We start from the raw sequence: 109,809 nt of genomic DNA on the forward strand, positions 1-109,809 counted from the left end.
GCATCCACGGCTACCGCTCGCTGGAGGGCACCTTCCTCGGCGGCTGCCTGTTCTCCGGCCGGGCCGCCGGCCGCGCGGCGGCCGCCGCCACCGCCTGAGCCGCCGCCACCGCCTGAGCCGTCGCTAACGCCCGGTCACGCCGTCGATCTGCTCGCGCAGGATGTCGGCGTGCCCGGCGTGCCGGGCCGTCTCGCTGGTCATGTGGGCGACCACCCAGCGCACCGACAGGTACTCGTCCCGGATCGGGAGGGCCACCGGGCGGGTCAGGTCCTCGGAGGAGCGGAGCACGGCGTCGCTCGCCGCGATCGCCGCCCGGTAGCGGGCCAGTACCTGGTCGGCCGTCAGCTCCGCCGGCACGTCCATCCCGAAGTCGTGCTGCTCGTCCTCGGCCCGGCCCGCCACGTGGTGGCCGAACCAGTGCAGTTCGGCGGTGGCCAGGTGGTGCACCAGGCCCAGCAGCGACGTCCCCGTCGGCACCAGGGCCCGGCGCAGCTGCTCCTCGGTCAGCCCGTCGGTCTTCTTCACCACGCACTCCCGGGCGAAGGCCAGGAAGGCGAGCGCGGTGTCCGACTCCCCGTTGTCGTCGAAGGGCACGGGGCGGCGCTGCGTCTCGGTCTCGGTCATCCCGCGAACCTATCCGCCGACCCGGTGGCGCGGCACCGGGATTTCCGCCGACCGGGGACGCCCGGTGTCCGCCGCACAGGCGCGTTGCCGATGCGACGGACACCGGCCCGTCACTGGCCCAGGAGCGTGGTGAGCTGGCCCAGGCTGCCGGAGAACTTGGCGGTCTCATTGTTGAAGGGGGAGACCGTTGCTTCGGTGCTTGCGGCCGCCTGCCCCGTGACACCCTTGGGATCGGTGAGGTTGAAACGCCCGTTGGGCCCGCTGATCACGGCGTACTGTCCGGGTGCGAATTCCCGCAGAAACAGGACGGCTTTCTCGTCCTCCTGGAACAGGGTGTCGTCCTCGGACTGGATGTTCTTTCCACCTGTCTGGCGGATGAGAATGGTCTTCGCGCCAACCGCATCCCCCTTGTGATTGGAGAGCTGCTTGGTGATGGTGAACTCGAAGTCGGTCCGGGTGACGCCGTTGTTGTCGGTCTTCTCGCCGAGGTTCTTGCTGAACCGGCCGGCGACGGCCAGGTCGCTGTGGGCGTCGAGTTCCTTCACGTCACCGTAGCCGGGCGCCCACTTGGCCTGGACGTGCTGGACCGGCTGATCGCTGTGCTGCGAGCACCCGGTGGCGAGGAGGCCGACTGCGGTGGCCAAGACGGCCAAGGAGATGGTTCTGCCTCTGGACAGCATGGTTCTCCGATCCTCAGTAGAGACTGTTGATGCCGTTGACGTCATCGCTCTGCGGGGTGGTGTACCCGCAGATGGTGCTGCTGCCTTCCATGACACCGATGCAGCCCGACGTGTGCCCCAGTCCCATCGCGTGGCCCAGCTCGTGCATGGCCACTTCCTTGCGTCCGGAAGAACTCAGGCCGCTCATGCCGGACCAGTTGAGCGTCAGGGTCACGTTCCCGAAGTAGTGGCTGCCCCAGCTCGACGAGGTGCTCCACGAGGTGAGTCCGTACCAGCCGTCGGCCGAGTTGTTCTCGTCCCCGGCCGTCAGGTTGCCCGCGCAGTTGGCGCACAGCAGCACGTTGGCCGGGCTGCCGTTCCAGGCCGAGATGGCGTCGTCGATCGCGGTCTGGTTGCCGCCGTAGCTGAAGCCCCGGTACTTGACGTTGATGTGGGCGCAGCAGCCGCTGTCCTGGGTTCCGTGCCACTTCAGCCCTTCGAGGGTGTACGCGCCGGCCGGCTGGGTGCCGACGGCGAGACCGCTCAGGGCCAGCAGGAGCGAGCCGACGGTCGCCGCCAGACCCTTGCCGAGGCGCGCGGAGTTCGTGGCAGAAGACGATCTCCTGCGGATCGGATCAGAAAAACTCATTTCCCCTCCCCTGGGATCGAGAGCCGCTCGAAGGGCGCAGGGAAATTCTATCCGGCACCCCGAGGGCTCTGTCGATGTATTGACGGATCGCTGGCGTTCGCGTCGGACGCAATCGAACCACCCTTGTTCGGAGGGCGCAAGGGCCACAGAAAAGTGGATGATCGAATTCCCGATGCTTCGCAGTGGGAATTCGAGGGTTGATCAATTCCTTCTCTTTGCCATGGAATTTTGATCCGAAGCGACTGGATGTCCTGATTGCCGCAGTTCGCTCCGGTCCGGTTCATTTCGTGCCCATGGAGGGGGCTTGTTCGTGGCATGCGGTGCCGCGAACGGCGATCATGCGCCGCGCCCGGTCGGGCGGGCCGGAGAATGGGGGCGTGAGCGGAGACGGCGTGGTGGCGGAGTTGGACGGGCGGCCGGTGACGGCGGACCAGTTGCAGGCGTTGGCGCTGACCAACTACGGGCACTTCACCACGATGGTGGTGGAGGACGGCCGGGTGCGCGGGCTGGGGCTGCACCTGGAGCGGCTGGAGCGGGACTGCGCGGCGCTGTTCGGGGTGCGGCCGGACCGGGACCGGATCTGGGAGTTCGCCCGGCGGCGGGCCCCGGCGGCGGGGGCGGCCGCGGTGCGGGTGACGCTCTTCGACCCGGCGATCGACCTGGGCAGCATCGGCGGCCGGGCCGAGCCCCGGGTGCTGGTGACGTCCCGTCCGGTGGCGGCCGGGGCACCCGGCCCGCTGCGGGTCCGGACGGCCCGGTTCGAGCGGGAGCTGCCCGAGGTGAAGAGCGTCGCCCTGTTCGGGGCGCTGCGCCAGCGCCGGCTGGCCCAGCAGGCCGGGTACGACGACGCGCTGTTCGTGGACGGGACCGGCGCCGTCACCGAGGGCGGTACCTGGAACGTCGGCTTCCTGCGCGGCGGCGAGGTGCTCTGGCCGCGCGGCGCCTACCTGGCGGGCACCGCGATGGCGCTGCTGCGCGCGGCGGTCGGCGGCGCCGAGGAGCGGGTCGGGCCGGAACTCGCGGGCGTGGACGGAGTGTTCGCCACCAACGCGGCGGTCGGGGTGCGCCCGGTGGTGGCGGTGGACGGCCGGGAGTTCGCGGTGGACGGGGCGGCCCGGCTGCGGGCGGCGTACCTGGCCGTGCCGGGCGAGCCACTCTGAGTGGTGCGGAGGCCGGTCCACGAGCGGTTTTACCAACACATGGTCGGATCATGTGCTCGGCCAGACCGGCAGGATGACGCCCGTTCACCGACCGGGCGGGTGGCGGCCACCGGCCGCTGACAGTCTCCCGCGCATGGATATCCCCAACATGGGCGTGCCCGCCCAGCTCGCCGCCCGGATGAGCATGGCCGAGCAGCACGAGTACCTCCGCAGCAAGCTGTCCCGCCGCAGGCTGCTGCGCTCCGGCGCGGTGACGGTCGGCGCGCTCGCGGTCGGCGGGGCGATGGGCTCCGGCACCGCCTTCGCCGCCCCGGCCGGCGGCACGGCGGACACGGTGACCGGCTCGCTGGTCGCGCCGGTCGGCCGCCACCTGCAGTTCGGCGCCGAGGCCGACACCCAGATGCGGGTGTCCTGGCAGGTCCCGGCCCCGGTCAAGAAGCCGTTCCTGCGCTTCGGCCGCCACCCGTGGGACCTCAGCCACAAGATCGAGGCCGAGGTGCGCGCCCTGCACACCCCCGCGCTGACCCCGACCGGCACCCCGGTCGACCAGTACTACCTGCACGTCGAGCTGAACTGCCTGCAGCCCGGCACCACGTACTACTACGGCGTGGGCCACGAGGGCTTCGACCCGGCCTCGCAGCAGGCGATCTCCACCCTGCAGACCTTCACCACCGCGCCGTCCCGGCACGGCCGCCACAACCGGCCGTTCGCGCCCTTCACCTTCACCGCCTTCGGCGACCAGGGCGTCAGCGCGCACGCGGCCGGCAACGACAACGTCATCCTGGCGCAGAAGCCGGCCTTCCACCTGCACGCCGGCGACATCTGCTACGCCGACCCGATGGGCCAGGGCCAGGACAGCGACAAGGTCGCGTACAACGCGCGGACCTGGGACGCCTTCCTGGCGCAGACCGAGACGGTGGCCGCGAAGGTGCCGTGGATGGTCTCCTACGGCAACCACGACATGGAGGCCTGGTACTCGCACAACGGGTACGGTGGCGACGACGCCCGCTTCACCCTGCCGGGCAACGGCCCGGACCCGCGCAAGGCCCCCGGCGTCTACTCCTTCACCTACGGCAACGTCGGCGTGATCTCGCTGGACGCCAACGACGTCTCGTACGAGATCCCGGCCAACCTGGGCATCACCGCGGGCCGGCAGACCGAGTGGCTGGAGCGCAAGCTGCGCGAGCTGCGGGCCGACGAGTCGGTGGACTTCGTGGTGGTCTTCTTCCACCACTGCGCCTTCTCCACCACCCACCAGCACGCCTCGGACGGCGGCGTCCGGGACGCCTGGGTGCCGCTGTTCGAGAAGTACCGGGTCGACCTGGTCATCAACGGCCACAACCACGTGTACGAGCGCACCGACGCGATCCTGGGCAACAAGGTCAGCAAGGCGGTGCCGTCCGGCGCGAGCATCGACCCGTCCAAGGACGGCGTGGTGTACGTGACGGCGGGCGCGGCCGGCCGCAGCCTGTACTCCTTCGACGCCCCCGACACCTACGAGGGCCACGAGAACCACCAGGACGAGGTGGTCACCTACCACTTCGACAAGGGCAGCGTGAAGGTCGCCGAGACCGTGCACTGGTCCCGGGTCCGCTACACCGGCTACTCCTTCATCAAGGTCGACGTCACCCCGGCCCACCGGGGCGCCGAGGCCAGCATGAAGGTCACCGCACTGGCCGAGAACGGCAGCCAGATCGACCACTACTCGATCGTCCGCCGCGCGGGCCGCAGCGAGCACGGCCACTGACGCCGCGTCAGTGAACGGGGGGCGGGGCCCCCGGACCCGGTGCTGCCGGGTCCGGGGGCCCCGTCGTCGAGCGGCGCCCGAAATCCCGGCCCCTTCGTGCCGCACGTGCCGAAGCCGCCGTCTGCGCACGTATACGGATCGTATTGAGTACTCTTTCTCGCGGTCGGGGACGGTGACCGGGATCGGGGGGGAGTACGTGGACAACGCCGGGCTGGTGCACCAGCTGCGGATGACGCATGCCGGGGTGGGGGATCCGGAGCTGCTGCTCGCCGCGTTCCGGTCGGCGCTGCTGTACCTGCCGCAGGACGGCCGGGGCACGGTGTGGGCCGGTGACCAGGGCGGGATCCGCTGGGTCCACGCGTTCACCGGCGAGGACGAGATGGCCGCGTTCGCCGCGCGCCGGGGCCACCGGGAGCCGGAGCTGGCATACCTGACGGTCCGTGGCCGGCGGCTGCTCGAACAGGTCGGCCGAGCGGCCGGGGTACCGACGGGGGTGGCGCTGGACGCGGCCGGTGCCACCCCGATGCTGTTCCCGCCGGTGCGCGGGATCGTGCCGGACGAGGTGGCGGTGGACGGGGGGAGTGGCGCGTGAGCGAGTACCGGGTGGATCCGCAGGCGCTGAAACTGGCGGCGGACGGCATCAACCACTCGATCGAGGAGCTCAAGTCGATCGGGATCGTGGAGACCGCCGAGGTGGGCCGCGGTTTCGACAACCTGAAGATGACCGGGATGGAGATCGGCCACCCCGAACTCCAGGGCGTCTTCGACGAGTTCTGCGAGCGCTGGGCCTGGGGCGTGCGGGCGCTGGTCCAGGACGGCAACCAGTTGGCCGAGCGCCTGAACCTGTCCGCGGGCATCTACCACGACCAGGAGCAGTACGTCTCCAACATGGCCAAGGACGTCTACAGCGCCGCGATGGGCAACCCGAACCTGACCCAGGAGCAGGTCGAGGCCAGGTCCTGGGGGGACACGCTGAAGGACAACGCGGTCACCCAGTTCGCCAACGCCGACTACTCCGTCCAGTCCTTCCAGGCCGCCGCCCTCCACTCCGACGCCGCGTGGAAGAACACCGGGGCGGACCTGCTGGAGAGCAAGGTCGCCCTGGGGCAGCCCAACTTCGCCTACGACCCGGAGCACGCCGCCCGGCTGAAGGAAGAGGCCGAGCGGGAGAACGCCCAGTACCAGCAGATGACCCGGGGAGCCCAGTGATGGGGGTCCTCGACAGCATCAGCGACGGCATCGGCCACCTGGTCGACTCCGGCAAGCACGCCGTCGGCGAGTTCGTCGACACGAACGCCCACGTCGTCGGCGGCCTGCTGGACGCGGCCGGGCTGGACGGCGCCGCGCACGCCGTCGACAAGTGGGGCGACAGCGTCGCCGACTCGATGGGCGTGAACGTCGGCGAGCTCGGGCTCGGCACGACCGACGACCCCACGGAGTTGGTGCACGGCGACGTCAAGAAGATCCACGAGACCGCCGACCACCTCAACAAGTTCCACACCGCTTTCGAGGAGACCGGTTCGGGACTGACCAGGCTCGACCACGAGCACTGGCAGGGTGCCGCCGCCGACGCGTTCCGCGCCAAGTTCGCCCCGCACCCGCCGATGTGGCTCGCCGCCGCCGAGGCCTGCGGGACCGCCGCGGCCGCGCTGTCCACCTACGCCGCGACCGTGGAATGGGCACAGGCCGAGGCGAAGCAGGCGATCGAGACCTACAAGAGCGCCAAACAGGCCTCCGAGGACGCCCGCAGCAGCTACCGGCACACGGTCGACGAGTACAACAGGGCCGCCGATCACTACAACCGGACCGCCGCGGCGGGCGGTGACCCCGGCCCGCCGCCGACCCGGCCGGGAGAGTTCCACGATCCCGGCCAGGCCGGGCTGGAGCAGGCCGTCGAGCAACTCAGGAACGCCCGCAAGCAGCGGGACGCCGCCGCCCAGACCGCCGCCCAGGCAGTGCACGGCATGATCGGCAGGGCGCCCGCCAAGCCGAGTTTCCTGGACCGGCTGGGCGCGGGCCTCGCCGACTCGTACGACGTCGCCGCCGTCGGCTACGTCCATCTCGCGGGCGGCATCGTCAAGGGCGGCGCCGACCTGCTCAAGTTCGCCCGCGGGCTCAACTTCATGGACCCGTACAACCTGAGCCACCCCGCGCAGTACATGGACCACCTCAGCACGACCGTCGCGGGCCTGGTCACCACCGCCAACCACCCGGTCGAGCTCGGCAAGGCGCTGGTCGGGTCCGGCTGGGGCGACGACCCGTTCGAGGCCGGCGGAAAGCTGATCTTCAACATCGGCTCCGGTATGGTCACCGGCGGCAGCAGCGAGGCCGGCGTCGTGGTCGAGAACCTCGCCATGAACGGCGCCAAGCAGGGGGCGGTCAACCTCGCCGAACGCGGCGCGATCAACGCGGGCGAACGAGCCGGGATCAACGCGGGCGAGCGGGCCGGGATCAACGCGGGCGAGCACGCGGGCATCGGCGCCGTACCGCACCCGGCGTGGCCGGAGGGCGTCCCGCACACCCCGACCCCCGAGCCGCAGTGGCACGGCAGCCAGCCCGCCGACCCGTTCGGCACCGTCACGCAGCCCGCCGACCCCTTCGGCACCGTCACGCAGCCCGCCGACCCCTTCGGCACCGTCACGCAGCCCACCTCCGTCCCGCACACCCCGGCGCCGGAACCGGTGTACGCGCAGCCGCACCCGGCACCGGAACAGGTGCACGCCCAGCAGCCTCCCGAGCCGGTGCAGGTCCATGCCCCGGAGCCGGAGCCGGTCCAGGCGCACATGCCCGAGCCGGAACCGCAGCAGGTGCACACGCCGGAGCCGGAGCCGGAGCCGATCGCCCACGAGCCCGCGCCCGAGCCCGCCGCGCCCGAGCACTCCCCGCCCGAGCCGGCGCCCGACCACACCCCCGAGACCGGGGACGCGACCGCGCCGGACAGCGCTCACATACCCGAGCCCGACCTGCCCGGCCACCAGGCGCACACCCCCGAGCCGTACCCCGCCACGGAACACCCGGGCCCGGTCGCGCAGCCGACCGACCCCTTCGGCACGGTCGTCCACTCCGAGGCCCCGCACAGCTACCAGCCGGGAGCCACCTCGCCCGAGGAACTCACCGGCGGCCTGCACCCCGAGAAGCCCTCCAACGCCGACATCAACTCGTGGCTGGACGGCCCCGGCGAGGGCGCAGCGCCCAAGCACGTCGACGGAACCGCGCCGGAGCACAAGCTCCCGTACGACGAGGCGTCGGATCCCTTCGGGACCAAGCTCCACGACGGCACGTCCGACCCTGCGGCCGGCCACCACGGCCACGACCCGGCGGACACCGACACCGGCACGGACCACCACGGGGAGTCCGGCCACAAGTTGTCGGCCGAGGAGTTCCAGGCCCTGTCGGTCGACCAGCGGATGGCGGTCGCCGAGGCCGAGATCTCGCCCGGCGCGCGGACCTTCGAGAGCAACGAGGCGGCGGCCCAGTACGGTGCCCAGTACTGGAACGACTACGCGACGGATCTTCCCAAGTCGCAGGCGGACGCGGTCCGTGCCTACACGGAGGAGAGCAACCCCGGCGGCCTGACCTACCACGAGATCAACGGCTACCTCCGCAGCGGGAACGGTTGGACGCCGGAACTCAACGAGTGCATCAAGCAGATGGACGAGGCGCTGGCCGGGCACGTGGTTCCGGAGGACGTGGTGGTCACCCGCGGCACCGATCTGGGGCACATCACCCAGGACCCGAGGGAAATGGTCGGCAAGATCATTGACGAGCATTCGTACACCTCCACCTCGCTCGGCGGGCCGGCCGGAGCATTCAGCGGCAAGGAGGCCGTCCTGCACCTGAGGGTGCCGGAGGGCACGCCGGGTCTGTGGGTCGAGAAGGTGTCGGCCTTCGGCGGTGGTGAGCGCGAGTTGATCCTGGGCCGCGGGCGGCAATGGAGGGCTGATCGCGTGGTCTTCCACAATGGCCAGTGGCACGTCTTCGGTGAATTCCTGTGAACGATCGAGAGGGACTGCGGTGAGCGAGTACGACTGGACCAGTCCGCGGCTGAGCCAGGACATGGAGATGTCCTTCGCCGAGGGCGGCCCGCCGCACTACGCGTACTCCACCGACAAGCCGGTGGAGTACGTGGCGGTGGCGAATGCGCGCAGCGGTCTGATCGGCTACCTCTGGGTGTGCGACGAGGACGACGCGGCCGGCTGGGAGAGGCGGCCCGTCGCGGGTGACGACGCCTACAACGGTTCGGGTTTCTGGGTCCTGAGGTTCCGTGAGACGAAGGCGCGCGGGCTGACACCGAGCCAGGCGCTGGCCGAACTGGCCACCCTGGACGGCGGTGTGGAGAGCGGCCGGATCGTTCCGGGGTCCCATGCCAGGGCGGAGTCCGTGGCGCAGCTGCGGGAGATCGCCACCCGCGGCTGGCAGCCGCCGCCCCGGCCCGCCGCCGCACGTGGCCGCGGCACCCAGGCACCCGAACGCGGCCGCGACACCCAGACTCCCGCACCGGCCCCGGCCCCGGCGCAGCCCGCCGCGCACGGCTGGACCAGTCCGCGGCTGAGCCAGGACATGCAGATGTCCGTCGCCGAGGGCGGCCCGCCGCACTACGCCTACCGCACCGACAAGCCGGTGGAGTACGTGGCGGTGGCGAACGCGCGCAGCGGTCTGATCGGCTACCTCTGGGTGTGCGACGAGGACGACGCGGCCGGCTGGGAGAGGCGGCCCGTCGCGGGTGACGACGCCTACAACGGTTCGGGTTTCTGGGTCCTGAGGTTCCGTGAGACGAAGGCGCGCGGACTGGCGCCGAGCCAGGCGCTGGCCGAACTGGCCACCCTGGACGGCGGCGTGCAGAACGGCCGGATCGTTCCGGGGTCCCATGCCAGGGCGGAGTCCGTGGCGCAGCTGCGGGAGATCGCCACCCGCGGCTGGCAGCCACCGGAGCGGCCCGCCGCCCCCGAACGCGGCCGCGACACCCAGACCCCCGCCCCGGCCCCGGTGCGGCCCGCTGCGCCCGCCCCCTCCCCGGTGCAGCCCCCGGCTCCGGCACCGGCCCCGGCGCAGTCCCCGGCCCCCGCTCCGGTGCAGGAGCAGGCCGACCCGCCGATCACCGACGAACTGCGGGCCAGGGCCCGCCAGTCGCCCGGCATGTGGCTGTACGAGGTCGACCCGGCCTTCGACCCGGCGGGCGAGGTTCCCCGGTACGGGATCATCGGGGCCTGGCAGGTCGACGAGCGCGGCAACCCGGCCCGCTACTGGCGCAACCCCGACTACCGCAAGTCCCCGCGCGCGCTGGGCATGCCGACGCCCGCCGGCCCCGCCGAAGCGGCGTTGCAGAACGCCGCGACCGGGTACGGGACGGAGGACGAGCTGCTGCGGGTCCTGCGGGACGCGCCGCTCACCGTGCGGGCCAGCCCCGACGCACCCGGCCTCCACGTGCAGCAGGGGAGGACCGACCCCGTCGTCATCGCCTTCACCTCCCCCGCCCACGCCCCCGCCGACTGGCCGGGCCACCGCGAGCTGACCGGGCGTCAACTCGCCGCAGAGGCACCGGACGCCGCCATCTGGCTCAACCCGGGCATCCGACCCACCGTCACCATCCCACCGGGAGCACTCCACGACGCCGGCTGACCCTTCACCCCGACGAGCCCGGTCCCGGCGCGGCTGCCCAGTGCCGCGTCGGGCAACCTTCGCCCGTCGCGACTCTCCCAGCCCCGAGGGGGCGGGGAGGCGCCCCCTTGGCACCCGCCCTCCTTGCCCGCCCTCGGGCAGCAGGAGGGGCCCGCTCGCCGCACCGGCCGAAAACCCGAGGACACCCAGGACGAGGGCTTCCGGCCGGCACGCCGAGAGCACGCGCCGGTCGCCGCTCCTCGACGGCAAAGGTCGGCCGATGCGGAACTAGTAGATTGTCGCGGCTTAGTTTTGCTGTGTGGTGGGGTAGAGGTGGCGTAGTTTCACGCGTGCGTCGTCGGTGGTGAAGTGCCAGTCGACTTGGCGCTGGTTGTCGCCGGATGCCGACGATGGCCGCCACGCGGCCGGGCGGCATCGCCACCTCCCGCGTACGCCACCTTCCCCGGGCACGGCGGTGCCGCTCCCCTTACTTACACCCCCTCACGCAGCCACAGCGTCTGCTTGTCGGAGCTGTCCGCGACCAGGCGGTCGGCCTCCAGTAGGTCCGCGACGTGTTCGAGCATGGCGAGCCAGCTCTCGGCGTGCACGTCCGGCCAGCTGTCGTGGCTGATCCGCACGACCTGCCCGTAGTGGCCGGCGGGGGCGGGATCGAGGTCCAGGACGTCGAAGTCGCTGTCGCGGCAGTCCAGCGGGACCCAGCCGGGACGCCAGCCGTAGTCGCCCCGGATCCGCGGATCGCGCTGGACCCCTTCCTCCCAGTCCAGCCCGTCTGCCCGGGCCTCGGCCAGCCGGCTGATGTCGAGGTGCGGGCACAGGCCGTGGAGCAGTCCGTCGAATCGGACCTCGCGGTGCAGCGCCAGTGAGGCGGCGAAGTCGGCCGGCAGGGCGAAACCGAGCTCCGCCTCCAGCGCGGCGATCTCCCCGGCCGTCGCGCCCGGGCCGAAGTGGATCGCGAAGTCCGGGTGCCGGGTGCGCAGTTGCGTACGGATCCGGTCCCAAGCCCGGGCCACCCGGGAGGCGATCGCCGCCCGCTGCTGCTCGTCGAGGTCGGGCGGCAGCGGGCCTTCGGTGGGGTCGGCGACGCCGAGGGCCCGGAGCATCTCCGCGATCCGGCCGAAGGAGTCGGCGTCCAGGTCTGCGGCCCGGTGGGCGGCGTGCCAGCGCTGGTCGGCGGGCAGTGATGCGGTGGCGGCGACCGCCGTCAGGGCCGCCAGGGTGAGCGGCAGGAAGTGCTCGCCGCAGGCCAGGACCTGACTGACCGTGTCGGTCTCGCGGTGGTGGCGGCGCCGGATCGCGTAGTCGGGGCCGAGGGGTAGCGAGCGCAGCGCCAGGCCGGCGGCGAGTTCCTGGAATCCGGCGGCGCGCACGTCGGGGGAGTCGACCAGGCCGTGCAGTGGAGTCCCGGCGTCGACGATCTCGGTCAGGATCTCGTGCAGCAGCGGATGGTACTGCGGCCCCAGCAGCAGCATCGGTTGGTAGATCCTGGCGGCGTGGTGCCCGCCGGCGCGCGCGATCGCCGTGAGGCGGTCGGCCGCCGTCCGGCCCTGCCGCGGTCCGAGCATCCCGTAGGCGGCGGCGACATCGAGGAAGGTGGAGTCGTCGGCGGCCGCCACGAGCGCGTCAAGGTCCCCGGCCGGCGTACCGAGCACTGCCAGCAGCACCTGGTAGGCCAGCGCTTCGGCCTCGCTCGGCCGCCCGGTCGCGGCCCGGCCCAGCGGGTCGCCGCGCCGGCCGCCGAGGAAGTCTCGGATCTGCTCGGCGGCCGCGGCCGCCGCGGCCGGTGCCACCTCGGCGAGGACCTGCGCAACCCGGAAGCGGACCTCACGCGCATGGGTGAGCAGTACATGCTCAAGGATCCGGCCGGCCCCGGCCCGGTCGACCGCGCGCCGGGCGGCCGACAGGATGTCCTCGGTCTTCCACACGTCCTGCTGTGGCACCAGGGCGGTGGCTGGGCAGGCTGCGCCGTGGCAGCGGTTCAATATGGTCACGGCTCCCGAACTTACCTTCGCCGACCGACATCTGAGTGGGGACCCGTGGCGGTGGGTCGCCCCCGAATCAGTCCCTTCCGCGTAGTGGCGGGCAGGGTCAACAGAGTCTGTAACAGGCGGTTGAAGCAAGGGCGGGTCGGCATGGTCCATACCGCCCAGGACAAGGAGGCCAACGTGATCGCGCTCGTCCCGGGCGCCGATCCAGGCCCGCCCAGCACGCGGGAGTGGGCAGCCAAACAGCCGAACCTGCTCAACATCGCCGTCGGCCGCGCCCGACGTCGCCCGTTGCGTCATCGGCAGCCACGGCCTCTGGGCAGAGCAGCGCCTTGTCGTACCGATCGGGGCACGCCCGTGGTCCACTCCCCCACCACTCCTGAGTACCCGTCAGGCTGTTCGTCCGCCCCGGCGCTGTTTCCTGCCCGATGATGTTGACCCTCGGGCGGCGTCGGCGGCCCGGACAGGGGAAGAGTATTGGCATGGAGATGATCAGTGGTACCGGGCTGGAGGGCAGGCCCTGGCCCGAGCTGCTATCTGATGGCCGCCCCGCGCTGATCGTCCCCGCTACCCCCGACCGCCAGGCGCTCGCCGAGGAGGGCTGGGCCGGACGCGGCACCGCAGACCTGGACACCGGCCCGCATCCCGGCTGGTCAGCGACCCTCACGGACGCCCACCTGACCGTCCACCGGCCCGGCGGCGCTGTCTGGTTCGACGGCGAGGTGGGCGCGGACCGGCACTGGCGCCGACGCGTCCGCGACTGCCACGTCCTCCTGCTGGTCACCGGCGACTTCACCAGCGTCTTCGACCTCCGGCCCGCGGCCGAGACCGGGCAGCTGTTCCTCCTCACCGTCCCGGCCCGGCTCCTCTGCGATCTCTGAGCAGCCCCCGCCGATGGGACCGCCCCGCCCCCGAAGCCGAGCGCTGTTCACCCGTCAGCTGATCAGGCCATGGCGTCGGTTCCATGCCACCGCGTTGTTATATCCCTGCACCATGCCCCAGATCCAAAATCCCAGGGCAGCGAGGAGCCCGAGGAAGAGGAGCCACCAGAAGAACGAGGACACCAGCCAGAGCACCAGGATCAGAGCCCCTTTCCCCCCGTTTCCGCTGAACATGGACCCGAGACCGGGCAGGAAGAACGAGGCCGGCACCGCGACCCCCGGAGACTTCGGGACGATCATCGTCGGCGGGACGGCCATCGGTCTCCGCCCCGGAAGGGAGCCGAACTCCTCGGGTGGCAACGCTCCGGGGCCCCAGCGGGCGAACTTTTCACGAGGAGCGGCCCCAGATTCGTCCGGCTGCTTCTCCGACATCTCGACCACGACCTTCCACGCCGCAGACAGCGGCACGACCTCGGCTGCACGCACCTCGCGCCAGCCTGGCCGATTTCAATGCTGGGCCCGTCCCACCCGGGCCGCCTGGCGCACCGATCCAACCCGATGCCCAGGGCATGTTCGATTCCTGACCTGGGCAAATACGCGCCCGAGGAGCAGACGCGGGTACTTACTGTTCGATCCGCATGTTCCAGCGTGCGCCGGGCGGTGCCTCGACCCGGACGGTCAGGTCCTTGGGGGAGCCGAGGTGGAAGACGTCCTTCACGGGCGTCACGACGCCCGGTGGGCAGGGGATGGTGGTCGTCGAGACGGGGTCGAGGTGGACGACGAGGTCGCCGTCGGTGCAGAACATCGTGACGTCCAACTCCCCGGCCGCTGCCGAGAACGACCCGGCGGTCGATCCGGCTTCCCGCAGGGGAGCGGTGAGGAGCGTTTTCATGCCGGCGGACGCGGGCGGGAGCTCGGGCATGTCGAGGGATGGGGGCGTGGTCGGGTGGGAGGGCTGCTGGGCAGGAGCAGCTGATGAGGGGGTGGGCGACGGCGGTGCAGGTTCTGCCGAGCTGGAGCAGCCGGAGATTAAAAGAATCATTCCGGCGGCGGTGGCCGGGAGAGCAGGTCCGCGGTGCATATCGTTGATTCCCCTCTTTGTGTTCTCTTGGGCTTCAGCTGATCGGCTCCCACCGACCCCGTCAAGGGGCCGACGGGAGCCGGGGGATCAGCTGACCCAGGTGTTCCAGCCGACGTACCAGGGCGACCAGGCAGTGGTGCCCGTGTAGTTCTGGGTTGTGCAGTTCGTCAGGATCTTCCAGTAGGTCCCGCTCGTCTTCTTCCGCCACACCCCGTACTCGGCGTAGCCGGTGCGCCCCGCCGGGACGGTGATCGTGGTCGAGTTGCCCAGGGGCGCGGTCAGCGACACCGACAGGCTGATGCCGAGCGAGGTGCTTGCGCCGGCCACGAGGAGGCTGCTGTCCACGGTCGTGGTCGAGTTGACCGTCATGCCGACGGTCCCGCTGGCATTCCTGGTAGGGCTTCTCGTCCATGCACACCACCGGGCGCGCCGGGTCGAAGGGGCGGCGGTGGACCGCCAGGACGTCCTCCATCGCGGTGGCGAAGGCGGCGTTCGCAGCCGGGGGGATGGTCCAGCACCTCTTCACATGAGGGCGCGGTTCCGTTTTTTCAGCACCCGGCCGATCGTGGAGTGGTCCAGGTCCGGGATGTCCTCGACCAGCGCGACGTGCTTCTCCAGCAGGCGCAGCGACCACCGGGCATGCCCTTGGGGCGGCGCCGAGCAGGCCGGCGCGATCAGCCTCGCCTCGACCTCGCCGGTCACCGCCGAGGGCACCGGCGGCAGTGCGCGCTCCTTGCGGCCGACCGTGGCCCACACATCGCCGCCGGTCTCCGCGTACCGCTTCGAGATCAGGCGGACCGACTCGCACGACACCCCGACCCGGTCCGCGATCACCGCCCTCGGAGCGACCTCGCCGGCCGAGGTGTCCAACGCGAGCAGCACCCGCGCCCGCCTGATCATCGACGCGCTGCGGACCCCCGTCGTCGTCACGCGCACCAACGCCTGACGATCTTTGGCACTCAACGCCACCGGATACTTCTTCTGCGAGGACACCGCACCCCTGCCCGCCCGAAAGGAAACGACAAAGGGAGCCTGCCCAACTCCACCAAGCTGAACAATACTTAGAAGACATCTCATTTGGTGAGTCTGCGGGTGCAGATGATGGCTGCTGCGATGCTGGCGAAGGCGGCGAAGTGGTCGGCTTTGCGTTCGTAGCGGCGGTGGAGGCGGCGGAAACCACCGAGCCAGGCGACGGTGCGCTCGATCACCCAGCGGTGCCGGCCGAGGCGGGTGGAGGTCTCGATCCCGCGGCGGGCGATGCGGGCCGGAATCTGTCGGCGGCGGAGGTAGACACGGATGAAGCGGTGGTCGTATGCCTTGTCGCCGTGCAGTTTGCCGGGTCTGCGTCGTCTGGGGCCTCGCCGTGAGCGGATCGGCGGGATCGCGTCGACAAGCGGTATCAGGGCCTGGCTGTCGTGGACGTTGGCCCCGGAGACCGCGAGCGACAGGGGCAGACCGGTGCGTTCGGTGAGCAGGTGGACCTTCGACCCGAACTTGCCCCGATCCACAGGATTCGGACCCGTCAACTCCCCTTTTTCAGGGCCCTCATGTTCACCGAGTCCACCGCGCACCGTGACCAGTCCAGCTCACCGCGCGAGCCGAGTTCGTCCAGGACGACCCGGTGAAGCTTGGCCCACACTCTGGCCGTGCTCCACTCGGTGAAGCGCCGGTGAGCGGTGGGCCCGGACGGGCCGAAACAGGGCGGCAACTGGGCCCAGGTACACCCCGAGGTCGCGACGAACACGATCGCCGCCAACACCTCGCGATCCCCGTACCGGCGCCGACCACCACCTTGCGGCCGACTCGGCGCCGCCGGCACGACCAACTGGAACAACTCCCACAACTCGTCCGGCACCAGACGCTCCACGATCAGCATGCAAACAGGCTACGAGCCCCCTGGCATGCTCTACAGCGCGAGCCGGGGACGGAAGCGACCGACAGTCATGCCGACAGGCCCCTGCTCGTCGCTGGCGGACCGTGATCACAAGGAGAATCGATGAGTCTGGACCGCCTCAGGGCGATGATGCCCGTCCCCGCGGACCGCGGGGAGCTGATCGACTGGGCTGCCGCTGAACGGGCGCAGGGCCCCTTCCCTGCCGACTACCGCGAGTTCGTCGACACTTACGGTGTCGGCTCGATCGACGGCCACCTCGGCATCGGACATCCGCTGGTGATCAGCGGGCCGGGCGAGGCTCCGATCGACGTCGAAGAGCAGACCGTTGAGGCCCGGTTCCATTTCACACGAGTACGCACCGGTCTGCCCTATGAAGTGACGGACGCTTCGGCTCTGCGCGGCTGGGGTGACTCCGACGCTGCCGACACGCTCGCCTGGATCACGGTCGATCCGGACCCGGACCGCTGGCCGGTCGTGGTATGGAAACGGTCCAAGGGCCAATGGCTGGTCCAGGAGAGCGGAATGGTCGACTTCCTGGTCGGCCTGCTTGCAGGCGAGCTTGCCGAGTGTCCACTGAGCGACCGGTCGCTCTGGGGCTGCCCCGACCAGGAGTACATCCCATGGTGGGAGGAGTGACCGGCGGTCAGTGGCGACGGCCGGCGTGCCGGTGAGGATCTCGTGCTCGACTTGGGGCGCCTCGCAGGTCCCGTCCACGCTGACGGTTGCGTGAGGGGATAGCACTCCGTGTTGTCCCAGCACCAGGTGCTCCACAAGCCAGCACCCCCAAATCCTACGCATCCAAATGAGATGACTTCTTAGCCGCGGCACTAGACTCTGCCGATGATCACGTGATCACGTCGGCTCCGAGCGGGGGGAACAGGATGGCGACGCGAGCGAGCTGGATCCCGCCGCTGCCCGCGGGGCGGCAGCCGGCGGGCAAGGCGCTGCTGGGCTGGCTGGAGGACTCCCGGGCACCCCGGCTCTGCCGGGTCTCCGGGTCGTCCGGCAGCGGCCGTACCCACCTGCTGTGCTGGCTCGCCACGGCCTGCCCGCCCAGCAATCCGCGCGTCGGCCGGCGGGTGCACGCCCTGCTCCCCCTCGCCGGTTTGACGCTGCACGGTGCCACCTGGCTGCTCGCCCACCGGCTGGGCGTGGCCGCCCGGACCCCGGGGGAGCTGGCCGCGGCACTGCGGGACGGGCGCCCGAGGGTGCTGGCCGTCACCGACCTCGACCGGGCCGGCGAGGGACTGCTGCCCGACGAGCCCCGGCGGATCGCCGCCGAACTGCTGGCGCCCCTGCTCGGCGTACCGGAGCTGCGCCTGCTGGTGGAGGCCGCCGACGGCCCGGCCGCCGAGGTCCTGACGGCGGCACTGCCCGGTGCCGCCGTCCTCGACCTCGACGACCCGCGCTGGACGGTCCCGGACCGCTTCGCCGCCTGGTACGCCGCCCTGCCCGGTGCGGTGACGCCCCCGGAGCAGCTGTACCCCAGTCCCGGACTGGCCCGGCTCGCGGCCGGCGTCGACGGCGGGGTGGCGCTGGACGCCGCCGCGCCGCTCGCCGTGCGGGCCGAGGCGGTGGCCGCCGCCTGGTGGTCCGCCCTGCCCGAGGACCTCAGGCCGACCGTCGGCGCGCTGGCCGTCGCGGACCGGCCGGTGAGCGAGCAGGAGTGGGCGGCCCTGCCCGGATCGGGCGGCCCCGAACCGGTCGGCCGGGCCGGTGCCCTGCTGCCGCCGGACTCCGACAGCCGCACTTGGCGGCTGACCCCCGTCCAGGTCCAGGCCCGCACCCGGGCGAGCGCGCCGCCCGCCGACCCGGCCCTGGTCCGGGCGCTGGCGGACCCGATCCCGCGTGCCGAGGACGGCTCCTACGACCTGCGCGACGCCGCGCCCCGGCGGCTGGGCCTGGTGCTGCGGCACGCGGTGCGGGCCGGCACCGCCGACGCCCTGCTCGACGATCCGCTGTTCCTCGCCCAGGCCGATCCGGTGGCGGTCACCACCGCGTTCGACGCCGGGCCCGGCACCGGCCGGTTCGCGGCCCTGTGGCAGCTGGCCGGCCCGGCGCTGGTGGCCCTGCCGTCGGCCGCGGACCGGCGCTCCACCCTGCGGGCCTGGGTGGTCGGCCGGGACCGGGCCGCCGAGCAGCGGATCGGCTCCGCCGGGCAGGACACCGCGTGGCACGCCGAGTGGTCCTGCGCACCGGCCCCCGGAGAGGGCGTGCACGGCCTGGCCGTCGGCCGGGGGCCGTACCAGGACCGGGTCCTGGTCGCCACCGACAGCGGCGTGCGGCAGCTCGACGCCGCGCTGGGCCACGACCCGGGCGCGGCGCCGCTGCCCCTCCCGGCGGCGTCCGCGCTCGTCTGCGCCGAGGACGGCGTGCTGCTCGCCCTCGACGCGGCGAGCGGCATGCCGGTCATGCTGCCCGCCCCCGGGACGGCCGGCCTCGCGCCCGCCGCGGCGCTGGCCGGCCGGGCCGCGCAGACCGCGGCCGGCCCGCTCGGCGCGCTCGCCCTCTGCGCGGCCGCCGACGGTCCGGCGATCGCCGTCGCCGGATCCGACGGGCGGGTGACCTGCCTGCGCTCGGACGGCAGTCCGGCGACCGAGCAGCACCTGTACGACGGGCCGGTCACCGCGGTGGACGCGACCGCCCGCGGCGCGGGCGGCCAGGACCTGCTGGTGGTGTCCGGCGGCTCCGACGGGCGGGTGCGGCTCTTCCTGAGCAGCCGCGGCCCGATGCCCGAACCGATCGACGCCCGGGACTGCCCCGTCACCGCCGTGGCCACCGCGCAGACCCCGAACGGTCTGCTGATCGCCGCCGCCTGGTCGGACGGCCTGCTCCGGGTCCGCCGCCTCGCCCCGGCCGACACCGTCGCCGACCTGCGCCTGGGCGCCCCGGTCCGGGCCCTGGCCGCCACCCCCACGGGTACCCTCTACGCAGCCCTCCCCGAAACGGTCTTCAGCCTCACCGTCACCTGACCCCACCCCGCCCGGGGCCGACCGCCGGGCTCGGACCCGGTTCCGGCCTCCCCGTCGTACCCGTCCCGATCGGGCGAGGTCGGCGTGGGCGGGCCGGCCCGGAACCGGTCGGTGTCGAACGCTGCTTGCGGCCGACCGGGACCCGGCACGGTCCGGCGACCCGCTACCACCGGGCCCCGTAGGGTGGGGCGGTGAGCACCGCCCGTTCGATCCTGTTGTTCGCGCTGGCCGCCGTCCTGGAGATCGGCGGCTGCTGGCTGGTCTGGCAGTCCGTCCGGGAGTCCCGGCCGTGGTGGCTGGCCGGGCTCGGGGTGCTGGCGCTCGGGCTGTACGGGTTCACCGCGGCGCTCCAGCCGGACGCGAACTTCGGCCGGGTGCTGGCCGCGTACGGCGGGGTGTTCGTGGCCGGTTCGCTGCTGTGGGGCGTCGTCCTGGACGGCTTCCGCCCCACCCGCTGGGACGTGTTCGGCGCGCTGGTCTGCCTGGCTGGCGTCGGCCTGATCATGTACGGGCCGCGCCGCTGAGCACCCTCCTGACGCTGCCTCAGGAGGCGATCCAGCGCCAGCCGTTCTTGTCCACGCAGACGATGGTCCGGCCGGTGGCGTCGGTGCCGGACACGCCGTGGTCGGAGGCCCGGCAGAACTGGCCCGCCTTGTAGCAGTTGCCCGCGTTCGACAGCGGGTGGCAGCCGGCGGCCTCGGTGGCGTGCGTCGGCTCGGTGGCCGGCTTGCTGGTGGTCCGGGCCGGCGCGGGCGTGGCGGCGGGCGCGGGCGGCGGCGGGGTGCTCGGCGTCTCGACCACCGTCGGCGTCGGCGTCGGGGTGGGCGTCGGTGTGGGGGTCGGGGTGGGGGTCGGCGTCGGGCTGGGACTGGGCGCGACGGAGGCGGGCGCGCTCGCACTCGGCCGGACCGAGGCGGCGGGCGTCGGATCGGCGGGCTCGCACGCGGTGGCGAACAGGGCGGCGGCCAGCAGCGCACCGGCCGCGGAGGCCCGGCGCAGGCGGAGGGAGAGGGACAAGACGGCTCATCTCGGAAGGACGGCTCGGGACGGACGCCATCCTTCCGAGTGTGTGCAAGGAGTGGAGTTCGAGCGACGAGTTCGTTACCGATTGGAGACCGGGTCGCCACCTCTTCCGAATTGCCGGACCGGGCAACGGACTTGACTACCCGTGTGTGCCGGATGGGGCTGTCCGCTCCGGTGGTCGGCGGCTGCCGGCCACGTCGAAGGCGCCGGGGAAAATCGTTCGGATTCGAATGAATGTGCTAGGTTCGCCTGGTTTCGATCGAGGATGATCACGAGGGCGGGGCATGGCGGAGCAGTCGGGGCGGCCGAGCACGAGTTGGCGGGTGCCGGCGGTGGTGTTGGGGGCGCTGGTCGTCCTGGGTGGGGTGGTGTGGGGTTCCGGGGGGACGTCGGAGGGCGGGCGGGAGAGGCTGGCTGCGGCCGCCTGCAGGCCGGGCACCGAGAGGGACGGTCCGCGCTATCCGGAGACCTGCGCCGCGCTGAACCGCCCCGACCTTCCGGAGTTGTTGGGGCTCCCGGGTGAGCAGGTGTCGATCGCGCAGCCCGCGAGCTTCCTGCTGTCCCCGGACTCGGCGGCGGAGGTGCAGATCGGCACGGTCAAGGTCTCCCTGGCGGTGTTCCCCACCCGGCCGTACGACGCGGACAGCAAGCTCCTCGACGTGGTGGCCGGCCTGGACCACGTCGCGGGCCGGCCCACGATGCACTACTCGGACCCGATGATCGCAATCGGGCTCGGCCCCGGCACGGCCGCTCCCGGCGGGCGCTCGAGCGGCCGGGCCGACCATCTGACGGTCGCGCAGAACGCGGACGGCAGCGGCGGCTCCCTGGAGCTGATCATCTGGGACGTCCGGGGCGGCGAGGTGAACGGCCTGCTGTTGAACGGGCTGGCCGAGAAGCTGATGCCGAGCCTGGACGGCTGGCCGACGCCCCCGCTGGCCGCCGAGCCGGGCAAGTCGCCCCGGCCGTCCCCGTCCCAGAGCCCGCTGAGGCCGTTCGGCGGGCGCTGAGCCGGGGCGGCCCCCGCTGCTACTGGCGGTAGGTGGCGAGGAAGCGGCCGATCCGGTTGATCGCGGTCTCCAACTCGTCGGCGCGCGGCAGGGTGACGAAGCGGAAGTGGTCCGGGCGGGGCCAGTTGAAGCCGGTGCCCTGGACGATGTGGATCTTCTCGCGGAGCAGCAGGTCGAGGACGAAGCGCTCGTCGTCGACGATCCGGTGCACGGCCGGGTCGAGCCTGGCGAAGGCGTACAGGGCGCCCTTGGGCTTGACGCAGGAGACGCCCGGGATCTCGTTGAGGGCCCGCCAGGTGACGTCGCGCTGCTCGGTGAGGCGGCCGTTCGGCAGCACCAGGTCGTTGATGGACTGCCGGCCGCCGAGCGCGGCCTGCACCGCGTACTGGGCGGGCACGTTGGGGCACAGCCGCATGCCGGCCAGCATGGTCAGGCCCTCCAGGTAGTCCTTGGCGTGCTCCTTGGGGCCGGAGACCACCAGCCAGCCGCTGCGGAACCCGGCCACCCGGTACGCCTTGGAGAGGCCGTTGAAGGTGAGGGTGAGCACGTCGTCGGCGAGGGCGCCCAGGCAGTGGTGCTCGGCGCCGTCGTAGAGGATCTTGTCGTAGATCTCGTCGGCGAACACCAGCAGGTGGTGCCGGCGGGCCAGGTCGAGGATGCCCTCCAGGAGTTCCTTCGGGTAGACCGCGCCGGTCGGGTTGTTCGGGTTGATCACCACGATCGCCTTGGTGCGGTGGGTGATCTTGGCGGCGATGTCGTCCAGGTCCGGGTACCAGTCGGACCCCTCGTCGCACAGGTAGTGCACCGCCTTGCCGCCGGCGAACCGCACCACCGCCGTCCACAGCGGGTAGTCCGGCATCGGGACCAGCACCTCGTCGCCGTCGTCGACCAGCGCCTGCACGCTCATCTGGATCAGCTCGGAGACGCCGTTGCCCAGGTACACGTCGTCGACCGTGACGCCCGGGACGCCGCGCTGCTGGTAGTACTGCACGACGGCGCGGCGGGCCGGGAGGATGCCGCGCGAGTCGCTGTAGCCGTGCGCGTTGGTGAGGTTGCGGACGATGTCCTGGACGATCTCCTCGGGGGCCTCGAAGCCGAACGGGGCCGGGTTGCCGGTGTTCAGCCGGAGCACGCTGTGCCCGGCCTCCTCCAGCGCGTTCGCGGTGTCGACGACCGGGCCACGGATCTCGTAGCACACGTCCTTCAGCTTGCTGGACTGGCGAAACTCCATCAGCGGCCTCCCGACCCTCACCGAGCCCCTGCGGCCGGCTTGCTTCGTTCTACCAAGTAAGGACTTGGAAAGTCCAACCTCTTGGCTATGCTGACGGCATGCCACGCCGAAGCTACGACCAGTACTGCGCTGTCGCCCGCGCCCTGGACGCGGTGGGGGAGCGCTGGAGCCTCCTGATCGTCCGGGAACTGCTCGGCGGACCGCGCCGCTACACCGACCTGCACGCGGACCTGCCCGGCGTCTCCACCGACATCCTCGCCACCCGCCTCAAGCAGCTGGAGGCCGAGGGCCTGGTCGAACGCCGCCGCCTGGAGCGCCCCGCCAACGCCACCGTCTACGAACTCACCGCCCGCGGCACCGAGTTGCGCCCCGTGGTGGAGGCCCTCGCGCACTGGGGCGCCCCCGAGCTCGACCCCCGCCGCCCCACCGACGCCGTCCGCACCCACTGGTACACCGGCGCGGAGGCCGGCCACGACACCCGGGTCGTTGAGCCCGGCTAAACGGTCCTTCGCGGATCCTGCGTTGATCCACTCCGCTGTGCCGGGAGATCGTTCCGGTGCGGGCCACGACAGCCCGGGCCCGCACCGCAGACCACGCCAGGAGATCTCCCGCATGCCCTTCGTCACCTCCGCCGACGGCACCCCGATCGCCCGCACCACGACCGGCAGCGGACCGGCGGTCGTCCTCGTCGACGGTGCGCTCTGCCACCGGGCCTTCGGCCCGGGCGCCGCCGTCGCCGAACGGCTCGCCGGCCACCACACCGTGCACACCTACGACCGGCGCGGCCGGGGCGGGAGCGGCGGTGCCACCGCCCCGGCCGCCGTCGACCGGGAGATCGAGGACCTGGCCGCGGTGATCCGGGCCGCCGGAGGAACCGCCCACGTCGTCGCGTTCTCCTCCGGCGCGGCGCTCGCCCTGCGGGCCGCCGCCCGCGGCATCGGCATCACCCGGCTCGCCGTCCACGAGCCCCCGTTCAGCACTGACGACGCGCAGGGCGAGCGCTTCGTCCGGTACGCGGCGGACTTGGCGGCGGACCTTGCCGAGGACCGCCGCGGCGACGCCGTCGCCCGCTTCATGGCGTTCGCCGGCATGCCGGAGGAGATGGTCGGCGGCCTGCGCGCCGCCCCGGTGTGGCCGGCGTTCGAGGTGGTGGCGCCGACGCTGGCCCACGACGCGGAGGCGCTGGGCGCCCGGACCGGGGCGGCGGTCCCCGTCGACCTCCTCGCCGGGATCACGGTCCCCGTGCTCGTCCTCGACGGCGACGCCTCCCCCGACGCGCTGCGCGCGCCCGCCCGCGCGGTGGCGGCGGCCGTCCCCGGCGCCCGGAGTGCGACACTGCCGGGCCAGACGCACGAGGTCGACGCCGACGTCCTGGCGCCCGTGCTGCTCGAGTTCTTCGCCCGACCCCTCGCCTGACCCCTCGCCGACCCGCCGCCCCGTCCCGGGCGGCCCGACCCCACCTCCCCGGGAGCCCCACCGTGTTCGAAGGAGACCGCGTCCGGTTGCGCGCGCTGCGCGCCGAGGACGCCGCACACCACCTGCGCTGGCGCAACGACCCCGAGGTGGTCCACTGGGCCACCGCCGGGGACCCCTGCTTCGGGCCGGTCACCGCCGAGGCGGTGGCCCTCGCCTTCGAGTCGATGCTCCGTCTGGTGCCGCTGCGGGAGGCCGTGTTCACGGTCGAGGACCGGGCGGACGGCCGGCCGATCGGCATGGCCGACTACCGCGACCTCGACCCGTACGCGGGGACGGCCACGCTCGGCGTCACGATCGGCGAGCGCGCCTACTGGGGGCGGGGCCACGGCTCCGAGGCGCTGCGGCTCCTGGTGGACCACCTCTTCGGCGCGTTCCCGCTGCGGCGGCTGGAGTTGGACACCTGGAGCGGCAACGAGCGGGCCGTCCGCGCGTTCACCCGGCTCGGCTTCCGGGAGGAGGGCCGCCGCCGGCAGGCCGTCCGCCTGGACGGCGAGTGCTACGACCGGGTGCTCTTCGGCCTGCTCCGACAGGAGTGGCCCGCGCACCCGGCCACCGGCGGCCCGGGCGCGGAGGGCTGACGCCCCGTCGGACTGTCGGCGCGGTGTGCTTGGCTGGGCCGCATGGACGACTCCTCGCGCATGTGGATCACCGCCGTTCCGCCCTTCAGGGCGGGGTGAAGGTCATTCTTGGGGCGGAGGTGCGAAGCGCCGGAGTTCGCTGCGCCTCCGTCGTGACGGTCAGACGGGCCGCTTCTGGTCCTCGATGTACTGCTTGACCACGGTCAGTGGTGCGCCGCCGCAGGACCCGGCGAAGTAGGAGCCGGACCAGAAGTGTCCGCCCCACAGGTACCGGCGCACGTGTGCGTCGTACTCCTTGCGCAGCATCCGGGCCGACACTCCCTTGAGGGAGTTGACCAGCTTCGAGAGCTGGACCTTCGGCGGGTAGTGCACCAGGAGGTGCACGTGGTTGTCCTCGCCGTTGAACTGTTTCAGCTCGGCCTCGAAGTCCGCGCAGACGTCCCGCATGATCTCTTCGCACCGCGTCAGCATGGCGTCGGTCATGGCCCCGCGCCGGTACTTGGTGACGAAAACCAAATGGATATGCAGGTGGTGGATGACGTGACGACCGGTGCATACATCGGGATTGGGATTCCAGCGTGGTGACATAAACCAAAGGGTATGGTGATCGGCATGCAGCTTCGGTACAGCTTCCGCGTGTACCCGAGCGCCGGTCAGCGCATGGCGTTGGCGCGGGCGTTCGGGTGTGCTCGGACTGTCTTCAACGATGCTCTCCGGGCCCGTGAGACTGCCCGTGCCGCCGGGCTGCCGTTCATCCCGTTCGGCGAGCTGTCCAAGCAGCTCACCGCCTCGAAGAAGACCCCCGGGCGGGCATGGCTCGCCGAGGTTTCCTCGGTCGTGTTGCAGCAATCTCTCCGGGACCTGGACACCGCCTACAAGAACTTCTTCGACGGCCTCAAGGGCAAGCGGCCGAAGACGGGACCGCCCCGGTTCAAGTCCCGCAAGGACACCCGGCAGTCGGTCCGGTTCACCGTCAACGCCGGATGGAAGGTCACGACCGGCGGGAAGCTCCGGCTGCCGAAAGTCGGCGACGTTCCGGTCAGGTGGTCACGCTCCCTGCCGTCCACCCCGTCCACGGTGACCGTGGTCAAGGACAGCGCGGGACGGTACTTCGCCTCGTTCGTAGTCGAGACCGAGCCCGAGACGCTGCCCGCCATGGACAGTGCGGTCGGGGTCGACCTGGGCCTGACGCACTTCGCGATCCTCTCGGACGGCACGAAGATCGACAGCCCCCGCTTCCTACGGCGGGCCGAGAAGAACCTGAAGAAGACGCAGCGGGATCTCAGTCGCAAGGCCAAGGGGTCGAAGAACCGGGCGAAGGCCCGGGTCAAGGTTGCGCGCGCCCACGCACGGACGGCCGATGCGCGGCGTGAGTTCCACCACCAGCTCTCCACCAAGCTGATCCGCGAAAACCAAGCGGTCGCGGTCGAAGACCTGGCGGTCAAAGGGCTCGCCCGCACCCGCCTCGCCAAGTCCGTGCACGACGCCGGATGGTCGGCGTTCACCACGATGCTGGAGTACAAGGCGGCGAAGTACGGCCGCACTCTCATCCGGATCGGCCGCTTCGAGCCGACGTCCCAGGTGTGCTCGCAGTGCGGCACCAAGGACGGCCCCAAGCCCCTGCACGTCCGCACCTGGACCTGCGGGGCATGCGGAGCCGTCCTGGACCGGGACACCAACGCGGCGGTCAACGTCGCCAAGGCGGCCGGACTGGCCGTGTCAGCCTGTGGAGCGCAGATAAGACCGGGACTCCTCCCGGCACCGCGCAGCGAAGCAGGAACCCACCCGAAGCCCCAGCCGGTGACCACCGGCAGGCAGGCGGGAATCGCTGTCCTTTAGGACAAAGAGGATGTCAACTGCTGCCCTTCGACCTCGCCGCCCGCTACGCCCGCGAGGGCGACCGGCTGGTGGTGACGCTGGTCGCCCCGCCGGCCGTGCTGGACGGCCAACCCGCCGAGGACGCCGGGGCGTTGGCCGCCGAGGCGGACACCTTCACCGAGGACGGCATCGAGTGGGCCGTCCTGCTGCGCCGCGAACTCGTCACCGACTTCGTCCCCGCGGAGCAGGACGGCGAGAAGCAGGCCGTCCTGCTGATCGAGCGCACCGGGGCCGGGGCGGCGGGCCTGGACGAGCTGTTCGCCCTGTTCGAGGAGGGGGAGACGGGCATCGCGGTGCTCAACGCCCGGTGACCCCCCGACGGCCCGTCAGCGCAGGGTGCGGGCGGGCCACCAGACGCGCGCGCCGAGGTCGTGCACCAGCGCCGGGACGAGCAGCGAGCGGACCAGCAGGGCGTCCAGCAGCACGCCGAAGGCGACGATGAAGGCGATCTGCGCCAGGAAGGCCAGCGGGATCACGCCCAGCGCGGCGAAGGTCGCGGCCAGTACCACGCCCGCCGAGGTGATCACGCCGCCGGTCGCGGTCAGGCCGCGCAGCACGCCCGCCCGGGTGCCGTGCGTCGCGGCCTCCTCGCGGACCCGGGTCATCAGGAAGATGTTGTAGTCCACGCCGAGCGCCACCAGGAACACGAACCCGTACAGCGGCACCGACGGATCGGTCGCCGAGAAGCCGAACACGTGCGGGAACACCAGCGCCGAGACGCCCAGCGTGGCCAGGTAGGAGAGCGCCACCGTCGCCGCCAGCAGCACCGGCGCCAGCACCGAGCGCAGCAGCAGCATCAGCACCACCAGGATGCAGGCCAGCACCACCGGCATGATCAGCGTCCGGTCGTGCCGGGCGGTGGCCCGGGTGTCGGCCTGCTCCGCCGAGTACCCGCCGACCAGGGCGTCCGCCCCGTCCACCGCGTGCACGGCGGCCCGCAGCCGCCCGACGGTGGCCAGCGCCGCGTCCGAGTCGGCCGGGTCGGCGAGCGTCGCGTCCAGCCGGACCTTCCCGCCGGCCACCACCGGCGGGGCGGTCGGCGCGCCGCCGGTGTACGGGCGGACGGCGGCCACGCCGGGCACCTGCGCGGCGGCGGCCGTCACGGCGTCCGCGTGCCCGGCGTCGGCGACGATCACCGCCGGGTTGCCGGAGCCGCCCGGGAAGTGCGCCGACAGCAGGCGCTGCGCGGCCACCGAGGGCTGCGCGGTGGTGAACAGCTCGGACTGCGGCACACCCCGGGCGTCCAGCAGCGGGGAGCAGGCGGCGAGCGCGGCCAGCACCGCGACCGAGCCGATCCACAGCGCCCGCGGCCGGCGGCCGACCAGGTCGGCGACCCGCTGCCAGAGCCGGTGCGAGCCGCCCGTGCCGTCGGTCTTCGGCCGGGCGGGCCAGAACGCGGCCCGGCCGCAGAGCGCCAGCGCGGCGGGCAGGAAGGTCAGCGCGGACAGCACCGCGCAGGCGATGCCGATCGCGCCGACCGGGCCGAGCGCCCGGTTGTTCGTCAGGTCGGAGAGCAGCAGCACCAGCAGGCCCAGACCCACCGTCAGGCCCGAGGCGGCGACCGGCTCGACCGAGCGGCGCAGCGCGGTGCGGGCGGCGGCGAAGCGGTCCTGACCGGCGGCGATCTCCTCGCGGAACCGGGCCGAGACCAGCAGGCCGTAGTCGGTGGCCGCGCCGATCACCAGGATCGACAGCAGTCCCTGCACCTGGCCGTCCACCCGCACCACGCCGTGCTGCGCCAGCGCGTAGACGATCGCGCAGGCCGCGGCGAGCGCGAACACCGCGCCCGCGATCACCAGCAGCGGCAGCAGCACCGCCCGGTACACCAGCAGCAGGATCAGCAGCACCACGCCGAGGGCGACCCCGAGCAGCAGCCCGTCGATGCCCGCGAACGCGCCCGACAGGTCGGCCAGCACCGCGGCCGGACCGGCCACCCCCGTCACCGCGCCCGGGACGTCGGCGAGTTCGCGGATCCGCTCGATCGCGTCCTTGGTGGCCGGGCCGAGGTCGGCGCGCAGCTGCACCACCGCCTCCAGCGCCCGGCCGTCCTCGGCCGGCAGCAGCGGCGAGACCTGCCCGGTGGCGCCGTCCACCCGCGCGGCGGCGGCCAGCGCGTTCCCGGCCGCCGTCCGCAGGGCGTCGTCCACCTGCCCGGACCCGGCCTCCCAGACCAGCACCACCGGCAGCGTGGCGTCGGTCCGGAAGTCCTGCTCCAGTTGCGCGACCCGGGTCGACTCGGCGCTGCGCGGCAGGAACGCGGCCCCGTCGTTGGCCGACACCTCGCCCAGCCGCCCGGCGAACGGCCCGAGCGCCCCGCCGACGGCGAGCCAGACCAGCAACAGGACGAGCGGAACCAGGAACCGGGCGCGCCGGGCCGCGGTGGCGGGTGCGGGGGGTGGGGTGGTGGCCATGCCCGGAAGATATCTCAATCATTGAGAGACTTACCAGTCGAAACACCGCCCCGCCACCACCCATTCGGAGCAGCCCGCGCAGCGGATGGGACGGGTCCCGGAGATTGCTGCTGCGGATTCGAGAGCCGGCCCGAGCCCGGAAACCAGGTGACCGGAGCCGCCGCGCTCTTCGACAATGGCGCATGCTGATCGATCACTGGCCCTTGCTGGGCCTGCGTCTGACCACCCCTCGCCTGGAACTCCGACTGCCCGACGACAGCGAACTGGCCACCCTGGCGGACTTGGCGGCAGCGGGCGTCCACCAGCCCGATCGCATGCCCTTCCTGGTGCCGTGGACCGACCTCCCCCCGGCGGAACGGGCCCGCTCGGTCGTGCAGCACCACTGGCTGCGCCGCGGAAACTGGTCCCCGGGCGACTGGGCCCTGAACCTGGCCGTCTTCGAGGACGGCCGCGTCGTCGGCCTCCAGACCGTCGCGGCCCGCGAGTTCGCCGTATGCCGGGAAGTCACCACCGCCTCCTGGCTCGGGGTGCGGTACCAGGGGCAGGGCATCGGCACCGAGATGCGCGCCGCCGTCCTGAAGCTGGCGTTCGCGGGCCTGGGCGCGCGGGAGGCGACATCGGGTGCCTTCGAGGACAACGACTCCTCGTTCGCCGTTTCCCGGAAGCACGGTTACGAACCCGACGGCGTCGCCCGCCACGCGGTCCGCGGCCGGCTGGTGACGAACAGGCGGCTGAGGCTGACCCGGGCCCGCTGGGCGGAGCACGAGCACCTCCCCGTCTCCCTCGACGGGCTGGCACCCTGCCTGCCGATGTTCGGACTCCCGCCGGACGACGACGGCGGACACCCCCGCCGGCCGACCGGCCACTGACGGGGACCGCTGCTCCGCGACGCGGCTTTTGCGCGCCCGGCTCCGGACCACCGCACCGGACCGGTCGAAGCGTCCCGTCCGCGTCGGCGGGGCGGTGCGCCCCCGGCCTCTAGGCTGGCGGGATGTCAGCAGCACTGTTCGGGGCCGACGGGGCCGGGGTGAGCACCGGGGCGGTGGCCCGGCGGCTCGGGGTGTCGCCCGGCACCGTGCGGTCCTGGGAGCGGCGTTACGGGATCGGCCCGGCCGGGCGGGAGGTCGGGCGGCACCGGCGCTGGCGGCCCGGCGACGTGGCGGCGCTGGAGGCGATGTGCGCGCTCACCGCGCGCGGGGTCGCCCCCGCCGAGGCCGCCCGGCTGGCCCGCGCCGGGGCGGCGGGCGAGGTCGGACGACCGGGCGAGGTCGAACGGCCGGGCGGGGCGGGGGGCTTCGAGGTGCGCGGGCTGGCCCGGGCCGCCCGTCGGCTGGACGGGCCCGAGGTCGCCCGCCTCCTGGACGGCGCCGTCGAACGGCTCGGTCCCGTCGCCGCCTGGACGGAGGTCATGACGCCCGCGCTGCGGGCCGCCGGACGCCGCTGGGCCCGGGGCGGTGAGCAGTACGTCGAGGTCGAGCACCTGCTGTCCTGGCAGGTCTCCGGCGCGCTGCGCCGGGCCGCGGGGCCGCCCGTCGCGGGACCGCTCGCCGGGCCCGGGAGCGCCCCCGCCGGGCCGCCCGTGCTGCTGGCCGCGATGCCCGGGGAGCAGCACGTCCTGCCGCTGGAGGCCGTTGCCGCCGGGCTCGCCGAACGCGGCCTGCCGTTCCGGATGTTCGGCGCCGCGCTGCCCGCCGACGCGCTCGTCGAGGCGGTCCGCCGCACCGGCCCCGCCGCCGTCCTGCTCTGGTCGCAGACCCGCGCCACCGCCGACCCCGGCCCCGCCCGGGCCGTCGCCGCCACCGCCCGCGGCGGCCGGGGCGCCCGGACCGCCCCCGCGCTGCTCACCGCGGGCCCCGGCTGGAGCGCCGCGCTCCGCCCGCCCGGCGCGCTGACCCCCCGTGACCTGCCGGGCGCGCTCGCGCTGCTGGCCGGGGCGCTAGGGTCGCGGACGTGGTGACGCATGGTGAGCGGGACGAGAAGCAGGAACCGGGGCGCGCGGAGCGCGGTCGGCCCGGGCGGGGGCCGGGGGCCAGGGAGTTCGGGCGGCTGCTGCAGGGGCTGGCGTCCGAGATGAACCTGCTCGGGCACGACTTCGCGGGCGCCTCCGGCCTGCACGCCACCGACGTGCAGGCGCTGCTCGCGGTGCTGCGGGCCGACGACCCGCCCGGCATCACGCCCGGCGGGCTGCGGGCCGAGCTCGGCCTCACCTCCGGCGCCGTCACCGCTGTGCTGGACCGGCTGGAGCGGGCCGGCCACGTGCACCGCACCCGGGACGCCGCCGACCGGCGGCAGGTCCACGTGCACTACCACCCCGACGCGGCCCGGATCGCCGGCGACTGGTTCGCCCCCGTCGCCGAGTGCACCGACCGGGTGCGGGCCGAGTTCGAGCCGGAGCAGGTCGCCGCCGTGGTCCGCTTCCTCACCCGGATGACCGAGGAACTGGCCGTCCTCCGGCAGGCCCGGCGGGACGGCACGGCCTGACACCGGGGGCCAACACCGTTGACAGTCAAGCAAGTTGAGGGATGGCGGCGGCACCGCGCGGGAGACACGCCCACCGGGCGCCATGGCAGGGTCTCGGGGCTTTTGCCCGGTATGGTCGGCGGGCGTCCGAACAACCCGGCAGCCCCTTGGGAGCCCCCACCATGCCGCAGCCCCAACCGGTCCTCGCCGCACTGACCGGGGCCGCCGTGTTCCTGGTGCTCGGTGTCGAGCAGGGCGGCGAACCGGCCGTCCGCGACCTGCTGCCGGATCTCGGCGGGATCGCCCGCACCGTCTCCAGCCGGGCCCCGCACGACCGGGTCGGCCTGGCCCTCGGCATCGGCTCCGACGCCTGGGACCGCCTGTTCGCCGGCCCCCGCCCGGCCCAGCTGCACCCCTTCGTCGAACTCGCCGGCCCCCGGCACCTCGCCCCCGCCACCCCCGGCGACCTGCTGCTGCACATCCGGGCCGAACGCATGGACCTGTGCTTCGAGATCGCCGCCCTGATCAGCCGCCGGCTCGGCGACGCCGTCACCGTGCTCGACGAGACCCACGGCTTCCGGTACTTCGACTGCCGCGACCTGATCGGCTTCGTCGACGGTACCGAGAACCCGGTCGGCCCCGAGGCCACCGCGGCCGTCCTGATCGGCGACGAGGACCCGGACTTCGCCGGCGGCTCCTACGTCATCGTGCAGAAGTACCTGCACGACATGACGGGCTGGGACGCGCTCAGCACCGAGCGCCAGGAGCTGGTCATCGGCCGGACCAAGCTCGAGAACGTCGAACTCCCCGACGCCGCCAAGCCCGCCGACTCGCACGTCGCGCTCAACACCGTCACCGGCCCCGACGGCGAGCAGCGCGACATCTGGCGGCTCAACATGCCGTTCGGGTCCTTCACCGACGGCGGCGAGTGCGGCACCTACTTCATCGGCTACGCCCGCGACCCCGGGGTCACCGAGGAGATGCTCCGCAACATGTTCCTCGGCCGCGGCCCCGCCGCCCACGACCGGCTGCTCGACTTCTCCACCGCCGTCACCGGCACCTTCTTCCACGTGCCCAGCGCGGACTTCCTGAACGACCCGCCACCCGCCCCCGGCGCGGCCGCTGACGCCCCGTCGACCCCACCGACCGCGCCGACGGGCCTGCCGCACGACGACGGCAGCCTCCGGATCGGCAGCCTGAAGAGGAGCACCGCACCGTGAACAACCTGCACCGCGACCTGGCGCCCGTCTCCGCCGCCGCCTGGGCCGAGATCGAGGAGGAGGCCCGGCGCACCTTCACCCTGCACCTGGCCGGCCGCCGCGTCGTCGACCTGCACGGCCCCGAAGGACCCGGCCTCTCCGCCGTCGGGACCGGGCACGTCGCCGACATCGCCGCGCCCGGCGGCGGCGTCCAGGCCCGGGCCCGCGAGGTCCAGCCGCTGGTCGAACTGCGCGTTCCGTTCACCGTCACCCGGGCCGCCGTGGACGACGTCGAACGCGGCTCCCAGGACTCCGACTGGGACCCGGTCAAGGACGCCGCCCGCACCATCGCCCTCGCCGAGGACCGCGCCGTCTTCGACGGGTACCCGGCGGCCGGGATCACCGGCATCCGCGACGGCTCCAGCAACCACCCGGTGGTGCTGCCCGCGGACGTCCGCGACTACCCCAACGCGGTCAGCCGCGCCCTCACCGCGCTGCGCCTGGCCGGCGTCGGCGGGCCCTACTCGCTGCTGCTCGGCGCCGACGCCTTCACCGCCGTCAACGAGACCTCCGACCACGGCTACCCCGTCCACAACCACCTCGCCCGCCTCCTCGACGGCGAGATCCTCTGGGCCCCCGCCGTCGAGGGCGCCGTCCTCCTCTCCACCCGCGGCGGCGACTTCGAACTCCACCTCGGCCAGGACCTCTCGATCGGCTACCTCTCGCACGACGACACCACCGTCCAGCTCTACCTCCAGGAGTCCCTGACCTTCCAACTCCACACCCCGGAAGCCGCGGTGGCCCTCACCTCCGCCTGACCGCGCTTCCCGGAAGGGGACGGGAGGCCGAACGGCGGCCCCCGCCCCGCCCGGGGGATGATGGTTCGTATGGTGATCGGAATTCCGGAGCTTTCCGGCTCGGAGCGTTTTCGGTTGGGGCAGGCGGCACTGGCACGGGAGGGGCTGGTCGCGGCGGTGCGGGCGGCCCCCGGGGTGGTGGTGCGGCAGGTGGCGGGGAGTGCGCTGGCCGAGATCGCCGGGGTGCGGGGCGGCCTGGCGGCGGCGGATGCCCGGGACCTGCTGGACGGCGTCGCGGTGGCGGGACGGAGCGTCCAGGACGTCGCGTTCGGGCGGGAGTTGGCCGCGTTGGGGGAGCGGGAGCTGCCCGCGGAGTGGGCGGTGGACGACCCGGAGGCCGATCCGCTGGTCCGGGCACTGGCCGTGGAGCGGGCGCTGCTGGAGCGCGGAGTGCCCGCCGAGGAGGCGGAGTTGGCGCGCACGCTGGTGCTGGCGCGCGGGACCGGGCTGGACGTCGCGTTCTGCTGGTTCGACGGCGCGCGGGGCGAGGCGATGGTGGACGGCGGCATCCGGGCGGCGGAGCTGCGCTTCCGGATCGGCCGGGCGTCCCGGTGCCGAGCGGAACTGCTGGGGGCGGCGGAGGCGCTGGAGGTGGCGGAGCGTCAGGCGGCGGTGCTGCTGGAGGTGGCGCTGGCCGGGCGGGTGCGCCCGGAGCGGGTGGCGCGGCTGCTGGGGGTCGAGCCGTCGGTGGCGGTCGAGGAGGGGCGGTACCTGCAGCGGACGGCGCTGCTGAAGCGGGAGGTGCCGGACCGTGGGCACTGGGTGGCCGGGCCGCGGTTCCCGGCCGAGGCGGCACGGCGGGGGCGGGCCACCAGTCCGTGGTGGTAAGGAATTGATGGGGTGTCAGGAGGCTTGTGGGGCAAGGGAGTTGGTGGATTTCGGCCAAAGCGGGTGGGGGTCTTCCGGGGGGTCGGGCGGGCCAGCATGATGTGACTGCGCCGCGGGTTCGGCGGGTCACGGGGGGAGGCCGGGGCCGTCGGGGCGGTGCGGTCCGTCGGTGGAGGTGAGGGGAGCATCGCCATGTCGTCGTCCACGTCGTCGTCCGGTACCGGGTGCCCGGTCCTCGATCCGAGCGGCAGTGCGTTGCACGAGGAGGCCGCCGCGCTGCGGGCGGCCGGGCCGGCCGTGCTGGTCGAACTGCCGGGGAAGGTGCTGGCCTGGTCGGTGACCCGGCACAGCGTGATCCAGGCGCTGACCACCGACCCGCGGGTGTCGCGGGACTTCCGGCGGCACTGGCCCGGCGCGGCCGACGCGCCGGAGGGCTGGGCGCTGGCGGCGGTCGCCTTCCAGGACAGCTTCTTCAACATGTACGGGGAGGAGCACCGCAAGGCCCGGGGCCGGATCGCCCCGGCGTTCTCGCCGCGCCGGGTCGAGCTGATGCGCCCTCAGGTGCAGGCCACCGCGGACCGGCTGGTCGCGGCGCTCGGCGAGGTCCCGCCCGGTGCGGAGGTCGACCTGCGGCAGGCGCTGTCGCTGCCGCTGACCATGACGGTGATCTGCGACCTGTTCGGGGTGCCCGAGGAGATGCGGGAGGCGCTCGGCCACGCCATCGACGCGGTGCTGGACTCCACCCTCGGCCCGGCCGAGGCGCTCGCCGCGCAGGGTGAACTGCACGCCCGGATCAGCGCGTTCATCGCGTACAAGCGCTCCCGCCCGGGCCCCGACCTGACCACCGACCTGCTGCTCGGCGACGGGAACGACGGGAACGACAGGAACGACGGCAGCGGCGGCAGCGGCGGCAGCGGCGCCCCGGGGCCGGAGCCGATCCCGGAACCGGTGCTGATCGGCACCATGTTCGCCATGATCGGCGCGGGCTACGAGACCGCCGTCAACCTGATCACCAGCGCCGTGCAGGAACTCCTCGACCACCCGGAGCAGTTGGCCGCGGTGCGGGCGGGGACGGTCGACTGGGCGGACGTGGTGGAGGAGACGCTGCGCCTGGACGGCCCGGTGATGCACCTGCCGCTGCGCTACGCCCTGGCCGACCTCGACCTCGGCGAGGGCGTGGTGATCCCGCAGGGCGACCCGATCGTGATCGGCTTCGCCGCGGCCGGCCGCGACCCGCAGGTGCACCCGTCCTGCCCGGCGGAGTTCGACCCGGCCCGGGCCGACAAGTCGCACCTGGCGTTCGGCTTCGGCCCGCACTTCTGCCCGGGCGCGCACCTGGCCCGGCTGGAGGCGCGGATCGCGCTGGCCACCCTGTTCGACCGGCTGCCGGAGCTGGCCCCGGCCCGTCCCGGGGAGCGGCCCGAGCGGATCGCCTCGATCATGGTCAACGGCCCGGCCCGGCTGGACGTCGTCCCCCGCCCCGCCGGGGCCGTCCCGCCGCCTCGGTAGGGTTGGGGGCCAGGGACGGACCCAGGAGGCGGAGTGCGGCAGTACCGGGCGATGGTGGCGGTGGGGGACTCGTTCACCGAGGGGATGTGCGACGACCTCCGGCCGGACGGGCACTACCGCGGCTGGGCGGACCGGGTGGCGGACGCGCTGGCCGCCGAGCAGCCCGGGTTCCGGTACGCCAACCTGGCGGTGCGCGGCAAGCTGATCGGCCAGATCCGGGCCGAGCAGGTCGGCCCGGCGGCGGCCACCGACGCCGACCTGGTGACGCTGGCGGGCGGCCTGAACGACGTGCTCCGGCCCGGCTGCGACGTGGCCGAGGTGGAGCGCCGGCTCGGCGAGTGCGCGGCCGAGCTGCTCGCCGAGGGCCGCACCGTGGTGCTGTTCACCTCCACCGACCCGACCCGCCGGATGGCGGGCAGCGCCCGGCTGCTGCCCGCGATCCTGCGGATGAAGGGCTTCGTGGAGGGCGTGGTGCGGGACAACCCGGGCCGCGCGGTGCTGGTCGACCTGTTCTCCGCCCCGGTCTTCGACGACCGCCGGCTCTGGGCCGAGGACCGGCTGCACCTCTCGCCGGAGGGCCACCGCCGGGTCGCGCTGGCCGTCCTGGAGGCGCTCGGCCGCCCGGTCGGGGAGGACTGGCGGGCGCCGCTGGCCGAGCCCGACACCCGCACCCGGGCCGAGAAGGTTCGCGCCGACGTCCGCTGGATCGGCACCCACGTCGGCCCGTGGATCGGCCGCCGCCTGCGCGGCCGCTCCTCCGGCGACGGCCGCCCGCCCAAGCGCGCCGAGCTGCTCCCGTACGGGAACCGATCCGGGAACTGACGGTCCGTCAATTCGCCCCGGTGAGGCGGATGGTGAGTCCGACGGTGCCGGTGGCGCCGCGCCGCAGCCGGCTGCCCAGCAGGGTGAGCCGGCCGATCAGGCCGTACTTGCGGGCCAGCAGCCGCCGGTAGCGCTCGGTGGTGGCGGCGTCGGCGATCACCGCGGTGGCGGGCACCGGGTCGCCGGTCGGGTTGCCGCGGACGTCGCACGGGCCGACCAGGACGTCGCCGCGCCGCCGGATGCGCTTGACCTTCCAGGAGTCGGCGACCGTCCACACCCCCAGGGCGTCGCCGTCGCGCACCGTCCAGACGGGCGTGGGCACGGGGCTGCCGTCCCGCTTGTAACTGGTGATCAGCAGGTACGTGCCGGCGGCGAGCCGGTCCAGCGCGGTGTCGGCCATGGGCGGGAGTGTACGGCCGGTTCAGACCACCCGGACCGGATCGCCGTTCGAGTCCGCGTCCGTTCCCGGGGCCCGGTCCGGGCGGTGCCGGGCGGGAGCGGGCGCGGCGGCCGGGAGCGGGGCGGCGGTGGCCCGCCAGAGCCGGGCGGCGGACCACAGCGCGGCGGCCAGCAGCAGGCCGTTGCGGGCCAGGATGACGGCGGTCGGCTGCCAGCCGCCGGCCTGCATCGCGTCGAAGAACAGCGGGAAGTCGAGGGTGGTGATGCCCGTCATCGGGAGCAGCAGCAGCGCCACCGGCCGCTGGGTGGTGCCCTCCACGGTCAGGCAGACCGCGGCCAGGCCGATCAGCCAGACCAGGTACTGCGGGGAGATCACCCGGCTGGTCAGGGTGAACAGCAGCACCGCGGTGAGCGCCGCGTCGTAGGGGGTGGCGGCCGTCCAGCGGCGGGCCCGGACCCGCCAGAGCAGCAGCCAGCCGAACGCGGCGACGGTCAGCAGCAGCGACAGCTGGGAGACCCGGTGCACGTGCGGGCCGAGGAACTCCATCGAGCCGTAGTGCAGTTCGACCCGGCCGGACCAGCCGAACAGCCGGGCCACCTGGAGGAGGCTGCCGCCCAGCGACTCGATCTCCACGCCCCGGCCGCGCTGCGCGTGCAGGAAGTCGAAGGTGTGGTCGAACAGGGCCGCCAGCACCAGCAGCAGGGCCAGCGCGGAGACCGCGGCGGCCGTCCAGGCCTGGCGGGTGGTGCGGCCGCGCGGGGTGCCCAGCAGCGTCAGCACCGGCCACACCTTGACCAGGGCACCGACCCCGGCGAGCACCCCGGCCGCCCGCGGCCGGGCCGGCAGCAGCAGGAGCGCCCCCACCGCGAGCCCGGTGGCCGCCAGGTCGTAGCGCCCGTACGGCAGGCCCAGCAGCAGCGGGAGCGCCAGCGCCCACAGCCAGGCCCCGTGCCGGGAGCCGCCGGGCCGCCCGTACGGCACCCGGACCAGGGCGGCCTGCACCGCGGCGTCCACCAGCAGCATCAGCAGCACGAAGCCCTGGAGGTACGTCAGGAACGGCAGCACGCCCGGCGCGAGCATCGGCAGCGCCGCGCCCGGCGGGTACTGCCAGGTGACGTCGTCGACCGGGAAGGTGCCGGTCCGCAGCACCCGGTACCAGGAGTGGTAGAGCCGGTACACCTCGACGGCCTGCTCGGCCCGGCCCGAGCGGACCATGCCGAGCATCAGCAGCCGGCTCGCGCACCAGTACGCGGCCAGCGCGAGCAGGTCGCGAGGCCAGGTGGCGGGGCGGGTCCAGCGGATCGGCCGGGCGGCGGCCGGGGTGCCGGCCGGGGCGGGGGCCTGCGCGGGGGCCTGCGCCACCGTGTCCTCCAGTGCGGTTCGAACGACCGTGAGATCTCTCTCATATCAGACAAATCGGATGGGTCGGAGTCGGTGTCCCGCGTGTCCCCGCGCGTCCCCGGAACGCGCCACGGTGCGGGCCGCCACCCGGCCCAGCCGATTCCGTCGGCCGGACCTGCCAGAATGCACGGGCGACAGAAGCAAGCGCGGAGCGCGACCGCGGCAAGCGCGGAGAGCGACCGCGGAGGGCAACCGCAGAGAAGGTGACCGGCACCGTGACGATGTCCGTCGAACGCAAGATCGCCGAGGAGCTCGGCGTCCGCGAGAACCAGGTGCGGGCCGCCGTCGACCTGCTCGACGGCGGTGCGACCGTCCCCTTCGTCGCCCGCTACCGCAAGGAGGCCACCGGCGCCCTCGACGACACCCAGCTGCGCACCCTGGAGGAGCGGCTGCGCTACCTGCGCGAGCTGGAGGAGCGCCGGGCCGCCGTGCTGGAGTCCGTCGCGGCCCAGGGCAAGCTGGACGACGCGCTGCGCGCGCAGATCCTGGCCGCCGACTCCAAGGCCCGGCTGGAGGACATCTACCTCCCGTACAAGCCCAAGCGGCGCACCAAGGCGCAGATCGCCCGCGAGGCCGGCCTCGAACCGCTCGCCGACACCCTGCTGAACGACCCCTCCCGGGACCCGGCCGCGCTCGCGGCGACCTTCCTGAACGAGCAGGTCGCCGACGCCGCCGCCGCGCTGGAGGGCGCCCGCGCCATCCTGGTCGAGCGCTTCGGCGAGGACGCCGACCTGGTCGGCTCGCTGCGCGAGCGGATGTGGACCCGCGGCCGGCTGGTCGCCAGGGTCCGGGACGGCAAGGAGCAGGACGGCGCCAAGTTCGCCGACTACTTCGACTTCGCCGAGCCGTACACCAAGCTGCCCTCGCACCGCATCCTGGCCATGCTGCGCGGCGAGAAGGAGGAGGTCCTCGACCTCGAACTCTCCCCGTACGACGGCGAGCAGGAGGCCGACCTGCCCGGCGCGAGCGACTACGAGCAGCGGATCGCCGCCCGCTTCGGCATCGCCGACCGCGGCCGCCCCGCCGACAAGTGGCTCACCGACACCGTCCGCTGGGCCTGGCGCACCCGCGTCCTGGTCCGGCTCGGCATCGACCTGCGGACCAGGCTGCGCGCCGAGGCCGAGGACGAGGCCGTCCGGGTCTTCGCCGCCAACCTGCGCGACCTGCTGCTGGCCGCCCCCGCCGGGACGCGCGCCACCATGGGCCTCGACCCGGGCTTCCGCACCGGCGTCAAGGTCGCCGTGGTGGACGCCACCGGCAAGGTCGTCGCGCACGAGACGATCTACCCGCACCAGCCCGCCAACAAGTGGGACGCCGCGCTCGCCACCCTGGCCCGGCTGGCTGCCCAGTACCGGGTCGACCTGGTGGCGATCGGCAACGGCACCGCCTCCCGGGAGACCGACCGGCTGGCCGCCGACCTGATCACCCGTCACCCCGAGCTGGGCCTGACGAAGGTGATGGTCAGCGAGGCCGGAGCCTCCGTCTACTCCGCCTCCGCGTTCGCCGCCCAGGAGCTCCCCGAACTGGACGTGTCGATCCGCGGCGCGGTCTCCATCGCCCGCCGGCTCCAGGACCCGCTGGCCGAACTCGTCAAGATCGACCCCAAGTCGATCGGCGTCGGCCAGTACCAGCACGACCTGAGCGAGCTCAAGCTCTCCCGCTCGCTGGACGCCGTGGTCGAGGACTGCGTCAACGCCGTCGGCGTGGACGTCAACACCGCCTCCGCGCCGCTGCTCACCCGGGTCTCCGGCATCACCGGCACGCTCGCCGACAACATCGTCGCGCACCGCGACGCGAACGGGCCGTTCCGGACCCGCAAGGCGCTCAAGGACGTCGCCCGGCTCGGCCCCAAGGCGTTCGAGCAGTGCGCGGGCTTCCTGCGCATCCCCGGCGGCGACGACCCGCTGGACGCCTCCGCCGTCCACCCCGAGGCGTACCCGGTGGTGCGCCGCATCCTCGCCGCGACCGGCGGGCCGCTCGGCGAACTGATCGGCAACGGTGCGGTGCTGCGCGCGCTGCGCCCCGGCGACTTCGCCGACGACACCTTCGGCGTCCCGACCGTCACCGACATCCTCGGCGAGCTCGACAAGCCCGGCCGCGACCCGCGGCCCGCCTTCCGGACGGCCACCTTCAAGGACGGCGTCGAGAAGATCTCCGACCTGGAGGTCGGCATGGTGCTGGAGGGCGTGGTCACCAACGTCGCCGCGTTCGGCGCCTTCGTCGACATCGGCGTCCACCAGGACGGCCTGGTGCACGTCTCCGCGCTGTCCAAGAACTTCGTCAAGGACCCGCGCGAGGTGGTCAAGCCCGGCGACATCGTCCGCGCCAAGGTCACCGCCGTCGACGTTCCCCGCAAGCGGATCGGCCTCACCCTCCGCCTCGACGACGACACCACCCCCGGCTCCGGCTCGGGCGGCGGCAACCGCCGCGAGCAGTCGCCCCGCAGGGACTCCCGCCCGCCGCGCCAGGACCGCCGCCCGAACAGTGCCGCGCCCGCCCCGGCCAACTCCGCGATGGCCGACGCCCTCCGCCGCGCGGGCCTGGGCAAGTAGCGCCGGACGCCGAACGCCCGGCCGGGGTCTCCCGGCCGGGCGTTGCGGTGTCCGCGGTTACCGTGCCTGCGGTGACGAGGCCCAGCCGCCGTACGGCACGGTGATCAGCTCCATGGCGTGGCCCGCCGGGTCCATGAAGTACACGCCGCGACCGCCGTCGTTGCGGTTGATCGCGCCGGGCTGCTTCCGCTGGGGATCGGCGTAGTGCTCCACGCCGCGCTGTTCGATCCGCGCGTACGCCGCGTCGAACTCCTGCTCGGAGACCAGGAAGGCGTAGTGCTGGGGGGTGATGCTCTCCGCAGGGATGGTGGCGAAGTCCAGTGTGACGCCGTTGCCCAGGGCGACCGCGATGAACGGGCCCCACTCGGCGGTGATGTCGAGGTCGAGCAGCTCCGCGAAGAACTCAGCGGACTCCCGGTTGTTCCGGGCGTGGACGATCGTGTGGTTCAGGTCGACTGACAAGGAATGCCTCCGAAGGCATGTCCCGGCACCTCCATGTCTCACCCAGTCGGTGACCGACACGCGATGCTGCCGTGGACCCTAACCTTGATCCACCGAACGGGTCAACAGCAGTCGGTCGACCAGTCCGTCGACGTACTCCGGGGCGAGCGGGACCATGCCGAACAGGACCCGGACGTACATCGGGGCCAGCACGTGGTCCAGCAGATCGAGCGCGTCGGGCGCGTCCTCGCCGCGCTCGCGGGCGCGGTCGAGCACGGACTGCAGCTGCCGGGTGCGCTCGGCGCGGAGCTCCTGGCCCGCCCGCACGCCCTGCTCGCCGCTGCCGGACAGGGCGACGGCCAGGTGCAGCACCGCCGGGCCGTCGGGCCCGGTGATCTCGCGGGCCACCTGGGCCGCGTAGGTGCGCAGGTCGCCGGCCAGGGTCCCGGTGTCGGGCATCGGCGACCGCGCGTTGAGGCGGGTGAGCGCCACGTCGGTGAGCAGGGTCTCCAGGCTGCCCCACCGGCGGTAGATGCTGCTGTCCGCCACGCCCGCGCGGGCCGCGACCTCGCCGACGGTGAAGTTGCCGTAGCCGCGCTCGCCGATCAGCTCGGTGACGGCCTGGTGCACCTGGGCGCCGACCCGGGCGCTGCGCCCGCCGGGGCGCCGGGACTGCTGTCGCTCGTTCATGCCGCCACCTTAACGCAGTCATCACTTGCGTTTGTGGGAGCGGGCTCGCTAGGGTCCTTCTAACGCAGTCGCCGACTGCGTTAAGTGCTCCGGGCGTCCTGGCGCCCGCATCGCACCCGGACGGGTGCGACCGACGATCGAAGGGGGAGTCCGAATGACGGCACCGCGTACGGCCGCGGGCAGTCGACCGAACCGGGCCGTGCTGCTCGCGGTGACCTGCCTGGGCCAGTTCATGGTCCTGCTCGACAACACGGTCGTCGGGGCGGCGCTGCCCGACATGCAGCAGCGGCTGCACGTCCGGCTGACCGGCCTGCAGTGGATCGTCGACTCGTACGTCCTGCTGGTGGCGATGCTGCTGCTGTCCGGTGGCGTCTTCGCGGACCGGTTCGGCCGCAAGCGGGTGTACCTGACCGGCGTGGCGGTGTTCACCGCCGCCTCGGTGCTGTGCAGCCTCGCGCCCTCGCTCGGCTGGCTGGTCGCCGGCCGGGTGCTGCAGGGCATCGGGGCCGCGGCGCTGAGCCCCGCCTCGCTGGCCCTGCTCGCCGCCGCCCACCCGGTGCCGCAGGAGCGGATCAGGGCGATCGGGCTGTGGGCCGGGCTCAGCGGGATCGGCCTGGCCGCGGGCCCCGTGGCCGGCGGCGTGCTGACGGACGCCTTCGGCTGGCCCGCGATCTTCCTGGTCAACCTGCCCGTCGGCGCGGTCCTGCTGCTGGTCGGCCGGCGCCACCTCGGCGAGTCCCGCAATCCGGACGCCCCCGCGATCGACGTCCCGGGGACGGTGCTCTCCGCCCTGGGGGTGGGGGCGCTGACCTACGGGCTGATCGAGGGCGGCGCGCGCGGCTGGACGTCGCCGGTGGTGCTGGGCGGCTTCGCCGCCGCGGCGGTCCTGCTCGCCGCCTTCGTCGCCGTCGAGGCGCGCGGCTCCGCCCCGATGCTGCCGCTCCGGCTGTTCCGGCAACGGCTGTTCACCGTCTCCAACACCGCGATGGGCGTGGTGGGCTTCGCGCTGATGGGCTCGTCGTTCTTCTTCTCCCAGTTCTTCGTGTCGGTCCAGGGCAGTTCGGTGCTGCGGGCCGGCCTGCAGACCCTCCCGGCCACCCTCGCCATGGTGGTCGTCGGCCCGTACGCGGGCCGGCTCGCCGCCCGGTACGGCTTCCGCGTCGTGGTCACCGCCGGTCTGGCCCTGGCGGGCCCGGGGCTGCTGGCGCTCGGCACGGTGCACGCCGACACCGGCTACGGGAACGTGTGGTGGCGGCTGGGGGCCGTCGGCATCGGCTTCGGCCTGACCCTGTCCCCGCTGACCGGAGCCGCCGTCCAATCGGTCGGCCCGCAGGAGGGCGGCCTGGCGTCGGGCATCAGCGGCACCACCCGGCAGATCGGCGCGGTGCTCGGCGTCGCGCTGCTGGGAGCCGTCGTCCGCACCCGGCAGGCCGGCGGGGCCTCCTTCGAGACCGGCCTCGACGACGCCTTCCTGGTGGCCGGCGCCCTCACCTCGGCCGCCGCCGTGTTCACCGGCCTGTGGCTGACCAGGACCCGGCCCGCCGAGCGCCCCGTCGCCCCGATCACGGCCACCGCCCCGATCGCGGCCGCCGCCCCGCACCGGGCGCCCGCGAACAGCCAGGGCTAGGGCGTCCCCGCCCTCCCTTCCCCGCAGATCCGCACACCCCTACCCACCCGAGGAGCGACACCTTTGACACCCGACCCTTTGACACCCGACCCGACCGTCCTGCACCCGCTGCCCGCCCACGAGCGCGTGGTGTTCCTCAAGCCGCTGGTCACCTCGCCGACCGTCGAGGTGGGCGAGTACACGTACTACGACGACCCGGACGGCGCCACGGACTTCGAACGCCGCAACGTCCTGTACGCCTACGGTCCCGAGCGGCTGGTCATCGGCAAGTACTGCGCCATCGCCTCCGGCACCCGGTTCCTGATGGCCGGTGCCGAACACCCGACGATGGGCGTCTCGACCTTCCCGTTCACCATGTTCGGCGGCGCCTGGACGGAGCGGACCCTGGACATCGTCACCGCCATGCCCAGCCGCGGCGACACGGTCGTCGGCAACGACGTCTGGTTCGGCCACGGGGTGACCGTCATGCCCGGCGTGCGGATCGGGGACGGCGCGATCGTCGCGGCCGGAGCGGTGGTCACCGCCGACGTCCCGCCGTACACGATCGTCGGCGGCAACCCGGCCAGGACGATCCGCCGGCGCTTCGACGACGCCGACGTCGAACGGCTGCAGCGCGCCGCCTGGTGGGACTGGCCCACCGACCTCGTCACCGAACACGCCCGCACCATCATGGCCGGAACCCCGGCCGACATCGCCCGCATCGCCGCCGAACACACCCTGGAGAAGCCCCGGTGACCCCGACGACCGTCGAAGAACACCCCGTGGCCGACCGCACGGCCGGCCCCTACGCCCTCACCGAGGGCCCGGACGGCGCCCTGTGGTTCACCCTCGTCCACAGCGGCCGGATCGGCCGGATCGTCCCCGGCGGGGAACCGACGAGCCACCGGCTCGACCCCGACTGCGGGCCGACCGTCATCACCCCCGGCCCGGACGGCGCCCTGTGGTTCACCGAGTACCGGGCGCACCGGATCGGCCGGATCACCACCGGCGGCGACGTCACCGAGTTCGACCTGCCCACCCCGGACTGCGGGCCCTTCGGCATCGCGGCGGGGCCCGACGGCGCGCTGTGGTTCACCGAGACCGCCGCCGACCGGATCGGCCGGATCACCGTCGACGGCGACGTCACCGAGTTCCCGCTCCCGGTCACCGGCGCGTTCCCGTCCGCGATCACCGCCGGTGGTGACGGCGGGATGTGGTTCACCCTCAACCAGGCCGACGCCATCGGCCGGATCGGGGCGGACGGCACCGTCACCCTCCACCCCCTTCCGGCCGGGGCGGCGGCACCGGTGGGGATCGCCGCGGGCCCGGACGGCGCGCTGTGGTTCACCGAGATCGCCGCCGGCCGGATCGGCCGGATCACCCCCGGCGGGGAGATCACCGAGTTCCCGCTGCCCGACCGGACCGGCCGCCCGCACGCCGTCACCGTCGACGGACGGGGCACCGCGTGGTTCACCGAATGGGGAGGCAACCGCGTCGGTGCCGTCACCCCCGACGGCTCCGTCACGACGTACGACCTGCCCACCCCCGGCTCCGAGCCGCACGGCATCGCGGTCGGCCCCGACGGTGCCCTGTGGGCCGCGCTGGAGATCGGCGCGCTCGCCCGGATCGTCCCCGCCGGCTGAACCGGCTCCCCCGTTTCCCCGCACCTTTCCCCGCACCGCCAACCGTGGTCGTCCGCAGGGCGACCGGAGAGGAAGTCCCCGTGAAATACGCACTCGTGATCTTCGAGACGGACGAGTCCCGCCGCCGGATCCGGGCCGACCGGGCGGCCTACCGCAAGGAGTACGAAGGCTGGATCGGCGCTCTCGCCGCAGCCGGGAAGCTGGTCGGCGGTGACGCGCTGGAGACCGAGCACGCCGGGCCCGCGACGGTGCGCAGCACGGCCGACGGGGCGAGGACGGTCACCGACGGGCCCGCGCACGCCGGGGAGGAGACCCTCGGCGGCTGGTTCCTCGTCGAGGTCGCCGACCGGGCCGAAGCCCTCGAACTGGCCAGGAGCCTGCCCACCCCGGAGACGGTCGAGGTCCGGCCGGTGCTCGAATCCGCCTGAGCGGCCGCCGGGTCGCGGGCCGCCCGTCAGCCGGTGCGGGACTCGACGGCGAGGGCGACGAGTTCGGACCACCAGGGCTCGCGGTGGTGGGTGAGCAGGAGTTGGGCCTCCTCGGGGGTGACGGGGCGGACCTCGACGACCTGTTCGCCGTCGGCGGGGTTGGTGGGGGCGCTGTCGACGGTGACCTCGGCCCAGCCCCAGAGCCAGGCCTTGACGGGGTGCGGCTGCCAGGGGCGGTAGGGGGTCGGGCCGTCGCTGACCGCGAGGTGGTGGCCGATCCAGGTGGGCGGGCCGAGCAGGCGGGCGCCGGCCTCCTCGACGAGTTCGCGCTGCAGGCAGGACTCGACGCTCTCGGCCGCCTCCCGGGTGCCGCCCGGCAGGAACCAGTGGCCGCGGGTGTCGCGGCAGAGCACTACCCGGCCCTCGGTGAAGCCCACCAGGTGGACGTTGGTGACCAGTTCGTCCGGCGGCAGCTCGGTGGTGAACCGGGCGTCGATGCCGCCCCACTCCCAGCGCTGCGGGGCGTGCAGGGCCGGATACCGGGCCGCGAGGGCGGCGCTGTCGCTCGTTCTGCGTGTGGTGTCCGTCATTGATCGATCGTAGTCCGGAGCGGTCCCGACCGGACCCGGATCGTCAACAGGGCGGACAGAACGTCACCCTCCGGTGGCGGAACGGCAACCAGCCGCCCCCGCAGTTCACTTGACGGCCCCTCACTCCGGGACGACCACCACCGCACAGGCCGCCGCCCGGACCTCCGGATCGGGGTGGGCCCGCAGCGCGGCCAGCACGTCGAGCCAGCGGCCCGTCCAGGCGCTGCGGGTGCCCAGCCGGTCGGCCAGCGCCGCCACCAGCAGGCCGGTGGCCGGGCCGTCCCCGGGCAGCAGGGCGAGCAGCGCCCCACCTGCGGCCGCGTCCACCGCGGGCGGCAGCGGCGCGCTCCCCGCCACCGTGTCGGCCAGCGCGGGCGCCAAGCGCGCGGCCAGCACCGGCCGGTGGGCCAGCGCCGCGGCCAGCCGCGCCACCGCTGCCCCGAACCCGGCGTCGGCCGGATCGGCGGCCCGGGCCAGCACCGCCGCCCGGATCTCCAGCAACTCCCCGTACGGGCACAGCAGTTCGGCCTGCGCCAGCAGCAGGTCGCGGTACCGCGGCGAGCGGTCCGGCCAGGCCAGCGCCTCGATCCGCCGCCGGACCGGCAGGTCGCGGGCGACGGCCGGATGCGGGTCGTCGGGCAGCGCGCCGAGCAGCGCGGCCAGCGCCCGGTGCGCGGTACTGCCGGGGGCGGCCCCGCCCACCGGGTGCGGCAGCCCGGAGACCGCCAGCTCCTGCACCGAGCGGACGGCCTGCCGCCAGGTGTGCCGGTCGTCGAGGTCGGCGACCAGGCTGGGCAGCACCTCGGCGGCCCCCGGCGCGTACCTGGCCCACCGTGGCAGCGCGGCGATCGCGGTCCGGACGACCTCCGGATCGCCGCCCGGCCGGGCCGCGACCGAGGTCACCAGCCCGGCCAGGAACGCCCGGTGGCGCTCCGGCAGCAGGTGCGGCGGGGTGCCCAGGACGGCCTGCCGGACCTGCGGCTCGGGCGCCTCGGCGGCCTCGGCGAGCACCGCCCGGACGGCCCCGGCGTCCAGCAGCTCGGCAGCCCGGGAGGCCGCGGCGGCCCGGACGTCGGGGTGCTGGCCGGGCGCCCGGAAGGCCGCGGCCACCAGCTCGGCGGCCCGGGCCGGCGGCAGGTGCGCGGCGGCCAGGCGGACGGCCTCCTTGCGGGCGGTGACCTTGCTGCCGGCCGTGCCGGTGGCCAGGCCGGTGAGCAGCGGGTCGAGCCGGGCGGGCGGGGTCAGCCGGGCCACCCGGGACGCGGTGTACAGCGCGACCCGGGCCCGGTCGTCCCCGGCGTGCGCCAGCAGGTCGGGCAGCGCGGCGGCCGGGTCGTCGGTCCACGCGAGCGCGCCCAGCGCGGCCTCGGCGACCAGCACGTCCGGGTCGTCCAGGTACCGGCGGACCAGCGCCGCGCCGTGCCCGGGCAGCGCGGCGGCCTGCCGGATCGCCGCCGCCCGCTCCTCCCGGGTCCGGCCGGTGTCGGCGGCGACGCGCGCGAACAGCTCGGCGACCCGGGCGACCTGACGGGGCGTCCAGCCGTCGGCCTGCCCGGTGGGCGGCAGCGGGCGGCGCTCCCCGGCCCGCAGGAACCGCCCGGTGGGCGGGCGTTCGGTCAGCGCCAGGTCCAGCAGGTCGGTGCGGACGCCCGCCAGGTACCCCAGCACGGGCGCGAAGAACACCGCGGACGGGTCGAGCCGCAGCGCCGTCCGCACCTTCGCGTCCCGGCCCGCGCGCGGCCGCAGCCACAGCGCCAGCGCCTCCGCGAAGACCGGCTCCCGCTCGTCGCGCAGCGCCCGGCCGAGCCGCTCGTCCAGCTCCGGCAGCCGTTCGGCGCGCGGACCGAGCGCCCGGGCCAGGGCGAACAGCAGCCGGTGCAGGCCGTGCGCCTCCTCCTTGTCCAGCCAGGGGCACAGCGCGTTCAGCACCTGTTGTTCCTGGCCGCGGCGCAGCCGGTGGGCCAGCGGCGGGAGGGGGAACCCGCCGGTGCGGGCGGCCAGTTGCTCCAGCGCGCCGAGCGCGAAGGCCAGCAGGCCGGGGCGGGCCCCGGTGGGATGGGCGGCGAGCACGGCCAGCGCCAGCGCGGAGAGCGCCGAGCGGGTCGGGTGCGAGCAGTCCCGGGCGTCCAGCGCCCCGGCGACCAGCAGGCCGAGCGCCTCGGCGTGCCCGTCGGTGAAGCGGTGGGCGGGGAAGGCGGCCAGCGCGGCGAGCGCGGCCTGCCGGACCGGGTCCTGCTCGTTGCGGACCCGGTCCAGCTCGGCGAGCAGACGCGCCGGGGCGGCCGGGTCGGGGTCGTCGGCGGCGCCGGCCACCAGCAGCCGCCACGCCTCGGCGCGCTCGGCGGCGTCCGGCCGGCGGGTGACGGGCAGCAGCGCGGCCAGCGCCTCGGCGGGCGGCAGCAGCGCGGTCAGCGGACGCAGCGCCCGCTCCTCGGCGCCCCGGGCGCGGCCCTCGGCGAGCAGCCGCCCGGCCTCGGCCCGGCGCCGCTCGCGGGGCAGCAGCCGCAGCACCGGCACCGTCAGTCGGCCCGCGTCCAGCGGCTGCCCGTCGGCGGCGGCGTCCAGGAACGCGGCCCGCCGGGACGGCGGGACGGCCCGCAGCAGGACGGCGAACCGGTCCGGCGCGGCCAGCCAGCGGCGGCCCAGCGCGGCCAGCGCGGGCGGGTCGGCCTGCGCGAGGCGGTTCAGCGCGCTCCGGGACGGGCGGGGCTCCCAGGACTCCCAGGGGCGCTCCGGGTCGGCCAGCCAGGCGGTGGCGCGCTCGGCGTCGACGGCCAGCAGGTGCGGGAAGCCGGACACCAGGACGGCGGGCAGCCGGTCGAGCGGGCGCCGCTCCAGCAGGTCGAGGACCCGGGCCGGACGCAGCGGCAGCACCGCCGCCACCCGGTCGCCGAGCCGGTGCCACCACAGCGAGCGGTCGTCCGCCGGCAGCTCGGCCAGCTCCCGTTCGACCTGGTCCAGCACCAGGTCGGGGTGGCGGGCGGCCAGCAGCGACCAGGAACCCACCGCGACGGCCAGGCCCGGCAGTTCGGCCTTCACCGTCTCCGGCGGACAGTGCGCCAGCAGCGCCGCGGCCTCGCGCGCCCCCCAGTGCTCCCGGGCCACCGGCAGCAGCAGCGCCGCCAGGTCGGTGCGCCGCCCGCGGGCCACCGTGCGCCGCAGCGCCCGGCGGACCTCGGCCGAGCCGTCCCGGTACGCGGCCAGCACCTCCGCCACCGGGAGCGGCAGCGTGCGGACGGCGGCCAGCGCGCGGCCGCGCACCTCGCGGTCCGGGTCGGTCAGCTGCCCGGCGAGGGCCGCCGCGTCCCGGCGGAGCTCGGCCGCGAAGGCGTCCAGCCGCCGCCCGTACTGCCCGTGCTTCGCCAACTCGGCCCGCAGTGCGTCGAGTTCACCCGGCGAGGCGGCGCGGACGGTGCGCGCGAACAGGGCGGTCCGCTCCGCCCGGGGGAGGGCGTCCAGGGCGGCCAGCAGGGCGGCGGCGTCGAAGGCTTCGAGGAGCGGCATGTCGGCCATTCTCCCCGGCCTGGGCAAACGGTTTACCGGTTTACCGGTTTACCGGTTCATCGGGATGTTTTCGGGCGGGGCGGTGGGGCCCGGTCGGTCGCGCGTACTGACTGTGGGGGAGCGCGACCGCCGGGCCGACCGGTGACCGGCCCCAACCCCCGCCCCCGGGTGGGAGGTTGGACCGGCCTGCGCGACGGAGCCGCCGTCGCGTGCCACTCAACATGGCCCGCCCGACCAGGGGGCGTCAAGGCGATCCCGCCCGCTTGAGCCACCCTTAAGGCTCCCCTGGCCGACAGCACCGGTAGCGCGCCCTCCGGTTCCCTCGGCGCGCCCTCGGGTCCCCTTTCCCCGGGCTCAGGGTTCGGGCCGGGCGTCGGTGCTCGCCGGGCTCACCTCGCTCCACAGCCGGTCCTGCGCGACACCGCCGTTGCGTACGGCGGGTATGTGCCGGTGCCCCCAGCGGTCGCCCAGGGCGAGAGCCGCCAGCACGCCCGGGACGTCCGGCGCCGGGCGGGTCAGCCGGAGCTCGACCCGGTACCCCTCGGCGGTGACGGTCAGCCGGGCCTCCCCGCCCCCGGCCGCCGCCAGTCGCTCGGCGATCGTCCAGGCGCGCCGCCGCGAGCTTTCGGACAGGTTCTCCCGATCCGCCACCGGGTCAGTGCGGACGGCCGGACGCGAGCAGCGTCACGACGAGGACCACCAGGGCTGCCAGGGAGACCGCGTAGGCGGCACTCGGGGAAGACGGCTCGCGCGCGGGGAACGGCTCGCGCGCGGGGAACGGCTCGCGGGCGGGGAATGGCTCGCGGGCGGGCGGCGGCACTTCGGTGGGGCCGGGCCGGGAGTCGTCGCGGTCGCCGTTCACCGGGCGGCCTCCGGTCCGGGCCGACCGCCGCGGCCTGCCGCCCGACCTTCCTGCCGACCTTCCTGGGGGGCCGAAGTCGCCTCGGCATAAGGTGAGTTCGAGCAACGACTCGGCCAGGCTCCGGGGGCGGGGCAGGCCGGCGCACCCCAGCGCGACACCGCCGGACTCCGGCGGCACCTCGGCCCGGTGGACGGGCGACAGCCCCGGTGCAGGGTCCGACCGGGCCGCTCGGGACGCCTGTTCCGGCAGGTCCGCGATCCGCTCGGAGTCCGCGAACCCGCCGCGTCGGCGCCTCCAGGCGACTGCGACCTCCTCCAAGGACTGTCCGGTGTACAGCACTTGCTTCCCTTCTCGCTGTGGTGTGGGTGTTCTGGGTACTGACGCCCCATCAGGCGGCGTCCCGCTCCCCGCCGGCATCGGCGTCGGTGCGCTCGGTGCGGTCGGCCGCGACGGCACAGCGCGGGCACCGGCAGGCCGGCCAGGTCAACGTGGAGACCGGCGGGGGCATGATCGGTTCGTCGGACGTGCAGGACGAGACCGCCACCCGGGTGCCGTCGTCCCGCACCGTGTAGATGCGGATCGTCAACTTCGCTGCCGGGCCGGAGTACTGGTGCTCGAACATGACGGTGGACCTCGTGATTGCTCGTGCCATGCAGGGGGCCGGACGGGGAGCGCCCACGCCTACGGGGCGGAAACGACCGACCGGGCGCCCCGAGGGAGCCTCGCGCGCCGGTGACCGTCCGCATCCTTCTTCTGCCTCTTGGTCACCAAGCATCGGCAGAAATGACTACGCTCACCAGTACTTGCCCGTTGACAGTTCGGGCGGGTTAAGGAGCTGCCACAGTGAGCGAAGATCAGGAAATTGACGGCACGTCATCTCCGGCCCTGCGCTTCGGGGAGGAATTCCGCAGGTCACGGCGGGCTCGCGGCTGGTCCCAGACCGACGTGGGTAACCGCATGGGGTACTCGGGCGGGCTGCTCTCGTACGTGGAAAGAGGGAAGAAGCCCGTAACCCTTAACCTCGCGGTCAAAGCCGATCAAGTGTTCGGCACCGGGGAGCGGTTCCAGCAACTCTGGCGGCAGTACTCGAACGCCAGTCTGCTGGAGGGGTTCGCGGAGTTCGTCGCGGAGGAAGCGAGGTGCCGACGGCTGCGGATCTTCGGGCTGGGGCTGGTTCCTGGCCTGTTCCAGACATCGGCCTATGCGTCCGCGATCGCTTCGGCGGCCGTCCAGCGAGGCAGCATCAACCAGGAACAGGCCGATGCACGGGTGGCTCTGCTGGCGAACCGTCAGGCCTTGTTGGGTCGACCGAATCCGCCCTTCGTCCACGTTGTCCTGGACGAGAGCTGCCTTCGGCGCCCTGTGGGCGGAAACGGAGTCATGGTCGAACAGTTGGAGCATCTGGAGGGATTGGCCGCACGCCCTGGGATCACCGTGCAGGTCGCCCCGTTCGACCTCGGTGAGCGGGCCCCGTTCAGGATGCCGCTGATGCTGCTCGACCTGCCCGATCGGGTAGCTGTGGGCTATGCGGAATCCCAGGCCCGGAGCTACTTGGAGCGTGGGCGGGACGCGGTTGCCACCTGGTCCCGCGAGTATGATCTGCTCCAAGTGGAGGCCCTGTCTACGGTCGCTTCACTCGCCATGATTCGGGCTGTCAGGAAGGAACTCTCATGACCGACATCGACCTGGCCGGGGTGCGATGGGTGAAGTCCTCGTACAGCGACAACGGCGGTGACTGCGTGGAGGTGGCGCCGACCGCTTCGGCGAGCCACATGCCGGTGCGCGACTCGAAGGACCCGCAGGGCCCGGTGTTGATGTTCACCCGGGCCGAGTACGCCACGTTCGTAAACGCTGTGGTGGCAGGGGAGTTCGGCGAGATCTGACCCCGCTGGTGGGTAGTGGTGGAGCCCCGTGGGCCCGAGGTTCGGGCGCGCGGGGCTTTTCGCTGCGGCGGTGCCGATCCGAGGGCCGTTCCGGTGGATACGCGGCGCGCCTGACGTCCGGTCAGTAGGATCCGGGCAGACGGAGCCGACGCTCTGGGCGAGGGCGGCTCCGCTTCCCGTGACCGACCGTCAGGAAGGAACTCCCGTGGCCGACATCGACCTGTCCGGGGTCCGTTGGGTGAAGTCCTCGTACAGCAATAACGGCGGCAACTGCGTGGAGGTGGCGCCGACTGCTTCGGTGAGCCACCTGCCGGTGCGCGACTCGAAGGACCCGCAGGGCCCGGTGCTGGTGTTCACCCGGCGCGAGTACGCCGCGTTCCTGGACGCCGTGGTGGCCGGGGAGTTCGGCGAAGTCTGACCTGTGCCGGTCAGCAGCATCCGGCGCAGACGGAGTTGACCCCCTTCCCGGGGGTTGCCCACTTTCTGTAACTGATCGTCAGGAAGGAAGTGCCATGGCTGGCATCGACCTGTCCGGGGCCCGTTGGGTGAAGTCCTCGTACAGCGACAACGGCGGCGCCTGCGTTGAGGTGGCTCCGACCGCTTCGGCGGGCCACATGCCGGTGCGTGACTCGAAGGACCCGCAGGGCCCGGTGCTGGTGTTCACCCGGGCCGAGTATGCCGCGTTCCTGGACGCGGTGGTGGCCGGGGAGTTCGGCGGAGTCTGACCCCTCGGTGGCGTGAAGAGGCCCCGTGGGCCTGCGGTTCGGGTTCGCGGGGCTTTGTGCTGTGGCGGTGTCGTGTCTGACGCGCCGTCCCGGCCGATCGGCGGATCCGTCCGGGCACCATTCACCCCGTCGAGTCCGCCCGAAGCCGCCGGTGCTCGGTCACCAGCTCCCACCTCGTCCCGCTCGTTCGTGCGCGGCACGCTTCGCACGGGGTCGGCTCATCGAACGCTCTGAGATCATGGCAGCGTGACAATGAATTCCGGGCGCCCGCGGATCGACGCGGAACTCTGCGTAGAAGGCGTCCAGGAGGCCGAGGAGGACGGGGCGACCGTTGTCGTGCGTTGCGTTCGCGGACCGGTTCGTCTTGGTGCGCGCTTCCGGCGCATCCGTGACACTGCTGTCCCGATCGACCTGGAGTTGACGGAGATCCTCCGCTACGGGCGTCCGGTCGACCGACTCGATTCCTCCCACACCGCCCTCGTGACCCTCAGCGGAGCGGGAGCCCCTTTTCTTGTTCCGGGCAACGCGGCTCATGGCGGGAAGGTCCTCCTGGGCGAAAACCCCTGGTCGTGACGCCGGTCACCACCGGCCCTGACCATGGCCCCTCTGGCCGCGAGCGGTTCCGTCTCCCGTGATCGGTCGTCAGGACGGCGGCTTGGCCCGGTGGGGTGCCGTCAATGGTCTCGGAGGGTTGTCCCGGTGGCCCCGACGCGCTTTCGCAGCAGGTAGTCGATGTCACCGAGGCGGCCCCAGCCGGGGCTGTTCATGTTCTTGATGCCGGAGCGGATCTCGTCGAGGGCTGCCCGGCCGCGTTCATCGCCGCGCAGGGCGAGGCCGGCGGCGGCTTCCAGGCGGGCGTCGAAGGACGGGTCCGTCAGGTGCGCGGTGAAGAGTGCCCGCAGTTCCGGGGTGTCGACGTCGGACATGAGGAGTCTGCTGAGCGCGTTCGCCCGGGTCACGGGCACGGAGTCCCCGGCCAGGTGCACGAGGGCGGCGAAGGCTTCCTGATGTCGGTCGGTGTTGGTGTGGAGGAACATGGAGACGCGCGCCCGGACCCGGGGATCGGCGTGGTAGGCGTGGGGCAGGACCGCCGCGACCGTGTCGCCCGCGTTGTTGTAGGTGGCGAAGGCGCCGATGGCGAGGGCGAGCGTGCGGGGGTCCTGCTCGCTGCGGAGCAGCGGGCGCAAGAAGTCCTCGGCCTCACGTGCGAAGGGGGGCACGGCGTCGTCCGGGAGCGGGAGGAGGCCGTATGAGAACGCCAGTTGATCCATCGTGTCGATGCCGAACCGCCTGCGGTCGGCGTCGGCGGTGTCGCGGGCAGCTTCGAGAGCCCAGTCGAAGGTCTCCTGGTCGGCGCGGGTTCCCAGGTGGAGGACCGAGACGGACCAGTCGTCGTGGTGGGGGTCCGCATGCACCAGCGCACGGGCCATCAGCTCGTCCGGCGAGTGGCGGACGCCGAGCGCGGCCTCCATGTCGGTGACGATCGCCCAGTGCGCGGGCGGCGGATCGGCTTCGCGGCCGGCCCCGGACGCGAGCGTGTCCCGCGCGATGCGCAGCGCGCGCCGGTGCGGGCTGTCACTGCTCAGCGGGTCGTCATTGCGGGACAGGAGGGCTTGCAGGACGAGGGACCGGCCGTTCTGGGCCGCCCACGCCACGGGGTCCGTGCCCCCGTCCCAGGGACGTGTCACGTCGACGCCCCAGAGGACCAAGTGGTCGACCACTTGCTGGCGTCCGACCCGCGCGGCGGCGGCCAGCAGGGCCACGGCGTCGTCGCCCGCCAGTTCGTCCGAGGTGGCGTCGAACAGGGCTTCGAGCACCGCGTCGTCGTCTCCGCGTTCGACGGCGGCAAGCAGCAGGGGCAGATCCACCGGCCGATTGTGCCCGGTCGTGCGACAGCGGTGCGAACGAGTTTTCAGCAGGCCCGACGCCACCGCCCGGCCGACCGCAGCGCGCCTCCCGGGTTGCGAGCGATCATCGTGTTGCGGTCAGCGCGCTCGAACCGCTCGGCGGCATCGAGCCGCACCCGCTCCCGGTGCCGCTGTTCCCGGGCAGCACGCCCGCCCTTCTGCGCGTATCGCTCGGTGCGGTGGCGGCATCGTGCCTGACGCTCCGTCAGCAGGGAGTCGGCGCCGGTGGCGGTGCTCCTGCTGGACGTCGAGGCGGACCTGGTGATCGGCGACGGCGGCCGGGTGGTGCGGGCGGAACGCCTTTTTCCGGTGGCCGAGTTGGCCCGCGAACTCGCGTACTGGCTCCGCGTTCCGGACGGCGGGCGGCAGACTTCGCGTTCGACTCGATGACGTACGCCGAGCCCGGGGCGGTGCGCATCGTGAGGTCCGGCGACGGGTGGCGGGTCGGGTCCGTGTTCGCGGCGGGGGCCTGGACCGCGTCGGTGGACGGGGGCGTCTCGCGGCGGACCTCGTCCGGTTCGTGGACGAGGTCCGCCACGGGGTGGCGGTGCTCGGGACCGGGCCCTCCTTCGTCCCCGAACTGCCGGGATCGCCTGCGCCCGGGTCGGCCTGACGCTTTGTCGCGTCGTGGCGGTGCGCGGAGCTGCCGACTCGGGGCCGGTGGTGGGTCAGGCGCCGGCCAGGGTCTTGCCAGCCGTGCGGGCGGCGTCCAGGGCCCGGGTGTGGTGCTCGGCGGCGAGGTCGCGCAGGTGGGCCATGGCCGGGTTGACGGCGGCCAGGGTCAGTTCGCGGCGGACGGTGGTCAGGTCGGCGCCCCAGACGTCGCGCAGGATGCGTTCCACGTAGGGGGTGGAGTGGTCCCAGCCCTCGCGCGGGGTGCCGGGGGCGAAGCCGCCGCCGAAGGAGGTGACCAGCAGGACCGGCTTGTCCTTGAGGAGTTCGGCGGTCGGCCCGGCGCCCGCGACGACCAGGTCCACCCAGGTCTTGAAGTGCTGCGGGACGCCCCAGTTGTAGAGCGGGACGGCGACGATCGCGGCGTCGGCGGCGCGCAGTTCGTCGGCCAGCTCCACACCGACGCCGACGGCGGCCCGCTGCTCGGGGGTGCGCTGCTCCTCGGGCGTGAAGGCGGCGAGCGCGGCGGGCGCCCACAGGTCGCCGGGCAGCGGCGCGCTGCCCAGGTCGCGCCGGGTCACGGTGCCGGCCGGGTGGGCGGCGGCCCACTCGGTCTCGGCGGCGGTGGCCAGCTCGGCGCTGGTGGAGCTGCCGGGCGTGATGCTGGTGTCCAGACGGAACAGGTGCATGACGGATCTCCTCGGATCGCGCCCGGAGGCGGGCATGGCGGGGCGTGGAAGGGCAGGGCAAGGCAGGGCAGGACGGGCCGCAGGACGGCCGGTCGCGATGTAAGCGGACTTTACCCCGCTCTCGCTACAACCGGACTTTACCCCGTTTCTCCCGCCCGGTAAATTGTGGGCATGGACAGCCCCCTGGTCCCCTTCGGCAGACCCCCGGCGGAGCGCGCGGACGCGGCCCGCAACCGCGAGGCGCTGCTCTGCGCCGCCCGCGCGATGATCGCCGAGCACGGCACCGAGAAGGTCACCATGGACGGGCTCGCCGAACGCGCGGGCCTGGGCAAGGGCACCGTCTTCCGTCGCTTCGGCACCCGGGCGGGCATCTTCCGCGCCCTGCTGGACGCCGAGGAGCAGTGCTTCCAGCAGCAGGTGCTGACCGGCCCGCCCCCGCTCGGCCCCGGCGCCGACCCGGTCGACCGGCTGATCGCCTACGGGCGGGCCCGCACCGGTTTCCTGCTGGCCCGCCACGAGATCGCCCGGGCCGCCCTGGAGCGCAAGGGCCCCGTCCCGGCCGCCGGCGGGCCCGCCTTCACCCGCCCGCACGTCCGGATGCTGCTCGGGCAGGCCGACCTCGGCATCGCGGACCTCGACAGCCTCGCCCTCCAGCTCACCAGCGCCCTCGAAGGCCCCCCGCTGCTCTTCCTGGCCGCCGACCCGCCCGCCGACCCGCCCGCCGATCCGCCCGTCGACCGGCCCGCCCCGGACGCCGCTGCCGCCGCCCCCGGGCCCTGTCAGGGCGACCTCGCTGGCCTGCTCGCCGACAGCTGGCAGGCCCTGGTCGAGCGGGTCGCCCGCCGCTGACACGCCGTCAGGTCCGGGGAACGCGGAAGGGGACGGCCGTCCGGCCGTCCCCTTCTCGTGCGCGCGGGCCGCGTCGGCGCCCGGTCAGCGCTTGGTGATCCAGAACATCTTCCGGCCGGTCTCGGCGGGGGCGGTCACGGCCGCCGACTCGATCCGGTCCAGGGTGTAGCCGAGCTTGCGCGGGACGGCGGCGCTGGCCGCGTTGGTCTCGTCGCAGTGGATCTCGACCCGGTCGATGCCCGGCAGCGCGAACCCGGCCTCGGTCAGCGCCCCGGCGGCGGCGGTGGCCAGGCCGCGGCCGGTGTACGCCTGGTGCACCCAGTAGCCGATCTCCACCGCGCCGGGGCCGACCCGGCCGTGCAGGCCGAAGCCGCCGATCACCTTGGCGGGCTCGTCGTCCAGGCCCAGCAGGTACAGGAAGTCCAGGCCCTCGTCCCAGGCGGCTTCGCCGCGCACCGACATCTGCTCGCTCTCCGCCATGGTCGGCGCCTGGGCGGCCCAGAACATCCACGGACGCAGGTGGTCGAGGTTGGCGATCACCGCGGCGTTCAGCTCGGCGGCGTCCGCGAGCCGGCGTCTGCGCAGGTGGGCGCCGTTGCCGAGGGGGAGCAGCTCCGGGGGTCGGCCCGTGCTGATCGGTCGCGGCGCGTTGTCAGGTGCGTCGGTGGAGTGACTCATGGACGGAGTATGGGCCATCCCTCGGTGCGGTCACCAACCGGTTTCCCGCCGCCACTGCGGGTGAGGACGCGCAGGATGCGCCGGGGCGGCGCGCGGGACGGGCCCGCACGCCGCCCCGGCGCTCCGCCGGAAGCCGCCCGACGCTCCGTCAGAGCCGGACCAGCACCTCGTCCAGCGGCTTGCGCACCAGGTCCGGGACCAGCGCGCCGTCCGCCGGGTAGCCGACCGGGATGACGTACGCGGCGCGCTCCTCGGCCGGGCGTTCGCAGACCTCGTTCAGGAAGCGCATCGGGCTCGGGGTGTGCGTCAGCGTGGCCAGGCCCGCCTGGTGCAGCGCGGCCAGCAGGAAGCCGACCGCGATGCCGACGCTCTCCTTGGTGTAGTACGGGCGCGGCGAGTTCGGGCCCTTGTGCACCTCGAAGACCACGATCACGGCGGGCGCGTCCTCCAGGAACGGCTTGCGCCAGTCGGTGCCGATCGGCGCCAGTGCCGCCAGCCACTCCTCGGACGCCCGGTGGCCGTAGAACTCGCGCTCCTCGGCCTCGGCGGCCTCCCGCAGCCGCCGCTTGCGCTCCGGGTCGGTGATCACCACGAACCGCCACGGCTGCACGTGCGCCCCGCTCGGCGCGGTGGCCGCGGTGCGGATCGCCGCCTCCAGCACGCCCTCCGGCAGCGGACGGGTCGAGTAGTCGCGGACGGTGCGGCGCTGCGCCATCACCTCGTGGAAGGCCCGGCAGCGGTCGGCCGCCTCGTGGGCGGGGACGCTCCGGGGGCGGAGCGGCGTCGTCGGGTAGGACGGCGCTTCGGTGGATGCACTGTCAACCATGGCCGACAGCACAGCACATGAGGGGTGGCCGACGGAAGGGACCGAGCAATCGAAGGCGGGAAATGGTCCAGTCCGCGGTCCAGTCCACTCCTGACCGGCCGCCGGTCACTGCTCCAGGGTGTGGCTCGCCAGTACCTTCCCCCCGGCGTCGTACGCGGTGACCCGCACGCCCCCCGGCACCGGCTCCGTGCCCGCCCGCCGGCGGTCGGGCGCCCAGGCCCAGCCGCTGGTCCAGCCCGGGTCGCCGGGCAGCGCGACGGGGGTGGCCCAGTACGCCTTGCCGTCCACCTCCAGCGACATCCGGGCCACCTGCTCGTGGCCGTGGTAGACCAGGCCGTAGAGGCCCTGCCCGGGGTTCGCCGCGTCCCCGGCGTACGTCGCGGTGATGCCGGTGGCACCCGCCGCCCAGGAGTACCCGGCGCAGCCCGGCCGGTTCGAGTAGGCGACCGGGTCGTGCGTGCAGATCCCCTGGCCGTCCAACTGCACCCACCAGCCCGGCCGGCCCAGCGGGTACTGTTGCCCGGCCGGCAGCTCCACGGCCGCCGGGGCCGGTCCGGCCGGGGTCGCCGGCCCGCCCGCGGCCGCCCCGACCTCGGCCGTCCCCGCCGTGCCCGGAGCCCCGGACAGCACCGCGCCGGTGCCCGCCACCAGCGCCAGCGCCGCCGCGACCGCCGCCCCCAGCGCGGCCCGGCGGCCGCGCCGCTGCCGCCGCAGGTGCTCGCGCACCGGCTCGGCCGACCAGGCCCCGACCGCGACCCGCGCGGCCTCCTCGCGCAGCGCCCCGCGCACCAGGTCCTCGGTCCCGTTCATCGCCGTTCCCCCTCCGTGTCGTCGACCGCCGTGCCGGTGGCCGCGGCGTGCGCGGCCAGCGCGGGGTGCACCCGCAGCTTCGCCAGGCCCCGGCTGGCCTGGCTCTTCACGTTCCCCACCGAGCAGCCGAGCACCTCGGCCACCCGGGCCTCGCCCAGGTCCTCCCAGTAGCGCAGCACCACCACCGCCCGCTGCCGGGGCGGCAGTTCGGCCAGCGCCGCGAGCAGCGCCGGGCGCTCCTCCAGGCCCCGGTGCCCGCCGCCGGCGTCCGCCCGGTCGGGGAGCACCGGCACCAGCAGTTGCCGCACCCGGCGCCGCCGGTGCCGGCTCAGGTTGTTGTTCACCAGGGCCCGGCGCACGTAGGCGTCCGGTTCGTCCAGCCGGCTGATCCGGGACCAGTTCCGGAACACCTTGGCGAAGGTCGCCTGCACCACGTCCTCGGCCTCGTGGTGGTCGCCGGTGAGCAGGTAGGCGGTGCGCACCAGCCGCTGCCAGCGGGTGGCCGCGAACTCCTCGAAGTCCGCCGCCCGCAGGTCGGCGTCCCCCGCGGGGGCCCGGGCCGTGACCGGCCCGGTGACGTCCTCCACCGGGACGTCGAACACGCTCGTCGTCATCCGCTCCCTCTCCGCTTCCGCGCGGCGGCCCCGTCCGGACCGCCGCTCCGCCCTGCTCACCCCGGCCCGGCCGGAAAGGTTGCACGGGCCCGGAACGCGTCCCCCGGAAATGCCGGAGCCGGACCGCGCGGGGCTTCCACGTGGTCCGGCTCCGGGACGGCAGCGCTGCCTACAGGGCCTCGGAGACCCGCCCGTCCGCGACCACCAGGCGGCGGTTGACCTGCACGGTGTCCAGCATCCGGCGGTCGTGGGTGACCAGCAGCAGGGTGCCGGTGTAGGAGGCGAGCGCCTGCTCCAACTGCTCGATCGCGGGCAGGTCGAGGTGGTTGGTCGGCTCGTCCAGCACCAGCAGGTTCACCCCGCGGGCCTGCAGCAGAGCCAGCGCCGCCCTGGTCCGCTCGCCCGGGGAGAGCGTCGCGGCGGGCCGCAGCACGTGCACCGACTTGAGGCCGAACTTGGCCAGCAGGGTGCGGACGTCCTCCGGGTTCAGGTCCGGCACGGCCGCCGAGAACGCCGCCAGCAGCGGCTGCTCCGCGTCCCCGCCGAACAGGTGCCCGCGGGCCTGCTCGACCTCGCCGATCTGCACGCCCGAGCCTAGCGCGGCGGAGCCCGAGTCCAGTTCGAGGCGGCCCAGCAGCGCCGCCAGCAGCGTCGACTTGCCCGCGCCGTTCGCGCCGGTGATCGCCACCCGGTCCGCCCAGTCGATCTGCAGGTCGACCGGGCCGAACGCGAAGTCGCCGCGCCGGACGGCGGCCTGACGGAGCGTCGCCACCACCGAGCCGGAGCGCGGCGCGGCGGCGATCTCCATCCGCAGCTCCCACTCCTTGCGGGGCTCCTCCACCACGTCGAGGCGCTCGATCATCCGCTGGGTCTGCCGGGCCTTCGCGGCCTGCTTCTCGGTGGACTCGGCGCGCTGCGCCCGGGCCTTCTTGTCGTTGTCGCCGCCCTTGCGCCGGGCGTTGCGGACGCCGTGCTCCATCCAGTTCCGCTGCATCTGGGCGCGGGCCTCCAGGCCCGCCTTGGTGTCCGCGAACTCCTCGTACTGCTCGCGGGCGTGCCGGCGGGAGATCGCCCGCTCCTCCAGGTACGCCTCGTAGCCGCCGCCGTACAGGTTCACCTGCTGCTGGTGCAGGTCCAGCTCCAGCACCTTGGTCACGGTGCGGGCCAGGAACTCGCGGTCGTGGCTGATCAGCACGGTGCCCGCGCGCAGGCCCTTCACGAACGCCTCCAGGCGCTCCAGGCCGTCCAGGTCGAGGTCGTTGGTGGGCTCGTCCAGCAGGAACACGTCGTAGCGGGACAGCAGCAGCGAGGCCAGGCCCGCGCGGGCCGCCTGGCCGCCGGACAGCGCCGTCATCGGCAGGTCCAGCGACACCTTCAGGCCGAGCTGGTCGGCGACCTCCTCGGCCCGCTCCTCCAAGTCCGCGCCGCCCAGCTCCAGCCAGCGGTCCAGGCTCTCGGCGTAGGCGTCGTCCGCGCCGGGGCGGCCCTCCACCAGGCCCTCGGTGGCCTCGTCCAGTGCGGCCTGCGCCGCCGCCACGCCCGTGCGCCGGGCCAGGAAGTCGCGCACCGACTCGCCCTCCCGGCGCTCCGGCTCCTGCGGCAGGTGGCCGACGTTCGCGGTCGGCGGGCTCAGCTTCAGGCTGCCGCCCTCGGGGGCGTCCAGCCCGGCCAGCAGGCGCAGCAGCGTGGACTTCCCCGCGCCGTTCACCCCGACCAGACCGATCACGTCCCCGGGGGCGACGACCAGGTCCAGCCCGGCGAACAGCGTGCGCTCACCGTGACCGGCGGCGAGGTCCTTGACGACGAGAGTGGCAGTCATGATGCGTCGATTCTAGGCGGCACCGCAGGCCGCCCCGGACGGGCGGTGCGGGGCCGCCGGGGGGACGCGACCGGAGTCGGGACTTAATTCCGTTGCGGGGGGCGCGGCGGGTTCCGTAGTGTTCAGGGCGTCACAACCCCGCACGTCTGGAGAAGGCCGTTGCTCGTCTGAGGTCATGAGACACCGCGCCACGCCGCACCTGTGTTGTTCCCGGGTGTTCGAGCGTGTACTGGGCGCGAGTGCGACCTCGGCAGGGCAGCGATCCACGGCTCCCGTGCGGGTTTTGTGTTCTCCCGCGACGGCCCGCCCCGCTCCCGCGTCCCCGGTGTCTCCCCGTGTTGCTCCCCCTTCCCCGCGCGGCAACCTCCAGGAGGCCCCCATGGCGCAACCGACCACGTCCATCCTCTGTACCGACCTCGGCTTCGAGTGGCCCGACGGCCGCCCCGTGCTGAGCGGCTTCCACCTCGCGGTCGGCCCCGGCCGCACGGGCCTGGTCGGCCTCAACGGCGCGGGCAAGTCCACGCTGCTGCGGCTGATCGCGGGCGAGCTCACCCCGGCCTCCGGCACCGTCCGGATCGCGGGCGAACTCGGCTACCTGCCACAGGACCTGACGTCCGCGGCGGACCGCCGGGTCGACGAGACGCTCGGCATCCGCGCGCAGCGCGAGGCCCTGCACGCCATCGAGTCGGGAGACGTCGACGAGCGGCACTTCACGGTCGTCGGCGACGACTGGGACGTCGAGGAGCGCGCCCGCGCCACCCTCGACCGCCTCGGCCTCGGCGAGCTGGAGTTCGAGCGCACCACCGGCGAACTCTCCGGTGGCCAGGCCGTCCTGCTGCACCTGGCGGCCCTGCTGCTCCGCCGGCCGGACGTGCTGCTGCTCGACGAGCCGACCAACAACCTGGACGCCCGGGCCAGGGCGCGGCTGTACGACGCCGTGTCCGCCTTCCCCGGCGTGCTGCTGCTGGTCAGCCACGACCGCGAACTGCTCGACCGGGTCGACCAGATCGCCGACCTGCGGGACGGCGGAGTCACCTGGTACGGCGGCAACTTCACCGCCTACCAGGAGACGCTGGCGAACGAGCAGGAGACCGCCGAACGCCTGGTCCGCACCGCCGAGGCCGACGTCAAGCGCCAGAAGCGGGACTTGATCGAGGCCAGCCAGAAGCTGGACAAGTCCGCCTCGTACGGCAAGGCCCGCTCGATCCGGCGCAACGACCCCAAGGCCCTGGCGGACAAGCTCCAGGCCAAGGGCGAGGAGACGGCCGGCCGGCTCAGGGGCATGCACACCGAACGGCTCAACGACGCCAAGGAGCGGCTGGCCGCCGCCGAGGAGGCGGTCCGGGACGACGCGGAGATCCGGATCGACCTGCCCCGCACCGCCGTCCCCGCCGGGCGCACCGTCCTGGTGCTGGACAAGGTCCGCCCCGCCTTCGGCGGCCTGGTCGACCTGGAGCTGCGCGGCCCCGAGCGGATCGCGCTGATCGGCCGCAACGGCTCCGGCAAGACCACGCTGCTGCGCACGATCGCGGGCGAACTCCCGCCGGCGGCGGGCGAGGTGGCCACACCGGTGCCGCTGCGGTACCTGCCGCAGCGCCTCGACGTGCTGGACGACGGCCTCAGCGTGTTCCGCAACGTCAAGGAGCACGCCCCGGCCGCCGGCGACAACGAGGTCCGGGCCCGGCTGGCCCGGTTCCTGTTCCGGGGCGCCCGGGCCGACCAGCGGGCCGGCACGCTCTCCGGCGGCGAGCGCTTCCGGGCCACCCTGGCGGCCCTGCTGCTGGCCGACCCGCCGCCGCAGCTGCTGCTGCTCGACGAGCCGACCAACAACCTGGACCTGGCCAGCGTCCGCCAGCTCACCCAGGCCCTCGCGGGCTACCGGGGCGCGCTGGTGGTGGCCAGCCACGACTACCCGTTCCTGCGGGAGATCGGCATCACCCGCTGGATGGAGTGGGACGGGGGTGAGCTCCACGCGGTGGACCCGCAGTGAGCCAGCCCCCGCCCCGGCCGGGCGAGGTGACGGCGGCTCAGACCTTCGTCACCGTCACGTCGTCGCACCAGCCGTAGCCGCTGCCGCTGCGCGCGTAGCAGTAGACGCGCGCACTGGTGGCGGTCGGCCCGGTGGTGAACACCGTCGAGCCCTGGCTGTACCCGGTGGCGGTGAAGGCGGCCCGGGTGCTGGAGCCCGCGCTGTCGTACTGCTTGACGCCCAGCGACAGTTCGGTGCCCGCGGCGGAGACCTTGCCCCAGCCGCTCAGCCGGTAGGTGGTGCCCGGCTGCAGGGTGATCACCTGCTCGGCGGCGGCCTGCGCCGGGCCGACCCGCACCGCGTACGTCCCGCCGTGGGCGTTCGCGGCGTCCAGTTGCACGCCGCCGTAGTACGTCCACGGGGCGAGCGCGCCGCTCTCGAAGCCGCCGTTGGCGAGCAGGGCGGGGGCGGCGCAGGCACTGTCGTCGAAGGCGGACGCCTGCTGGAAGCCGAGGTCGGGGCGGCAGGTCTGCGGCACGGGCGCGCCGAAGAAGTCCCGCCCGCCGTTGGCGGGCACGGTCGCGCCCGCGCCCCGGGCCGGGGAGCCGGCGCCGAGCCCGTAGTCGGCGGGGGCGGTGCCGCCGGGGTTGACCAGCTGCGGGTCGGCCGTCACCTTGCGGGCGTCGGCCGGCTCGTTCGCCGGGTGGTTGCCCCAGAAGGCGTTGGCGTCCCAGCTGAAGTCGCCGGGCTTGTAGACGCTGGAGCCGAAGCCGGTGTAGCCGCCGCTGCCCAGGTTGTAGAACAGGTTGCCGCTCAGCGCGGTGGTCGAGGTGCCCGAGCCCTGCTGGACGATCGGGGTGGTCGAACCGGCGGGCAGGTACACGGTGTTGTTGTACATCCGGGCGTTCTTCTCGCCGACGGCGAACAGCCAGCGGCTCTGGTCGGCCCGGCTCAGGTTGTAGCGCACCACGGTGCCGGTCGACGAGGAGCCGGCCCCGCAGGCGCCGCAGAACAGCATGAAGCCGCCCTGGTTGTCGTGGCTGTGGTTGTACTGGAACAGCGCCCCGGTGTTGCCGTAGTCCGAGTCGAAGGCCATCCCGTCGTTGTTGTCGGGCAGCCGGCGGACGTGGTGCACCTCGTTGTACTGGACCGTGGTGAAGTCCGAGTTGATGGTCCAGATCCCGGCGTTGGAGCCCATCGGGCGCATCGCCAGGTCGAAGGCGGTGTTGTGCTCGACCAGCGCGTGGTCGGCGGCCCGCACCACGATGCCGTCGCCGCCGGTGTCCTGGATGGTGTTGCCGCGGAACACCAGCCGGGTGCTGGCCCGCCAGTTGCTGGTGGTGCCGCAGCCGTCGCCGGTGCCGTAGGTCGGCCGGCACATCCAGGTCGAACGGTTCGTCAGGCCCTCCCGGTCGACGTGCGCGATCTGCGAGTTCTGCACCACCGCGTCGTCGAAGTTGGTCGGCGTGGTGCTGCCCGAGACCCGGAACTGGATGCCGTTGGACCACTTGGTGGCGTCGCCGTTGACGTCGTGCACGTACACGTCGTCGACCAGGTAGTGGGTGCCGACGCCGTCCGGCAGGTCGGCGATCTCCACCAGCAGGCCGTTGCGCTCCCGCTTGGTGGCGGCGGTGTCGGTGTAGGTGATCTCCAGGTCGCGGATCTCCCACTGCTCGACGTTGTAGAGGTGGACGGCGGCGTTGCTGCTGCTCGCCGGGTCGCCGGCCACCACGGGGCGGGCGGTGCCGGTACCGTAGCCCGCCAGGGTGATCGGCGCGCCGGCCGTGCCGGAGCCCTGCGGCTGCAGGGTGCCGGTGCAGGTCGCGCCGCGCTTGAGCAGCAGCTGGTCGCCGGGCTGGAAGACGTGCGCGTTGGCGGAGCCGAGGCTGTTCCAGGGCGCGGCCTGGCTGCCGGAGCCGTCGGCCGCGGCCGAGCAGTCCAGGTACCAGGAGGTGCCGCCGGCCGCCGCCGCCGTGGCGGCGGGCAGCGCGGGGGAGAGGAGGGCGGCGGCCAGTGCGACAGCGGGCACGGCACGCCGGAGGGCGTGGGACAGGAGCATGGTGGGGACTCCCGAGAATGAGGGGTGGGATGGGCGCCCGCCCCGCACCGTAGGTTGACCATGTGATCGAGTCAATACATTCAGACCTTTCGATCGAATGGCGATCGAATGATACAAATTGATCGAGCAGTGCCAGTGCGGCCCGACCGGGGCCGCAGCCCGAACCAGGAGGGGACGCCATGACCGTCTCGGCAGCGGAACGCCGGACGCGGATTCTGCAGGTCGTGCGCGACCTCGGCACCGTCAAGGTGGTCGACCTGGCCACCCGCCTCGGCATCCCCGCGGTCACCGTCCGCCGGGACGTCGCCGCCCTCGCCGACGCCGGCGAACTCGCCCGCTCGCACGGCTCGGTGGCCCTCCCCGACACCGGCCCGCAGGCCCGCCCCGGCCGCCCCGACCAGGTCGTCGGCATGCTCGTCCCCACCGTCGGCTCCTACTTCGACGAGGTGATCGCCGGCGCCCGCGCCGCCGCCGCCACCGCCGGGGCCCGCCTGGTCCTCGGCATCGCCGCCTACGAGGCCCGCGACGACCGCGCCCAGGTCGACCGGCTGCTCGAATCCGGCGTCGACGGCCTGCTGCTCACCCCCAACTGGCAGCCCGGCGACCCCCCGCCCCGCCCCGGCGACCAGCACTGGCTGGCCGAACTCCCGGTCCCCGCCGTCCTGGTGGAGCGCAAGGCCGCCCCCGGCAGCCCCGCCGCCGAACTCGACGCCGTCGGCTCCGACCACCGCCACGGCGTCCTGCTCGCGCTGCGCCACCTCGCCGCCCTCGGCCACCGCACCGTCCTGCTCGCCGCCCGCGCCGACACCTGGACGGCCCACCAGGTCCGCACCGGCTACACCGAGGGCGCCCCGCTGCTCGGCCTCGGCACCCGCCCCGTCATCGACATGCACCGCCCCGGCGCCCCGATCGCCGTCCCCGACCCCGCATGGGTCGCCCAGCAGATCGCCGAAGCCGCCGCCGACGGCGTCCGCGCCGTCCTGGTCCACAACGACCAGGACGCCATCCAACTCCCGCCGCTGCTGCGCAACCGCGGCCTGCGCGTCCCCGAGGACGTCGCCCTGATCTCCTACGACGACGTGTTCGCCGCCCTCGCCGCGCCCCCGCTCACCGCCGTCTCCCCGCCCAAGAAGGCCGTCGGCGAAGCCGCCCTCGACCTGCTGCTCCGCCGCCTCGACGGCCCGCCCGGCCTGCCCGCCTCGCACCTCGAACTGCTCCCCGCCCTCAAGGTCCGGACGTCCTGCGGGGGTGACGGCGCCGCCGTTTGACCAGGTGCTACGGGTGCGCCCTGCTTGAATGCCCGCATGACCGCCGCACCCGCCCGCAGCGCCACCGCCGCCGCCTCCGAACCCGAACTCCGCACCCCCCGCCGGGTCCTGATCCGCCCGCAGGCGCTCCGCCCCGCGCCCGAAGGCGGGTGACCGCGATGACCCCCGACGGTTCCGGCGGCCCCGACCGCACCGACCGCACCGACCGCATCGACCGCACCGACTGGGCCGGGCTCTGCTCCGGCCCCGGCCACCACCCCGGCGGCGGCGCCGACGTCCCCGCCGCGCTCGCCGCCCTCGCGGCCGCCGCCGACCGGCGCGCCGCCCGGCACGCCGTCGGGCGGCTGTCCGACCTGCTGCACCACGCGGACGGCTCCCACGGCTACCTGCTGCCCGCCGCCCCCGCCGTCCCGCACCTGGTCCGGCTGGCCGGCCGGGGCCCCGTCGCGGCCCGGGAGTCGGCGCTCTCCCTGCTGGTGGCGCTGGCCGGCGGCGGCCCGGCCGCCGCCGAGGACTGCCCCGGGGCGGCCGGCCTCGACCGGCGCGTCGACGCGGCGCTGTGGCAGGGCGAGGACGCCTTCCACCGGCTGCTGGCCGACCCCGAACCGGCCGTCCGCGCCCCGGCGTTCGTGCTGCTCACCGTGCTGGAGCACAGTGCCCTGCTGCCGCTGGCGGGCGACGCCCGGATCGCCGCCCAACTCGACCCGCGGCTCACCTCGGCCCGCTACCGCCGCGCCGTCGAGCACCTGCACGCCCACGACTGGGACCGCCGCGTCCGCACCCTGCTCGGCCTCGCCAAGGTGGACCCGCTGTTCGGCGCGGGCATTGAGTACTTCGGCGTGGAGTACGGGCTGGAGTAGGGGGCGCCGAGCGCCGCTCAGCGCACCCCGAGACCCCGCAGGAACCGTGCGCCGGACGGGAGTTGCGGGGCGAGCGGGGCGGCCGACGGGTGCCACGGGGTCTCGTACTCCCAGGACACCCAGGTCCCGGGGCCGAGCGGGGCGAGGCAGTCGGCCAGCGGGAGCACGCCCGCGCCGAGCGCCAGCGGCGTCAGGTCGGCGGCCGAGGCGACGTCCTTGACCTGCACGTAGCCGAGGCGCGGCGCGAGCCACCGGTACGACTCGGCCGGGGACTCGCCCGCCAGCCAGGTGTGCAGCACGTCCCACAGCGCCCCCACCGGGGCGTCCGGCACCCCGTCGAGCAGCCCGGCCAGCGCGGCCCCCGAACGGTGCGAGTCGTGCGTCTCGACCAGCACCCGCACCCCGAGCGCGCCCGCCGCCTCCGCCACCCCGAGCAGCCGCCGGGCCGCCCGCGCGCCCCCCGCCGCCTCGGCCTCGGCGCGCGGGAAGACCCGGACGTACGGCGCCCCCAGGTCGGCGGCCAGGTGCAGTTGGGCGAGCAGCTCGGCCGTCACCGCCGCGTCCGGCCCCCGCTCGGCGATCCCGACGTACGAGGCCACGGCCAGCGGCACCACCCCGGCGCCGGCGAACTCCCTGGCGAGCTTTCGGCGTTCACTCGAGGACAGTCCGGCGTGCACGGGCTCGGACGGCGCCGCCCGCAGTTCCAGCCCCTGCCAGCCGCCCTCGGCGGCGAGCGCGAGCACGGCGGGGAGCGGGAGGCCGGGGAGGCCGAGGGTGGAGAAGGCGAGGGGCAAGGGGGATCCTGGGGCTCGGGGCGGCAGGGGATGACGGTGCGTCAGATTCCAAGGCCGGCACGGGTGGTGGTGCCGTCCGGCCAGGTGAGGGAGAGCTCCCAGCCGGTGCGGGTCGGGGCGGTGGTGAGGGCGAGGGCGGTCAGCGGGGGGAGCGGCCCGGGGGCGGCGGTGAGCCGGGCGGCCGAGACGAACAGCGTGGTGCCGAGCGGGCCGGTGCCGCCGTCCAGGACGGGGACGGCCGCGTGCGGGCCGAACGCGGTGCCCTCGGGGGCGTCGACCGTTCCGGCGGCGCGCCAGCCGTGCAGCCCGAGGAGTTCGCCGCTCAGCGGGCCGTCCCCGTCCCGGGCGGCACCCGTGACCCGGGCGTGCAGCCCGTCGACGGCGGCGACGGGCCGGGCCCCGGCCACCGCCCACCCGCTCTCCCGCACGGCGGTGCCGGGCGCCGCCCCGCCGACCAGGTGCGCCCGCACCTCGTCGCTCCCGTACGCGAGCGTCAACGAGACCACCACCACCCCGTCCACCGGCTCCCCGCCGTGCCGGGGCCGGTGCCAGGACGCCGCCCACCCGGGCCCGTCCCCGGACGACACCACCCGCACCCGGGGCCCGTCCCCGGTGTCCGTGCTCGCCCCCGGCCCGGCCGGGCCCGCGCCGAGCGGGGTGAGGGGGCCGCGGTCGGTGGGGGCGGCGTCGACCAGCAGGGCGAAGTGGTTGTCGGGCAGGGGGCCGGTGGGGGCGGTGCGGGTGGAGTGGGCGAGGCGGGCGTAGAGCGGGTTGTCGGGGACGGGAGCGTCGGCGGGCTGGTCGTCGCTGCCGTGGTTGTGCAGGCGGACCAGGCCGTCGGCGGCGGTGGACTGGATCAGCCAGCCGGGGGCGGGCAGCGGGGTGGCGGCGTCGGCGGTCTCGGCGGGGGAGGGGGTTTCGGTGGCGGTCCAGACGGGGTGCTCGGGCGGGAGGAGCAGGCCGAGGAAGCCCTTGGACGCCCAGTAGGGGGAGGCGGGGCCGGAGTAGGGCTGGACGATCGGCGGGTAGGGGCCGTGCCAGCCGAGGGTGAGCAGGCCGCGGGCGTCGAGGGCGCCGCGGTCGAGGAAGTGGCGCAGCGCCCCGGAGGCGAGCCGGCGGGTGGTGCCGGGGGCGAGGGGGGTGCGGTCGAGCAGGGCGCCGGCCCACAGCGGGGCGGCGGCGGCGAACCGGTAGCTGAGCGAGCGGCCCTGGTGGACGGGCGCCCCGTCGCGGTCGAAGAGGCGGGCGTAGCCGGTGAGGTGGGCGTGCAGGCGGTCGCCGTGGCGGGCGGCCAGGGCGGGGTCGCCGGAGAGGTGGGCGTGCAGGGCGGGGTAGAGGTGCAGGGCCCAGCCGTTGTAGTGGTCGATGGCGCGGGGGCGGCCGTCGGTGTACCAGCCGTCGCCGAGGTACCAGTCGTCGAGCCGGCGCAGGCCGCGGTCGACGGCGGCCCGCGCGGCGTCGGTCTCGATGCCGACCTCGGCGAGGAAGCCGCCGACGGTGAGCGGGAAGAGCCACCAGTTGTTGTCGACGGGCTGCCGGTGCAGGGCCTGGGCGAGCCAGGCGCCGGCGCGTTCCTGGACGCCGGGGTCGAGGCGGTCCCAGAGGTGGCGGCGGGTCAGGCGCAGGCCGAGGGCGACCGAGGCGGCCTCGACCATGGCCTGGCCCCGGTCGGTGATCGCGCCCCAGGAGACAGTGTCGCCGTCGGCGAGGTCGCGTTCGGCGGTGGGGCGGCGGGTGCCGGCGGCCAGGCCGGCGGCGTAGCGCTCCAGCAGGCCGTCCGGGTCGGCGCCGTCCGCGCCGGCCACCCGGAGGGCGGCGAGCAGGAAGGTGCGGGCGTAGCCCTCCAGGCCGTCGGAGCGGCGGCCGGACCAGCTGGGGCGCTCGCCGGGCAGGTCGATCAGGGCGTGCTCCGGCCCGGCGTACGGGCGGACGGCGGCCAGCAGGCGGTCGGCGGCGGCCTCCCAGTGCGCCCTGGTCCAGCCGGTGTACGGGCTGAGCTCGCGGTCCTCCGGCGGGAACGGGAGCGGGACGGGGTTCGGCATGGCGGCCTCGGTTCCTGGGGCGCGGGGGCTGTCCGGCCGACCCTAGGAAGTGCTGATCACCCCGTCAAGGAGCGTCGATCGAATGATCGCCTTGATCCGATTGTGACCTCCGGAAAATCCCGGAAAACTCAAGGTGAAAGCCGATTCTCCGGCAAGCCGTGATTGATCAGATCGGATCATTTGATCCGCATGCCTTGACGTCCGATCGGAGGCCGTCCCAAGATAGCGGTCAACCCCGCCCGACCTGCTCAAATCGGGTGATCGGGTACCTACCCGGCGTTTCAAGGACCCCCACAGGAGCCGTGCCATGCCCTCTCCCGCTCTCCACCGCCGCAGAGCCCTCCGTCTCGCCGCCGCCGCGACCGCCGCCGTCCTGGGCGTCACCCTGCTCTCCGCCTGCAGCAGTGACGGCGACAAGGCGGCCCAGGGCGCCGACGCGGGCAGCGACGGCAAGCCGGTCTCGATCACCTTCTGGGGCTGGGCCAAGGGCACCAAGGACGTCGTGCAGGCCTTCAACGCCTCGCACCCGAACGTGCAGGTCACCTTCGAGGAGATCCCGTCCGGCAACGCCGGCGGCTACGCCAAGATCTCCAACGCGGTGAAGGCCGGCAACGCCCCCGACGTGTTCAACGTCGAGTACCCGCAGCTGCCGGACTTCGTCAGCCAGGGCGCCGTGCAGGACATCAGCAAGCTGGTGTCCGCCGACCTCAAGGGCAAGTACCTGCCGCAGTCGATGGAGCTGACCACGCTGGGCGGCGCCACCTGGGCGCTGCCGCTGGACGCCTCCCCGCAGGCGCTGTACTACCGCAAGGACCTGTTCGAGAAGGCCGGCGTCGCCGTCCCGAAGACCTGGGACGAGTTCAAGGCCGCCGCGCAGCAGCTGAAGGCCGCCGACGCCAACACCCGGATCGCCACCTTCTTCCCGGACGACCCGAGCACCTTCGCGGCGATGGCCTGGCAGGGCGGCGCGCAGTGGTTCGGCACCAGCGGCGACAGCTGGAAGGTGAACCTGGCGGGCGCGGAGACCAAGAAGGTCGCCGACTACTGGCAGGGCCTGATCGCCGACGACCTGGTCCGGGTCCAGCCCTCGTTCAGCCAGCAGTGGACGGCCTCGCTGCAGAAGGGCGAGACCGCCGCGTACCTGGGCGCCGCGTGGGGCGGCGGCGTGCTCAAGTCCACCCTCGGCACCGACCCGGCCGCCAACGGCAAGTGGGCGGTCGCCCCGATGCCGAGCTGGGACGGGCAGCCCGCCTCCGGCATGCTCGGCGGCACCACCTTCGCCGTCTCCAAGGACAGCAAGAAGGCCAAGGCCGCGGTCGAGTTCGCCACCTGGGCGACCACCACCCCCGAGGGCATCCAGGCCCGGATCGCCTCCGGCTCCTCCTCCACCTACCCGGCCGACCCGGCGCTGGTGCCGGTCGCCAAGGCCGCCTTCAAGACCGACTTCTACGGCGGCCAGGACATCTACGCGATCTACCAGGACGCCGCGAAGTCGATCAAGCCGAACTGGACCTGGGGCCCGACCACGGGCGCCACCAACGGCGCGATGAAGGACGCCTTCGGCAAGCTCGGCCAGGGCGGCACCGTGCCGTCCGCCGTCGACGCCGCCCAGCAGGCCACCCTCGCCGAGCTGAAGAACCGCGGTCTGAAGGCGGCCGGCTGATGTCCGGCACCACCCCCGTCCCGGGCGGCAGTACCCCCGCCGCCCGGGGCACCTCCGCCGCCGCCGCCCGGGGCGCCGCCGCCCCGGGCACCCGGAAGCGCCGGGCGCCGATCGGCGCCCCGGCCGTCCTGCTCGCCCCGTTCCTGCTGCTGTTCACCGCGTGCACGCTGATCCCGATCGGCTACGCGGTGTACCTCAGCCTCTACACCGAGCACCGCTCCGGCCTCGGCTTCGGCGGCGGCACCACCCAGGTGTTCACCGGGATCGGCAACTACACCCGGGCGCTCGGCGACGCCGCGTTCCGCGACGGCTTCTGGAACACCGCCCAGTACTGCCTGCTGTACATCCCGCTGATGCTGGGCCTGTCGCTGGCCGTCGCGCTGCTACTGGACTCCGCGCTGGCCCGTGCCAAGCGCTTCTTCCAACTCGCGCTGTTCCTGCCGCACGCCGTCCCCGGCATCATCGCCGCCCTGGTGTGGACCTACCTCTACACGCCCGGCATCAGCCCCGTCGTCGACGCGCTGCACTCGGCCGGCGCCCAGGTCGACGTGCTCGGCCACCCGCTGCCCGCGATCGTCAACATCGCGCTCTGGGAGTGGACCGGCTACAACATGGTGATCTTCTACGCCGCGCTGCAGGCCATCCCGCGCGAGGTGCTGGAGGCCGCCGTGGTCGACGGCGCCGGACCGCTGCGCACCGCCTTCGCCGTCAAGATCCCACTGATCCGGGCCTCCGTGGTGATGGTCGGCCTGTTCACCGTGATCGGCTCGCTGCAGCTGTTCACCGAGCCGATGATCCTGCACGACGTCGCCCCCGGCGTGGGCTCCACCTGGACCCCCAACATGTACGCCTACTCCGCCGCGTTCGAACGCAACGACTACGGCCTGGCCGCCGCCGCCTCGGTGCTGCTCGCCCTGGCCGCCGCCCTGCTGTCCTTCGCGGTCACCCGGCTCACCCGCGGCCGGGACGAGCAGCGCGCCCGCAAGCGCAACCGGAACGCGACGGAGACCGCCCGATGAGCAGCACCCTCACCCCCGTCCGCCCCGCCCCGGCCGGCCCGGCTACGTCCCGCCCGCCGCGCCGCCCCTGGACGATGTCGCGGACCGCCGTCAACGGCGCCCTCGTCCTCGCCACCCTCTACACCCTGCTGCCGCTCGGCTGGCTGCTCAGCGCCTCCGCCAAGAACACCGCCGACCTGATCGGCGGCCGCACCCTCGGCGCCGGCAACTTCCACCTCGGCCGGAACCTCCAGGACCTGGCCGCCGCCGGCGACGGCATCTACTTCCGCTGGTACCTCAACTCCCTGCTGTACGCCGGGATCGGGGCCCTGCTGTGCGCGCTGATCTGCGTCTGCGCCGGGTACGCGTTCCACGTCTACTCCTTCGCCGGCAAGGAGAAGCTGTTCGGCCTGGTGCTGCTCGGCGTGCTGGTGCCGACCACCGCGCTCGCCCTGCCGATGTACCTGCTCGCCTCCCAGCTGCACCTCGTCAACACCTACTGGGCGGTGCTGCTGCCCTCGCTGGTCAACCCGTTCGGGGTGTACCTGGCCCGGGTGTTCTGCGCCGGCTACATCCCCGGCGAGGTGCTGGAGGCCGCCCGGATGGACGGTGCGGGCGAGCTGCGGATCTTCCGGTCGATCGGCCTGAAGATGGTCATGCCCGGCTTCGTCACCGTCTTCCTGTTCCAGTTCACCGCGATCTGGAACAACTTCTTCCTGCCGCTGGTGATGCTCTCCGACAACCGGCTCTTCCCGGTCAGCCTCGGCCTGTACTCCTGGAACGCGCAGACCCACGCCTTCCCCGAGTACTACCCACTGGTGGTCACCGGCTCGCTGCTCGCCGTGCTGCCCCTGGTGCTCGCCTTCGTCGGGCTCCAGCGCCACTGGAAGGCCGGACTCACCGCCGGCAGCGTCAAGTAACCCCTTCCGTCCTCCACCCGCGCCCGATGGGGAGCCCCGCCATGCCCAACTCCGCGCCCGCCGAGGCCGCGCCCGGCCCCGTCGCCACCCGGACCCGCCCGCGCGCCCTGCTCGCCATGCACCGCGACCTCGCCGCCCGGCTGATCTCCCCCGAGGTGATGGCCCGGCTGGTCGAACTCGCCGACATCGACCCCGAGCTGGTCGTCGACGACTTCACCACCCCGGAGGGCGCGGCCGCCCTCGCCGAGGCCGAGGTGATCGTCAGCAGCTGGGGCTGCCCGCCGCTCACCCCCGCCGTGCTGGACGCCGCGCCCCGGCTGCGGGCCGTCCTGCACGCGGCCGGCTCGGTCAAGCACCACGTCACCGACGCCTGCTGGGACCGCGGCCTCGGCATCACCTCCGCCGCCTGGGCCAACGCCCTCCCGGTCGCCGAATTCACCGTTGCCGCCGTGCTGTTCGCCAACAAGCGGGTGCTGCGGCTGGCCGCCGACTACCGCGGCCGCCGCGCCCCGCACGACTGGCAGGCCGCCTACGCCGGGGCCGGCAACTACCGGCGCACCGTCGGCCTCGTCGGCGCCTCCCGGATCGGCCGCCGGGTGCTGGAGCTGCTGGCCCCCTACGACTTCGAACTCCTGCTGCACGACCCCTACCTGACGCCGGATCAGGCTGCCGCGCTGGGCGCCGAATCGGTGACGATGGACGAACTGTGCTCCCGCTCCGAGGTGTTGAGCGTGCACGCGCCCGAACTCCCGGAGACCAGGCATCTGCTGGACGCCCGCCGGATCGCCCTGATGCCGGACGGCGCCACCCTGATCAACACCTCCCGCGGCTCGCTGATCGACCAGGACGCGCTCACCGCCGAACTGCTGACCGGCCGGATCGACGCCGTCCTCGACGTCACCGTCCCCGAGACGCTGCCGGTCGACTCCCCGCTCTACGACCTCCCCAACGTGCTGCTCACCCCGCACGTGGCCGGCTCGCTCGGCGGCGAACTGCCCCGGATGGCCGCCGCGGCCGTGGACGAACTCGCCCGCTACGCCGCCGGGTTGCCGTTCGCGCACCCGGTGACGCGCGAGGAGATCGAGCGCACCGCCTGAGCACCCGCCCCGCGCGCCGCCCGGCCACGGGACCGGAGTGTCCGGCAGGCGAGACGAGTCGTCTCGGGGGCGGGCCGGGCAGGCAGGATCGGGGGAGTCCTGTCGTCGTGCCCCGCTGGAGCGCTGCCCCGTGTCCCTGGTCGAGATCCCCGGTTCGAAGTCGGTCACCGCGCGTGCGCTCTTCCTCGCGGCGGCGGCGGACGGGGTCACCACGCTGTCACGACCGCTGGTGTCGGACGACACCGAGGGCTTCGCCGAGGGCCTGCGCACGCTCGGGTACGACGTGCTGCGGGAGCCCGCCGCGTGGCGGATCACCGGCCGACCGCAGGGCCCGGGCGCGGACGGCGCCGAGGTGTTCTGCCGGGACGGGGCCACCACGGCCCGGTTCCTGCCCGCACTGGTCGCGGCCGGGCGCGGCACCTTCCACTTCGACGCCTCCGCGCAGATGCGCCGCCGCCCGCTGGCACCGCTCACCGGCGCGCTGCGCGACCTGGGTGTCGAGGTGACGCACCACGAGCGGGAGGGCCACCACCCGCTGAGCGTCCGCACCGGCGGCGTCGAGGGCGGCGAGGTGGTGCTGGACGCCGGACTGTCCTCGCAGTACCTGACGGCGCTGCTGCTGCTCGGCCCGCTCACCCGCACCGGCCTGCGGATCCGGGTCACCGACTTGGTCTCCGCCCCGTACGTGGAGATCACGCTGGCGATGATGCGCAGCTTCGGCGTCGAGGTGCGGCGCACCGGCGACGTCTTCGAGGTGCCGGCGGGCGGCTACACGGCCACCGCGTACCCGGTCGAGCCGGACGCCTCCACGGCCTCGTACTTCTTCGCGGCCGCCGCGCTGACCGGCCGCACGGTGACGGTGCCCGGGCTGGGCCGGGGCGCGCTCCAGGGCGACCTGCGCTTCGTCGAGGTGCTGGAGCGGCTCGGCGCCGAGGTGCAGATCGGGGCGGACGCCACCACCGTCACCGGCCGGGAGCTGCGCGGCGGCACCGTCCACATGCGGGACATCTCCGACACCATGCCGACGCTGGCCGCGATCGCGCCGTTCGCCGCCGCGCCGATCCGGATCGAGGACGTCTACAACACCCGGGTCAAGGAGTGCGACCGGCTGGAGGCGTGCGCGCAGAACCTGCGCCGCCAGGGCGTGGACGTCGCCACCGGCCGGGACTGGATCGAGATCCGCCCCGGCACGCCGAAGGCCGTCGAGATCGAGACCCACGGCGACCACCGGATCGTGATGTCCTTCGCCGTGGCGGGCCTGCGCACCCCCGGCACCACCTTCGACGACCCGGGGTGCGTGCGGAAGACCTTCCCCGGCTTCCACCAGGCGTTCGCCGCCTGGGCGCGGCAGCACGAAGGCTGAACACCTGGGCAGCGCAACGTGGTTGACGGACCGTCAGTCCTTCACTGCGCCGCCCAGGCCGGACACCATGTGGCGCTGGACCAGCACGAAGAAGACCAGCACCGGGACGGTCATCAGGGTGGAGGCGGCCATGATGCCGCCCCAATCGTTCTCGTCCGGCTTGAAGAAGACCAGCAGCGCCGCCGGGAGCGTCTGGTGGTCGGTGTCCAGGATCAGCGTCTTGGCGAAGACGAAGTCGTTCCACGCCGTGATGAAGGAGAACACGCTGGTCGCCGCCAGGCCCGGGGCGACCAGCGGGAACAGGATCCGCCACAGGATGGTGAACCGGCTCGCCCCGTCGATCCGGGCGGCCTCCTCCAGCGACTCCGGGACGGCCGCGACGAAGCCGCGCAGCATCCACACCGCGAACGGCAGCGAGAACGCCAGGTTCACCAGCATCAGCGAGCCCAGCGAGGACAGGCCGAAGGCGGGCGCGACCGTGCCCACGTCGCGGACCAGGAAGAACAGCGGGATGGTCAGCGCCTCGACCGGCACCATCTGCGCCACCAGGAACATGATCAGGATCGTGGTCCGGAACCGGAACCTGAACCGGGACAGCGCCACCGCCGCCAGGAACGCCACCGCGGCGGACAGCACCACCACGACCACCGCCACCAGCAGGCTGTTCACGAAGTACCGCCCGAACCCGGACACCCCCAGGGCGCTCCGGAAGTTCTCCAGCGTCGGCGCGAACGTCCACGGCCGCGGGTGCGCCGAGGTGATCTCGCCCTTCGGCTTCAGCGCCGACAGCACCATCCAGTACAGCGGGAAGACGGTCAGCAGGGCCAGCACCACGGCGACGGCGTTCGCGCCCTGCCGCAGCACCCGGCTGTCGCGCTTGCTGATCAAAGTTCCTCCCCGGAGCGGCGCAGGGTACGGATGTACACGGCGGTGACGGCCAGCAGGATCAGCGTCATCAGGACGCCGATCGCCGCGCCGAGGCTGTAGTTCTCGGCGACGAAGGCCTTCTGGTAGGCGTAGACGTTGAGCACCAGGTTCTGGCCGGCGATGCCGCCGCCCCCGGTCATCACGTAGATCTGGGTGAAGACCTTGAAGTCCCAGATGACCGACTGGATCACGACGATCACCAGCAGCGGGCGGAGCATCGGCAGCATGATCTTCCGGAAGACCGTGGCGGTGCCGGCGCCGTCCAGGCGGGCGGCCTCCAGGACGGAGTCCGGGATGGCCTGGATGCCCGCGTAGAGGGTGATCATCACGAACGGGAAGCTGTGCCAGACCACGACCACGGCGACCATGGCGAAGGCCGACCACTTGTCGTACATCCAGTTGTGGCCCTGGGTGCCGAGCAGTTCGTTGACCAGGCCGGTGTTGGTGTCCAGCAGGAACATCCAGACCGTGGAGCCGGTCATCGCGGGCGCCGCCCAGGCGCCCAGCGCGCCGAACATCAGCATCAGCCGCGGCCCCCGGCCGATCCGGGTCAGCAGGACGGCGCAGACCGCGCCGGTCACCAGGGTGGCGACCACGCAGAACGCGGCGAAGGCCAGGGTCTGGCCGAGCACCGACCAGAACTGCGCGTCGCCCAGCACCTCGGTGTAGTTGGCCAGGCCGAGGAACTCGGTGGGCACGCCGCCGGACGCCTGCGGCTGGCCGAACCGCAGCACCGAGAGCAGGCCCAGCTGGTACAGCGGATAGCCGAACAGCGGGACCAGTACCAGCGCGGCGGGCAGCAGCAGCCACAGCGGGGCGGGGACCCGGGCCAGTGGTCCGGGGCGGCGGCGGCCCTTCGCGGGGGCGCCGCCCGCCGGGCGGACCGGGGAGTCCCCGTGGTCCGCCCGGGCGGTGACGGTCGTGGCAGGCATCGACAACTTCCGCTCTCTTCCGACGGGTTGACGGCTACTTGCCGCTGAAGGCGGCGTTCATCGCGGTGGCCGCCTCCTTGCTCGCGGCGGCGGTGTCGGCCTTGCCGGTGATCACCTTCTGCAGCATGGTCGGCACCACGGCCTGGGCGTCGATCTTGGCCCAGGCGGCGTCCTTCGGCACGAACTTCGTGCCCGCCGCGATGGTGTCGGTGAACGGCTTCAGCCACGGCTGCTTCTGCGTCACCTCGGCCCGCGCCGAGGACAGCGTCGGCAGGTTGCCCATCGCGTCGAACAGCGCCAACTGGTTCTTCTTCGAGGCGAGTTCCTTGATGAAGTCGGCCGCCAGACCGCGGTGCTGGGTGGACTTCATGACCCCCAGGTCGTTGCCGCCGGAGAACGCCGGGGCGATCTGCCCGGCGCTCGCGCCCGGCAGCGGCACGATCGCGTACTTGCCCTTCGCCGCGCCCGCCTCCACCGCGCTGCGCGAGGAGTTCGGCAGGATCGCCATGCCGGCCTTGCCCGCCGCGAACGCCTCGACGGTCTTGCCGCCGGTCAGGTCCGCGCACTGCTGGGCCGGGCAGATCCCGTCCGAGAACAGGTCGGTGTACGCCTTCACCCCGGCCTGCGACGGCGCCGAGTCGATCGCGGAGGTGTACCCGGCGCCGTTCTTCGCCGCCAGGTCGCCGCCGTTCGCCCACACGAACGGCAGCGCGCCGAAGGTGTACTTGCCGCCGACCGCGATGCCCAGCAGGTCGCCGTGCGCCGAACGGACCTTCTCCGCCGCCGACTTGAGCTCCGGGTAGCTGGTCGGCGCGGACAGGCCCAGCTCGGTGAACACGTCGGTGCGGTAGTACAGCGCCCGCACGCCCAGCCACCACGGCAGGCCGTAGGTCTTCCCGTCCACCACCGCGGTGTCCTTCAGGTCCTGCGGCAGGTCCTTGCCGTCCTCCCAGCTCGCCAGGTCGGCGGTGATGTCGGCCAGGCCGCCCGAGGCGGTGTAGCCGAACAGGTCGGTGTTGCCGAACTCCACCACGTCCGGCGCCGAGGACGGGTCGTTGAACGCGCCCTTCATCTTCTCGGCGCGCGGGCCCGCGTCGGTCGGGATGTACGAGACCTGGACGTCCACGCCCGCGTGCTTCGCCTTGAAGTCGGCGACGGCCTGCGCCACCACCTGCTCCTTCGGCGCCCGGTTCGCCTCGTCGTACAGCCACACCTTCACGGTGCCGGTCTGCTTGTCCGCCGAGGCAGTGGTCTTCGCGGTGCCCGGCGCGCAGGCCGTCGCCAGGGTGCCGGCCAGCACGGCAAGAGCGACCAGGGTGACACCACGGGCCGGCTTCTTCATGCTCAACTCATCTCCTCGCCGCAGCGGGACGCACCTGCACGGGCCGGGGCAAACCGGCACATGCAGTGGGGGATCGGTGTGTAGCGGGACGTTAGAAAGCCGCCGGGCACGCCGACAAGAGCAGAAGGTAAAAGTTGTGCAATGCAAAACGATGTGCTGCGGAACTGGCACCGGGCCCCGTCCGCGCCGTAGCGTCACACCCCATGACCAGCACCGCAGCCGACAGCAGGACGCCCGCCGAACGGCCGGAACGCAACCAGTCCGCGTCGCTGCGCCGCGCCCTCGCCGTGCTCGAGCACGTCCGCGACCACGCGGCGGCCGGCACCGACCTCAGCCTCACCGCGCTCGCCGACGGACTGCAGATGTCCAAGTCCACCGTGCTGCGGCTGGCCGCGCCGCTGGTCGACGCCCAACTCCTCGCCCGCGACCGCGACACCGGCCACTACCGGCTCGGCCCCGGCGCGCTCCGCCTCGGCCAGGCCTACCTCGCCACCCTCGACCTGCGCACCGCCGCCTCCGAGGAGGCCCACCAGCTGATGCGCGAGGTCGGCGGCACCGTCCACCTGTGCGTCCCCGACGCCCCGTACGTGGTCTACGTCGACAAGGTCGAGAACGAGACCGCCGTCCGGATGGCCTCCCGGATCGGCAGCCGCGCCCCGATGTACTGCACCGCCGTCGGCAAGGCCATGCTCGCCTGGCTCCCCGAGGACGCCTTCGCCACCGTCGTCGCCGACGGCCTCCCCGCGATCACCGCCCGCACCCTCACCTCGGCCGCCGCGCTGCGCACCGAACTCACCCGCATCCGCAGCCGCGGCTACGCCGTCGACGACCGCGAGAACGAACCCGAGGTCCGCTGCATCGCCGCCCCCGTCTTCGACCACAACAACACCGTGATCGGCGCCATCTCCACCTCCGCCCTCACCTCCCGGATCACCGCCGCCCGGGTCCGCGAACTCGGCCCCGTCGTCGCCGCCACCGCCGCCCGCGTCTCCCGCACCATGGGCTCCACCCGCTGACGGCGCCCTACACGGCGACGAGCCGGAGGCCGGGGCGCTACCGGGCTGCAGGCCCTCGGAACCGAGCATCGGAGTGCGCCCGTGGCTCGGCACGGGTGGGCCGATCGCTCTCTCCGGCGAGCACCTGGCGGGCCCGGTCCTGCTCGGCGGCGGAGACCGGTCCGTTGCGGCGTTCGTAGTCGGCCAGGTACTCGTCCAGGATCCGGCCGCGCAGCTCGCGTTCGACGGCGGCGGCGATGAAGGCGGAGAACCCGCGCTTCCCGACCCGAGCCCGGACGGCGGCCGCCGTGCCCTCTGGCAGCGAGAGGCCGACCTTGACGATCGGTCCGTCGCCGATGCCGTGGGCGTGCTCCGTCATGGAGCGAGATTACCGAAGCAGTGGGAAACGGGAGGCGCCCCGGGAGGGGTGTCAGGCGGCGTCCGGGGTGGGGGCCGGGGACGGGGTGCGGCGGAGCTTGGTGCCGAGGCGGTCGAGGCCGATGACCAGGGCGCCCAGGACGACGAACTCGACGGTGAGCTGGAGCATCTGGAGGCCCACCCAGCCGTAGCCGTGCTCGGTCGGGTCGAGGAAGAAGTAGGGGTAGCGGACCGGGAAGTCCGGGAAGAGCATCGCGCGGCCCTCGGTGAGGAAGGCGTAGCCGAGCGGGAACGACAGCCAGAGCGGCAGGTCGCGCCAGCGGGAGGCGTTGCGCGGGGAGAGCACCAGCCAGTCCGCGAGCACCATCAGCGGGGTGGTGTAGTGCAGGAAGAAGCTCGACCAGTGCTGCAGCCGGTCCGGGCCGGAGACCAGGCCGGGCAGCGGGTTCGCGCCGTGGTTGAGCAGCACGTGCGCGACGATGCCGGTGATGGTGATGTACAGCACGGCGGCGCCGCGCAGGCGCGGGGCCGGGGCGTCGACGGTGTTCCGCTTCAGCATCCAGTACGCGGCGCCCAGGAAGTAGCCGAGCACGATCACGTTGCTCTGGAGGGTGAAGTACACCAGCGAGCTGTTGCTGGTGAATATCCCCAGGAACGCGGAGAGCACGATGGCGCAGCGCCACCACAGGGCGGGACGGGTCCGGACGGTCATGCGGTCACCGGTGTTCGTTTCGGCGGTGCCCCCCGTGGGCACGACTGATCGCCGCACTCTACCCGCCGCCCCGCCGCGCCGAGAAGATCACCCGGCCCGGGCGGGCACCGGGGCGCCGCAGGTCCGGGTCGGCGCGGACGCGCCCGGGTGGCGGAACAGGTCCCAGGTGCCGCCGCAGTCCGCCCGGGCCGCCGCACGGCGGTGAGCTGCGCCGCAGCGGAGGCCGCAGCGGCCCGCCCGGGGGCGCTCAGGGCGTGCGGAAGCCCCGGAAGACCACCTCGCGGCGGACGGCGAAACCGAGCCGCCGGTACAGCTCCAGCGCCGGGTTGCCCGCCGCCACGTGCAGGAACGGGCGCTCGCCGCGGGCGGTGATCCGGGCCGCCACCTCGCCCACCAGGTGGGCGGCGTGGCCCCGGCCGCGGGCCTCGGGGGCGGTGCAGACCGCCGACACCTCGGTGAAGCCGGGCGGGCGCAGCCGCTCCCCGGCCATCGCCACCAGCGCCCCGCCCTCGCGCACCCCCAGGTAGCTGCCGAACTCCCGGGTGCGGGGCCGGAACGGGCCCGGCCTGGTCCGCTCCACCAGGTCCAGCATCTCCGGGACGTCGGCCGGGCCCAGCTCGACCAGCTCGGCGCCCGCCCGCAGCGGTGGCCGGACGGTCTCCCGCTGCACCAACTGGAAGCCCTCCAGGGTGAATTCGGGTTCCCAGTGGGCGGGCGGCAGCGCCGGGCAGCTGAACAGGTCGGCGAAGGCGCCGGCGCCGAGCAGCTCCACCAGGTCGTCCCAGGACCCGGCCGCCGGGCTCCCGGCCCCCGAACCCCCGGTCACCGCACAGAAGGTGGACACCTCGGGGTCGTAGCGCACCGCGTTCCCGTGCCGCCGGGCCAGGTGCGCGTGCGCCCCGGCGAGCGAGGCCGCCACCGGGTCGTCCAGCACGGCTTCGTCGGGCCGCCCGGGGCCGTCGGGAGCGGAAGCGTCGAGGTCGTGCACGGTCGGGTACCCCCTCGGGTCGACGGTTCTCCGTCCCATGATCGCGCACCCGGCCTGGGCCGCCGCCGAACACCCGCCGAACACCCGCGCAGGCCCCTTGTTACCGGCGGGTCACGTGCCTATCATCGCCACTGTGACAGCTTCACTGTCAAACCCTGGGAGACGGTCGATGACGACCCCCGCACCACCCGCCGCGCCCACCCCCGCCACCCGCCCCGCCGGTCCGCTCGCGGGCGTCCGGGTCCTGGAACTCGCCGGCATCGGGCCCGGCCCGTTCGCCGCCATGCTGCTCGCCGACCTGGGGGCGGACGTGGTCCGGGTCGACCGGCCCGGCGGGCAGACCCTGGGGCCGGCCCCGGAGCAGGACCTGACGAACCGGAACAAGCGGTCCGTGCTGGTCGACCTGAAGTCCGCCGAGGGCCCCGGCCTGGTGCTCGAACTCGCCGCCCGCGCCGACCTGTTGATCGAGGGCTACCGCCCGGGCGTGGCCGAGCGGCTGGGCGTCGGGCCCGCGGACTGCCTGGCCTGCAACCCGGCCCTGGTGTACGGCCGGATGACCGGCTGGGGGCAGGACGGCCCGCTCGCCGCCCGGGCCGGGCACGACGTCACCTACCTGGCGACCTCCGGCCTGCTCGGCCTGATCGGCGCGCCGGACGGCCCCCCGGCGATCCCGGCGAACCTGCTGGGCGACTACGCGGGCGGCTCGCTCTACCTGGTGGTCGGCCTGCTCGCCGCCCTGCACCACGCCCGCGCCACCGGCACCGGCCAGGTGGTGGACGCCGCGATCGTCGACGGCGCCGCCCACCTGTCCACCCTGCTCTGGGGCCTGCTCGGCGCCGGCCTCTGGCAGGACCGCCGGGGCGTCAACCTGCTGGACGGCGGCGCCCCCTGGTACGGGACCTTCGCCACCTCGGACGGGCGGTGGATGGCCGTCGGCCCGCTGGAGCCGCAGTTCTACGCCGAGTTCGCCCGCCTGCTGGACCTCGGCGCGGACGCCCCCGAACAGTACGACCTGGCCCGCTGGCCCGAGCTCCGCGAACGGATCGCCGCACGCTTCGCCACCCGCACCCAGGCCGAGTGGACCGAGCTGTTCACGGCCCACGATGCCTGCGTCGCACCGGTCCTGACGCTCCGTCAGGCCGCCGAGCACCCGCACCTGACCGCCCGCGGCAGCTACACCGTCCAGGACGGCACCCCGCAGCCCGGCACCGCACCCCGCTTCTCCGCCACTCCCGCCGCCCTGCGTACCCCGCCCCCCGCCCCGGGCGCGCACACCGCCGAGGTGGCCCGCGACTGGGCCGTCCCGGCTCTCGACCCGAAAATCGCCTGACGCACCGTCAACTCCCTTACTCCGCACGTCTCCCGAAGGGACCCACGTTGCAGCGCGAGCTCTACACCGAGGAACACGAGGACTTCCGTGAGACCGTCCGGGCCTTCCTCGCCAAGGAGGTCACCCCGCACCACGCCCGCTGGGAGCAGCAGGGCGTGGTCGACCGCTCCGCCTGGCTGGCCGCCGGGAAGGCCGGACTGCTCGGCATCGCCGTGGACGAGCGGTACGGCGGCGGTGGCGCGCCGGACTTCCGGTTCGCCGCGGTGCTGGCCGAGGAGTTCGTCCGGGCCGGGGCGAGCGGCCTGGCGATCGGCCTGCACAACGACATCATCGGCCCCTACCTGACCGGCCTGGCCGACGAGGAGCAGAAGGAGCGCTGGCTGCCCGGCTTCTGCTCCGGCGAGCTGATCAGCGCCATCGCGATGACCGAGCCCGACACCGGCTCCGACCTGCAGGCGATCCGCACCACCGCGGTCGACGCCGGCGACCACTACCTGCTGAACGGCGCCAAGACCTTCATCTCCAACGGCATCCTCGCCGACCTGGTCGTGGTGGTGGCGAAGACCACCGCCGAGGGCGGCGCGCACGGCCTGAGCCTGCTGGTGGTGGAGCGCGGCATGCCGGGCTTCGAGCGCGGCCGCAACCTCGACAAGATCGGCCAGAAGGCCCAGGACACCGCCGAGCTGTTCTTCCACGACGTCCGGGTGCCGAAGGCCAACCTGCTCGGCGAGGAGCACCAGGGCTTCCTGTACCTGATGCGCAACCTGGCCCAGGAGCGGCTGGCGATCGCGGTCGCCGCCATCGCGGCCGCCGAGTTCCTGGTCGAGGAGACCACCGGGTACGTCAAGCAGCGCACCGCGTTCGGCCGCCCGCTGGCCAAGCTCCAGCACGTCCGCTTCGAGATCGCCGAACTCGCCACCGAGTGCGCCGTCACCCGGGCCTTCGTGGACCGCTGCGTGACCGAGCACAACAAGTACGCGCTGACCCCGGTGGACGCCTCGATGGCCAAGTGGTGGGCCACCGAACTGCAGAAGCGCACCGCCGACCGCTGCCTGCAGCTGCACGGCGGCTCCGGCTACATGAGCGACAGCGCGGTCGCCCGGGCGTTCACCGACGGGCGCGTCCAGACCATCTACGGCGGCACCACCGAGATCATGAAGGAGATCATCGGCCGCTCCCTGCTCGCCTGAAGCCCGCCCCCGGAGCCCGACCCCCCGAAGCCCGACCCCTCCGAAGCCCGCCCGCACCCTCCGCCCGAAAGGCATCTCCACCGTGACCACCGAAGCGTACGTCTACGACGCGATCCGCACCCCGCGCGGACGCGGCAAGCAGACCGGCTCCCTGCACGGCACCAAGCCGATCGACCTGGTGGTCGGCCTGATCCACGAGCTGCGCCGCCGGTTCCCGACCCTGGACCCGGCCGCGATCGACGACATCGTGCTCGGCGTGGTCAGCCCGATCGGCGACCAGGGCTCCGACATCGCCCGGGTCGCGGCGATCGCCGCCGGGCTGCCCGACACCGTCGCGGGCGTGCAGGAGAACCGCTTCTGCGCGTCCGGCCTGGAAGCCGTCAACCTGGCGGCGGCGAAGGTCCGTTCGGGCTGGGAGGACCTGATCCTGGCCGGCGGCGTCGAGTCGATGTCCCGGGTGAAGATGGGCTCGGACGGCGGCGCCTGGTTCGCCGACCCGATGACGGCCTACGAGACCGGCTTCGTCCCGCAGGGCATCGGCGCCGACCTGATCGCCACCGTCGAGGGCCTGTCCCGCACCGACGTGGACGCGTTCGCCGCCGAGTCGCAGGCCCGGGCCGCCAAGGCGCAGGCCGACGGCCTGTTCGACCGCTCGGTGGTGCCGGTGCTGGACCGCAACGGCCTGGTGGTGCTCGGCCGCGACGAGTTCATCCGCCCCGGCACCACCGTCGAGTCGCTGGCCGGCCTGAAGCCGTCCTTCGCCGACATCGGCGAGCTCGGCGGCTTCGACGCCGTCGCGCTGCAGAAGTACCACTGGGTGGAGTCGATCGACCACGTCCACCACGCCGGCAACTCCTCCGGCATCGTGGACGGCGCCGCCCTGGTGGCGATCGGGTCGAAGGAGGTCGGCGAGCGCTACGGCCTCACCCCGCGGGCCCGGATCGTCTCCGCCGCGGTCTCCGGCTCCGAGCCCACCATCATGCTCACCGGCCCGGCCCCCGCCACCCGCAAGGCCCTGGCCAAGGCCGGGCTGACCGCCGCCGACATCGACCTGGTCGAGATCAACGAGGCGTTCGCCGCCGTCGCGCTCCGCTTCATGCGCGAACTCGGCTTCCGGCACGACCAGGTGAACGTCAACGGCGGCGCGATCGCGCTCGGCCACCCGCTCGGCGCGACCGGCGCGATGCTGATCGGCACCCTGATCGACGAACTGGAGCGCCGCGACCTGCGCTACGGCCTGGCCACCCTGTGCGTCGGCGGCGGCATGGGCATCGCCACCGTGATCGAACGCATCAGCGCCTGACCACCCGTCAACTCACGTACTCACCCAAGGACTTCACAGACATGACCGACGTGAGCAGCCCCATCCGCTGGGAGCAGGACCAGGGCGGCGTGGTCACCCTCGTCCTCGACGACCCGGCCCAGTCCGCCAACACCATGAACGCCGCCTTCACCGACGCGCTGGAGGCGACCGTCGAACGGCTCGCCACCACCGCGGAGTTGACCGGCGTCATCATCACCTCGGCGAAGAAGACCTTCTTCGCCGGCGGCGACCTCAAACTGCTCTCCGCCGTCGGCCCCGCCGACGCCGAGCAGGTGTTCGCCAACTCGATGCGGATCAAGCGCGCGCTGCGCAGGCTGGAGACCCTCGGCAAGCCGGTGGTCGCCGCGATCAACGGCGCCGCGCTCGGCGGCGGCCTGGAGATCGCCCTCGCCTGCCACCACCGGATCGCCCTGGACGCGCCCGGCAGCAAGATCGGCCTGCCCGAGGTCACCCTCGGCCTGCTGCCCGGCGGCGGCGGCGTGGTCCGCACCGTCCGGATGCTCGGCATCACCGACGCCCTGCTCAAGGTCCTGCTGCAGGGCCGGCAGTACCGTCCGGCGCAGGCCCTGGAGAACGGCCTGGTGCACGAACTCGCCGCCACCGCCGAGGAGATGGACGCCAAGGCGCGCGCCTTCGTCGCCGCGAACCCGGTCGCCGCCCAGCCCTGGGACGCCCAGGGGTACAAGATCCCCGGCGGTACGCCCAGCACCCCGGCGTTCGCCGCCAACCTGCCGGCCTTCCCGGCCAACCTGCGCAAGCAGCTGAACGGCGCGCCCTACCCGGCGCCGCGCAACATCCTGGCCGCCGCGGTGGAGAGCAGCCAGGTCGACGTGGACACCGCCTTCGCGATCGAGGCCCGGTACTTCACCGAACTCGCCTGCGGGCCCACCTCGAAGAACATGATCCAGGCCTTCTTCTTCGACCTCCAGGCCGTCAACTCCGGTGCCTCCCGCCCGAGTTCGGCGCCCGCGTGGCAGGCGTCCAAGGTCGCGGTGCTGGGCGCCGGCATGATGGGCGCGGGCATCGCGTACTCCTGCGCCAAGGCCGGGCTCGAAGTCCTGCTCAAGGACGTCACCTTGGAGGCCGCCGAACGCGGAAAGGCCTACAGCGCGGGCCTGTTGGACAAGCAGGTGGCGCGCGGCCGGACGACCGCCGAGGAGCGCGCGGCGTTCCTGGCCCGGATCACCCCCACCGCCGACCCCGCCGACCTGGCCGGCTGCGACACCGTCATCGAGGCGGTCTTCGAGAACCCCGAGCTCAAGCACAAGGTGTTCCAGGAGATCCAGCACCTGGTCGCCCCCGACGCGCTGCTCTGCTCCAACACCTCCACCCTCCCGATCGGCCTGCTCGCCGAGGGCGTCGACCGGCCGGTCGACTTCATCGGCCTGCACTTCTTCTCGCCGGTCGACAAGATGCCGCTGGTCGAGATCATCCGCGGCCCGCAGACCGGCGACGCGGCGCTGGCCCGCGCCTTCGACCTGGTCCGGCAGATCCGCAAGACCCCGATCGTGGTCAACGACTCCCGCGGCTTCTTCACCTCCCGGGTGATCGGCCAGTTCCTCAACGAGGGCGTCGCCATGATCGGCGAGGGCCTCGACCCGTCCTCCGTCGAGCAGGCCGCCGCCCAGGCCGGCTACCCCGCCAAGGTGCTCTCGCTGCTGGACGAGCTGACCCTCACCCTGCCCCGCAAGATCCGCAACGAGACCCGGCGCGCCGTCGAGGAGGCCGGCGGCAGCTGGACCGTCCACCCCGGCGAGGTGGTGATGGACCGGATGCTCGACGAGTTCGACCGCCCCGGCCGCAGCGGCGGCGCCGGCTTCTACGAGTACGAGAACGGCAGGCGCACCCGGCTCTGGCCCGGCCTGCGCGAGCACTTCGTCAGGGAGGGCGCGGAGATCCCGTTCGAGGACATGAAGGAGCGGATGCTGTTCGCCGAGGCGATCGACTCGATCCGCTGCCTCGACGAGAACGTGCTCACCTCGGTCGCCGACGCCAACATCGGCTCGATCCTGGGCATCGGCTTCCCCGCCTGGACCGGCGGCGTCCTGCAGTACGTCAACGGCTACCCGGGCGGCCCGGCCGGCTTCACCGCCCGCGCCCGCGAACTCGCCGCCGCCTACGGCGAGCGCTTCACCCCGCCCGCCTCGCTGGTCGCGCTCGCCGAGCGCGGCGGACGCTACGCGGACTGACCGTCCTCCCGGCCCGCCTCCTCCCGGGGGCGGGCCAGCTCCTCCGCCAGCGAACGCTGGAAGGCCGTGACCAGCGCCTGCACCACCATCGGCTGGATGCGGTCGGTCAGCTCCTTCATCCGCTCCAACTCGGCCGGCTCCGGGGCGCTCTCCCGGTACGGGCGCCACACCGTGTCCCGGAACAGCCGGTGCAGGTCGTGCGCGGTGGCCTGGCTGTGCAGCCGCACCACCGCACGCGCCGCCACCAGGGTCTCCAGCGGGATCGGCACGTCCAGCACCCGCACCCCCAGCGGCAGCAGGCCCGGCTCGACCTTGAACACCTCCGGGTCCTCGGTGCGGTGCAGCGCGCCCATCGCCGCCAGCCGGTCCAGCTCGGCGTCCGACAGCGCCCGCCCGGTCCGCCGCTCCAACTGCGCGCGGCTCGCCTCCTCGGCCGACTCCGGCGTCCAGGAGGCCACCAGCGCCCGGTGGATCGCCAAGTCCAACTCGCCGATGTCCTGCGGGAGTTGCGCCAGGTAGCGTTCGATCGCGGCCAGCGTCAGGCCCTGCCGCTGCAACTCCTCGATCAGCTCCAGCCGCCCCAGGTGCTCGGCCCCGTACAACCCCACCCGGCGCGGCCCCAGCTCCGGCGGCGGCAGCAGCCCCTTGGCCCCGTAGAACCGCAGCGTCCGCACCGTCACCCCGGCCCGCGCCGCCAACTCGTCCACCGTGAACCGCGGCCCCGCGCCACCCATCGCACCCCAGCCCTCGCACCAGCACCACTGTGACACCAGCAGTGTGACACCGGCCGCCACCACCCCGCCAGGACCGGCCGTCAGCAGCTCGGCGCCGTCGAGTCGCTGATCCGGTACTGCTCGCGCTTCACGTTCAGGGTGTCGCCGGTCCGGACGTCCCACAGCGCGGCCCAGTCCCCGGCGGCCGGGAAGACCAGGTACGGATGCTCCGCGACCGGCGGGGCCCCGTCCCAGCCGCCCTCGCCGACCGCGCGCAGGCAGACCCGGCGCGGGGCGATGCCGAAGTACGGGGTGGGCTGCCGGCCGTCCCGGGCCTGCTGCTGGGTGGTGGCCGCGGCGCGCGAGGCGGGGACGATGATCTGCGACCAGTACAGCGCGAGGACGCCGGAGAAGGCGACGAACAGGAGCGCGGAGGCGACCGCCAGCCCGCCGAAGGTCCGGAAGGCGTGCAGGTGGCGGGCGTAGCCGAGCAGGGACACGGCCACCAGCGGGCCGGCCACCACGACCAGCGCCTTGCCGTCGGCGATCACCTGCCAGATACCCGGGACCTGCGCGTCCTCCCGGTTCAGCCCGAACCCGTCCAGGTAGAAGGCGTGCAGCGAGAAACCGAATCCGGGCAGCCCGACCAGCAGGATCGGCAGCAGGGCCGGCACCAGCCAGGCGGCGGTCGCCTGCCAGCTCAGACCGCGCAGCAGCAACCGCAGGCCGTTGCCGCAGAGCAGGATGCCGATCCCGACCAGGGTCGCGGGCCACAGCTTCGGCCACACCCCGGCGGTGAGGGCCGTCGCCGCCGCGAGGAGCAGTGCGACGGCGGCGCCGACCGCACCCGCCACCACCGGGCTGTGCCGGGGCCCGACCGCCCAGTGGGCCGAGTGGACGACCACCACGCCGGTCGCCCCGCCGCACAGTGCGGCGACCACCAGTCCAACGGCCCAGGCCGGGGCGCCGAGGTGCAGCCCGCCGAGCAGCAGCCCGGTCAGCAGGACCAGGATCAGCAGACCGCTCGCCAGCGGAACCGCCACCCGGCCCGGCAGCACCGGGGCCCCGGTCCGGCCGGGCCGGTCCAGTTCGGCGCCGGCCGGCCGCGGCAGGCCGTCCGCCGGTGGCAGGGCGACACCGGGCAGGGCCCGGACGGCCTCGGCCTCGGCCCGGGCGCGAATGTCCGGGCCGGGCGGCAGGAACACCTCCCGGCCGGTGTCGTACAGCCTGGTCCGGGCCGCCAGCGAGCCGAACCGGGTCGGCCACCCCACCGGCCGCTGGACGAAGTACCGCCCGCGCGGCGGCTCCTCGTGCACGATCGGCTCCTGCAGCCGCAGATCGGCCTCGGCCGGGCTGCGGGCCGCCAGCCTGCCCAGGGTCAGGCGTGCCGCCAGGGCCGCGCCCGCCCGCGAACCCGTCACGCCCGCCTCGACCAGCCAGCGGGCCCGGCGCGGCCCGTCCTCCTCCAGCACCGTCACCACCCAGCCGTGGCCCTCCAGCGCTTCGGCCAGCTTCGCCCGGCCCTTGGCCGTGCCGGTCACTTCCACGTCCATCCGGAACCAGTGGTCGTACGCGTCGTACGCGATCATCCCGCCCCTCCCTGTGTCGGAGCGGGAAACCTACCCGGCCGGTCGGACAGCGAACGTCGCAGATCAGCCCGTCGGGAGCAGGTCGGCGTGGTGGCGGCGGGTGACCGCCGGGTGGGCGCGGGCGTAGCCCTTCAGCTCGTTGAAGCCGAAGTCGGCGTGCAGGGGGTTGGCGGGGTCCTCGGTGATGCCCGGGGCGTGGTGGGCGTGCGGGAAGTCGAGCGGGGCGATGTGGGCGTCCAGGCGGGGGTTGTAGAAGAAGGGGACGGAGAAGCGTTCGCGGGCGGCGGGCGGGGAGACCACCCGGTGCGAGGTGGCGCGCAGGTAGCCGTCGGTGGCGACTTCGAGGAGTTCGCCGAGGTTGACCACGAAGGCGCCGTCCAGCGGCGGCACGTCGAGGAAGGTGCCGTCCGGACGCTCGACCTGGAGGCCGCCGACGGTGTCCTGCAGGAGCAGGGTGATGAAGCCGTAGTCCTTGTGGGTGCCGACGCCCTGCGGGGCGCCGTCCGGGGCGGTTCCGGGGTAGCGGACCAGCTTGAGGTGCAGGTGGGGGTGCGGGGCGAAGGCGTCGTCGTAGAAGTCCGGGCGGGCGCCGATCGAGGCCAGCAGCGCGTGCAGCAGGCGGTGGCCCACCCCGTCCAGGCGGTCGATCCAGTGCAGGGCGGCGGTGCGCAGCTCCGGCAGGGCGGCGGGCCACTGGTTGGGCCCCTCCAGCCACCAGTACGCGGGCTCGCCCGGGGCGGGCACGTGCGGGGGCAGCTCGGTGCCGATGTCGAGCTGGTCGCGCCAGTCCCGGCTGCCGCCGGTCCGCTCGTCGCCGGTCCGGGTGTAGCCCCGGAAGTGCGGCGAGTTGAGGTTGCTGACGGCGAGCCGGTCGGCCTCCGGGAGGGCGAAGAACGCCCGCATCGCCGAGGTCAGGGCGGCCGTCTCGGCGGCGGTGACGCCGTGCCCGACGAGCTGGAAGAAGCCGACGCCGGTCGCGGCGTCGCGCAGCTCGCGGTGGAGCCGGTCCCGGTCGGCGGGGCCGCCGTCGGCCAGCGACAGGTCGATCACGGGGAGGGAGGTGGGGTGCTGCAGCGTCATGGGTGTGCGTCCGCGGTGAACGAGCCCCGGCGGGGTCGGCGGGTCGCGCCGGACGGGCCGGGGGAGACGGGTGCCCAGGCGGTCCGCGATGGCGGAGGGCGGGGCGGGGGGAGGACGAAGTCAGCCGGAGCGTCGACAGGACATGCTGATCACGCGGCACAGGTCCACGTGGCGGCGGCTGACGAGAAGAAGCACCCCACCAGGTTACAACCCCCGCCCGGAACCGCCCCGACCTCCCTGGAACCCCGGCCTCCCCGGAACCGCCCCGGCCTCCCCGGAACCCGATTGCGCTGTCAGTGCCCCCGTCAGTACCCCGTCGCGCCGTCGACGCGCTCGCGCAGCAGGTCGGCGTGGCCGTTGTGGCGCGCGTACTCGGCGAGCAGGTGCACCAGGATGCGGCGCAGCGAGACCGGCTGCCCGCTCGCCTTGTGGATGCCGGTGGCGTCCAGCGAGGGGGCCTCGGCGGCGATCCGGCGGGAGTGCTCGACCTGGGAGCGCCAGACGGCCAGGTCCGCGGCGAAGTCGCCGTCGAGCCGCTCGAAGTCCTGCTCCGGGTCGTCGTCCGAGTAGTAGAGCTGCGGCCGGGACTCGTCGCCGGCGAACTGGATCTCCAGCCACCACTGCTCGACCCCGGCGAGGTGCCGGACCAGCCCGTGCAGGCTCAGCCCGGACGGCGGCACCAGCCGCTCGGACAGCTGCTCCACCGGGACGCCCGCGCACTTCAGCGCGAAGGTCTCCCGGTGGAAGTCCAGGTAGGAGGTGAGGATCTCGCGCTCGTCGCCGACCAGCGGCGGCGTCTCGCGGCCGTCGGCGGCGGCCCACGGCTGGGCCAGGTTCAGGGGCGGTGCGGTCGGTTCGGTCATGGCCACCACCCTGCCAGGCCCCGCCGACAGCCGGGCCCGCCGACAGCCGGGCCCGTCCGGCGGTCAGCCCCGCGGCTCGCCCCGGTAGGTGCCGAAGGACCAGCGGTTGCCCTCCGGGTCGCGGACCGCGAAGTCCCGCGACCCGTAGTCGGTGTCGTGCAGCGGGGACGTCACCTCGGCGCCGTGCGCGACGGCCCGGGCGAACAGCGCGTCCGGGTCGTCGGTCACCACGTACGCGCCGAAGCTGCCGGGGTGCAGCGGCCACGGGTCGTCCGGGTCCTCGTCCCGGGCCGAGCCGAGCATGATCCCGCCGCCGAGCGGCCAGCTCAGCTGCGCGTGCTGCACCAGGTCGCCGTCGGCGTGCACGGCGGTCGCCTCGAAGCCGAACGCCTCGACCAGGAACGCGATCAGTGCCCGGGCGTCGCGCGCCCGCAGGGTCGGCCACACCTGCGGGGGCGGGGGAACGGCGGTCATCTGCGGCCTCCTCGCGGCACGGGTCCCTCCACCCTAGGGGCCCGTGCCGCGCCCGGGGAGCTCCGCCGCGCCGACAGGAACCTGACGGTCGGTCAGTGCCCTCACCGACCTCGGCCGCTCCCTGATCGACGTCCTCGACACCGCCTGCGCCTGGGCCCGCACCCACCAGGACGACCTGGCGGAGCACTGACCCGGCGCAGGGCCGGCCGGGGCGTCAGGCGCCGACGTACTCGGCGAGGTGCTGGCCGGTGAGAGTGGTCCGGTCGGCGATCAGGGCGGCGGGGGTGCCCTCGAAGACGACGGTGCCGCCGTCGTGGCCGGCGCCCGGGCCGAGGTCGATGATCCAGTCGGCGTGCGCCATCACGGCCTGGTGGTGCTCGACGACGATGACGGACTTGCCGGAGTCGACCAACCGGTCGAGCAGGCCGAGGAGTTGCTCGACGTCGGCCAGGTGCAGGCCGGCGGTGGGTTCGTCCAGGACGTAGACGTCGCCCTTGTCGGCCAACTGCGCGGCCAGCTTGAGGCGCTGGCGCTCGCCGCCGGAGAGGGTGGTGAGCGGCTGACCGAGCGTCAGGTAGCCCAGGCCGACGTCGACCAGGCGGGTCAGGACGGTGTGCGCGGCGGGCGTGCGGGCCTCGCCGGCGGCGAAGAACGCGGCGGCCTCGTCCACCGACATCGCCAGCACCTCGGCGATGTTCCGGCCGCCGAGCCGGTACTCCAGCACCGCCGCCTGGAAGCGCTTTCCCGCGCACTCCTCGCAGACCGTCGCCACCCCGGCCATCATCCCCAGGTCGGTGTAGACCACCCCGGCGCCGTTGCAGGCCGGGCAGGCGCCCTCGGAGTTGGCGCTGAACAGGGCCGGCTTGACGCCGTTCGCCTTGGCGAAGGCCTTCCGGATCGGCTCCAGCAGGCCCGAGTACGTGGCCGGGTTGGAGCGCCGCGAACCCCGGATCGGGCTCTGGTCGATCGCCACCACGCCCTCGGGCGCACCGCCCTTCAGCGCGGCCCCGCTGACCAGCGAGCCGTGCACCAGCGAGCTCTTCCCGGAGCCCGCCACCCCGGTCACCACCACCAGCACGCCCAGCGGCACGTCCACGTCCACGTCCCGCAGGTTGTGCGCGTCCGCCCCGCGGATCTCCAACACCCCGGTGGGAGTGCGGACTTCGGACTTCACCGCGGCCCGGTCGTCGAAGTGCCGCCCGGTGACGGTGTCGCTGCCGCGCAGGCCGTCCACGCTGCCCTCGAAGCAGACCGTGCCGCCCCCGGAGCCCGCGCCCGGCCCCAGGTCGACCACGTGGTCGGCGATCGCGATGGTCTCCGGCTTGTGCTCCACCACCAGCACCGTGTTGCCCTTGTCGCGCAGCCGCCGCAGCAGCCCGTTCATCCGCCGGATGTCGTGCGGGTGCAGGCCGGTGGTCGGCTCGTCGAAGACGTACGTGACGTCGGTCAGCGAGGACCCGAGGTGCCGGATCATCTTCACCCGCTGCGCCTCGCCGCCCGACAGCGTCCCCGCCGGGCGGTCCAGCGACAGGTAGCCGAGGCCGATCTCGGTGAAGGAGTCCAGCACCTGGCCCAGCGAGACCAGCAGCGGCCCCACTGAGGGCTCGTCCAACTCTCGTACCCAGTCCGCGAGATCACTGATCTGCAGGGCGCACGCGTCGGCGATCGAGATCCCCCGGATCTTCGCCGAGCGGGCCCCCTCGCTCAGCCGGGTGCCGCCGCAGTCCGGGCAGGTGGTGAAGGCGACCGCCCGGTCCACGAACTCCCGGACGTGCGGCTGCAGCGCCGCCCGGTCCTTGGACAGCATCGACTTCTGGATGCGCAGCACCAGGCCCTCGTAGGTCATGTTGATGCCGGCGATCTTCATCCTGGTCGGCTCCAGGTACAGGAAGTCGTGCAGTTCCTTCTCCCCGTACGCGCCGATCGGCTTGTCCGGGTCGACCAGGCCGGACTCGGTGTACAGCCGGTAGTTCCAGCCGCCCGGCTTGTAGCCGGGGATGGTCAGCGCGCCCTCGTTCAGCGACTTCGTGCCGTCGTACAGCTGCCCCAGGTCGATGTCCGAGACGCTGCCGCGCCCCTCGCAGCGCGGACACATGCCGCCCGCCCGCCCGAACGTCCGCTTCTCGGTCGTGGTGCCCTCGCCGCGCTCCACCGTGATCGCCCCCGCCCCGTGCACCGTCGGCACGTTGAAGGAGAAGGCCGGCGGCGGTCCGACGTACGGGTCGCCGAGCCGGCTGAACAGGATGCGCAGCATCGCGTTGGCGTCCGTCGCGGTGCCCACGGTCGACCGCGGGTCGGCGCCCATCCGCTGCTGGTCCACGATGATCGCGGTGGTCAGGCCCTCCAGCACGTCCACGTCGGGGCGGGCCAGCGTCGGCATGAAGCCCTGGACGAAGGCGCTGTACGTCTCGTTGATCAGCCGCTGCGACTCCGCCGCGACCGTCCCGAACACCAGCGAGCTCTTGCCCGACCCGGACACCCCGGTGAACACCGTCAGCCGGCGCTTCGGCAACTCGACGCTGACGTCCTTCAGGTTGTTCACCCGGGCCCCGTGCACCCGGATCAGGTCGTGGCTGTCCGCCGCGTGCTCCCCGCCCGTCCCGCCCGGCCGTCCCGCACCGCTCATCGTCCTCGTCCCTCCGTCCGGCGGCGCCCGTGGCGGCCCCGCCGCCCCGCATCCAACCACCCCGAACCGTCAGGAACCGGCAGGAGTCGATTCTCGTCCGAACCATGCGCGGGTAAAGTGACCGGCCGAACCACGGGGAGACACCGATGCGGACACCGGAACGGACAGCGGGACGGCGGCGGCCACCCGCTCGAGCGGCACTCGCGGCCGCCGCACTCACCGCCGTACTCACCACTGCGCTGCTGCTCACCGGCACCGGCCCGGCCGCGGCCGCCGACCCGAGCATCCCGCCCACCGCGAGCGCCGCACCCACCGCGGGCGCCGCACCCACCGCCGCGGGCGCGGCGTCCGGTGCCGGGCGGCTCGCCGACAGCGCCCCGCAGGCCGAGCGCCTCGCCGCCGAACTGCGCCGCGACCCGGTCTGGATCTCCCCGGACATCCCGCGCCAGGTGCCCCGCTCGCTCGCCCCGCAGTTCGCGGCCCTCGCCGCCCGCACCGGCGTCCCCACCTACGTGCTGGTGCTGCCCGACGCCGACGCCTCGCTGCTCGCGCTGGTGCACGACCAGCTCGGCCGGGACGGCCTGTACGTGCTGGTGCAGAAGTACGGCGGCGTCACCGTCTCCGCGTTCGGCGTGAACCTCCCCACCGCCGACGACGCCCGCCGGATCGCCAACCACGTCACCCCGTACGACGCCGGGCCGACCGCCGCCCTCGCCGCCTTCGTGGACGCGCTCGCCCTGAGCCCGGACCAGGCCGCCGCCAAGGCCCGGGCGCTGTCCGACCACGACGACTACCCGGACGGGCGGTACATCTCTGCCACCGACCGGCAGAACCAGAACCTGCTGCTGGGCAACGCGATCGTGGTGATCCCCGGCCTGGTGCTCGCCCTCGGACTGTGGCTGGCGAGCCGTCGGCGCCGCAGCGCCCCGGTGACCGGGAAGCCCGCCGTCGCGCTCACCAAGGGGCCCGCGAAGGCCGTGAAGAGCACGAAGAACGCGAAGGCAGTGAAGACCGCCAAGGACGCGAAGCCGCCGGTCGCCCCGGCCGGGGCGGTGCTGCGCAGCACCGCCGTCCTGCTGACGCTGGCCGCCACCGTCGCCGCCGTGTTCGCCGTGGTGCTGGCCGCGCCCAAGGTGTTCCCGCAGACCGTCGACGGCCCCGACCTCGACGTGACCAAGGCCGACCTGCACGCCCGGATCGACGAGGCGGGCGCCGCGTTCGGCGCCGGGAACGTCTACCAGGACGCGTCCGTCCGCAACCCGTTCACCCCGGCCGAGCTGGCGGCCGTCCAGCAGCGGATCACCGCGCTCGCCGCCAAGACCCCGGTCTACCTGCTGTTCACGCCCTCCGGCAGCGACGACGAGAGCGGCGGCGACGGCGACACCCTGCTCTACCAGACCTACCGGAGCACCGGCCGGGAGGGCGTGTACGTCCAGGTCGACCCGGGGCGGGGCTACCTCCAACTCGCCGAGTTCCGCACCGCCGGCACCGACGTCGAGAGCCGGTTCGGCTACTCCGACCGCTATCCCGACCGCAGCGCCGCCAACGGCGACCTGCAGCTCCCGAACCGGCTGAACCGGCTCCTGGACGCCGTGGACGCGGCCAAGGCCACCGGCAAGTCGAACACCGGCCGCGGCAGCGCCCGCGCCGAACTCCCCGAGGTGGCCGGCAACAGGTTGCCGCCGCTGTTCAGCAGCGACTTCGGGCCCGGCATCACCCTCGGCGCGCTGCTGCTCCTGGTCCTGCTGCTGCTCGCCTGGGGCCTGATCGCCGCCGTCCGGGCCGTGGTCCGCCGCCGCCGCGCCAGGGCCGAGGACCCGTCCCGCGCGCTCCCCGGCGGCCCGCCGCGGCACACCGAGGCGCAGCCGACGGTCCGCCAGCTCCGCCTCTGGGCCGCCGCGGACGTCCAGGCCCTCGCCGCGCTGGTCGCCGCCGCCGAGCAGGACGCCCCCGGCCGGGCCACCGCCTGGGACTGCCTGGACGCCGCCGAACTGCTGCTCGGTGACGGCCGGCAGCGCACCGCCGCCCCCGGCGACCTGGCCGCCGCCGCGGTCCTCGCCCGGGCCGGCGCCGACGCCCTCCAGGGGCAGTCGGACCAGCGGCTCTGCCGGCTCAACCCGCTGCACGGCGGCGCCACCGGCGGCAAGGCCCCGTCCTGGTTCGCCGAGGCCGGACTCGGCCCCGCGGCCACCGCCCGGCTCTGCCCCGACTGCCACGCGGCCTTCCGCCGCACCGGCGCCCACCGCGGCCTCCCCAACGACCGGGTCGGCCGCGAACAGGTCGACCGGCTGCTGCTGCGCCTGCCCGGCGCCGACGACCGCAGCCGCACCGGCTGGTCCGAAGCCGGAGAGATCCTGCCCGCCGCGCTCGACGGCCTCGACGCACTCGTCCTCCGGGCCCGGGAGTCCGCCAGTGTCCAGTGACCGCCCCACGCACCCGTCCGCCGCGCCCCGCTCCGCCGCGCCCCGGCCCGCCGCGCTGCTGACCGCGCTCCTGCTGGCCGCCGCCGCGCTGCTCGGCCCGGTCGCGGTGCTCGGCCCCGCCGCGCCCGCCCGGGCCGCCACCGGCGCCCCCAGCACCGCCACCGGCGCCAGCATCGCCGAGGCGCTGAAGAGCGCCCCCGTGTACGTCGACCCGGCCTTCGCCGCCGCCGTCACCCCCGCCCAGCAGCAGCAGCTCGCCGACCAGATCGCCGCCACCGGCCTGCCCGTCAAGGTGGTGCTGGTGCCGCTGCAGAAGGGCGACGCCTTCGACGGCAGCTCCAAGGCGCTCGCCGAGGTGGTGCAGCAGCGCCTCGGGCAGTCCCCGCTGATCCTGCTCACCAGCGACGACTATGGCAGCTGGCTGCGCGGCACCGAGTGGCCCGCCGACACCCACCAGGTCCGCGACTCCGCCACCGCCGTCGGCATGCTCAAGGAGCTCAAGGACGCCGGTCTCACCGCGAAGGTCTCCCGGGCGATCGAGCTGATCAGCACCGGCAAGGGCACCGAGGTCTACAAGGCCGAGACCGCCCGGCTCGACCGCGAGTACTCGGCCCGCCCGCACACCGACGACAGCGCCGCCGCCCCGGGCGGCTCCGGCGGCTCGCACACCGCCCTGTTCGCGGGCGTCGCCGCCCTGGTGGTCGCCCTCGCCGTCGGCGCCGGCCTGTACGCGCGCCGCCGCCGGGCGCCCCGGCACACCGCCTTCAGCTTCCCCGACGCCGTGTTCGCCGCCGACCGGGCCGCCGACGAGGCCGGACTGCGCCGGCAGGCCGCCGACGAGGTGCTCGCCCTCGGCGCGGCCGTGGACGCCGCCGACGGCGCCACCACCCCCGGCCTGGCCCGCGCCCTGGACGCCTACGACGCGGCCGGCCGGGTGCTGGACGCCGCGCGGGACATCCCCGACCTGGCCGGTGTGCTCGCGCTGGCCGCGGAGGGCCGCGCCGCCCTCGGCACCGGGCCGGCCCTCCCGCTCTGCTTCTTCGACCCCCGCCACGGCGCCGCCGAACGCCGCACCACCTGGCGGCCGCTCGGCCGCCGCGAGCGCGTCGACGTGGCCGCCTGCGCGGACTGCGTCCAGGCCCTGCGCGCCCGCCGCGCCCCCCAGGTGCTGGCCGTCCGCGAACAGGGCCGCACCGTCCCCTACTTCGAAGTCCCCGCCGACCGCAGCCTGTGGGCCGCCACCGGCTACGGCTCACTGCTCTCCGGCCCCGAGGACACCCTCGCCGCCCGGGTCGGCACCGGCGCGTTCAGCCGCACCCGCGGCACCGAACGCGGGGAGGGGCGCACCGGCTGAGGTTTCCGGCCGGCGCGTCCGGGGGCGGTCGTCCGGGGCGCGTCCGGGGACGTCGTCCGGGGCCCGTCAGGAGTGGAGCGTCCAGGGCCAGCCGGAGGCCGCCTCCCCGGCGGTGCGGCCCGCGCCGGTGCCCGGGTGGACCTCGGCGGCGGCCCCGCGTCCGGCGAGCAGGAGGCGCAGCCACTCGGCCTCCGGCAGGGTGGCGGGCAGGCCGGGGCCGGCCAGCAGGTCCGCCACCCGGCCGGCCTCGCCGAGCGACAGCGGCCACACCGTGCGCAGCACCCGCAGCACCGGGACCCGGCCCGCCGACGGCTCGACCAGCCGCAGCAGCACCGTCCCGTGCCGCTCGACCAGCGGGCCGCGGACCCAGTCGGGCGTGTCCGCGTCGCCGAAGCCCAGGCACATCATCGCGTCGCAGGCCGTGCAGTCGAACTCGGCGTCCCAGCGCAGCCGCTCCTCGCGGAGGAACTGCCCGACGCCGAGCCGCCCGGCCGCCGCCGCGCCGCATGTGCCGCACTCCACCACGACCTCGGCACCCCAGCTCGCCATGCCCGCCTCCCGGTCCGTTCCGTCCATCCTCTCAGCGCAGCGGTTTCCGGCCCTCCCCGGGCGGGCCCGCGAACACCTGGGCGATCGGCAGCCAGGCCCGGGCGGCGTCGCCCTCGGCGGTCAGCGCGAGGTCGTCGCGGTGTCGGCGCTGGGTCACCAGCAGGCAGAAGTCCAGCGCCGGACCGCTCACCCGGTCGGCCGCGTCCTCCGGCCCCCAGTGCCACAACTCGCCGCCGGGGGAGCGCAGTTCGAACCGGAACGGGACGTCCGGGGCCGGGAGCCCGTGCGCGGCGAAGGCGAAGCCGACGGTGCGCACCCCGAGGTGGGCGACGTGCCGCAGCCGGTCGGTCGGGACGCGCTCCGCACCCAGCGCGTCGGCCACGTCCTGCCCGTGCGCCCAGGTCTCCATCAACCGGGCCGTCAGCATCGACCGGGCCTTCATCGGCGGCCCGAACCACGGCAGCCGGACGTCCGCCGGCACCGCCGCCAGCACCCGCGCGACCTCGGCCCGACCCGCCCGCCACCGACCCAGCAGCCCGGCCGGGTCCTCCCCGGCACCCTCCGCCGCGCCCCGGTCCACGGCGGCCAGGCCGTCCGTGAACTCCCGGCCGAGCGCGGCGGCGAAACCCTCCGGGTCGGTGGCCGCGAGCAGCGTCCAGCGGTCCGTCCAGGCCAGGTGCGCCACCTGGTGCGCGACCGTCCACCCCACGGCCGGCGTCCCCACCGCCAGCCCATCGGCGTCCAACCCGCCCACCAGCCCGTCCAGTTCGTCCCCCTCCGCCAGCAGGTCCGCCACCAGCCCGTCCATCCGCCACCCCTCCCGGCCGCACCATTCCTGTCCCCACCAGTCCTACCGCGCCCACCCCGCCCCGACGAGCCCCCGCGCACCCGCGGTGACCACCGTCACGCCCGGCTCCCGCGGTGCGCCCACGCAGTACGTCCGGTGCGGGCCGAGGCTCTGCCGAGTGCTGTGCACCGCGATGCCCTGCACCAGGAGGGCCGGCAGGGACAGCGGCACCACGACGGCCAGCAGGGCGTGTCCGGCCCGGGCCTGCAGCCGCCCTCGCCGCCGGAACAGGGTGAAGCCGATCTGTCCCGCGCCCCAGCAGCATCCGACCACCCCCAGCACCACCCCGACGACCGCGAGCACCAGCGCGTACACCGGCAGGCCCGGACTGTCCACGCACCGCTTCCACAGGTCCTCGTCCACCGCGTGCGAGCCGAGGAACCCCGGCAGGGTGCAGACCCATCCGGCCACGACGACCGCCGTGCTGTACCGGACGCGCCACCACCACCGCACTCGCGCCCCGACCTCGTCCCCGGCCTCGTGCATTCCGTCCCCGACCTTTCTCCGGCAGTACCTCCTTCGGACGCCTCCCCGCCCGTGGCGGTTGCGGACCGCTCCCCGGGCCCGGCCGGTGGCGCGGTTCCCGGGGGCGGGGGCGGGCGTGTGGTCTGATGAGGCGTCAGGGCGTGGTGGCGGCGGCGGAGAGCGGGGCTGGTCGGGCATGCGGATCGCGGTGATCGGGGCGAACGGCGGGATCGGTCGGTGCGTGGTCACCGAGGCGCTGGCCCGCGGACACCTGGTGACGGCGGTGGTGCGGCGGCCGGAGCAGTACCAGGGGCTGGCGACCAGCGTGCTGCGCGGCGACGTGCTGGACCCGGCGGACGTGGCCCGGGTCGCGGCCGGCCGGGGCGCCGTGGTGAGCGCCGTCGGCGGCGGGGACGGCCCCGGCCGGGGGCGGCTGGTGGAGCCCGCCGCGCACGCGCTGGTCGCGGGTCTGCGCCGGCTCGCCGACGATGCCCCGAGCCTGCTGGTGGTCGGCAGCGCGGGCAGCCTGACCACCCCGTACGGCGTCCCGCTCTGGGACGACCCGGCGGTGACGCCCCGCCAGTTCGAGCTGATGCGGGCCCACGGCCGGGCCCTGGACTACCTGCGCACCGTCCGCGACCTCGCCTGGACCGTCCTTAGCCCCCCGCAGAGCCTCCTCCCGGGCGAGCGCACCGGCCACTACCGCACCGACACCGACCACCTGGTCACCACCCCGGACGGCCTCTCCACCCTCTCCCTCCCGGACCTCGCCACCGCCGCCGTCGACGAACTCGAACACCCCACCCACCAGGGCGAACGCTTCACCTGCGGCTACTGACCCCCCGTCACACCCCCGGCCGCAACGGCGCCCCCATGCACGGACTCCGCTGCGGCCCGTAGTCCGCCCGGACGTCCTGAAGGACGACGTACTGCAGCACCCCGACCACCAGCGCCGCCGGGAGCAGCACGAACAGCAGCCCGTCCCCGAGCCCCACCGACCAACTCCTGGAGCGCTGCGCCCGTACGGCCAGCACCACGGCCACGCCGATCGCGGCCGCGTTCAGCACCAGCCCGGCCCAGACCAGCAGCAGCGCGTGCAGCGGGACGCCCGGACCGTCCAGGCAGCGGACGGCCGTCCGACGGACCTCGTCCAGTGCGCGGTACCCCGGCACCGTGCACACCCACCCGGCCACCATCGCGGCCAAGGTGCACCACGCGTACGGCCGCCCTGGCCCGGATGTCCCGCTGTCGCCCATTCCGCCCCCGATTCCCGGCAGTGCGCCGCCCTGTCGGACGCCGCCGGGCCCGGCGCGGTTGCACCGACTGCCGGACCGCCGGACCGCCGGACCGGCGGGCCGTCAGCCGAGTTGGACGGAGCGCTTGGCGAGGCCCATCCAGAAGCCGTCGATGACGCTGCGCTGGGTGGCGAGGTCGGCCTCGCCGGCGCCGAGGGTGACGAAGAGCGGGGCGAAGTGCTCGGTGCGGGGGTGGGCGAGGCGGCCGGCCGGGGCTTTGTGCTCGAAGTCGAGCAGGGCGTCGAGGTCGCGGGCCTCCAGGGCGCGGCGGCCCCAGTCGTCGAACTCGGCCATCACGGAGGTGATCCGGCCGTCGGGGGAGAGGGCGCGCAGGTTGTGGGTGAAGAAGCCGGAGCCGACGATCAGCACGCCCTCGTCGCGGAGCGGGGCGAGCTTGCGGCCGATGGCGAGCAACTGCTGCGGGTCCAGGGTGGGCAGCGAGATCTGCAGGACGGGGATGTCCGCGTCCGGGTACATCTCGACCAGCGGGACGTACGCGCCGTGGTCGAGCCCGCGGTCCGGCACGTCCTGCACGGGGGTGCCCGCGGTGCGCAGCAACTTGCGGACGGAGTCGGCGAGTTCGGGCGCGCCCGGGGCCTCGTACCGGACCTGGTAGTAGTGCTCGGGGAAGCCCCAGAAGTCGTAGACCAGCGGCAGCGGGGTGACCGCGCCGATCGCCAGCGGGGCCTCCTCCCAGTGCGCGGAGACCATCAGGATCGCCTTGGGGCGGGGCAGCTCGGCGGACCAGGCGGCGAGCTGGCCGGGCCAGATCGGGTCGTCGGCCAGCGGGGGCGCGCCGTGCGAGAGGTAGAGAGCGGGCATGCGCTCGGTGGTGGGGGTGCTCATGGGTCCGTCCTCCTGCTGCCGGGGCCGCTCTGCCGTCCGGGCGACCGACCTGTAGTTCAAATTTGAACCTTGCGCCTCCGAAGGTACACCCGAGTTCGAATTTGAACAACCGGAGTAGACTGCGGGGCATGGACGATCCCCGCTGGCTCAACGAGACCGAGATGGCCGCCTGGCGCGGGTTCGTCGCGGCGACCAATCTGGTCGCCCGTCGGCTGGAGCGCCAGCTCAAGGAGGATGCGGGGCTCTCGCACACCCAGTACGAGATCCTGGTCCAGCTGTCCGCCGCCCCCGGCGGCTCGCTGCGGATGACCGACCTCGCCGACCGCCTGATCACCTCGAAGAGCGGACTGACCTACCAGGTCACCCAGCTGGAGAAGGCCGGACTGGTCGGCCGCCGCTCCTGTCCGAGCGACGTGCGCGGCGTCTTCGCCGAGATCACCGAGCAGGGCTGGCAGGTGCTGCGGGCGGCCGCCCCCGGCCACGTCGCCGCCGTCCGCGAGGCCCTGATCGACGTCCTCGCCCCCGAGCAGTTGGCCGCCCTCGCCGAGAGCCTGGGCGTCGTCAGCGACCGCCTGCGCGCCGCCGACTCCTGATTCCCCCGCATTCCGCCCTTCCGCCCTTCCGTCCTTCGGTCCTCCGGTGCGCCCCGGTCGCGGGGCCGGGAATGCATCGGCGCCCCCTGATGGTTTAGGATTCAACAACATCCCGACCGAGGAGGACCCGATGGCATCCACGATCGACCTGCGCCGCGCCGACGAGCGCTTCCACACCCGCGCCGGCTGGCTGGACTCCAAGCACTCCTTCTCGTTCTCCCGCCACTGGGACCCGGCCAACACCCACTTCGGCCTGCTGCTGGTCTCCAACGACGACACCGTCGCCCCGGGCACCGGCTTCGACACCCACCCGCACCGGGACATGGAGATCATCACCTGGGTGCTCGACGGCGGCCTGGTCCACCAGGACTCCGAGGGTCACAACGGCGTCGTCTACCCGGGCCTGGCCCAGCGGATGAGCGCCGGGACGGGCATCCTGCACAGCGAGAAGAACGACTCCTGGACGCTCACCGGCGAGCCCGAGCACCGCGACCCGGTCCACTTCATCCAGATGTGGACCATCCCGGACACCGCCGGCATCGACCCCGGCTACGAGCAGCTCGACATCAACGACCAGCTCGCCCAGGGCGGTTGGACCACCCTCGCGTCCGGGATGAGCAAGCACGCCAGCCAGCGCGCGATCGGCATCCGGCAGAAGCACGCCGCCCTGCACGTCTCCCGGGTCCGCCCCGGCGAGACCCTCGAACTCGCCACCGCCCCCTTCGTCCACCTCTACGTCGCCCGCGGCGAGGCCGCCGTCGAAGGCGCCGGCCTCCTCCACCAGGGCGACGCCCTCCGCCTCACCGCCGCCGAGGGCCAACGCGTCACCGCCGGCCCCGAGGGCGCCGAACTCCTCCAGTGGGAGATGACCGCCACCCTCGACTGACCACCCGCACCACCCCCGAAGGCCCGCCCCGCGCGGGCCTTCGGCGCGTTCGCGCGTGCTCCCCGGCTCCCTTGGGGAGGGCGGGAAGGAACGCCGAAGGGGGCACCGGACGGGTCCGGTGCCCCCTTCGGGGTGTGCGGGTGGGTCAGTTGTCGGTGGCGCGGTCGGCGGCGACGCCCGCGTGGACCTCGGCCATGTCGAGCTTGCGGGCCTGGCCGATCAGGTCGTCGAGGACGGTCTCGGGGAGGGCGCCGGGCTGGGAGAAGACCATGACGCCCTCGCGGATGATCGCCAGCGTGGGGATCGAGCGGATCTCGAACGCCGCCGCCAGCTCCTGCTGAGCCTCGGTGTCGACCTTGGCGAAGGTGATGTCCGGGTTCTTCTCGGAGGCGCGCTCGAAGACCGGCGCGAACTGGCGGCAGGGACCGCACCAGGCCGCCCAGAAGTCGATCAGGACGAACCCCTTGCCGTCCTCGCCCTGGACCACCTCGTCGAAGTTGTCCTTGGTCAGTTCCACCGTGCTCATCGTCGCCACCTGCCCTTCGCAGCCGGGTGTCATGCAGGCCCGGAGCCCCCGCGGGCTCCTCGCCCGCCACAACCCCACGACCGGAGGAACTATTCCGGTACCGCACCTGCTGTGAGCGCCCCTGCCGTGAACGCTCCGGCCGCGCCGTCCGTACCCCCGGACGAACCGCACCCTCCCGGACGGGAGTACCCCGATGACCACCACCGGACGACCGGCCTCCGGGCGCCGCACCCTGCTCGCCGCCGGAGCCCTCACCGCCGCGGCCCTGCTGGCCGGCTGCGGCGGTTACTCCACCTCGACCGGCCACGGCGCCTCGGCCGGTTACGGCAGCCCCACCCCGAGCGGCAGTGCCGGGCAGCAGGGCCCGGCCGCGCTGACCACCGAGCACGATCCGACGCTGGGGACGCTGGTCGCCGACGGCCAGGGCCACACCCTCTACCGCTTCGACCGGGACAGCAGCAGCCCGTCGGCCTCGCACTGCACCGACGCCTGCGCCGCGCTCTGGCCGCCCGAACTCGTCGGCACCGACGGCAGCGCCCCCGCCCCCACCGGCATCGACGCCCACCTGCTCGGCACCGTCACCCGCGCCGACGGAAGCCACCAACTCACGCTCGGGGGATGGCCGTTGTACCGCTACGCACCCGACACGAAGCCGGGTGACACCAAGGGGCAGGGCATCGACGGCACCTGGTTCGCCGCCACCCCGACCGGCGACCGGGCGATGCCGACGGGCGGTCCGGTGATGCCCTCCGGCGGCTACTGAGCGGGCCACGCCGGATGGACGCCGGACGTCCGGTCGAGGGGGTGCGGCGCAGGCGCCCGCGCCGCACCCCCGGGACGGTTATCGACACGAACGGCCCCGGACTTGAGGGCCCCGGGACCACTCCCGCCACCGCCCCCGGTGCGCGGCCGCCGCGCCCGATCGCCCCGCCCCGCCGCCCGCGCGAGGATGGCACGGTGGCCGAGCACCCCCGCAGCACCGGCCGCCCGGCAACCGACAGCCGCCCGGCAACCGACAGCCGCCCCGCCGCCGAGAACCGCCCCGCCGAGCAGCGCCCCGCCGAGGACCGGCTGATGCGGGCGCTGTACCGGGAGCATGCCGGACCGCTGTACGGGATGGTGCTGCACCTGGTCGGCGGCGACCGGCAGCAGGCCGAGGACGTCGTCCAGGAGACCCTGCTGCGCGCCTGGCGGCAGCTGGACCGGCTCGACGCCGAACGGGGTGGCGGCAGCCTGCGGCCCTGGCTGGCCACCGTCGCCCGCCGGATCGTCGTCGACGCCCGGCGCGGGGCCCGGGCCCGGCCGCCCGAGGTGCCGGACCGCGGGCTCGAACTGCTCCCCGACGGTGACGCCGAGGCCGAACTCGACCGCGCGCTGCGGCTGATGACGCTCACGGACGCCCTCGGCTCGCTCTCCGCGGCGCACCGCCGGACGATCGCCGAGACCTACCTGCGCGGCCGCACCCCCACCGAGGCCGCCGCCGTCCTGGGCGTCCCGGCCGGCACCGTCCGCTCCCGCCTGCACTACGCCCTGCGAGCCCTCCGGCTCGCCCTGGAGGAACGGGGCGTCACCCCATGAGCACCGACCCCACTGACCCCACCAGCACCACAGGCCCTACCGGCATCATGGAGGACCCGCACGCAGACCTGGCCGCCCACCTGCTGGGCGTCCTCGAACCGGAGCGCGCGGACCGGTTCGCCGCCCACCTCGCGCACTGCCCGCGCTGCACCGCCGAGGCCGCGGACCTCGCCCCGACCGCCGCCCTGCTCGCCGAACTGCCCGAACTCCCTTACGGCAAAGAACAGTTGCTGGAGGAAGGGCCGCCCCCGGAGCTGCTGGACCGGCTGCTCGCGGAAGTGTCCGGGGAGCGCCGGCGCGGCCGGGTCCGGCGGCGGGTGCTGGTGGCGGTCGCGGCGGTGCTGGCCCTGGGCGGTCCGGCGGCCAGCTGGGTGGCCCTGGCGCCGGAGTCGCCCCCGTCCGCGTCCCCGGCCGCCGTCGCGGAGCAGCGGTTCAGCGCCACCGACCCGGCGACGGGGGTGTCCGCGACGGTGGGGGTCGGCCCGGCGGAGTGGGGCAGCCGGATCACCCTCGACCTGGGGCACGTGCCGGGGCCGCAGTCCTGCGAGCTGGTCGCGGTGGCGGCGGACGGCACCCGGCAGACCGTCACCAGCTGGAGCGTCCCCGCCACCGGCTACGGCGGCACCGCGGGGCTGCGGACCGCAGGCGGCACCGGACTGGCCCCGTCCGCGCTGGACCGGTTCGAGGTCAGGTCGGGGCCGGCGGTGCTGGTCACCGTGCCGGTGCACGCGCCCGGGACCGGGCCCGGGTAAGCGGGGGCACACTGGAGGGAGGAGGCCACGCGGGCCCGGGGACTGCCCGCCGCGGGGCGCGTGGACGGTCGTGATGAACCAGATCCCCCTGCTCTGCCCGCGCTGCGGCCGCCCGCAACTGGTCGAGCACCGCACCGACCCGCACCACCCCGTCCGGGTGGTGCACGCCGACACCGGCCGCGAGGAGTGCGCACCCCGCCCGGAGGACGGCACCGAACCTCCGGACCCGGGCCGCCGCTGAGCCGACCCCCGCTCCGTGCACGACGCACCCAGGACGACACAGGACCACGACACCAGGAGGTGGCGACCATGCGGACGCTGGTCGGCTGGCACATCGAGATGGAGTTCGCGGAGGACGGCGACCGCACCCGGGCCGCCGCGCTCGTCCGGCTCTCCGACGGGACGGAGCTGCGCGGCCACGGCAGCTCCACCCGGCACCACGACGACCGCCCGCAGCTGCGGGTCGGCGAGGAGGTCGCCGGGGCCCGCGCCCTCAACGACCTCGCCATGCAGCTGCTCACCAAGGCCCAGGAGGAGGTGGCCCGCCCCACCGCCGCACCGATGACCCCGCTGATGTGAGAGCTGATGTCAGAGGGCGTTCGATACCGTTTTAGGCTGCCGCGCATGGTTTCGGGCGGAGGTATTGCCCGGTTCTGTCCGGGGCGGCGGTCAGCCGGGTGGTCATGGAGTTGACCATGGCCCAGTGGATCATCGAGCGTGACCGGTCCGGCAGTTCCTCGTAGTCGCGGTGGAGCCGCCGGTACCGGGACATGATCCCGAAGGTCTGCTCCACGCGCCATCGGATCGGCTGGACCACGAAGCCCTTCTGCTCCCTGTCCCGGGTGACGACCTCGACGTCGATGGCGAGGTCGGCGCCGTGGCGGACGACGGCGTTGTTGTAGCCGCCGTCGACCCAGGCCTTGGTCACGGTGGG

At 74.0% G+C, this 109,809-nt stretch carries 110 protein-coding genes and 1 pseudogene (1 of these 111 running past the window's edge); 59 read left to right on the forward strand and 52 right to left on the reverse strand.

The genetic code is table 11. The features are described 5' to 3' along the window. A protein-coding gene (locus ACIOHG_RS07320; protein WP_400946417.1) for an FAD-binding dehydrogenase crosses the window boundary here: on the forward strand, positions 1-98 show its 3' end. Its footprint begins 1,561 nt before the window's first position; 98 of the gene's 1,659 nt are visible here — the last part of the coding sequence; the start codon falls outside the window, past its left edge; its stop codon occupies positions 96-98. A 25-nt stretch (positions 99-123) separates the two neighbouring features. Here the strand turns inward: ACIOHG_RS07320 and ACIOHG_RS07325 are convergent, their stop codons facing one another. The 3 genes from ACIOHG_RS07325 to ACIOHG_RS07335 form a co-directional block, all read right to left on the reverse strand. Then, on the reverse strand, positions 124-624 hold the full coding sequence (locus ACIOHG_RS07325) for a DinB family protein (RefSeq protein ID WP_400946419.1): 501 nt from the start codon (positions 622-624) through the stop codon (positions 124-126). Positions 625-734: 110 nt separating this feature from the next. After that, complete coding sequence (locus ACIOHG_RS07330) at positions 735-1,268, reverse strand: hypothetical protein (RefSeq protein ID WP_400946422.1); 534 nt, start codon at positions 1,266-1,268, stop codon at positions 735-737. 49 nt (positions 1,269-1,317) lie between these two features. Further along, positions 1,318-1,932 (reverse strand): matrixin family metalloprotease, encoded by a 615-nt coding sequence (locus ACIOHG_RS07335; protein WP_400946425.1) that lies wholly within the window; start codon positions 1,930-1,932, stop codon positions 1,318-1,320. A 395-nt stretch (positions 1,933-2,327) separates the two neighbouring features. On the opposite strand from ACIOHG_RS07335, the gene ACIOHG_RS07340 reads away from it, so the two are divergent. The 6 genes from ACIOHG_RS07340 to ACIOHG_RS07365 all read left to right on the forward strand — a co-directional run bounded on the left by ACIOHG_RS07340 (position 2,328) and on the right by ACIOHG_RS07365 (position 10,458). Then, positions 2,328-3,092, forward strand: a complete 765-nt coding sequence (locus tag ACIOHG_RS07340) for an aminotransferase class IV (RefSeq protein ID WP_400946704.1) — start codon at positions 2,328-2,330, stop codon at positions 3,090-3,092. 133 nt (positions 3,093-3,225) lie between these two features. After that, entirely contained in the window at positions 3,226-4,839 is a 1,614-nt protein-coding gene (locus ACIOHG_RS07345) for a purple acid phosphatase family protein (protein ID WP_400946428.1), read from the forward strand. Between the two features lie 172 nt (positions 4,840-5,011). After that, positions 5,012-5,431: a hypothetical protein gene (locus ACIOHG_RS07350; RefSeq protein WP_400946431.1), complete on the forward strand. Its 420-nt coding sequence runs from the start codon at positions 5,012-5,014 to the stop codon at positions 5,429-5,431. After that, the gene (locus tag ACIOHG_RS07355; RefSeq protein ID WP_400946434.1) at positions 5,428-6,048 is read left to right on the forward strand and encodes a hypothetical protein; all 621 of its coding nucleotides are present in this window, start codon (positions 5,428-5,430) and stop codon (positions 6,046-6,048) included. The genes ACIOHG_RS07350 and ACIOHG_RS07355 overlap by 4 nt, the downstream gene beginning before the upstream one ends. Then, positions 6,048-8,834 (forward strand): putative T7SS-secreted protein, encoded by a 2,787-nt coding sequence (locus ACIOHG_RS07360; protein ID WP_400946437.1) that lies wholly within the window; start codon positions 6,048-6,050, stop codon positions 8,832-8,834. The genes ACIOHG_RS07355 and ACIOHG_RS07360 overlap by 1 nt, the downstream gene beginning before the upstream one ends. 19 nt (positions 8,835-8,853) lie before the next feature. After that, positions 8,854-10,458: a type VII secretion system-associated protein gene (locus ACIOHG_RS07365; RefSeq protein WP_400946440.1), complete on the forward strand. Its 1,605-nt coding sequence runs from the start codon at positions 8,854-8,856 to the stop codon at positions 10,456-10,458. Between the two features lie 470 nt (positions 10,459-10,928). On the opposite strand, the gene ACIOHG_RS07370 is transcribed toward ACIOHG_RS07365, so the two are convergent. Further along, entirely contained in the window at positions 10,929-12,446 is a 1,518-nt protein-coding gene (locus tag ACIOHG_RS07370; protein ID WP_400946443.1) for an SMI1/KNR4 family protein, read from the reverse strand. A gap of 476 nt (positions 12,447-12,922) precedes the next feature. On the opposite strand from ACIOHG_RS07370, the gene ACIOHG_RS07375 reads away from it, so the two are divergent. Next, positions 12,923-13,321 carry a hypothetical protein gene (locus ACIOHG_RS07375; protein WP_400946445.1) on the forward strand — a complete coding sequence of 133 codons (399 nt, stop codon included), beginning with the start codon at positions 12,923-12,925 and terminating at the stop codon, positions 13,319-13,321. A 54-nt stretch (positions 13,322-13,375) separates the two neighbouring features. On the opposite strand, the gene ACIOHG_RS07380 is transcribed toward ACIOHG_RS07375, so the two are convergent. The 5 genes from ACIOHG_RS07380 to ACIOHG_RS07400 form a co-directional block, all read right to left on the reverse strand. Further along, positions 13,376-13,807, reverse strand: coding sequence for a hypothetical protein (locus ACIOHG_RS07380; RefSeq protein ID WP_400946447.1), 432 nt, complete (start codon positions 13,805-13,807; stop codon positions 13,376-13,378). A 136-nt stretch (positions 13,808-13,943) separates the two neighbouring features. Further along, positions 13,944-14,243, reverse strand: coding sequence for a hypothetical protein (locus tag ACIOHG_RS07385; protein ID WP_400946449.1), 300 nt, complete (start codon positions 14,241-14,243; stop codon positions 13,944-13,946). 246 nt (positions 14,244-14,489) lie between these two features. After that, positions 14,490-14,771 (reverse strand): hypothetical protein, encoded by a 282-nt coding sequence (locus ACIOHG_RS07390; RefSeq protein WP_400946452.1) that lies wholly within the window; start codon positions 14,769-14,771, stop codon positions 14,490-14,492. 153 nt (positions 14,772-14,924) lie between these two features. Continuing rightward, positions 14,925-15,395: a helix-turn-helix domain-containing protein gene (locus ACIOHG_RS07395; protein ID WP_400946454.1), complete on the reverse strand. Its 471-nt coding sequence runs from the start codon at positions 15,393-15,395 to the stop codon at positions 14,925-14,927. An 80-nt stretch (positions 15,396-15,475) separates the two neighbouring features. Then, positions 15,476-16,278 (reverse strand): IS5 family transposase gene (locus ACIOHG_RS07400; protein ID WP_400946456.1). Its coding sequence is split into 2 segments (ribosomal slippage): positions 15,476-15,927 and positions 15,927-16,278, totalling 804 coding nucleotides; the frame shifts between segments, so codons are not numbered across the junction. 120 nt (positions 16,279-16,398) lie between these two features. Here ACIOHG_RS07400 and ACIOHG_RS07405 point away from each other — a divergent pair. The 3 genes from ACIOHG_RS07405 (at position 16,399) to ACIOHG_RS07415 (ending at position 19,792) form a co-directional block, all read left to right on the forward strand. After that, the gene (locus ACIOHG_RS07405) at positions 16,399-16,932 is read left to right on the forward strand and encodes an SMI1/KNR4 family protein (RefSeq protein ID WP_400946459.1); all 534 of its coding nucleotides are present in this window, start codon (positions 16,399-16,401) and stop codon (positions 16,930-16,932) included. A gap of 245 nt (positions 16,933-17,177) precedes the next feature. Then, positions 17,178-19,268, forward strand: a complete 2,091-nt coding sequence (locus ACIOHG_RS07410; protein ID WP_400946461.1) for a hypothetical protein — start codon at positions 17,178-17,180, stop codon at positions 19,266-19,268. 191 nt (positions 19,269-19,459) lie between these two features. Beyond that, positions 19,460-19,792, forward strand: coding sequence for a YnfA family protein (locus ACIOHG_RS07415; protein ID WP_400946464.1), 333 nt, complete (start codon positions 19,460-19,462; stop codon positions 19,790-19,792). 19 nt (positions 19,793-19,811) lie between these two features. On the opposite strand, the gene ACIOHG_RS07420 is transcribed toward ACIOHG_RS07415, so the two are convergent. Then, positions 19,812-20,285: a hypothetical protein gene (locus tag ACIOHG_RS07420; RefSeq protein ID WP_400946467.1), complete on the reverse strand. Its 474-nt coding sequence runs from the start codon at positions 20,283-20,285 to the stop codon at positions 19,812-19,814. A gap of 290 nt (positions 20,286-20,575) precedes the next feature. Between ACIOHG_RS07420 and ACIOHG_RS07425 the strand changes: the two genes are divergently transcribed. Beyond that, on the forward strand, positions 20,576-21,298 hold the full coding sequence (locus tag ACIOHG_RS07425) for a DUF6215 domain-containing protein (protein WP_400946469.1): 723 nt from the start codon (positions 20,576-20,578) through the stop codon (positions 21,296-21,298). A 19-nt stretch (positions 21,299-21,317) separates the two neighbouring features. Here ACIOHG_RS07425 and ACIOHG_RS07430 read toward each other — a convergent pair whose 3' ends face one another. Beyond that, positions 21,318-22,529: a pyridoxal phosphate-dependent aminotransferase gene (locus ACIOHG_RS07430; RefSeq protein ID WP_400946472.1), complete on the reverse strand. Its 1,212-nt coding sequence runs from the start codon at positions 22,527-22,529 to the stop codon at positions 21,318-21,320. 98 nt (positions 22,530-22,627) lie between these two features. On the opposite strand from ACIOHG_RS07430, the pseudogene ACIOHG_RS07435 reads away from it, so the two are divergent. From ACIOHG_RS07435 to ACIOHG_RS07445, 3 genes and pseudogenes are all read left to right on the forward strand, one after another. Further along, a pseudogene (locus ACIOHG_RS07435) lies at positions 22,628-22,981 on the forward strand (winged helix-turn-helix transcriptional regulator); the annotation flags it as partial. A gap of 160 nt (positions 22,982-23,141) precedes the next feature. Then, entirely contained in the window at positions 23,142-23,945 is an 804-nt protein-coding gene (locus ACIOHG_RS07440) for an alpha/beta fold hydrolase (protein ID WP_400946475.1), read from the forward strand. A gap of 62 nt (positions 23,946-24,007) precedes the next feature. After that, positions 24,008-24,583 (forward strand): GNAT family N-acetyltransferase, encoded by a 576-nt coding sequence (locus ACIOHG_RS07445; protein WP_400946478.1) that lies wholly within the window; start codon positions 24,008-24,010, stop codon positions 24,581-24,583. A 159-nt stretch (positions 24,584-24,742) separates the two neighbouring features. Here the strand turns inward: ACIOHG_RS07445 and tnpA are convergent, their stop codons facing one another. Beyond that, on the reverse strand, positions 24,743-25,171 hold the full coding sequence (gene tnpA / locus ACIOHG_RS07450; RefSeq protein ID WP_400946480.1) for an IS200/IS605 family transposase: 429 nt from the start codon (positions 25,169-25,171) through the stop codon (positions 24,743-24,745). A gap of 24 nt (positions 25,172-25,195) precedes the next feature. Between tnpA and ACIOHG_RS07455 the strand changes: the two genes are divergently transcribed. Together ACIOHG_RS07455 and ACIOHG_RS07460 are read left to right on the forward strand one after the other, a co-directional pair. Further along, complete coding sequence (locus ACIOHG_RS07455) at positions 25,196-26,422, forward strand: RNA-guided endonuclease InsQ/TnpB family protein (RefSeq protein ID WP_400946707.1); 1,227 nt, start codon at positions 25,196-25,198, stop codon at positions 26,420-26,422. 68 nt (positions 26,423-26,490) lie between these two features. Then, complete coding sequence (locus ACIOHG_RS07460; protein ID WP_400946483.1) at positions 26,491-26,772, forward strand: hypothetical protein; 282 nt, start codon at positions 26,491-26,493, stop codon at positions 26,770-26,772. Between the two features lie 15 nt (positions 26,773-26,787). On the opposite strand, the gene ACIOHG_RS07465 is transcribed toward ACIOHG_RS07460, so the two are convergent. Continuing rightward, positions 26,788-28,872 (reverse strand): MMPL family transporter, encoded by a 2,085-nt coding sequence (locus tag ACIOHG_RS07465; protein WP_400946485.1) that lies wholly within the window; start codon positions 28,870-28,872, stop codon positions 26,788-26,790. Between the two features lie 182 nt (positions 28,873-29,054). On the opposite strand from ACIOHG_RS07465, the gene ACIOHG_RS07470 reads away from it, so the two are divergent. The 8 genes from ACIOHG_RS07470 to ACIOHG_RS07505 all read left to right on the forward strand — a co-directional run bounded on the left by ACIOHG_RS07470 (position 29,055) and on the right by ACIOHG_RS07505 (position 36,547). Continuing rightward, positions 29,055-29,741: a GNAT family N-acetyltransferase gene (locus tag ACIOHG_RS07470; RefSeq protein WP_400946488.1), complete on the forward strand. Its 687-nt coding sequence runs from the start codon at positions 29,055-29,057 to the stop codon at positions 29,739-29,741. A 122-nt stretch (positions 29,742-29,863) separates the two neighbouring features. After that, complete coding sequence (locus ACIOHG_RS07475) at positions 29,864-30,829, forward strand: MerR family transcriptional regulator (RefSeq protein WP_400946490.1); 966 nt, start codon at positions 29,864-29,866, stop codon at positions 30,827-30,829. Next, on the forward strand, positions 30,823-31,353 hold the full coding sequence (locus ACIOHG_RS07480; RefSeq protein WP_400946492.1) for a MarR family winged helix-turn-helix transcriptional regulator: 531 nt from the start codon (positions 30,823-30,825) through the stop codon (positions 31,351-31,353). The genes ACIOHG_RS07475 and ACIOHG_RS07480 overlap by 7 nt, the downstream gene beginning before the upstream one ends. 161 nt (positions 31,354-31,514) lie before the next feature. Next, positions 31,515-32,552: a Dyp-type peroxidase gene (locus ACIOHG_RS07485; protein ID WP_400946495.1), complete on the forward strand. Its 1,038-nt coding sequence runs from the start codon at positions 31,515-31,517 to the stop codon at positions 32,550-32,552. Further along, a complete protein-coding gene (locus ACIOHG_RS07490; protein ID WP_400946497.1) occupies positions 32,549-33,349 on the forward strand; it encodes a family 1 encapsulin nanocompartment shell protein in 801 nt (266 codons plus the stop codon). The genes ACIOHG_RS07485 and ACIOHG_RS07490 overlap by 4 nt, the downstream gene beginning before the upstream one ends. A 69-nt stretch (positions 33,350-33,418) precedes the next feature. Then, positions 33,419-34,216, forward strand: a complete 798-nt coding sequence (locus tag ACIOHG_RS07495) for a hypothetical protein (protein WP_400946500.1) — start codon at positions 33,419-33,421, stop codon at positions 34,214-34,216. A 192-nt stretch (positions 34,217-34,408) separates the two neighbouring features. Then, a complete protein-coding gene (locus ACIOHG_RS07500; protein WP_400946503.1) occupies positions 34,409-35,725 on the forward strand; it encodes a cytochrome P450 in 1,317 nt (438 codons plus the stop codon). Between the two features lie 33 nt (positions 35,726-35,758). Then, the gene (locus ACIOHG_RS07505) at positions 35,759-36,547 is read left to right on the forward strand and encodes an SGNH/GDSL hydrolase family protein (RefSeq protein ID WP_400946505.1); all 789 of its coding nucleotides are present in this window, start codon (positions 35,759-35,761) and stop codon (positions 36,545-36,547) included. Positions 36,548-36,554: 7 nt separating this feature from the next. Here ACIOHG_RS07505 and ACIOHG_RS07510 read toward each other — a convergent pair whose 3' ends face one another. Together ACIOHG_RS07510 and ACIOHG_RS07515 are read right to left on the reverse strand one after the other, a co-directional pair. Next, on the reverse strand, positions 36,555-36,947 hold the full coding sequence (locus tag ACIOHG_RS07510) for a PPOX class F420-dependent oxidoreductase (protein ID WP_400946507.1): 393 nt from the start codon (positions 36,945-36,947) through the stop codon (positions 36,555-36,557). Between the two features lie 21 nt (positions 36,948-36,968). Then, on the reverse strand, positions 36,969-38,309 hold the full coding sequence (locus tag ACIOHG_RS07515) for a glycosyltransferase 87 family protein (protein ID WP_400946509.1): 1,341 nt from the start codon (positions 38,307-38,309) through the stop codon (positions 36,969-36,971). Between the two features lie 260 nt (positions 38,310-38,569). Between ACIOHG_RS07515 and ACIOHG_RS07520 the strand changes: the two genes are divergently transcribed. Further along, positions 38,570-40,900 (forward strand): Tex family protein, encoded by a 2,331-nt coding sequence (locus tag ACIOHG_RS07520; RefSeq protein ID WP_400946709.1) that lies wholly within the window; start codon positions 38,570-38,572, stop codon positions 40,898-40,900. Positions 40,901-40,957: 57 nt separating this feature from the next. Here ACIOHG_RS07520 and ACIOHG_RS07525 read toward each other — a convergent pair whose 3' ends face one another. Both ACIOHG_RS07525 and ACIOHG_RS07530 read right to left on the reverse strand, forming a co-directional pair. After that, positions 40,958-41,362 carry a VOC family protein gene (locus ACIOHG_RS07525; protein ID WP_400946512.1) on the reverse strand — a complete coding sequence of 135 codons (405 nt, stop codon included), beginning with the start codon at positions 41,360-41,362 and terminating at the stop codon, positions 40,958-40,960. 78 nt (positions 41,363-41,440) lie between these two features. Beyond that, on the reverse strand, positions 41,441-42,031 hold the full coding sequence (locus ACIOHG_RS07530) for a TetR/AcrR family transcriptional regulator (RefSeq protein ID WP_400946514.1): 591 nt from the start codon (positions 42,029-42,031) through the stop codon (positions 41,441-41,443). A gap of 154 nt (positions 42,032-42,185) precedes the next feature. On the opposite strand from ACIOHG_RS07530, the gene ACIOHG_RS07535 reads away from it, so the two are divergent. From ACIOHG_RS07535 to ACIOHG_RS07550, 4 genes are all read left to right on the forward strand, one after another. Further along, positions 42,186-43,658 (forward strand): MFS transporter, encoded by a 1,473-nt coding sequence (locus ACIOHG_RS07535; protein ID WP_400946516.1) that lies wholly within the window; start codon positions 42,186-42,188, stop codon positions 43,656-43,658. Between the two features lie 78 nt (positions 43,659-43,736). After that, positions 43,737-44,393 carry a CatB-related O-acetyltransferase gene (locus ACIOHG_RS07540; protein WP_400946711.1) on the forward strand — a complete coding sequence of 219 codons (657 nt, stop codon included), beginning with the start codon at positions 43,737-43,739 and terminating at the stop codon, positions 44,391-44,393. Next, complete coding sequence (locus ACIOHG_RS07545; protein ID WP_400946519.1) at positions 44,390-45,280, forward strand: virginiamycin B lyase; 891 nt, start codon at positions 44,390-44,392, stop codon at positions 45,278-45,280. Before ACIOHG_RS07540 ends, ACIOHG_RS07545 begins: the two co-directional genes overlap by 4 nt. Positions 45,281-45,360: 80 nt before the next feature. Continuing rightward, complete coding sequence (locus ACIOHG_RS07550; RefSeq protein WP_400946521.1) at positions 45,361-45,708, forward strand: YciI family protein; 348 nt, start codon at positions 45,361-45,363, stop codon at positions 45,706-45,708. A gap of 26 nt (positions 45,709-45,734) precedes the next feature. Here ACIOHG_RS07550 and ACIOHG_RS07555 read toward each other — a convergent pair whose 3' ends face one another. From ACIOHG_RS07555 to ACIOHG_RS07575, 5 genes are all read right to left on the reverse strand, one after another. Then, positions 45,735-46,298, reverse strand: coding sequence for an NUDIX domain-containing protein (locus ACIOHG_RS07555; RefSeq protein WP_400946524.1), 564 nt, complete (start codon positions 46,296-46,298; stop codon positions 45,735-45,737). Positions 46,299-46,418: 120 nt separating this feature from the next. Next, entirely contained in the window at positions 46,419-49,802 is a 3,384-nt protein-coding gene (locus ACIOHG_RS07560; RefSeq protein WP_400946526.1) for a hypothetical protein, read from the reverse strand. Between the two features lie 354 nt (positions 49,803-50,156). Next, on the reverse strand, positions 50,157-50,453 hold the full coding sequence (locus ACIOHG_RS07565) for a hypothetical protein (RefSeq protein WP_400946528.1): 297 nt from the start codon (positions 50,451-50,453) through the stop codon (positions 50,157-50,159). A gap of 4 nt (positions 50,454-50,457) precedes the next feature. Next, complete coding sequence (locus tag ACIOHG_RS07570) at positions 50,458-50,664, reverse strand: hypothetical protein (protein ID WP_400946530.1); 207 nt, start codon at positions 50,662-50,664, stop codon at positions 50,458-50,460. 388 nt (positions 50,665-51,052) lie between these two features. Further along, complete coding sequence (locus ACIOHG_RS07575) at positions 51,053-51,286, reverse strand: hypothetical protein (protein ID WP_400946533.1); 234 nt, start codon at positions 51,284-51,286, stop codon at positions 51,053-51,055. A gap of 221 nt (positions 51,287-51,507) precedes the next feature. Here ACIOHG_RS07575 and ACIOHG_RS07580 point away from each other — a divergent pair, with 221 nt between their 5' ends. The 4 genes from ACIOHG_RS07580 (at position 51,508) to ACIOHG_RS07595 (ending at position 53,272) form a co-directional block, all read left to right on the forward strand. Further along, positions 51,508-52,338 carry a helix-turn-helix domain-containing protein gene (locus ACIOHG_RS07580; protein ID WP_400946536.1) on the forward strand — a complete coding sequence of 277 codons (831 nt, stop codon included), beginning with the start codon at positions 51,508-51,510 and terminating at the stop codon, positions 52,336-52,338. Beyond that, the gene (locus tag ACIOHG_RS07585) at positions 52,335-52,547 is read left to right on the forward strand and encodes a DUF397 domain-containing protein (RefSeq protein WP_400946539.1); all 213 of its coding nucleotides are present in this window, start codon (positions 52,335-52,337) and stop codon (positions 52,545-52,547) included. Before ACIOHG_RS07580 ends, ACIOHG_RS07585 begins: the two co-directional genes overlap by 4 nt. Before the next feature lie 205 nt (positions 52,548-52,752). After that, positions 52,753-52,965, forward strand: a complete 213-nt coding sequence (locus tag ACIOHG_RS07590; protein ID WP_400946542.1) for a DUF397 domain-containing protein — start codon at positions 52,753-52,755, stop codon at positions 52,963-52,965. 94 nt (positions 52,966-53,059) lie between these two features. After that, positions 53,060-53,272 (forward strand): DUF397 domain-containing protein, encoded by a 213-nt coding sequence (locus ACIOHG_RS07595; RefSeq protein ID WP_400946544.1) that lies wholly within the window; start codon positions 53,060-53,062, stop codon positions 53,270-53,272. Between the two features lie 674 nt (positions 53,273-53,946). Here ACIOHG_RS07595 and ACIOHG_RS07600 read toward each other — a convergent pair. Further along, complete coding sequence (locus tag ACIOHG_RS07600) at positions 53,947-55,140, reverse strand: hypothetical protein (RefSeq protein ID WP_400946547.1); 1,194 nt, start codon at positions 55,138-55,140, stop codon at positions 53,947-53,949. A gap of 264 nt (positions 55,141-55,404) precedes the next feature. Here ACIOHG_RS07600 and ACIOHG_RS07605 point away from each other — a divergent pair, with 264 nt between their 5' ends. Further along, entirely contained in the window at positions 55,405-55,569 is a 165-nt protein-coding gene (locus ACIOHG_RS07605) for a hypothetical protein (RefSeq protein WP_400946549.1), read from the forward strand. Between the two features lie 278 nt (positions 55,570-55,847). Here the strand turns inward: ACIOHG_RS07605 and ACIOHG_RS07610 are convergent, their stop codons facing one another. Beyond that, complete coding sequence (locus ACIOHG_RS07610) at positions 55,848-56,480, reverse strand: FMN-dependent NADH-azoreductase (RefSeq protein ID WP_400946551.1); 633 nt, start codon at positions 56,478-56,480, stop codon at positions 55,848-55,850. Between the two features lie 171 nt (positions 56,481-56,651). On the opposite strand from ACIOHG_RS07610, the gene ACIOHG_RS07615 reads away from it, so the two are divergent. Continuing rightward, positions 56,652-57,329 (forward strand): TetR/AcrR family transcriptional regulator, encoded by a 678-nt coding sequence (locus tag ACIOHG_RS07615; protein WP_400946554.1) that lies wholly within the window; start codon positions 56,652-56,654, stop codon positions 57,327-57,329. An 84-nt stretch (positions 57,330-57,413) separates the two neighbouring features. On the opposite strand, the gene ACIOHG_RS07620 is transcribed toward ACIOHG_RS07615, so the two are convergent. From ACIOHG_RS07620 to ACIOHG_RS07640, 5 genes are all read right to left on the reverse strand, one after another. Next, positions 57,414-58,007 carry a GNAT family N-acetyltransferase gene (locus ACIOHG_RS07620; RefSeq protein WP_400946557.1) on the reverse strand — a complete coding sequence of 198 codons (594 nt, stop codon included), beginning with the start codon at positions 58,005-58,007 and terminating at the stop codon, positions 57,414-57,416. A 148-nt stretch (positions 58,008-58,155) separates the two neighbouring features. Further along, positions 58,156-58,833 carry a nitroreductase family protein gene (locus ACIOHG_RS07625; RefSeq protein ID WP_400946560.1) on the reverse strand — a complete coding sequence of 226 codons (678 nt, stop codon included), beginning with the start codon at positions 58,831-58,833 and terminating at the stop codon, positions 58,156-58,158. A 105-nt stretch (positions 58,834-58,938) separates the two neighbouring features. Continuing rightward, complete coding sequence (locus ACIOHG_RS07630) at positions 58,939-59,643, reverse strand: hypothetical protein (protein ID WP_400946563.1); 705 nt, start codon at positions 59,641-59,643, stop codon at positions 58,939-58,941. Then, positions 59,640-60,176, reverse strand: coding sequence for a SigE family RNA polymerase sigma factor (locus ACIOHG_RS07635; protein ID WP_400946713.1), 537 nt, complete (start codon positions 60,174-60,176; stop codon positions 59,640-59,642). The genes ACIOHG_RS07630 and ACIOHG_RS07635 overlap by 4 nt, the downstream gene beginning before the upstream one ends. 250 nt (positions 60,177-60,426) lie before the next feature. Continuing rightward, positions 60,427-62,076, reverse strand: a complete 1,650-nt coding sequence (locus ACIOHG_RS07640) for an ABC-F family ATP-binding cassette domain-containing protein (protein ID WP_400946566.1) — start codon at positions 62,074-62,076, stop codon at positions 60,427-60,429. Between the two features lie 379 nt (positions 62,077-62,455). On the opposite strand from ACIOHG_RS07640, the gene ACIOHG_RS07645 reads away from it, so the two are divergent. After that, a complete protein-coding gene (locus tag ACIOHG_RS07645) occupies positions 62,456-64,066 on the forward strand; it encodes an ABC-F family ATP-binding cassette domain-containing protein (RefSeq protein WP_400946569.1) in 1,611 nt (536 codons plus the stop codon). 37 nt (positions 64,067-64,103) lie between these two features. On the opposite strand, the gene ACIOHG_RS07650 is transcribed toward ACIOHG_RS07645, so the two are convergent. Next, the gene (locus ACIOHG_RS07650) at positions 64,104-66,104 is read right to left on the reverse strand and encodes a carbohydrate binding domain-containing protein (protein ID WP_400946572.1); all 2,001 of its coding nucleotides are present in this window, start codon (positions 66,102-66,104) and stop codon (positions 64,104-64,106) included. Positions 66,105-66,283: 179 nt separating this feature from the next. On the opposite strand from ACIOHG_RS07650, the gene ACIOHG_RS07655 reads away from it, so the two are divergent. Together ACIOHG_RS07655 and ACIOHG_RS07660 are read left to right on the forward strand one after the other, a co-directional pair. Then, on the forward strand, positions 66,284-67,372 hold the full coding sequence (locus tag ACIOHG_RS07655) for a substrate-binding domain-containing protein (RefSeq protein WP_400946575.1): 1,089 nt from the start codon (positions 66,284-66,286) through the stop codon (positions 67,370-67,372). A 158-nt stretch (positions 67,373-67,530) separates the two neighbouring features. Further along, entirely contained in the window at positions 67,531-68,232 is a 702-nt protein-coding gene (locus ACIOHG_RS07660) for a hypothetical protein (RefSeq protein WP_400946578.1), read from the forward strand. A 17-nt stretch (positions 68,233-68,249) separates the two neighbouring features. On the opposite strand, the gene ACIOHG_RS07665 is transcribed toward ACIOHG_RS07660, so the two are convergent. Next, positions 68,250-68,975, reverse strand: a complete 726-nt coding sequence (locus tag ACIOHG_RS07665; protein ID WP_400946715.1) for a sugar phosphate isomerase/epimerase family protein — start codon at positions 68,973-68,975, stop codon at positions 68,250-68,252. Between the two features lie 92 nt (positions 68,976-69,067). Next, positions 69,068-71,068 carry a DUF2264 domain-containing protein gene (locus tag ACIOHG_RS07670; RefSeq protein WP_400946581.1) on the reverse strand — a complete coding sequence of 667 codons (2,001 nt, stop codon included), beginning with the start codon at positions 71,066-71,068 and terminating at the stop codon, positions 69,068-69,070. Positions 71,069-71,375: 307 nt separating this feature from the next. Between ACIOHG_RS07670 and ACIOHG_RS07675 the strand changes: the two genes are divergently transcribed. From ACIOHG_RS07675 to aroA, 5 genes are all read left to right on the forward strand, one after another. Further along, positions 71,376-72,731 (forward strand): ABC transporter substrate-binding protein, encoded by a 1,356-nt coding sequence (locus tag ACIOHG_RS07675; protein WP_400946583.1) that lies wholly within the window; start codon positions 71,376-71,378, stop codon positions 72,729-72,731. Next, positions 72,731-73,750, forward strand: coding sequence for a carbohydrate ABC transporter permease (locus ACIOHG_RS07680; protein WP_400946586.1), 1,020 nt, complete (start codon positions 72,731-72,733; stop codon positions 73,748-73,750). Before ACIOHG_RS07675 ends, ACIOHG_RS07680 begins: the two co-directional genes overlap by 1 nt. Next, positions 73,747-74,649, forward strand: coding sequence for a carbohydrate ABC transporter permease (locus tag ACIOHG_RS07685; protein WP_400946589.1), 903 nt, complete (start codon positions 73,747-73,749; stop codon positions 74,647-74,649). The genes ACIOHG_RS07680 and ACIOHG_RS07685 overlap by 4 nt, the downstream gene beginning before the upstream one ends. A gap of 116 nt (positions 74,650-74,765) precedes the next feature. Further along, complete coding sequence (locus ACIOHG_RS07690; RefSeq protein WP_400946717.1) at positions 74,766-75,746, forward strand: hydroxyacid dehydrogenase; 981 nt, start codon at positions 74,766-74,768, stop codon at positions 75,744-75,746. A gap of 130 nt (positions 75,747-75,876) precedes the next feature. Continuing rightward, positions 75,877-77,109 (forward strand): 3-phosphoshikimate 1-carboxyvinyltransferase, encoded by a 1,233-nt coding sequence (gene aroA, locus ACIOHG_RS07695; protein ID WP_400946591.1) that lies wholly within the window; start codon positions 75,877-75,879, stop codon positions 77,107-77,109. 33 nt (positions 77,110-77,142) lie between these two features. Here the strand turns inward: aroA and ACIOHG_RS07700 are convergent, their stop codons facing one another. The 3 genes from ACIOHG_RS07700 to ACIOHG_RS07710 are packed head-to-tail and all read right to left on the reverse strand — an operon-like array spanning position 77,143 to position 80,310. Beyond that, entirely contained in the window at positions 77,143-77,994 is an 852-nt protein-coding gene (locus tag ACIOHG_RS07700; RefSeq protein ID WP_400946719.1) for a carbohydrate ABC transporter permease, read from the reverse strand. Further along, positions 77,994-78,968: a carbohydrate ABC transporter permease gene (locus tag ACIOHG_RS07705; RefSeq protein ID WP_400946594.1), complete on the reverse strand. Its 975-nt coding sequence runs from the start codon at positions 78,966-78,968 to the stop codon at positions 77,994-77,996. Before ACIOHG_RS07705 ends, ACIOHG_RS07700 begins: the two co-directional genes overlap by 1 nt. Before the next feature lie 34 nt (positions 78,969-79,002). Continuing rightward, entirely contained in the window at positions 79,003-80,310 is a 1,308-nt protein-coding gene (locus tag ACIOHG_RS07710; protein WP_400946722.1) for an extracellular solute-binding protein, read from the reverse strand. 203 nt (positions 80,311-80,513) lie between these two features. On the opposite strand from ACIOHG_RS07710, the gene ACIOHG_RS07715 reads away from it, so the two are divergent. Further along, positions 80,514-81,326 (forward strand): IclR family transcriptional regulator, encoded by an 813-nt coding sequence (locus ACIOHG_RS07715; protein ID WP_400946596.1) that lies wholly within the window; start codon positions 80,514-80,516, stop codon positions 81,324-81,326. A gap of 37 nt (positions 81,327-81,363) precedes the next feature. Here ACIOHG_RS07715 and ACIOHG_RS07720 read toward each other — a convergent pair whose 3' ends face one another. The 3 genes from ACIOHG_RS07720 to ACIOHG_RS07730 all read right to left on the reverse strand — a co-directional run bounded on the left by ACIOHG_RS07720 (position 81,364) and on the right by ACIOHG_RS07730 (position 83,422). Further along, positions 81,364-81,684 carry a hypothetical protein gene (locus ACIOHG_RS07720; protein ID WP_400946598.1) on the reverse strand — a complete coding sequence of 107 codons (321 nt, stop codon included), beginning with the start codon at positions 81,682-81,684 and terminating at the stop codon, positions 81,364-81,366. A gap of 51 nt (positions 81,685-81,735) precedes the next feature. Continuing rightward, positions 81,736-82,395 carry a Pr6Pr family membrane protein gene (locus ACIOHG_RS07725; protein ID WP_400946600.1) on the reverse strand — a complete coding sequence of 220 codons (660 nt, stop codon included), beginning with the start codon at positions 82,393-82,395 and terminating at the stop codon, positions 81,736-81,738. A 247-nt stretch (positions 82,396-82,642) separates the two neighbouring features. Then, positions 82,643-83,422 carry a GNAT family N-acetyltransferase gene (locus tag ACIOHG_RS07730; RefSeq protein WP_400946603.1) on the reverse strand — a complete coding sequence of 260 codons (780 nt, stop codon included), beginning with the start codon at positions 83,420-83,422 and terminating at the stop codon, positions 82,643-82,645. Positions 83,423-83,552: 130 nt separating this feature from the next. Between ACIOHG_RS07730 and ACIOHG_RS07735 the strand changes: the two genes are divergently transcribed. The 4 genes from ACIOHG_RS07735 (at position 83,553) to ACIOHG_RS07750 (ending at position 89,416) form a co-directional block, all read left to right on the forward strand. Then, positions 83,553-84,713: a CaiB/BaiF CoA transferase family protein gene (locus ACIOHG_RS07735; protein ID WP_400946605.1), complete on the forward strand. Its 1,161-nt coding sequence runs from the start codon at positions 83,553-83,555 to the stop codon at positions 84,711-84,713. Between the two features lie 47 nt (positions 84,714-84,760). Beyond that, positions 84,761-85,903, forward strand: a complete 1,143-nt coding sequence (locus tag ACIOHG_RS07740; protein ID WP_400946608.1) for an acyl-CoA dehydrogenase family protein — start codon at positions 84,761-84,763, stop codon at positions 85,901-85,903. Positions 85,904-85,985: 82 nt separating this feature from the next. Beyond that, on the forward strand, positions 85,986-87,206 hold the full coding sequence (locus ACIOHG_RS07745) for an acetyl-CoA C-acetyltransferase (protein ID WP_400946611.1): 1,221 nt from the start codon (positions 85,986-85,988) through the stop codon (positions 87,204-87,206). 41 nt (positions 87,207-87,247) lie between these two features. After that, a complete protein-coding gene (locus tag ACIOHG_RS07750; protein WP_400946613.1) occupies positions 87,248-89,416 on the forward strand; it encodes a 3-hydroxyacyl-CoA dehydrogenase NAD-binding domain-containing protein in 2,169 nt (722 codons plus the stop codon). On the opposite strand, the gene ACIOHG_RS07755 is transcribed toward ACIOHG_RS07750, so the two are convergent. From ACIOHG_RS07755 to ACIOHG_RS07785, 7 genes are all read right to left on the reverse strand, one after another. Next, complete coding sequence (locus ACIOHG_RS07755) at positions 89,404-90,150, reverse strand: MerR family transcriptional regulator (protein ID WP_400946724.1); 747 nt, start codon at positions 90,148-90,150, stop codon at positions 89,404-89,406. The two genes, ACIOHG_RS07750 and ACIOHG_RS07755, sit on opposite strands and share 13 nt — an antisense overlap. Positions 90,151-90,230: 80 nt before the next feature. Further along, a complete protein-coding gene (locus ACIOHG_RS07760) occupies positions 90,231-91,718 on the reverse strand; it encodes a hypothetical protein (RefSeq protein WP_400946615.1) in 1,488 nt (495 codons plus the stop codon). Positions 91,719-91,781: 63 nt separating this feature from the next. After that, complete coding sequence (locus tag ACIOHG_RS07765) at positions 91,782-92,798, reverse strand: isopenicillin N synthase family dioxygenase (protein ID WP_400946617.1); 1,017 nt, start codon at positions 92,796-92,798, stop codon at positions 91,782-91,784. A gap of 120 nt (positions 92,799-92,918) precedes the next feature. Next, complete coding sequence (locus tag ACIOHG_RS07770; protein ID WP_399171238.1) at positions 92,919-92,993, reverse strand: putative leader peptide; 75 nt, start codon at positions 92,991-92,993, stop codon at positions 92,919-92,921. Between the two features lie 110 nt (positions 92,994-93,103). Further along, positions 93,104-93,661 (reverse strand): DinB family protein, encoded by a 558-nt coding sequence (locus tag ACIOHG_RS07775; protein ID WP_400946620.1) that lies wholly within the window; start codon positions 93,659-93,661, stop codon positions 93,104-93,106. 63 nt (positions 93,662-93,724) lie between these two features. After that, positions 93,725-94,135, reverse strand: a complete 411-nt coding sequence (locus ACIOHG_RS07780) for a VOC family protein (RefSeq protein WP_400946622.1) — start codon at positions 94,133-94,135, stop codon at positions 93,725-93,727. 214 nt (positions 94,136-94,349) lie between these two features. Continuing rightward, the gene (locus tag ACIOHG_RS07785) at positions 94,350-96,761 is read right to left on the reverse strand and encodes an ATP-binding cassette domain-containing protein (protein ID WP_400946624.1); all 2,412 of its coding nucleotides are present in this window, start codon (positions 96,759-96,761) and stop codon (positions 94,350-94,352) included. A gap of 146 nt (positions 96,762-96,907) precedes the next feature. On the opposite strand from ACIOHG_RS07785, the gene ACIOHG_RS07790 reads away from it, so the two are divergent. Both ACIOHG_RS07790 and ACIOHG_RS07795 read left to right on the forward strand, forming a co-directional pair. Then, the gene (locus ACIOHG_RS07790; RefSeq protein WP_400946626.1) at positions 96,908-99,184 is read left to right on the forward strand and encodes a hypothetical protein; all 2,277 of its coding nucleotides are present in this window, start codon (positions 96,908-96,910) and stop codon (positions 99,182-99,184) included. After that, entirely contained in the window at positions 99,174-100,538 is a 1,365-nt protein-coding gene (locus tag ACIOHG_RS07795; protein WP_400946628.1) for a hypothetical protein, read from the forward strand. The genes ACIOHG_RS07790 and ACIOHG_RS07795 overlap by 11 nt, the downstream gene beginning before the upstream one ends. A 66-nt stretch (positions 100,539-100,604) precedes the next feature. Here ACIOHG_RS07795 and ACIOHG_RS07800 read toward each other — a convergent pair whose 3' ends face one another. The 3 genes from ACIOHG_RS07800 to ACIOHG_RS07810 are packed head-to-tail and all read right to left on the reverse strand — an operon-like array spanning position 100,605 to position 102,420. Continuing rightward, positions 100,605-101,087, reverse strand: a complete 483-nt coding sequence (locus tag ACIOHG_RS07800) for a hypothetical protein (protein ID WP_400946631.1) — start codon at positions 101,085-101,087, stop codon at positions 100,605-100,607. A 31-nt stretch (positions 101,088-101,118) separates the two neighbouring features. Next, positions 101,119-101,895: a TIGR03084 family metal-binding protein gene (locus tag ACIOHG_RS07805; protein ID WP_400946634.1), complete on the reverse strand. Its 777-nt coding sequence runs from the start codon at positions 101,893-101,895 to the stop codon at positions 101,119-101,121. A 42-nt stretch (positions 101,896-101,937) separates the two neighbouring features. Continuing rightward, entirely contained in the window at positions 101,938-102,420 is a 483-nt protein-coding gene (locus tag ACIOHG_RS07810; RefSeq protein WP_400946637.1) for a hypothetical protein, read from the reverse strand. A gap of 175 nt (positions 102,421-102,595) precedes the next feature. Here ACIOHG_RS07810 and ACIOHG_RS07815 point away from each other — a divergent pair, with 175 nt between their 5' ends. Continuing rightward, positions 102,596-103,237 carry an NAD(P)-dependent oxidoreductase gene (locus ACIOHG_RS07815; protein WP_400946639.1) on the forward strand — a complete coding sequence of 214 codons (642 nt, stop codon included), beginning with the start codon at positions 102,596-102,598 and terminating at the stop codon, positions 103,235-103,237. A gap of 7 nt (positions 103,238-103,244) precedes the next feature. Here ACIOHG_RS07815 and ACIOHG_RS07820 read toward each other — a convergent pair whose 3' ends face one another. Both ACIOHG_RS07820 and ACIOHG_RS07825 read right to left on the reverse strand, forming a co-directional pair. Then, positions 103,245-103,595 (reverse strand): hypothetical protein, encoded by a 351-nt coding sequence (locus tag ACIOHG_RS07820; protein ID WP_400946641.1) that lies wholly within the window; start codon positions 103,593-103,595, stop codon positions 103,245-103,247. Between the two features lie 162 nt (positions 103,596-103,757). Beyond that, a complete protein-coding gene (locus ACIOHG_RS07825) occupies positions 103,758-104,540 on the reverse strand; it encodes a dioxygenase (RefSeq protein WP_400946644.1) in 783 nt (260 codons plus the stop codon). A gap of 128 nt (positions 104,541-104,668) precedes the next feature. Between ACIOHG_RS07825 and ACIOHG_RS07830 the strand changes: the two genes are divergently transcribed. After that, positions 104,669-105,133, forward strand: a complete 465-nt coding sequence (locus ACIOHG_RS07830; RefSeq protein ID WP_400946646.1) for a MarR family winged helix-turn-helix transcriptional regulator — start codon at positions 104,669-104,671, stop codon at positions 105,131-105,133. Positions 105,134-105,263: 130 nt separating this feature from the next. Beyond that, entirely contained in the window at positions 105,264-106,019 is a 756-nt protein-coding gene (locus tag ACIOHG_RS07835; protein ID WP_400946649.1) for a pirin family protein, read from the forward strand. 145 nt (positions 106,020-106,164) lie between these two features. On the opposite strand, the gene trxA is transcribed toward ACIOHG_RS07835, so the two are convergent. Then, positions 106,165-106,545 carry a thioredoxin gene (gene trxA / locus ACIOHG_RS07840; protein WP_400946651.1) on the reverse strand — a complete coding sequence of 127 codons (381 nt, stop codon included), beginning with the start codon at positions 106,543-106,545 and terminating at the stop codon, positions 106,165-106,167. A gap of 193 nt (positions 106,546-106,738) precedes the next feature. Here trxA and ACIOHG_RS07845 point away from each other — a divergent pair, with 193 nt between their 5' ends. The 5 genes from ACIOHG_RS07845 (at position 106,739) to ACIOHG_RS07865 (ending at position 109,454) form a co-directional block, all read left to right on the forward strand. Beyond that, a complete protein-coding gene (locus ACIOHG_RS07845; protein ID WP_400946654.1) occupies positions 106,739-107,308 on the forward strand; it encodes a hypothetical protein in 570 nt (189 codons plus the stop codon). 311 nt (positions 107,309-107,619) lie between these two features. Further along, positions 107,620-108,123: a sigma-70 family RNA polymerase sigma factor gene (locus ACIOHG_RS07850; protein ID WP_400946726.1), complete on the forward strand. Its 504-nt coding sequence runs from the start codon at positions 107,620-107,622 to the stop codon at positions 108,121-108,123. Continuing rightward, complete coding sequence (locus tag ACIOHG_RS07855) at positions 108,120-108,875, forward strand: anti-sigma factor family protein (RefSeq protein ID WP_400946657.1); 756 nt, start codon at positions 108,120-108,122, stop codon at positions 108,873-108,875. The genes ACIOHG_RS07850 and ACIOHG_RS07855 overlap by 4 nt, the downstream gene beginning before the upstream one ends. A gap of 73 nt (positions 108,876-108,948) precedes the next feature. Beyond that, complete coding sequence (locus tag ACIOHG_RS07860; protein ID WP_400946660.1) at positions 108,949-109,116, forward strand: hypothetical protein; 168 nt, start codon at positions 108,949-108,951, stop codon at positions 109,114-109,116. A 68-nt stretch (positions 109,117-109,184) separates the two neighbouring features. Beyond that, positions 109,185-109,454 (forward strand): DUF1876 domain-containing protein, encoded by a 270-nt coding sequence (locus ACIOHG_RS07865; RefSeq protein WP_400946663.1) that lies wholly within the window; start codon positions 109,185-109,187, stop codon positions 109,452-109,454. A gap of 31 nt (positions 109,455-109,485) precedes the next feature. Here ACIOHG_RS07865 and ACIOHG_RS07870 read toward each other — a convergent pair. Then, the coding region (locus tag ACIOHG_RS07870) for a transposase (RefSeq protein WP_400946666.1) at positions 109,486-109,809 on the reverse strand (324 nt) is incomplete at its 5' end.

It is taken from the genome of Kitasatospora sp. NPDC088134 (genome assembly GCF_044741705.1).
In the GTDB taxonomy this organism is placed as follows: Bacteria; Actinomycetota; Actinomycetes; order Streptomycetales; family Streptomycetaceae; genus Kitasatospora.

Excerpts from the sequence above, each read along its gene's own strand:
- ACIOHG_RS07455 (WP_400946707.1), top strand. The coding sequence starts at position 25,196 with ATGCAGCTTCGGTACAGCTTCCGCGTGTACCCGAGCGCCGGTCAGCGC.
- ACIOHG_RS07790 (WP_400946626.1), top strand. The coding sequence starts at position 96,908 with ATGCGGACACCGGAACGGACAGCGGGACGGCGGCGGCCACCCGCTCGA.
- ACIOHG_RS07345 (WP_400946428.1), top strand. The coding sequence starts at position 3,226 with ATGGATATCCCCAACATGGGCGTGCCCGCCCAGCTCGCCGCCCGGATG.
- ACIOHG_RS07500 (WP_400946503.1), top strand. The coding sequence starts at position 34,409 with ATGTCGTCGTCCACGTCGTCGTCCGGTACCGGGTGCCCGGTCCTCGAT.
- ACIOHG_RS07680 (WP_400946586.1), top strand. The coding sequence starts at position 72,731 with ATGTCCGGCACCACCCCCGTCCCGGGCGGCAGTACCCCCGCCGCCCGG.
- ACIOHG_RS07595 (WP_400946544.1), top strand. The coding sequence starts at position 53,060 with ATGGCTGGCATCGACCTGTCCGGGGCCCGTTGGGTGAAGTCCTCGTAC.
- ACIOHG_RS07495 (WP_400946500.1), top strand. The coding sequence starts at position 33,419 with ATGGTGATCGGAATTCCGGAGCTTTCCGGCTCGGAGCGTTTTCGGTTG.
- ACIOHG_RS07630 (WP_400946563.1), bottom strand. The coding sequence starts at position 59,643 with ATGAACGGGACCGAGGACCTGGTGCGCGGGGCGCTGCGCGAGGAGGCC.
- ACIOHG_RS07425 (WP_400946469.1), top strand. The coding sequence starts at position 20,576 with ATGGCGGAGCAGTCGGGGCGGCCGAGCACGAGTTGGCGGGTGCCGGCG.
- tnpA (WP_400946480.1), bottom strand. The coding sequence starts at position 25,171 with ATGTCACCACGCTGGAATCCCAATCCCGATGTATGCACCGGTCGTCAC.
- ACIOHG_RS07325 (WP_400946419.1), bottom strand. The coding sequence starts at position 624 with ATGACCGAGACCGAGACGCAGCGCCGCCCCGTGCCCTTCGACGACAAC.
- ACIOHG_RS07530 (WP_400946514.1), bottom strand. The coding sequence starts at position 42,031 with ATGAACGAGCGACAGCAGTCCCGGCGCCCCGGCGGGCGCAGCGCCCGG.
- ACIOHG_RS07830 (WP_400946646.1), top strand. The coding sequence starts at position 104,669 with ATGGACGATCCCCGCTGGCTCAACGAGACCGAGATGGCCGCCTGGCGC.
- ACIOHG_RS07470 (WP_400946488.1), top strand. The coding sequence starts at position 29,055 with ATGCTGATCGATCACTGGCCCTTGCTGGGCCTGCGTCTGACCACCCCT.
- ACIOHG_RS07475 (WP_400946490.1), top strand. The coding sequence starts at position 29,864 with ATGTCAGCAGCACTGTTCGGGGCCGACGGGGCCGGGGTGAGCACCGGG.
- ACIOHG_RS07785 (WP_400946624.1), bottom strand. The coding sequence starts at position 96,761 with ATGAGCGGTGCGGGACGGCCGGGCGGGACGGGCGGGGAGCACGCGGCG.
- ACIOHG_RS07390 (WP_400946452.1), bottom strand. The coding sequence starts at position 14,771 with ATGACGGTCAACTCGACCACGACCGTGGACAGCAGCCTCCTCGTGGCC.
- ACIOHG_RS07805 (WP_400946634.1), bottom strand. The coding sequence starts at position 101,895 with ATGGACGGGCTGGTGGCGGACCTGCTGGCGGAGGGGGACGAACTGGAC.
- ACIOHG_RS07375 (WP_400946445.1), top strand. The coding sequence starts at position 12,923 with ATGGAGATGATCAGTGGTACCGGGCTGGAGGGCAGGCCCTGGCCCGAG.
- ACIOHG_RS07710 (WP_400946722.1), bottom strand. The coding sequence starts at position 80,310 with ATGAAGAAGCCGGCCCGTGGTGTCACCCTGGTCGCTCTTGCCGTGCTG.
- ACIOHG_RS07555 (WP_400946524.1), bottom strand. The coding sequence starts at position 46,298 with ATGACGGACACCACACGCAGAACGAGCGACAGCGCCGCCCTCGCGGCC.
- ACIOHG_RS07465 (WP_400946485.1), bottom strand. The coding sequence starts at position 28,872 with ATGGCCACCACCCCACCCCCCGCACCCGCCACCGCGGCCCGGCGCGCC.
- ACIOHG_RS07610 (WP_400946551.1), bottom strand. The coding sequence starts at position 56,480 with ATGCACCTGTTCCGTCTGGACACCAGCATCACGCCCGGCAGCTCCACC.
- ACIOHG_RS07660 (WP_400946578.1), top strand. The coding sequence starts at position 67,531 with ATGACCCCCGACGGTTCCGGCGGCCCCGACCGCACCGACCGCACCGAC.
- ACIOHG_RS07860 (WP_400946660.1), top strand. The coding sequence starts at position 108,949 with ATGAACCAGATCCCCCTGCTCTGCCCGCGCTGCGGCCGCCCGCAACTG.
- ACIOHG_RS07775 (WP_400946620.1), bottom strand. The coding sequence starts at position 93,661 with ATGACCGAACCGACCGCACCGCCCCTGAACCTGGCCCAGCCGTGGGCC.
- ACIOHG_RS07535 (WP_400946516.1), top strand. The coding sequence starts at position 42,186 with ATGACGGCACCGCGTACGGCCGCGGGCAGTCGACCGAACCGGGCCGTG.
- ACIOHG_RS07625 (WP_400946560.1), bottom strand. The coding sequence starts at position 58,833 with ATGGTTGACAGTGCATCCACCGAAGCGCCGTCCTACCCGACGACGCCG.
- ACIOHG_RS07755 (WP_400946724.1), bottom strand. The coding sequence starts at position 90,150 with ATGGGTGGCGCGGGGCCGCGGTTCACGGTGGACGAGTTGGCGGCGCGG.
- ACIOHG_RS07615 (WP_400946554.1), top strand. The coding sequence starts at position 56,652 with ATGGACAGCCCCCTGGTCCCCTTCGGCAGACCCCCGGCGGAGCGCGCG.
- ACIOHG_RS07410 (WP_400946461.1), top strand. The coding sequence starts at position 17,178 with ATGGCGACGCGAGCGAGCTGGATCCCGCCGCTGCCCGCGGGGCGGCAG.
- ACIOHG_RS07855 (WP_400946657.1), top strand. The coding sequence starts at position 108,120 with ATGAGCACCGACCCCACTGACCCCACCAGCACCACAGGCCCTACCGGC.
- ACIOHG_RS07385 (WP_400946449.1), bottom strand. The coding sequence starts at position 14,243 with ATGCCCGAGCTCCCGCCCGCGTCCGCCGGCATGAAAACGCTCCTCACC.
- ACIOHG_RS07810 (WP_400946637.1), bottom strand. The coding sequence starts at position 102,420 with ATGCACGAGGCCGGGGACGAGGTCGGGGCGCGAGTGCGGTGGTGGTGG.
- ACIOHG_RS07800 (WP_400946631.1), bottom strand. The coding sequence starts at position 101,087 with ATGGCGAGCTGGGGTGCCGAGGTCGTGGTGGAGTGCGGCACATGCGGC.
- ACIOHG_RS07640 (WP_400946566.1), bottom strand. The coding sequence starts at position 62,076 with ATGACTGCCACTCTCGTCGTCAAGGACCTCGCCGCCGGTCACGGTGAG.
- ACIOHG_RS07670 (WP_400946581.1), bottom strand. The coding sequence starts at position 71,068 with ATGCCGAACCCCGTCCCGCTCCCGTTCCCGCCGGAGGACCGCGAGCTC.
- ACIOHG_RS07520 (WP_400946709.1), top strand. The coding sequence starts at position 38,570 with ATGTCCGTCGAACGCAAGATCGCCGAGGAGCTCGGCGTCCGCGAGAAC.
- ACIOHG_RS07760 (WP_400946615.1), bottom strand. The coding sequence starts at position 91,718 with ATGATCGCGTACGACGCGTACGACCACTGGTTCCGGATGGACGTGGAA.
- ACIOHG_RS07690 (WP_400946717.1), top strand. The coding sequence starts at position 74,766 with ATGCACCGCGACCTCGCCGCCCGGCTGATCTCCCCCGAGGTGATGGCC.
- ACIOHG_RS07430 (WP_400946472.1), bottom strand. The coding sequence starts at position 22,529 with ATGGAGTTTCGCCAGTCCAGCAAGCTGAAGGACGTGTGCTACGAGATC.
- ACIOHG_RS07510 (WP_400946507.1), bottom strand. The coding sequence starts at position 36,947 with ATGGCCGACACCGCGCTGGACCGGCTCGCCGCCGGCACGTACCTGCTG.
- ACIOHG_RS07850 (WP_400946726.1), top strand. The coding sequence starts at position 107,620 with ATGCGGGCGCTGTACCGGGAGCATGCCGGACCGCTGTACGGGATGGTG.
- ACIOHG_RS07715 (WP_400946596.1), top strand. The coding sequence starts at position 80,514 with ATGACCAGCACCGCAGCCGACAGCAGGACGCCCGCCGAACGGCCGGAA.
- ACIOHG_RS07845 (WP_400946654.1), top strand. The coding sequence starts at position 106,739 with ATGACCACCACCGGACGACCGGCCTCCGGGCGCCGCACCCTGCTCGCC.
- ACIOHG_RS07725 (WP_400946600.1), bottom strand. The coding sequence starts at position 82,395 with ATGACCGTCCGGACCCGTCCCGCCCTGTGGTGGCGCTGCGCCATCGTG.
- ACIOHG_RS07645 (WP_400946569.1), top strand. The coding sequence starts at position 62,456 with ATGGCGCAACCGACCACGTCCATCCTCTGTACCGACCTCGGCTTCGAG.
- ACIOHG_RS07360 (WP_400946437.1), top strand. The coding sequence starts at position 6,048 with ATGGGGGTCCTCGACAGCATCAGCGACGGCATCGGCCACCTGGTCGAC.
- ACIOHG_RS07705 (WP_400946594.1), bottom strand. The coding sequence starts at position 78,968 with ATGCCTGCCACGACCGTCACCGCCCGGGCGGACCACGGGGACTCCCCG.
- ACIOHG_RS07655 (WP_400946575.1), top strand. The coding sequence starts at position 66,284 with ATGACCGTCTCGGCAGCGGAACGCCGGACGCGGATTCTGCAGGTCGTG.
- ACIOHG_RS07720 (WP_400946598.1), bottom strand. The coding sequence starts at position 81,684 with ATGACGGAGCACGCCCACGGCATCGGCGACGGACCGATCGTCAAGGTC.
- ACIOHG_RS07485 (WP_400946495.1), top strand. The coding sequence starts at position 31,515 with ATGCCGCAGCCCCAACCGGTCCTCGCCGCACTGACCGGGGCCGCCGTG.
- ACIOHG_RS07780 (WP_400946622.1), bottom strand. The coding sequence starts at position 94,135 with ATGACCGCCGTTCCCCCGCCCCCGCAGGTGTGGCCGACCCTGCGGGCG.
- ACIOHG_RS07620 (WP_400946557.1), bottom strand. The coding sequence starts at position 58,007 with ATGAGTCACTCCACCGACGCACCTGACAACGCGCCGCGACCGATCAGC.
- ACIOHG_RS07675 (WP_400946583.1), top strand. The coding sequence starts at position 71,376 with ATGCCCTCTCCCGCTCTCCACCGCCGCAGAGCCCTCCGTCTCGCCGCC.
- ACIOHG_RS07585 (WP_400946539.1), top strand. The coding sequence starts at position 52,335 with ATGACCGACATCGACCTGGCCGGGGTGCGATGGGTGAAGTCCTCGTAC.
- ACIOHG_RS07765 (WP_400946617.1), bottom strand. The coding sequence starts at position 92,798 with ATGACGCTGCAGCACCCCACCTCCCTCCCCGTGATCGACCTGTCGCTG.
- ACIOHG_RS07835 (WP_400946649.1), top strand. The coding sequence starts at position 105,264 with ATGGCATCCACGATCGACCTGCGCCGCGCCGACGAGCGCTTCCACACC.
- ACIOHG_RS07335 (WP_400946425.1), bottom strand. The coding sequence starts at position 1,932 with ATGAGTTTTTCTGATCCGATCCGCAGGAGATCGTCTTCTGCCACGAAC.
- ACIOHG_RS07820 (WP_400946641.1), bottom strand. The coding sequence starts at position 103,595 with ATGGTGGCCGGGTGGGTGTGCACGGTGCCGGGGTACCGCGCACTGGAC.
- trxA (WP_400946651.1), bottom strand. The coding sequence starts at position 106,545 with ATGAGCACGGTGGAACTGACCAAGGACAACTTCGACGAGGTGGTCCAG.
- ACIOHG_RS07440 (WP_400946475.1), top strand. The coding sequence starts at position 23,142 with ATGCCCTTCGTCACCTCCGCCGACGGCACCCCGATCGCCCGCACCACG.
- ACIOHG_RS07650 (WP_400946572.1), bottom strand. The coding sequence starts at position 66,104 with ATGCTCCTGTCCCACGCCCTCCGGCGTGCCGTGCCCGCTGTCGCACTG.
- ACIOHG_RS07685 (WP_400946589.1), top strand. The coding sequence starts at position 73,747 with ATGAGCAGCACCCTCACCCCCGTCCGCCCCGCCCCGGCCGGCCCGGCT.
- ACIOHG_RS07735 (WP_400946605.1), top strand. The coding sequence starts at position 83,553 with ATGACGACCCCCGCACCACCCGCCGCGCCCACCCCCGCCACCCGCCCC.
- ACIOHG_RS07865 (WP_400946663.1), top strand. The coding sequence starts at position 109,185 with ATGCGGACGCTGGTCGGCTGGCACATCGAGATGGAGTTCGCGGAGGAC.
- ACIOHG_RS07750 (WP_400946613.1), top strand. The coding sequence starts at position 87,248 with ATGACCGACGTGAGCAGCCCCATCCGCTGGGAGCAGGACCAGGGCGGC.
- ACIOHG_RS07405 (WP_400946459.1), top strand. The coding sequence starts at position 16,399 with ATGAGTCTGGACCGCCTCAGGGCGATGATGCCCGTCCCCGCGGACCGC.
- ACIOHG_RS07730 (WP_400946603.1), bottom strand. The coding sequence starts at position 83,422 with ATGGGACGGAGAACCGTCGACCCGAGGGGGTACCCGACCGTGCACGAC.
- ACIOHG_RS07575 (WP_400946533.1), bottom strand. The coding sequence starts at position 51,286 with ATGTTCGAGCACCAGTACTCCGGCCCGGCAGCGAAGTTGACGATCCGC.
- ACIOHG_RS07560 (WP_400946526.1), bottom strand. The coding sequence starts at position 49,802 with ATGCCGCTCCTCGAAGCCTTCGACGCCGCCGCCCTGCTGGCCGCCCTG.
- ACIOHG_RS07825 (WP_400946644.1), bottom strand. The coding sequence starts at position 104,540 with ATGAGCACCCCCACCACCGAGCGCATGCCCGCTCTCTACCTCTCGCAC.
- ACIOHG_RS07815 (WP_400946639.1), top strand. The coding sequence starts at position 102,596 with ATGCGGATCGCGGTGATCGGGGCGAACGGCGGGATCGGTCGGTGCGTG.